Source organism: Arthrobacter parietis (assembly GCF_039530425.1).
Taxonomy (GTDB): domain Bacteria; phylum Actinomycetota; class Actinomycetes; order Actinomycetales; family Micrococcaceae; genus Arthrobacter_D; species Arthrobacter_D parietis.
This window is the reverse complement of the sequence record NZ_BAAAON010000002.1, coordinates 589361-704272: the sequence shown is the minus strand read 5'-3', so window position 1 is coordinate 704272 and position 114912 is coordinate 589361. Positions and strand designations below refer to the sequence as shown.

Genomic DNA, 114912 nt, shown 5'->3' with positions numbered 1-114912 from the left:
TGACCGGACGCGGGCAGTCACCGGCCCAGGGGCGGGTGACGAGGGCCTACGTTGACCATCTGCTGGCAGCCTCTGCCAACGCAGGCTACGCCGTCCTGGTGGCGGCGGTCCTGCCGTGCTACTGGCTTTACTCACACGTGGGCAATGCCCTGCACTCGCAGTGGATCGGCAACGGAGCCAGCCCGGACCACCCGTACGCAAACTGGTTGGAAACGTACGCCGACCCAGCGTTCGCGGAGGCCACCGCACGTGCAATTTCCATCGCAGATTCGTGTTTCGCTGCTGCCCCGCCCGCAGACAGGGAGGCAATGGTCGAGGCGTTCGAAGCATCTGCCTGGTATGAACATGAGTTTTTTGACGCGCCGACACGTCTTGATTTGCGGGATTCCGCGAAATTGCCGTAATCTAGATCTTCGGTGCGGCGCCCTCGTACGGCTATTTTCGGGGCGTGGATGCATCGTGAGTGCACTAGCACCCCTCCGGCTGCGCTGACAACAGCGTACGGTCCCGGAAACAGTATGCAAACAGTTTGATCGTCGAGAGAAGTGAGTTCCCAAGTGGTGTACGCGATTGTCCGCGCAGGCGGCCGCCAAGAAAAGGTTTCCGTGGGAGACCTCGTAACCCTTGACCGCGTCCCCGGTGAGGCCGGCAGCAGCTTCCAGCTGCCTGCTCTCCTTCTGGTAGACGGCGACAAGGTGACTTCAGCAGCACAGGACCTGGCAAAGGTCAGTGTCACTGCCGAAATCGTCGAGAATCTTCGGGGCCCGAAGATTGTTATCCAGAAGTTCAAGAACAAGACCGGCTACAAGAAGCGCCAGGGTCACCGTTCAGAGCTCACCAAGGTCAAGATCACGGGTATCAAGTAACCGCTGCAGGTTCCTTGATCCAAAGATTCTGTTTCAGAAAAGGGCAGGCATAACAGATGGCACATAAGAAGGGTGCGAGTTCCACTCGCAACGGTCGCGACTCAAATGCGCAGTACCTCGGCGTGAAGCGCTTCGGCGGACAGGTCGTCAAGGCAGGCGAAATCATCGTCCGCCAGCGCGGAACCCACTTCCACCCCGGCGCCAACGTCGGTCGTGGCGGCGATGACACGCTGTTCGCCCTGGAAGCCGGTGCCGTTGAGTTCGGTACCCGCCGTGGACGTCGCGTTGTCAACATCGTGGGTGCGGCTGCCGAGTAGTACTCGCAACCGCACACCATAGCAGCGTTATACAAGAGCACTAGGGTGGGGTGAGCCAATCAGGCTCACCCCATTTTCTTTTAAGCCGATAAACTCGGCAAAAATGAGAAGTTTCTCAAGAGGAGTACACCGTGGCAAGCTTCGTTGACCGGGTAGTTCTGCACGTCTCGGGCGGCACCGGCGGGCACGGGTGCGTCTCGGTCAAGCGGGAGAAGTTCAAGCCGCTGGGCGGGCCTGACGGTGGGAACGGCGGCGACGGCGGAGCCGTCATCCTTCGTGTGGAACCGCAGACCACAACCCTGCTGGACTACCATCATGCCCCGCACCGCCATGCCACCAACGGTGGAAACGGCATGGGTGACTGGCGCGAGGGAAAGAGGGGCGAGACGCTCATCCTTCCCGTTCCGGACGGCACGGTAGTGAAGACGCGCGACGGCGAAGTGCTGGCTGACCTTGTCGGCGCCGGTACCGAGTATGTGGCAGCAGCCGGTGGACAGGGTGGTCTCGGTAACTCCTCACTATCGTCGCAGAAACGCAAGGCACCCGGGTTTGCACTCCTGGGTATTCCGGGTGATGCCCGGGATGTGGTGCTGGAACTCAAATCCATCGCTGACATCGCCCTGGTCGGGTTCCCCTCGGCCGGCAAGTCCAGCCTCATTGCCGCCATGTCTGCGGCCCGCCCCAAGATTGCTGACTACCCGTTCACCACTCTGCGTCCCAACCTTGGAGTCGTACAGGCCGGCGAGGTCCGCTTCACCATCGCGGATGTCCCCGGACTTATTGAGGGCGCAAGCGAGGGCAGGGGACTGGGCCATGACTTCCTTCGACACGTCGAACGGTGCGCCGCCCTCGTCCATGTGCTTGACTGCGCCGCGCTTGAGACTGACAGGGATCCGCTGAAGGACCTTGAAATCATTGAGAGCGAGCTTGATCGCTACGCCGTTGACATGAGTTACGCCGGTCCCGGCGGTGAGGTTGTGCCGCTCAATGAGCGTCCGCGCCTGGTGGCACTCAATAAGGTGGATGTGCCAGACGGCCGTGACATGGCAGAGTTTGTGCGTCCGGAACTTGAAGCCCGCGGTTACCGTGTCTTCGAGGTGTCAGCTACAAGCCATGAAGGGCTCCGGCAGCTCGGGTTCGCGATGGCGGAGATTGTGCGCGAGGCCCGCGAGCTGCTCAAAACCGCACCTCCGGTTGTGGCTCCTCCGGTGCTCCGTCCGCGCGCAGTCAACGAAAAGGGATTCGTCATCCGGCGCGAGGAGAAAAACCTCGAACCCCTCTTTCGGGTGTTGGGTGAGAAGCCCGAGCGCTGGGTGAAGCAGACCGACTTCACAAATGACGAGGCTGTTGGCTACCTTGCGGACAGGCTCGCTAAGTTGGGTGTTGAGGAACAGCTCTTCAGGAGCGGAGCGAAGCCGGGGGACACCGTGGTGATCGGCGAGGGCGACGGCGTCGTCTTCGACTGGGAGCCAACCATGATGGGCGGTGCTGAACTTCTCGCTTCTCCGCGCGGTACCGACATCCGTTTGGCCGAGTACGTGCGCCCCACGCGTGACCAGAAGCGTGAGGACCACCAGAACCGGAAGGATGCGCGGGCCGCAGCGCGCGAAGAACTCGAGGCAGAGCGGAGGGCCGGCATCTGGACGGAGTCGGTCAACTACAAGAACTCCGGTCCGAAGGCAGCGAAGAACGACGGCGCCACCGACACCGGCTCCGGCGGTGACGCTGGCGAGGACTGATTTCGCCGAGCACCAGAAAATCCGCAATCAACAGAAGGAATAGATGACAGTAAAGCGCCCGATCAAAACCCGCTCCGGACTGGCGAAGGCCAAGAGAATTGTTGTCAAGGTAGGTTCATCTTCCCTCACGTCGCTCTCCGGAGGACTCTCCGATGAAGCGCTGTTCGCCCTGTCCGATGTGCTCGCTGCCCGCCATAACGAAGGAACCGAGGTCATCCTTGTCTCCTCGGGCGCAATTGCAGCGGGCCTCGCTCCGCTTGGACTCCCACGGCGACCGAACCAGCTCTCGTCGCAGCAGGCGGCTGCCAGTGTGGGGCAGGGCCTGCTCATGGCGCGCTACACCCACGCATTCGGCGCTCACGGGGTCACCGTCAGCCAGGTCCTGCTGACCCTCGATGACCTGATACGGCGAAGCCACTACGCGAATGCGCACCGCGCAATGGAGCGGCTCCTGAACTTCGGCGTGGTCCCCATCGTCAACGAGAACGACACCGTGGCAAGCTCCGAGATCCGCTTCGGGGACAATGACCGCCTGGCTGCCCTGGTTGCCCACCTGGTCAAGGCTGATGCGCTGATCCTGCTTTCTGATGTCGACTCCCTCTATGACGGTCCACCCAAGGACGGAGCAAAGCGCATCCCCGAAGTCCGTGGACCTCAGGACCTCGAAGGGGTGAGCATCGGCAAGACCGGGAAGGCCGGGGTCGGTACGGGCGGTATGGTGACGAAGGTCGAAGCCGCCACGATCGCCGCTTCCTCCGGCATTCCAGCACTGGTCACATCGGCGGATAATGCCGGACCGGCATTGGCTGGAGAGGACGTGGGAACCTGGTTCAGCACCAATGGCCGCCGCCAGCCGATCCGCCTGCTCTGGCTGGCCCACCTGGCCCGGATTCAGGGAACGCTCACGCTTGACGACGGCGCGGCCAAAGCCGTGGGGGAGCGGCGGCGGTCGCTCCTGTCGGCGGGAATCGTTTCAGTCGGCGGAGAGTTTGAGGCAGGGGATCCCGTCGAGATGGTGGACCGAACCGGTTCGGTCATTGCCCGGGGGCTTGTGAACTATAGCTCATTCGAGTTGCCGCGGATGCTCGGCAGGACCACCCGCGAGCTGTCGAAGGAACTCGGCAGGGAATACGAGCGTTCAGTGGTGCACGTCAACGACCTGGTCGTGCTCAATACGGTCGCACCTTCCTGACCCCGGCTGGGGTTGGGAGGACGCGCTCGTTAGACTGGAGTGATGACTGACGTGACTACACAGCAGACTGCCCATCAGACAACCACCGAATCCGCCGACGGCGAGCAGCTGGCCACGCCGGTGAACGTCGAGCAGGCTGTGCACGCCATAGCGGACCGCGCCAGAACCGCATCGCGGATCGTTGCCCGAGCCAACCGGTCCCATAAGGACAAGGCGCTCGAAGCCATCGGTGAGGCACTCGTAGCCAATCAGGGCGCCATTCTTCGGGCCAACCAGAAGGACCTGGAGTCGGGGCGTGCCAAAGGCACCTCAGCTGCCCTGCTTGACCGGTTGAGCCTGAGCGAAGAACGGATTGCGGGTTTGGCCGCAGCGCTGGAGAACCTTGCCGGCCTGCCGGATCCCGTAGGTACCATCGACCGCGGGCAAACTCTGCCTAATGGCGTCCGTCTCCGGCAGGTCCACGTTCCCCTCGGTGTGGTCGCAGCCATCTACGAGGCCCGGCCCAATGTGACGGTGGACATCGCCGGCCTCGCACTGAAGAGCGGCAACGCCGTTATCCTGCGTGGTGGCAGCGCCGCCGCTCATACCAATGCTGCGCTTCTTGGCATTATCCGGGATGCACTGGACCGCACGGGGCTGCCTGCGGATGCCGTGCAGACTGTGGACGAGTTCGGCCGCGAAGGAGCCAACGTCCTGATGAAGGCACGCGGACGGGTGGATGTACTGATTCCCCGCGGTGGCCATGACCTGATCCAGACGGTAGTCAGCAATGCAGCCGTACCCGTCATTGAGACGGGCGAAGGCAACGTTCACATCTTCCTCGATGAGAGCGCGGACGAGGAGATGGCGGTAGACATCCTGCTCAATGCCAAGACACAGCGCCCCAGTGTCTGCAACACGGTTGAGACCCTCCTCGTGCACAAGGACGCGAAGGCTGCCGCGGCAGTTCTGGAAGCACTGTCCGGTGCCGGTGTGCGTATCCACGCAGACGCCCGGATACAGGGTATCCTCCCGCAGGGCGTAAGCGCTGATACAGCCAGCGAGGATGACTGGGCGCGTGAATACATGGATCTCGACATCGCCGTTGCAATGGTGGACACCGTGGATGAAGCGCTGGAGCACATCCGTACCTGGAGCACCGGCCACACCGAAGCCATCATCACCAATAACCTGGCACGGTCTGAAGAGTTCATTGCCGGTGTGGATTCGGCGGCCGTCATTGTCAATGCTTCCACGCGATTCACCGACGGCGGCGAGCTCGGCCTGGGCGCCGAGGTCGGCATCTCCACTCAGAAGATGCATGCCCGGGGACCAATGGGCTTGCGCGAACTGACCACCACGAAGTGGATCATCCAGGGCGACGGACAGATCCGGCGGTAGTAACGCGTAGGATAGTACCGAAACAGTACTGAAAGTACGCGCTGACCCGCGCCCGGCGGCGGGCGGACACCTCGTTCCCAAGGGGAGAAGAATGCTGACACAAATCCTCAACGTTGCTGTTGTTGCAGGCGAGACTGCCGAGCACCACAACGAGCTTCCGATGCCTGCCATCGCGTACGGCGCCATCATCATGGGGTTGCTGTTGTTGCTGATGTTCGTCACTATCGCGTTCACCAGCCTGGGGCACCGGCATGAGGCAGTGCAGGAGCACGCCGATCCCCATCGCCAGCATCCGAACAAGCATGATCACGGCGAATCGGCCCACTGATCTCGTTGACCGCTCCGCCCGCGTCCACCCCTGAGCAAGGGATACTCCCGAACGCTCGCCCTTCCGATGGCCCTGCCCGCTGGCGTCTGGGAGTCATGGGTGGAACCTTCGATCCGATCCACCACGGTCACCTCGTTGCGGCCAGTGAAGTTGCGGCAGCCTTCGACCTCGACGAAGTCGTCTTTGTTCCGACGGGCCAACCCTGGCAGAAAAATGCCCAGGAAGTCAGCCCGGCCGAGCACCGCTACCTCATGACCGTAGTGGCCACGGCATCAAACCCGCGGTTCACGGTGAGCAGGGTGGATATCGACCGCCCGGGCCCTACCTACACGATCGACACACTCCGGGACCTGCGAGCTACACGGCCGGAAGCGGAGTTGTTCTTCATCACGGGCGCGGACGCCATGGCGCAGATTCTCTCCTGGAAGAACGTGGATGAGCTGTGGTCTCTGGCGCACTTCGTCGGTGTCACCAGGCCTGGTCATGAACTGAGCACGCAACGCAAGGACGTCAGCCTGATGGAAGTTCCGGCTATGTCGATTTCTTCGACAGACTGCCGTCGCCGAGTCTCGGGTGGAGAGCCGGTCTGGTACCTGGTTCCGGACGGCGTCGTGCAGTACATCGCAAAGCATGGGCTCTACCGGAAAGGTGCCCCTGAGACGGGAACGCCGGTCCAACCTGAAGTGTCCACAACAACATGACAATCACTGGGTGAAGAAGTAATGAGTAACGGTCACGAGTCCCCGCAGAGCCGGAGGTCGCTCCGACAAGCGAGCGCAGCCTCCGCCGGGGACCACTTGCCGTCGCAGGGAAGTTCCGAGGGGGCACTGATGCCCGGGCACCGGCCGCCGGCGCAGTCCGGCAAGCCGGCGGCTGTCAGCCTTGAACCTGCGCCCCGCGAACGGCGCAGCCGGCGGGCAGCAAACGCTCCTGTGGACGCGCCGTCGGCCGTGTCGGCTCCGTCCACGGAACGTCTGTCGCAGGTCCGTGCCCGTGACCGCGAAATGCTGCGCAGCTACCGTGCGCTGGCTGACCAGCAAGTTGACCAGCCCGCAGGTATCCCCACCCGACGCCAACTTCGTCTCCAGCAGCAGGCAGCCCGCGAGAAGGCGCTGCAGGCTGAAGGCACTCCTCTCACGTCGCCCGCCGAGGTAAGCCCATCTGACGTTGCTCATCCGGACGGGATGACGGTGGAGCAAGCTCTGGCTGCGCGTGAAGCAATTGCTCACCAAGCGCAAAACCAGGTGGCGGTCATGGAAGCGGCGGCGAAGGACGATCCCTTCTCGGTTGACCTGGAGATCCTCGCCCAGCAGAAGGCACTTGCCGAGCGTGCAGCCGTGCTCAACACGCGCGCGCAGAAAATCCAGCAGCTCACGCAGGAGAACCGGCAGCGCAAGCCGCTGCTCAATGACCCGACAACGGCGCACAATCTCTCGATCGTTTCCCCGGTCGAGTTCGTTCGGGCTCCGACGGAAATTCCGGAGGGCGCTGAGCCCTCGACCTCCCACATCCCGGTTGTGACTGCGCCCGCTGTGCCGAGCAGGCCGCCGTCGTCGGCGTTGTCTCCGGACTCTGCGGGACGCTCGCAGGTGCTAGCGCAGGCGGAGGCAATGGTCCGTGAACAGCGCCGTCCGGGTTCCGACGGCGCCACTCCAATCCGTGCGCGCAGCGCCCACGGATTGGAGCCCCTTGATGCGATGACGGCAGGACTGGCACGTGTCCAGCGAATGCGAATCGCGCAGTATTCGGTAGTAGGTTTGGGCGCTCTGGCGCTCATCACCGGAATCATGATGATCGTCGGCCGCTTTTAGCAGCCGACCACACCCTAGGAGATTAGTGAGCGCATCGGAATCGTCTATTGCGATTGCCCGCACCGCAGCACGCGCGGCGACGGACAAAATTGCAGAGGACATCGTGGCCATCGACGTCAGTGAACGCCTGGCGATCACTGACGTCTTCCTTGTGGCCTCGGCCCCCAGCGAGCGCCAGGTCAACGCCATTGTTGACGGCATCGAAGAAGAACTCTCAAAGCAGGACCTGAAACCCGTACGCCGCGAGGGCCGGAGCGAGGGCCGCTGGGTGCTGCTTGATTACGCTGAGGTGGTCATTCACGTGCAGCACCAGGAAGACCGCGTTTTCTACGCCCTGGAGCGGCTGTGGGGCGACTGCCCCAAGGTTGACCTGCAGCTGGAGGGCGCGTCGGGCGCTGCTCCCGCAGACACCGCGTCCGCCGACGCCGAGTGAGTCCGCGCGCCGTAGACAGCGCAGCTGGGGACTCCGCACCAGAGGGTCGGCGGATCGTTTTCTGGCGGCACGGTCGGACTGAGTGGAACGCCCGCGGCCTGTTCCAGGGCCAGGAGGACATCGCGCTCGATGATCTTGGCAGGCAGCAGGCTGCACAGGCAGCGCACGAGCTGAAGCACCTGTCGCCGTCGCTCATTGTGTCCTCGGATCTGGAACGGGCGCGGGATACTGCAGCGGCATTGAGCGTAGCCACGGGAGTGCCTGTGGGTACGGACCCACGCTTCCGGGAGACCTATGCCGGCCAGTGGCAGGGACTTGCGTTCGCGGAGATCGGCGCGAGGTTTCCCGAGGAGCAGCAGGCGTGGCATGAAGGTGATCCCTTTGTTGCTGCCGGCGGTGGAGAGAGCCGGTCGGACGTCGGCGGGCGCATGAAGGCGGGGACGCTAGAGGCCGTCGCTCAGTTGGCGCCGGGACAGACGCTCGTCGTGGTCAGCCACGGCGGAGCGATCCGCGCAGGCGTTGCCGCCCTGATGGGTATCCCGGCGAACCTCTGGGGATCGCTGGCTGGTGTGGCCAACTGTCACTGGTCGGTTCTGGAGGAGCTGAATCCGTCGTCGTCGGCGGTGCCGCTCAGATGGCAGTTGACCGAGCATAACGTCGGGCTGGCATCCATGCCGTCGTCGCCGCTGGAAGGTTGAATCGACGCCGTCGCGCCGATTTTGCGGGGGCAGGAAAATTGTCTAAACTGAACAAGTTGCGTCGGCCCGATCAGGGCGGGTTCAACGGGTTTGGGGCTGTGGCGCAGCTGGTAGCGCACCTGCATGGCATGCAGGGGGTCAGGGGTTCGAGTCCCCTCAGCTCCACCAACAATCCGCTGGAACACAGGGAAGTAGCCTGGTTTCAGCGGATTTTTGTTCTTCGACGCCTTTCAGTGCTCGCACTCAGCAGTTGGCCACTCAAAGGCGCCACCAGCATCGGCGATGTAGGCTGAATCAACGACGGCGTTGGGGGAGCGGTGCAGAAGCAAGTACATGAACACCGTACAGACCTGGGCGTCAAGGACAGAGCCTGAGGTGGCAAGCGCACGACCGTCGATGTTCGGGGATAGGCCCGCCTGGATGGACAGGCCAGCGAACCACATGTGCGACAACTACGGCCAGCACCGGGATTGAACCAGACCGCCGGGGCGCCGGTTATCAGGGTTGTGGCAGCATCGGTGTGTTTAGTCTTGTCTTCAGCAGGCTGCGGTTCCGTCCAGGCCGATTCACCACCGCCGGAGCCAAAGGAACACGTACGTGCCTACATGTTGCAGGCACTGTCTTTCATTGAGGAGAACTCCTACGACGTGGCAACTTCGTTGCGTCCGGATTGGGAACAAGTCGAGCAATCCGCGCTGGAACGGACTTCCGAGGCACAGACCACGCAGGATACCTATCCCGTCATCGCGGACGTTCTGCGGAAGGCTACCGGCGATCACAGCTTCCTCCTCACCCCTGATGAGATAGCGGCCACGAAGTCAGGGGAACGGGAAACTCCGTCATCCATCATGGTGGGGCAAGACATAGCCGCTCTGAGTATTCCTGCCTTCAATGAAACCGCCGGTGGGCTAGTGGCGGATTACGTGAATTCCGCCATCGAAGAACTTGCTGCCCAGGAGGCCGAAGTCGCCTGCGGATGGATAGTAGACCTCCGGCGCAACGGAGGAGGAAACATGTTGCCTATGCTGCTTTCTGTAGCGCCCTTCCTGCCGGACGGGCAGGTTATGTCCTTCCTTGACGGCGCAGGTGTGGAGACAAAGGTCTCTCTTGCAGGCATGAGCGTTCTGCTCGACGGCGAGACACAGTTGAGTTCAGCAACAGCTGCTCCCGACCTTTCGAACCAACCGTTGGCGGTCCTTCAATCAAGTGACACAGCCAGCTCAGCCGAGGCGACGCTCATATCCCTCCTGGTGATCGTGTATAGATTGGCTCCATGAACCCGCTTTCCGAGCTCTCCCTTGCACAGCTGCAGCAGCGGACCAGCGTGAAGTGGCGCACCTACGCAGCTGATGTTCTGCCGCTGTGGGTCGCCGAAATGGATGTTTCCCTGGCACCGCCGGTCCACGCCCGATTGAAGCGTGCCATCGACCTCGGAGACACCGGCTATCCTGCGGGAAACGAATACGCAGAAGCGTTTCGGGAGTTCGCCGCTGCCCGGTGGTCGTGGGACGGTGTCGATCCGGACCGCGTTGCGCTGGTTCCGGACGTCATGCTGGGAATAGTGGAAACCCTTCGGTTGATCACCGGTCCGGGGGATCCCGTGGTAGTCACTCCACCCGTTTACGCGCCGTTCTTTGCGTTCATCGAGCATGCGGACCGGAAGGTCCTTGCAGCACCTCTCGGTGAGGATGGACGGTTGGATCCGGTCGCTCTCGATGATGCATTCCGGAGGGCAAGCTCCCAGTCCGAGCACCCCGTGTTTCTCCTGTGCAACCCGCACAACCCCACCGGAACTGTCCACACACGCCAGGAACTCGAAGGAGTCGCCGTCCTTGCTCAACGGCACGGTGTGCGGGTCATCTCCGATGAAATCCACGCCCCGCTTGTACTCTCGGGCGCCAGCTTCACACCGTACTTGAGCGTCGCCGGAAGTGAAGACGCGTTTTCACTTGTTTCCGCCTCGAAGGCCTGGAACCTTGCCGGGCTCAAAGCGGCGCTGCTGCTCGCCGGTCCAGCCGCAGCATCGGACCTGGCCCGGCTTCCCGAAGAAGTCGGCCACGGGGCGAGCCACCTCGGTGTGCTTGCTCACACGGCCGCCTTCCGGGAGGGTGGCTCGTGGCTTGATTCACTCCTCACGGGCCTCGACTATAACCGGGCGCTGCTGGGAGACCTCATCGTTGAGCATCTCCCCGGGGCGGCGTTGACCAGGCCGGAAGGGACGTACCTGGCATGGCTCGACCTTCGCGAGCTCGGATTCGAGGAGGGTGCGGGAAGCGGCGGTCTAGCCGTCGTGACCGACCTTGCGGGACCGGCACGGTTTTTTCTCGACACCGCCCGCGTTGCGCTCAGCTCAGGGCACGTCTTCGGAAGTGGCGGAGCGGGTCACGCGCGCATCAACTACGCCACCCACCCGGACATCCTCACCGAAGCCGTCCAGCGCATGGGCCGCGCGCTCCGGGAACGGCCGGCCAACTAGCCGCGGGCGGCGTACGCCTTCAGCACGCGGTCCGCCGCTCCGCCGAGATTCCACTGGTCAGCCAGTTTCTTCAACTTTTGTTCGTGATCGGTATCGAGCGGCCTGATCCGTGACTCGAATGTTCCGAGGTCGAGGTCCCTGACCACATTCACCACGGTTGGGGCGACAGCGAGGTAATCTGCTGCAGCTGTGAGCTTCTGGCGTATCGACGCAGACATCGAGCTGGAGGGGTTCGAGGCCGCTTCCATGATGCCGTCCAGGTCAACAAACTCCTTGAGCAGGCTGGCCGCTGTCTTATCTCCGATGCCGGAAACTCCGGGCAGCCCGTCCGAAGCATCGCCCCGCAAGGCAGCGAAGTCGGCGTACTGGCCGGGGAGCACTGCGTACTTGCTTACCACCGTCACATCGGTCACTGCTTCAAGTTTGCTCATGCCGCGAGCGGTGTACAGGACGCGGACGCCGGTGGCGTCGTCGATAAGCTGGAAAAGATCGCGGTCACCGGTGACGATATCCACCGGCGCGGCTGCCTGGCTGGCAAGGCTGCCGATGACATCGTCTGCTTCGTGGTGAGCCGCGCCGATGATCGGGAGGTCGAGCGAAGCCAGGACTTCGCGGATCAGGGGCAGCTGGGCAACCAGTCCCTCCGGCGTCTCCTCGACATCAGGACCGTCGGACACATTCCTGGCGACCCGGTGCTCCTTATAACTCGGGACCAGCTCCACGCGCCATTTCGGCCGCCAGTCATCATCCCAGCACGCGACGAGGTGCGTGGGTTCGTAATCGGTCACCAGCCGGGAAATCATGTCGAGCAGCCCGCGCACGGCGTTGACGGGCATCCCGTCGGCTGCTTTGAGACTGTCCGGCAGCCCGTAGAAGGCGCGGAAGTATAGGGACGGAGTATCCAGGAGCATCAGTCGTTCGGCCACACATCGATACTGCCACGGTCAGGCGGAAGATTGACGACGCCGGTGCGCCGTCCGGCTATGAACGCCAGCTGGGCAGATAAATCCATTTGGTTGACGAAACCTCTTGAAGGTTGGAGTGATGAAGTTCACACTGGAAACGGCAACTCAAAGCACGAACGAAGCATGGGGCGATCATGAGCGGACTAATGCGATGCCGCCAGTGTCAGAGGACCTGGCTTGTCGAAAGCAAGACTGCTGAAACAGTCACTTCCCAGAATCACGCCTTCCTCAATCCGGGGCATAGAACGGTCACGGTCTGGAAACGGGTGGAGCAGCATGCCGAAGTGAGCGCCTGAGGGATTCCTCCTGTAGGGACGCCTCTGACCGTGCAAGACTGGTCGCATGGCATCCGACAAGGCATCACCCGAGCCTCCCGCGCCCGCGCTCCCTCCGCATGAGGACGAGGTGCGGGAGCGAACCCACCTCGGTTTGATGATCGGCGACACCTGGCATGCGCTGCAGACCCGCATCGCGGAGCAACGGGGCCGCGTGGAGACGATCATCCCGTACACCGGTTACGGCACCACAAGCTGGGTCCGCATTCTGGCACGCGTTGTGCTCTCCAATCCCCGCGATCTCCAGCCGCTCGAAGGCAAGGAGATGATGAAACCCATCAAGGAGGGGCTGCGGGGGTGGCGCAACTTCGTCAGTGCCCCGGTGCGCTACGCCGAAGTGACACTCGAAATCGACGGAACCAGCGCCGTCGTGCATGCGGACCGCGGCGGAGTCATCGACGTTCACGTAGAAGCCTCACTGACACCGGGGTGGCATACCGTCCGGATCAAGTCGGGTGACTCAGTTGTCGCAGACGCTCCAGTCCGTGTTGTTGAAGACGACGTGACGTTCGGCGTTGTCTCCGATATCGACGACACCGTGATGGTGACTGCGCTGCCACGGCCGTTCCTGGCGGCCTGGAACACATTTGTTCTCGACGAGCATGCCCGCACGCCGACTCCCGGAATGTCGGTGCTCATGGAAAGGATCGTGCGGCAGAATCCCGCAGCGCCGGTCCTGTACCTCTCCACGGGCGCCTGGAACGTGGCTCCGGCGCTGACCCGTTTTCTGTCGAGAAACCTCTATCCGGCCGGGCCCAAACTGCTGACGGACTGGGGCCCCACCCGGGATCGCTGGTTCCGGAGCGGCCAGGAACACAAGCGATCCTCGCTCGAGCGGCTCGCGGAGGAGTTTCCGTCAGTGAAGTGGCTCCTGGTCGGCGATGACGGTCAACACGACGAGGCGATCTACGCCGAATTTGCCCGGAATCATCCGGGGAACGTCCGGGCGATTGCCATCCGCCAACTCTCACCAAGCGAGGCGGTACTGGCCGGCGGCCGGTCGAAGAAGAGCCCGGCCGGATCCACCCCCGGGATTCCGTGGGTTTACGCCAGGGACGGCGCGGGCATGTCCGAGCAGCTGAGCAAGCTGGGGATTGTCGAAGGCGCTGTGCGCATTGATCCCGAGGACGAAGCCTAGCTCTGGCTCTGCTCGGAATCCGGCACGGCTTCCTCATACGGCGACGTTGATTCTGCACGCACTGTCAGCAGAATGCGCCGCAAATCCATGCCTAGCGCAGCCGTTGCCTGGATTCGCTGTTCCGCTGCTGCGCCGGAGGCGATCTCCTGCATCAAGCGTTCTACAGCGGCCTCCGCCTCTGTCATGGTGGGTCCATCCGGATCCCAGGCATTCAACGCCTCCGCCGTGCGCACAATTGCATCACGAAGGGGGTCGACAAGCGCCGGCGGCAGGGGAGTGGATTCCGGGGTGTGCCAGATGACCCCCGCCAGCACCTCCGTCATGTCCTGGACGTGGAACGCGATCCGTTCCATCGCCTGCAGGCGCTGGTAATCAGCACTCAGATCCCGCTTGTGGCGCAACCGCCGCGGGTTTCCGCGCCGGCTGCTATCCGCCAGCTGGACCGCGGAACGCACCTCCTGGCCCAGGTTCGACATGCTGCTCTCGCGCTCCGCCCACTCCTCGTGCTCAGGCGGCCAGGACTCGCCCAGGGCCGCAGCCATGTCCGAGAGCTGCTGCGCAAGCAGTTCCCGGAAATTCCGGAGCCCACGGAGCGCGCCGTCCAGGTGAAGCGGCGGAAACACCAGCATGTTCACCGACAAGCCCACGACCACGCCTACCAGCATCTGAATGAGGTATCCGAAGGAATACTCCTCCGGGCTATCGCCACCGACGAGGAGGACAAACAGCGAGGCGATCGGAATCCAGTCACGCCCTGCGCCCAATTTCGGCAGCCCGGCGGCAAGGACGCCCACGCCGACGACGATGGCGACGGATACCACCGAGACGTCACCGATGAGGATGATCGGAAACGCCAGAGCAAAGCCGACGGTCAAACCGATGAGGGTCTGTAAGCCCTGACGGGCCGAGCCGGCGACCGTCGGGTACATGCAGGCCACCGCGCCGAGCGGGGCGTAGTACGGGTATTGGGCAGCTACACCGGGCACCCGCAGCGCGATCCACCAGGCGATGGCGGCAGCGAGGGCTGTCTTGATTGCCAGAAGCACCCTCTCATGGGTGATCAGCTTTCTCGCGCGGGTTCCGGCCGGCGAACCGGTAAGTGAGCTTAGCATTTCTCAAGTATGACAACCGATTATGAGAGTCCAATGAGCGCACGCTTACCGCGGCCGGAAAGAAATGTTTCGCGGGTGTGCAACATTCTTGAAGGCGTGCTTGCCGGTGCCGTAACGTTCAGGTCAAGTTACTTCCGTAACGGGTCAGCGACTCCCCATCGAGGGAGTGTGGGTGCCCCCATGTGGGCCTGACATTTGTTTCGCAGGAGTTCCCTTCAGCGCGGCCGCGCTGTTGTGTGGACTTTCTCCTGCTTCCTTTCCCTTATTTCATTTCGGTCTCATCCGCGCTCAAGCTTTGAGCAGCGGTAACCGGATGTCCTAACGACCGAGGATACGAATGTCACCACCGTCCAAGTCCGCCTATTCCGTAGGTCCCCCGGCTTCGCAGCCTTACCCCGCCCTGTCCTATGAGCTTTATCCTCCCCGCAGTACCGCTGCGGCTGAAACCCTCTGGCGCACCATCCGTGAACTGGAGCAGACCAGTCCGGATTACGTGTCGGTGACCTACGGCGCCTCCGGTTCAAACCGGGATACGGCCGTCGAGTTGCTCTCCCGACTCCTGTCGGATTCATCACTTCGCCCACTGGCCCACCTGACCTGCGTAGGCAATACCCGAGAGTATCTGCTGGACCTCGTGGATGAACTCATCACCCTGGGCGTCCGGGGTATCCTCGCCCTCCGCGGCGACACCCCGAAAGACCCCAGTGTGGGCGCGGGGGACCTGCCCTATGCCAGCGACCTGGTGAAACTCGTCCGCGAGGCCGAGCGACGCCGAACCGCCCACCTCTGCGCGGGCAGACTGGCCGTCGGCGTAGCGGCGTACGCCACCAGACATCCGGAGTCGCCCAGTTTTGGCCACGACATTGAGGCCTTGCTTGCCAAGCAGGCGGCAGGCGCCGATTTCGCGATTACCCAGGTATTTTTCTTCCCCGACCACTATCAGCGGCTGGTGTCCGCTGCCCGTCGTGCCGGCGTCGACATCCCGATCATCCCCGGCGTCATGCCCCTCACGAGCGTGCGCCGGCTTGATCGACTGGCCGAGCTCGCGGGCATTGAGATGGATCACCAACTGCGGAACCGGCTGGCGGCAGCCACCGACGGCGCCGCCCGACGCCGCATTGGCGTTCAGGCAACGGTGAACCTCGCCAATGCTGCTCTCGACGCCGGCGCACCGGGAATTCACCTCTACACCTTCAACGAGCACGCCGCAGCGCTGGACGTGCTCGAAAACCTTCAGCTTCGCCGTCCTCCCGTTCCGGGTGGACTCAGCCGATCCGCTTAGCAAACGTCAAGAAACGTTAGACAAAGGACATATCCATGAGCACCGCATTTCCGAAAGCCACCATCATTGGTTACCCGCGCATTGGCCGCCGCCGCGAGCTGAAGAAGGCGGTTGAAGCCTATTGGGCCGGCCGCACCTCAGCGGCTGAGCTTGAGACAACCGCGGCCGAGTTGCGGGTTGCGTCCTACGCCCGCCTGACCGAGCTGGGCCTGGAGACAGGCAATTACTCCATTCCGGCGTCGTTCTCCCTGTATGACCAGGTGCTGGACACCGCGGTCACCTTTGGTGCCGTGTCAAACCGTTTCAAGGACCTGTACGACGCCGACGGTTCGCTTGGTCTCGACGCTTACTTCACGCTTGCCCGCGGTGACAAGGAGCGCCAGCCGCTCGAAATGACCAAGTGGTTCGACACCAACTATCACTACCTGGTCCCCGAGATCGGTCCCGACACTGTTTTCTCCCTGGCGAATGACTGGATCCTGCGGGACGTCGCGGAAGCCGCTGCGGCAGGGTATTCGGTACGGCCGACGCTTATCGGCCCTGTCACGTTCCTGTTGCTCAGCAAGGCCGCGGACGAGGCTCCCGCAGGGTTCAATCCGCTGAGCCGCCTGGATGACCTGCTTCCGCTGTACGTGGAGCTGCTCGGCAAGCTTGCGGATGCCGGCGTTGAGTGGGTCCAGCTCGAGGAGCCGTCCCTGGTGGCGGACCAGGCAATTCCTGAGCGTGAGGTGGCGGCCGCCGTGGAGCGTGCCTACGCAGCGTTGGCCACAAACGCGGCGAAGCGCCCGGCCATCCTGGTTACCAGCCAGTACGGGTCGCTCGGTTCGTTGCTTCCGGTAATTGCCGGAACCGACATCGACGCGCTGCACATCGACGTCTTCAAGGGCGCCGTGCCCGCGGGGGAGGATCTTGCCAAGTTCGTATCGACCACGCTTGTCGCCGGCCTGGTGGACGGACACAACATCTGGAAGGCCGACCTCGGCGCCGCTGCCTACAAGCTGGCCGAGCTGGAAGCCTCAGTGCCCGCGCTGGCCGTGTCCACCTCCACGTCGCTGCAGCACGTACCGCACGACGTCGGCGATGAGCAGCAGCTTGACGCCCAGTTGCGGAGCTGGCTGGCTTTCGCGGACCAGAAGGTCACCGAAGTTGTCACCCTCGCGCGGGCGATCGGTAGCCCGGGAGCCGTTGACGCTGAGATCGCTGCAACGGACGAGGTTCTGGCATCCCGTGCCGGAGCCGCCGGCGTGAACCGCGCCGAAGTGCGGAACCGCGCTGCCGCCCTGACGCCGTCGGACTTCTCCCGTGGGGACTATGCGGTGAGGCTCGCCGCCCAGGAGGACGCGCTGAACCTGCCCGCCCTCCCGACCACCACCATTGGATCCTTCCCGCAGACTCCGGAGGTCCGGTCCGCCCGCGCACGTGCCAACAAGGGCGACCTGACTGCGGAGCAGTACGAGCAGCTCATGAAGGACGAGATCAACCGCGTCATCGACCTGCAGGAAGAGCTCGGCTTCGATGTACTGGTGCATGGCGAGCCGGAGCGCAACGACATGGTGCAATACTTCGCTGAGAACCTCGACGGCTTCGACGTGACGGTCCATGGCTGGGTTCAGTCGTATGGTTCGCGCTGCACCCGGCCGTCGATCCTGTGGGGCGACGTCAGCCGGCCGGCGCCGATCACCGTTCCCTGGACGGAGTACGCCCAGTCCTTGACCGACAAGCCGGTCAAGGGCATGCTGACCGGTCCCGTGACAATCCTCGCGTGGTCCTTCGTCCGCGACGACCAGCCGCTGGGCGACACCGCAAACCAGGTGGCGCTGGCGCTCCGTGATGAGGTGACTGATCTGGAGGCCGCCGGCATCAAGGTGATCCAGGTGGATGAACCGGCGCTGCGCGAACTCCTGCCGCTGCGCACGGAGGATCAGTCCGGCTATCTCGAATGGTCGGTCAACTCCTTCAAGCTCTCGACGGCGTCCGCTGCTCCCGCAACGCAGATCCACACGCATCTGTGCTACTCCGAGTTCGGAGCGATCATTGACGCGATTGACGGGTTGGATGCCGACGTCACCTCGATCGAGGCGGCGCGGTCCCGCATGGAGGTGGTGCATGACCTGGAGGCGCACGGCTTCCAGCGCGGCGTCGGGCCCGGTGTCTACGACATCCACTCCCCGCGCGTGCCGGGTCAGGAGGAGGTCGCCGAGTTGCTGGAAAAGGCTGTGCAGCACGTGCCGGCGCGCCAGCTCTGGGTCAACCCGGACTGCGGTTTGAAGACCCGCGGCTACACCGAGACCGAGGAATCCCTGCGGAACCTCGTCAACGCCACGGTTGCCGTTCGTTCCCAGCTTGAGGCTTCGGTCTCCTAGACGCCCTCACACACGCTGAGTGCGCGGATGACCACGTTGTGCCGCAAGGACCGGCGGATCGCCCCGCGCACTCAGCGGCGTTTAACGCCTGAATCCATACCTAAGCCGGGCGGCTGCTCGTCCGCGGGGCGATCCGCCGGTCCTTCAGGACGTCGGCGAGCTGGTCCATGAAGAGACGTACCTGCGTGGTCTGCTTCCCGGCGATCTGGAGCGCGAAGATGCTGCGGGCGAGGCGAATCTCGGGAACATCGAGAGCGACGATACCTTCCGGGGCGCGCAGCATTGCCAGCTCAGGAACCAGTGCAGCACCCATACCCGCCGCGGCCATGGCGAGGCTGGCATTGAAGTCGTCGCAGTAGGCCGCGATATGCGGGTGCAGGTTGCAGCTGGCGAACAACCTTTCAATGACCGTGGCGTCCGAGGTTCCGGGGTGGTGCATGATCCATGGCATGTCCGCCAGCTGCCCTGCGGACACGGCAGACCCTTCCGCGATTCCCCACGCCGCCGGCAGGACCACGCGGAAATTATCATCACCGATCCACTGCCTGCTCACCGAGGACGGCCAGGCCAACCCGCCCTGCCCCACCTGGAAGACCAGTGCGAGATCCAGTTCGCCACCGTTCCGCAGACCGTGGATGGTCTGCGATGGCTCGCCCACGAAAACCTTCAAATTGATGCCCAGCTGTTTCCACTGCGGTGTGCGGACGAGGCGGGGGAGTGCAAAGGTGGCAAGACTGGGAAAGATCCCGAGCCGCAGTTCCTGCGTCACCGCAGCTCCCGCCTTTGCAGTGGACGCCATGAGGGTGTCGATGTCGGTCAGCACTTTGGTAGCGTGGCGCGCCATGACGACGGCGGCTTCCGTGGGAACCGCGCTCCGCGCGGACCGGGTGAACAGGGTGACGCCGGTATCCCGTTCAAGGGCGGACATCTGCTGCGACACTGCCGAGGCGGTGTAACCGAGGCGGGTTGCGGCGGACGCAAAGGAACCATGCCGGATGACCTCCAGCAGCGTCCGCAGGTGAACTGGGTTGACCACGTCGTCATCTTCTCACGGTCGGCCGACACGCCGAGCCGACACGACACGCACATGACTTTGCCTGTGTGGACAGCAGTCCACAGGCTGTGGACCGACGGAGGAGAAACCGTGCGCTTGAGCCGTTTCCTGGACCCTCCGCATGTGGATTCCCTGTGGACTAATCGGACAGCAAATGACATACTTGTAATACATCATCTTGGGGTCGGCGCCACTGCGTTGCACTAGATGTAGTATCTAGATATCGAATTACCTGCTGGCGTGGCACGTTCCGTATCAACCGTTTGGGCGGTCTGAAGAGCGGCATGAAGCCCACCAACATTGGCCGAATAACAGCACTTCACAAGGGGAGTCAGGGACATGACCGTCACGGTTTACACCAAGCCAGCATGCGTACAGTGCAACGCCACGTATCGGGCCCTGGACAAGAAGGGCATCGCTTACCAGAGCGTTGACATCTCTCAGGATCCGGCGGCGCTGGAGCGGGTTCGTTCGCTCGGTTACATGCAGGCGCCTGTTGTCATCACCGAGAAGGACCACTGGTCCGGGTTCCGTCCGGACAAGATCAATGAACTCGCCCTGGGATCGGTCACTTCCGTAGCCTAGGCCTTTCGTTTCACCCACTCGCGAGGGGCGGATGTAGTCGGGATGACAACACCAACCATCAGTCGAAGTGCCCGTGGACGGGCAGTTGGGGAACCGTTGGAAACTGACGCGCCGCTCATCTACTTTTCGTCGGCGTCGGGTAATACCCACCGGTTCGTCACCAAGTTGCCAGTTCGTTCGGCGCGGATTCCGCTCCTCACCAAAGACGACACGCTGCACGCGCTGAGTCCGTTCGTGCTGGTCCTTCCGACCTACGGCGGAATCAGCGGTCAAGGGGCAGTGCCCCGGCAGGTGATCAAGTTCCTCAATGTCGAGGACAACCGCCTGCTGCTTCGCGGCGTGATCGGCGCGGGCAATACCAACTTCGGGGACACGTACTGCCTGGCGGCGGATATTGTCGCGGCCAAGTGCAGCGTTCCCGTTTTATATCGATTTGAACTAATGGGCACGTCCGAGGACGTTGACCGGGTAACCCAAGGATTGGATGAGTTTTGGACATGACAGTCGCTGAAACAGAAGCACCCGCACTTCCGGAGCGCTTCAAGGGCCTGGGCTATCACGAGCTCAACGCCATGCTGAACCTTTACGGCCCGAACGGCGAGATCCAGTTCGAGGCTGACCGGGAGGCCGCGCACCAGTATTTCCTTCAGCACGTCAACAACAACACCGTCTTCTTTCATGACCTCGAGGAGAAGCTCGACTACCTCGTGAAGAATGAGTACTACGAGCGGGAAACCCTCGATCAGTACACAATGAACTTCATCCGTGACCTGTACAAGCGGGCCTACGAGAAGAAGTTCCGGTTCGAAACTTTCCTTGGCGCGTTCAAGTTCTACACCTCGTACACACTGAAGACTTTCGACGGCAAGCGCTACCTGGAGCGGTACGAGGATCGGGTCTGCATGGTTGCCATGCACCTCGCGCGGGGCAATGAAGACCTCGCTAACCGCATGGTTGATGAAATAATCGAGGGCAGGTTCCAGCCGGCAACACCGACCTTCCTCAACGCCGGCAAGCGGCAGCGCGGCGAGCTGGTGTCCTGCTTCCTGCTGCGCATCGAAGACAACATGGAATCGATCGGCCGCTCGATCAACTCGGCACTCCAGCTGTCCAAGCGCGGCGGCGGCGTCGCTTTCGCGCTCACCAACATCCGCGAGGTCGGCGCGCCGATCAAGCAGATCGAGAACCAGTCCTCCGGTGTCATCCCCGTGATGAAGCTTCTCGAAGACAGCTTCTCCTACGCCAACCAGCTGGGCGCACGTCAGGGCGCCGGCGCCGTGTACCTGCATGCGCACCACCCGGACATCAACCGCTTCCTCGACACCAAGCGTGAGAACGCCGATGAGAAGATCCGCATCAAGACTCTCTCGCTGGGTGTTGTCGTTCCGGACATCACTTTCGAGCTGGCGAAGAAGGACGAGGACATGTACCTGTTCTCGCCCTATGATGTCGAGCGCGTCTACGGCATGCCGTTCTCCGATATCTCGGTCACCGAAAAGTACTACGAGATGGTTGACGATTCCCGGATCAAGAAGACCAAGATCAAGGCCCGTGAGTTCTTCCAGACCCTCGCGGAAATCCAGTTCGAGTCCGGCTACCCGTACATCATGTTCGAGGACACCGTGAACCGGGCCAACCCGATCGACGGCAAGATCATCATGTCCAACCTGTGCTCGGAAATCCTGCAGGTTTCACAGCCCACCACGTACAACGATGACCTCTCCTACGCTGACACCGGCAAGGACATCTCTTGCAACCTGGGCTCGCTGAACATCGCGAAGACGATGGATTCCCCTGACTTCGGCAGCACCATTGAGACGTCCATCCGTGCTCTCTCGGCTGTGTCGGACATGTCCAACATCACCTCGGTTCCGTCGATTGCCAGGGGAAATGACTCATCGCATGCCATTGGGCTCGGGCAGATGAACCTCCATGGCTACCTGGCTCGCGAGCGGGTGCACTACGGCTCTGAAGAGGGCCTCGACTTCACCAACATCTACTTCTACTCGGTTGTCTACCACGCTGTGCGGGCTTCGAACCTGCTGGCGATTGAGACCGGGCAGACCTTCGGCGGCTTCGAGAAGTCCAAATACGCGTCCGGAGAGTTTTTCGACAAGTACACCGATCAGGAATGGGCCCCACAGACCGCGCGGGTCAAGGAACTGTTCGCCAAGGTGCATATCCCCACGCAGGAGGATTGGCGTGCGCTTAAGGCCTCGGTTATGGAGCACGGAATCTACAACCAGAACCTGCAGGCCGTGCCGCCGACCGGCTCGATCAGCTACATCAACAACTCAACCTCGTCCATCCACCCTGTGGCGTCGAAGGTCGAGATCCGCAAGGAGGGCAAGCTGGGACGCGTGTATTACCCGGCGCCGTACCTGACCAACGACAACCTGGAGTACTACCAGGATGCGTATGAGATCGGCTACGAGAAGGTCATCGACACGTACGCCGCTGCCACGCAGCACGTGGACCAGGGCCTGTCGCTGACGCTGTTTTTCAAGGACACCGCGACCACGCGTGACATCAACAAGGCGCAGATTTATGCCTGGAAAAAGGGCATCAAGACGGTCTACTACATCCGTCTCCGCCAGCTGGCGCTGGAGGGCACCGAGGTGGAGGGTTGCGTCAGCTGCATGCTGTAGTAGCTGAAGCCAACTAAAGCGAACGACGACGCCGGTGGGCCGGCGTGCAGAAAGCCGGCCCGCCGTCGTCGTACATTTATTAGAAGAAATTCACCGCCCTAGCGGGCAGTTCAAGCGAATGGGACAAGGGGTCACGATGACCGAGAAGGTTAAGTTGCTGTCGCACGTTGAAGCGATCAACTGGAACCGTATCCAGGACGAGAAAGACGTCGATGTCTGGAACCGCCTGGTCAACAACTTTTGGCTGCCCGAGAAGGTACCCCTGTCCAACGACGTCCAGTCGTGGAACACACTGACGCCGGTGGAGCAGCAGCTCACCATGCGCGTGTTCACCGGCCTCACACTCCTGGACACTATTCAGGGCACCGTTGGCGCCGTCTCGCTGATCCCCGATGCGATCACTCCGCATGAGGAAGCCGTGTACACGAACATCGCGTTCATGGAATCGGTGCATGCCAAGAGCTACTCCTCCATCTTCTCCACGCTGGCTTCCACGAAGGAGATTGACGAGGCATTCCGGTGGTCCACCGAGAACGTCAACCTTCAGAAGAAGGCCAGCATCGTCATGGATTACTACCAGGGCGACGATCCGCTGAAGCGCAAGGTGGCCTCCACGCTGCTGGAGAGCTTCCTGTTCTACTCGGGCTTCTACCTGCCCATGTACTGGTCTTCGCGCGCCAAGCTGACGAACACTGCCGACCTGATCCGCCTGATCATCCGCGATGAGGCCGTTCACGGGTACTACATCGGGTACAAATTCCAGAAGGGCCTGGAGAAGGTTTCCGAGGAGAAGCGCCAGGAGATCAAGGACTACACGTTCGAGCTGCTTTTCGAGCTGTACGAGAATGAGGTTCAGTACACGCATGATCTGTACGACGGCGTTGGCCTCGCTGAGGACGTCAAGAAGTTCCTGCACTACAACGCCAACAAAGCTCTGATGAACCTGGGCTACGAGGCGATGTTCCCGTCCTCGGTCACGGATGTGAATCCGGCGATCCTGTCGGCGCTGTCACCGAATGCGGATGAGAACCACGACTTTTTCTCCGGGTCGGGTTCGTCTTACGTGATCGGCAAGGCGGTCAACACCGAAGACGAGGACTGGGACTTCTAGCGTCGTCTGCGGCCACACGGCGTTGCTCGCTGCCGTCTGAATCTGGTTTTACGACCATGTCTTCGGAGCTGAGGGTGGTGCTACACGTATTGTCAGCCCATCGACGAAATGAGAAACGATGCTTAAGGGGCGGCTAGTCGTTGGAATAACGGCGCTCTTGTTCACCATGACAGGTTGTAGCAGTGAATCGCTCATCGGCGCGCAGCCGGACGCACCTCTAACCCACGCGGACCTCGATGTCCTACAGACAACGGCCGGTCAAGAGGACACGATTTCGGCGGAAGCGGACGTTTCCTACCTCGATGAGAACTCTTCACGTTTCCTCGCCGAGCAGGACGGTTTGCTTTTCTACGCGGGGGGTGGAGACGTCTAACGCGGGTTCCAACACCTGTCTCGTCGTCGTGTCGCAGGGTCCCGGCCAAACGACTGGTGGGTGCGACCTAAACAGCGGCGAGGAAGTCGGCGCATCGTATATCGCCTTTGGCGTTGAGGCTCGGCTCGTAACCGACGACGCAAACCTTCAGGACTATGTGGACAACGGATGGAGCACTCCTCATCCGAACCTGATTACGAGAAACAGCTCGAGCTGAATGTCCGCAGCTGGAGATTCAGTATTCACTCCAAAAGCTTGCCGGCGACGGAGTCGTCCGCGGTGGTTTCAGCGAGGGCCCGGAACGAGTCGGGAGCCGGCGGCAGCGCTTCGAAGCTGACTCCCTCTGCCGGCGACCAGATGAAGTTCCCCTTGAGGGAGGGATCCATCGCAGGGAAATCCGCTCGGTTATGGGCCCCACGCGTTTCGCGCCGTTCGAGCGCGCACTCCAGGGTGGCACGTGCGGCCAGCAGCGAGCCAAGCAGGTCGTAGGCATGGGCCAGGTCGTCGAAGCCGGCGATGTCCGGATGTGCGGTGACGTTCTGAGCACGCTCCTCCAGGGCAGCTAGCTTGTCCAGCCCTTCCTGGAGCCCCTGCTCGGTACGCACCACACCGGCATGCTCGGTCATCAGGTTGCGCAGCTCGCGCTGTAGGCGCCGTACTGACTCGGTCCCGTTCTCGCGCAACAGAGACTGCATCTCGGTGCGGGCCAGTCCGACGGCGGCCGGATCCCTACTTATCTCGGTGCGGGAGCCCACGTACGAAGCGACATGCTCTCCGGTGATGCGCCCGTAGACAAGCAGTTCGATCAGGGAATTGCCACCCAACCGGTTGGCCCCATGCAGACCCGAGGAAGCCTCGCCGATTGCAAACAGCCCGTTCACGCCGGTGCTATGGTCCTCCGGTGCTACCCACACCCCGCCCATCGAGTAATGGGCGGTGGGTGCGATTTCCATTTTGGTGGTGGTGATGTCCACCATCTGCAGGTCGATCAGGGTGCGGTAGACCCGCGGCAGCTTCTCCAGGATGGTCTCGCGCGCCAGGTGTGAGACGTCCAGATAGACGCCTCCTTTCTCGGTCCCGCGGCCCTCGGCAACCTCGGTGAATGCGGCAAGGGCCACCCGGTCCCGGGTGGAGAGTTCCATACGCGCGGGATCATAGCGTTCCATGAAACGTTGACCGAGAGCGTTCGTGAGGATACCGCCCTCTCCACGCGCGGCTTCGGAGACGAGGGTGCCGGCGGCGTCGTCGGGCTCCAGGAGGCCCGACGGGTGGAACTGAACAAGTTCCGCGTCGCGAATCCGGGCACCGGCCAGCGCTGCCAACCTGAAGGAGTCACCGGTGTTCTCGTTGCGGCGGGAGGAGGTATGCCGCCAAATTCGGGTGTGCCCACCTGCGGCCAGGATGACCGCGTCTGCGTGGATCTGCACGGGGGTGCCGTCCACGATGTCGAAGCCGTAGGCGCCGAAGATCGTGCCGTCGGCGACGAGCAGGCGGGTGATGTAGACCGTGTCGATGATCGGCACGTTCAGCTCTGCCGCCCGGCGCATCAGGGTGCGCTGGATTTCAAGACCGGTGTAGTCCCCGGCGTAGGCGGTACGGCGGTACTTGTGGGCACCGAAGAAGCGCTGCGAGATCCGTCCGTCTTCCTCCCGGGCGAACGGCATCCCCCACTGTTCGAGGTCCGCAATGCCGCGGGCCGCATTACGCGCTACGGTCTCTACGATGCTCGGGTCGGCCAGGAAGTAAGACTCGCGCAGGGTATCGGCGGCGTGCTGCTGCCAGCTGTCCTCGGGGTCCATAGTGCCCAGAGCGGCGTTGATCCCGCCAGCCGCCAGAGTGGTGTGCGCATCATGCTTGCGGCGCTTGCCCACCGCCAGCACCTGCACCCCACGCTGAGCGAGTTCGATCGAGGCGCGCAACCCGGCGCCTCCGGTACCGATCACCAGCACGGACGTGGACAGGAGGCGTTCGGAAGTGTGGTGGAGATTCATATCTACAACGGTAGGTTTGTGTGCTCCATGTTTCCAATGAATTATTTGGCTCACGATGATGCGTTTAGGCTATACAGGTGAAGTTAGACCAACTGCGCTCTTTTGAAGCGCTAGCTCGAGTGGGGCATTTCACACGCGCGGCCGACGAGTTGTATCTCGCCCAGCCGTCCCTGAGCCGTCAGATCGCCGCGCTTGAGGCCGATCTTGGTGCTGAACTGTTCCACCGGGGCTCCTCAGGAGCAACGCTGACGAACGCGGGCGAGCTGTTGCTGCCCATCGCTCGGCGCATGCTCGGCGACGCGCAGACCGCTCGCGAGAAGATGGACGAACTGTCAGGATTACACCGCGGTCGAGTTCGGCTGGGCGCTCCACCGACTCTGTGCGTCTCGCTGGTCGCCGATGTGCTGGCCGCCTTCCGCAGTGCGCATCCCGGGGTGGAACTGCACATCACGGAGGGCGGCTCGCGTTTCCTGGTGGAGGCCCTCAACGAAGGTGCACTGGATCTGGCCCTGGTGGTCACCCGCGCAGTGAACCCGACGGTTCCGGGCACCGAATTGATTCCACTGCTCACAGAAGAGCTTGTGGTCGTCTCCGCCGCCGGATCGGCGATGCCGGAAGAGCTCACATTGAAAGAGCTGGCTCACATCCCTCAGGTGGCGTTCAACCGCAGTTACGACCTGCGGGTTGCCACCGATGCTGCGTTCTCCGCCGCTGGTCTGGAACCGGTGGTGGCCGTCGAGGGCGCCGAAATGGACGCAGTGCTGCGGTTTGTTGAAAGAGGGCTCGGCGTGGCCGTGGTGCCGGCGATGGTGGTCAATGACCGCCCCGGACTGCGGAGCGCTCGCTTGGTGAGTCCTTCGCTGACGCGGACCGTCAACTTGGCCCGGCGCAACGACGTCGGACCCTCGGCCGCCGCTGCTGCCATGCAGCAGTTCGTCTTTGACATCGTGGACCGACTTGCGGCGCCGGGCACCGACCTGGCGCGTCTGGTTACGGCAGCTCCACGTGACTGAGAAATTAGATCAATCCGGGGACAACCCCTGCAGCGCGCTCGTTGAAGCCTACTTCGTGCTGGCAGCTGCTGCTGCACACCTCCGTGGCCACTGGAGCGGGTTGCCAGGTTTTGCTGGCCCTTGCCCCGGCGCTTATTCGCTAAGCCTCTTGGGCGCTGGTCTCTGCCAATAGGCGCTTCAAGTGTTTGTTAGCCATATAAGCTCCGAGAGTCGCAAGCAGAGGTAACGCGACCAGGACCGCCGCCCCGTTGCTGCCGCGAAACAAGACGGCAGCGACGCAGGCCCAGCTCAAAACTGCCGCGTAATAGACAGGTACCATCACCGCCTTCCCTGGCGCGAACCGAGGCACGTTCATTGCCTCGTGTCCTGTCCGGTCAGAATCTGCCGGCCGTGCGCTAAAAATGCGTCCCCGGCGGTAGCGTGCGGCCCAGAATGCTGCGGCGGTAAGGATCAGCGGGGTAACCAGTAAGGAGAGAGCGCCGCTGGTCATGATTTCCAGTGTGACGACCACGCCAAGCCAACACAGCGCCGCTAGAAACCTCGTGATCACCACCAGGTGCGCGACGAAGTGTGGGCGATCCGGCAGTGGGATCGTGAGGTCACCAGTAACGGTCATGACAGCTCCTTCACCATCCGGGCACTCCCGGTAGGACAGCTCTGACAAGCACCATCAGAGCACACATTTCCTGATCAAGCCACAGATCACCGCACGGTGCTTCCGGTAACGGAAACCCCACCAATACGATTCACCTCGGTCGTGATTCATGCCGGGAAGAATCGAGCGGTGGAGGATCCGTCGAGCTCATGCTCTTGTTGTTGAGTATCACGGGGACAACAATGGGCTAGATGGGGACGCCAAAGGTGCGAGGCGAACTTCGCCGCTCGAGAACACTTCTAGTTTTGACGCTTTTTGGCGTTGGCTTCGTAATCTGCGCAACGCTGTTCGCATCGCTCATATCCCGATACTTCTGGGTCGAGGATTCAGGAGTAGAGGAGGGATCGGCCACATTCAACCATCTGGTGAGCGCGACTCCCAGCGAGCAGGGACTGTTCGCATTCGCGGGCTTGCTGATCATCATTGGAGTCGTTGCCTGGGTCTGGCGACCTTCCCACCTAGTCAGTGGCGCGGGGGAAAGGACTAGGTGGTACGGCATGGTTCTGTCTCGGTGAGGGATCCGCCTACGGCTTCGATTGCTGCGGCGATGCCAAGCAACACGGCTGTACCGAAAGTAGTACCGAAGGCGACAAGTATCGCCCCGACCGCCCACAGGCCGCCCGAATCTATGGCAGAGGCAGTGCTGATCCATGCAAGCGTGAAGGAAGCAGGAAGTACCAGCAGAGCAACGATGGAATGCAAGAGCCGGTAGGCGAGCCCTATCACCACGGTGCCGCACAGAAGCGCTGCCACTCCCTGCCATACTTCATACGGTCCAGTCAGTTCACCCGTGGCGGCGTCGTACTGGTACTCGGTATCCCAGGCGAACCAGCCGAACCAGAGCGCTGCTGACAGGAGGGCAATCAGGATGACGGCCGACCATTGCTCAAACGGCCGCCGGTCGCGGTTTCGGGTCAGGCGCATTCTTTACAGTAAATCTCATCGGAGTAGTGGTTGAGCCGACCAGCTGGAATTCGCCGTTCCCGTGCTCTCCTGAGTTGGTTGTCACTACCGCCGGAAGACGGGGCAGCCGGGTACCTGTCGTCAGTTCTGCAAGGCTGAGTAATTGGCGGCTCGGATCGAAACGAAAGCGACAATCACGCTACAGAGCGCCGCACCGATGGCAGCCAGCGAGAAGTAATGCGCGAATGCGAGCAACGTGTAGGACGCGTACGCGAATAGCGCCACCGCGATGAGATAAGCATCAGAACAAGGCTCCCTATCAGCGGTTCTGTCCTGACATTCCTGACTCGTCCCATGAGCCCATGCTAACGAGTGCCCAGGCGGACCCGGCCCGGCTGGTTTTCTCTGGCCCTAACCAATACGGGCGAGATCCCGTCTGACGTAGCGGAGGTGTGCCCACTCCTCCTCGAGGATCACGCGAATGCAGTCGCCGACGCATGGATGCCAGTCGCCGCCGCCCCAGGGGTTCTCGCGTTCCTCTGCGAGAAGATCCGCCGTTGCTGTGGCCAGAAAATCGGTGACCTGTCGTTGGCGCTCTGCCCGAACAGCGAGAATCTCCTCATACGCGGGCGGTTCCACGCGGAAGATCGACATGTCGAAACCCATCTCGCCGGCACCCGTGAAAATCAGTCCGATCTCGTGGAACGGCTGCTCCTTCCGCAGGATCCCGCCGCCGAGCCAAGCGTCGGTCGCGAGAATGAGGTGCCTCAGGGTTTGGGCCAGAGACCATTCCTCCGCTACCCGTCTGTCCACCAGGTCCGTCGGCGTGCCCTCCACAGTCTCCTGCCACGCGGACTGCACCGCGAGCCACCCCTCCCGCAGGCCTTCGGGCGTCTGCGCCTTCTGCAGTTCGCGGCCCGGGAAATGCCGGTTGAGTTCGGCATCCACAAGCGGCACCACGTCGACCCCGTTGACGAAAAGACTGCCGAAGAACAGGTCGTGGCTGTCGATGTCGAGTCCGTCCACGTCGACGCCGCGCATCGACACGCCGCTGACATCGGAGAATCGCAGGGTGGCGCCTTTGAAACTTGCCCTGACGAAGGTTGCGCCTTCGAATTCCTTCGTGCCGCTGTATGTCCTCATGGCCCTCATTCTCCGGTGAAGGCGCGCTGAAAGCTACGGTAGAGGACGATTCTTCACGGAAGGATTGCGTCCGTTCCTAGAACAATGGCCAGGGCACCGCGGGCATTTCACCGCTCGGAGCTGGGAACCGCCCGGATGAGCGCATCCGGGTGCAACGCGCCGCGAGCGCAGCGATTTCGTCCGCGGACAAAAGGTCCGCCAGTTCATGGCCCAGCTCACCGTGCAGGGCTTCGCTGAGGCGATCGATCCCGTCGAGCTCTTCGCTCGTGAGTGGGTCACCGAGCCATCCCCACAGCACCGTGCGCAGTTTGTGGTCGCTGTGGAAGGTCAGCCCATGGTCCACACCGTGCCGATGCCCGTCCTCCATTGCAAGAATGTGGTCGCCCTTGCGGTCGGCGTTGTTGACCAGTACGTCAAACACCGCCATACGTCTCAGCGCGGGGGAGTCCTCGTGGATGAGAGCTACCATCGAGCCGTTCTCGTCCTGACCTTCGAGGACCTGCTTCCAGCCGGTCTTCGGCACCTCGCCCGTCGCAACCAGATCCACCGCGTTCTGGGCTAGATCCGTCTCCTGCCAGAGCTGCACCATCCCTTCACCCAGTGGACCGTCGCGTAGCCAGGTGCGAGGAACGACATTCCAGCCCAGTATCTCCGAGACGAGGTAGGCGGCCATCTCCCGGTGCGCAAGAACACCGTCGGGGAAATCCCAGAGCGGACGCTCGCCTGCTACTGGCTTATAGATGACTGCTGCATCGCCAATGCTGCCCAGGAAGGTCGCGTTCGACGCCGTCGTGATGCGGCCGGTGAGCGTCAGCTCGGCGGTCAACAGGTCCGGCGTCGGCATCAGGCTTCGGGCAGGGCGCAGATGTGCCCATCAGCGTCGATTGGCTGACCGCACAGCACGCAGATCGGACGCCCGGCGCCTACAACCTCGCGGGTGCGCTTGGCGAAGGCGCGGGCGGTACCAACAGGCATGCTGACCCGCAGCACTTCGGACGCATCGGCGTCGTCGTCATCGGGGAAGGTTTCGTCTTCGCTCTCAGCGTCACTGAGCGGGTACGCCTCGACGACGATCTGCGCCGTGGTCGGGTCCCACCCCAAACTCATGACGCCGGTGCGGAACTGTTCCTCTACCGCCTCAAGCTGGTCATTGTCGACGAGTTCGATGGGAGTGCTCGTGGGCACGCTGAAGGGGTTGCCCTCGAGGTTGATGAGCTGATCGAGGATCTCATCGATTTTTTCGGCGAGTTGCGCCGACTGCTGCTTCTCGAGGGCGATGCTGACTATCTGCTTTCCTGCACGTACCTGCAGGTAGAACGTGCGGGCCCCCGGAAGCCCGATGGTGCCGACGACGACGCGGTCAGGCCAGACAAACTCGTGAACAGTTGTGGGCATGTTGCTATTTTAGGCTCATCGCGCTGATGACGCCGTGTGTCCTGCGCCACCGCCCACCGGTGCGTCGTCGGAAGTGACGCTGGTGGACAGCCACGACAGATCGCCGGCGTCGGTATTGGTTGCATGAACGGTCGGCCGATTGGCTCCGTAACGCACGATCGACACGGAGGCCGGTCCCACGTTGATGCGTTGGAATAGGTCGAGGTGCATGCCGAGGGCGTCGGCGAGGATCGACTTGATGATGTCACCGTGGCTCACTGCCACCCACACTGCTCCCGGCCCGTGGAGGGATTCGAAGGAGGCGTCGTGGCGTCGAATCGCCGCCACCGACCGGGCCTGCATCGCGGCCATGGATTCGCCGCCGGGAAAAGTGACGGCGGACGGTTGCGATTGCACTGCCGACCACAGGTCCTCGGTGGCGAGATCACTGAGCGTGCGGCCCTGCCACTGGCCGTAATCGCATTCAGTCAGATAGGCATCGAGATTCATATCGATGGGTGCACGCGAGTCGCCGGCCTGGCGATCGAGGATGAATTGGGCGGTCTGCTGACACCGCTCGAGCGGGCTCGACACGACTCCGACAACCTGGACGGCTGCAAGCCGGTCAGCGGTCAGGGAAGCTTGCTTCCGGCCGACTTGGTCCAGGCTGACGCCGTCGGCCCTGCCAGCCAGAAGCCCTGAAGCATTCGCTGTGGTGCGGCCGTGCCGCACGAGAAGAACTGTCGCCATTCACCCAGCGTAACCATTCGCGCGACGGTGAACCCTCAGGGGACTGGTGTCCATGGTTCACCTGCGCCGAGGCGGACTGTCACATCAGCCCGCCTCCACCGCGTCCGCGGTGATGGCGCTGTCCCTCGTCGTCAGCCCTGAGCTTCACGTGTTTTTCCCGGAGATGGCGCAGGGCAAGAGCGATCAGCAGCGACAGCGCCACTACCGCGAACGCGTCCAGAACCGTTATCCCGGATAGGACCCAGACCGCGAGGGCAATCAGCGTGGCAGAAATGGCGACTGTAGTCACGAGAACTTTCAACGTATTCCCCATAAGGGCATCCTGTCATGGAGAGTTGTCACCAGGCTGCGGTTCATTGGCTGCCTCGGAACCTCCGTCAGACCTAAAGGACACCATGGAACTCAACGAACTACTTGACGCGCTGAACGCCGGCCACACCATCACAGGGGACTCCCCACTGCACGAAGTGATGCATCGGACCAGCCAACAGGCCCTGCGCATCACTGGCGAGCTGAACGGTCTCTACCAGGAACCTGCGCGGGTGCGGGAGTTGTTAGCCCAGTTGACGGGCAAGCCGGTCGCTGAATCCGTAACAGTCTTCCCGCCCTTCTACTCCGATTTCGGCAGGAACATCACCCTGGGTGAGCGGGTCTTCATCAATTCCGGGTGCAAGTTCCAAGATCAGGGCGGCGTGACTATCGGGGACGACTGCCTGATCGGACACAACACGGTGATCGCAACGCTCAATCACGATCTAGAGCCGCGCCGTCGCGCGGATATGCATCCCGCTGCCGTCGTGATCAGCCGCAATGTGTGGATCGGATCCAACGCCACGATCCTGCCGGGCGTAACAATCGGCGACAACGCGGTCGTGGCTGCGGCATCGGTGGTGACGAAGGACGTGCCGGCGAACACCGTCGTTGTGGGCTCGCCCGCACGGGTGGCACGCTCGCTGGCGGACACCGCCAAACGTTGAAGCTCTCGTAGCGAACGCTCTGGGCCCCCGTCACCCGGGGAATGGCATGAACGGAACGTCCGGTTTGCCGTCACCGTCCTTGTCGCCATACGCCCTCATGGCGAGGTCGTTAGCCTTTTCCTCGTTCCCATGGATGTGGACGTACCCCTCGCGGAAGTCCTTTTGATGGGCAGATGCAGCGGCGGCCTTCTTGCGCTCGAAGGCGGCGCCCTTTCGTCGGAAGCTAAACATGTCCGGCTCCTTTCCCGTGCCGCATAGCTACGGCGCCGGGCGGACGGCCCATTGCCGACATACCTCCAACATACGCCCGGTCCTCAGGGAAAGCGATAACGAAAGGGGGCCGTCCGCGGGGAACAACCCGAACGCCACGTCTGTTGGTATATACGTGAGTGTTTCTACGGCGCCGACCGTCACCCTCGACAACCACTTCGCCCGCCACCTGCCGGAAATGGGCACGCCCTGGCAAGCAGCAGAGCCGGCCGAACCGCACCTGCTGGTGCTCAACGAGCAGCTCGCGGCCGAGCTCGGGCTTGATCCGGCTTTCCTGCGGGCTCCCGACGGCGTCCGTCTCCTCACCGGCGCACGCGTACCCGAAGGTGCAACCCCGGTTGCGCAGGCCTACGCCGGCCACCAGTTCGGCGGGTACAGCCCCCGCCTCGGTGATGGACGCGCGCTGTTGCTCGGAGAGGTTGCAAACCCGGACGGCACCCTGCGGGATATCCACCTCAAGGGCTCCGGCCGCACACCGTTCGGAAGGGGTGGCGACGGACTCGCCGCAATAGGCCCCATGCTGCGTGAATACATCGTCAGCGAAGCGATGAACGCACTTCGGATCCCGACCACCCGTTCGCTCGCCGTCGTGGCCACGGGACGTCCAGTGCAGCGCGAGGAACTGCTGCCGGGCGCCCTGCTGACCAGAATCGCCGCCAGCCACCTGCGCGTCGGTACCTTCCAGTACGCCCGTGCCACCGGTGACATCGAACTGCTCCGCCGCGTAGCGGATTACGCCATCACCCGCCACTATCCCGAGGCAGCACAGGCACCCAACCCCTACCTCGCCTTGCTTGAATCGGTCATCCGTGCCCAGGCGGAGCTTGTCGCGCAGTGGATGCTGGTGGGCTTCGTCCATGGCGTCATGAACACGGACAACATGACCATTTCCGGTGAGACCATCGACTACGGTCCGTGCGCCTTCCTGGACGCCTTCAACCCCTCAGCGGTCTACAGTTCAATCGACACCATGGGCCGCTATGCCTATGCGAACCAGCCGGCCGCCGCCCACTGGAACCTCACCCGCTTCGCCGAAACGCTGCTGCCCCTGCTCGATGAAAACCAGGACGACGCCGTGAAGCTGGCAGAGCAAGCGCTGGCAGAATTCCCCGCTTTCTACAGCGGTGCCTGGTCCGCGGGAATGCGCATCAAGCTGGGCCTGCCGGACGGCGTCGATGCGGCAGACATCGCAGGAAAGCTCCTGACGCTGTTGGAGGAGGACCATGTGGACTACACGTCCTTCCTGCGGAGCCTGAGCGCTGCCGCGCGCGGGAACGTTGAAGTGTCCCGCAGCTACTTCGCTGACGCCGCACGTTTTGATGCCTGGTTGGCGCAGTGGCTCACCCTGAACCCGTCAGCAGACGCCATGGACAGGGTTAACCCCGTGTACATCCCGCGGAATCACCGCGTGGAAGAAGCTCTCGCTGCTGCCGTTGAGGATGACCTCGAACCACTGGGCACGCTGCTCGCTGCTGTGACGGCGCCGTTTCAGGAGCGTGACGGCTTCGAGCGCTATGCCGCTGGAGCGCCTGAGGACTTTGGCTCGTACCGGACCTTCTGCGGGACCTGAGAAAGCGGGCTAGGGATTGTCGAGATCCTCAGCGGCGAATGTGTCGCACGCTTCGATGTCTCCCGTTTCTAGTCCCCGCAGGAACCACGCCTGACGCTGCTCACTGGAACCGTGGGTCCACGCCTCGGGGTTGACCTGACCGGTGGTCGATTCCTGGATGCGGTCGTCGCCGACCGCCGACGCCGCTGACAGCGCGTCCTGCAGGTCGGTTCGAGTGAACTCGCGCAGGAAGGGAACCCCGGATTCTGGATCAGGGACCGTTGTGGCATGCGCCGCCCACATGCCGGCGTAGCAGTCGGCCTGCAACTCCACCCGGACTGCTCCGGACTCTGCACCGCGGGGGTCCTGCTGGGATGCGCTCAGTGCGCCCGTCAGGTTCTGGATGTGGTGCCCGAACTCATGGGCAATTACGTACTCCTGAGCCAGCGGCCCAGCGGACGCACCGAAGCGGGTCACCAGATCGTTGAAGAAGGCGGTGTCATAGTACGTCTGCTCGTCCGCCGGGCAATAGAAGGGCCCGACGGCGCTGCTCGCCGCGCCGCAGCCCGTGTTGGTCTGGCCGCTGAACAGGACCACCCCGGGCGGCGTGTACTGAATGCCGAAGGGCTCCAGGTAAGGGGACCAGAAGCTATCCAGGCTTTCAGCGGTGCCAAGGATGCGGCAGTCGAGCCGCTCGTTGGCGTCCGCGCCGGTCTGGCACGCGTTGATGGCGGGATCAGAGTCCGCACCGATACCGGTATCCGTGTCGGTGCCGCCGTCAAGTCCTAACTGGTCCACCACACCCGGGCCGAAGAACAGTGACAGCAGCAGGATCAGGCCGCCGCCGAGGCCGCCGCCGATAGCGACGCCGCGGCCGCGGCCGCGCCGGTCACTCACCCGGGAGGGATCGAACTGGGCATTGTCATTGAAGCTCATGCCAGAACTCTAAACTAGGAAGCCTGCTGTGTATTCGGTAGGCGCCGGTTCCGAGGAGCAGGAGGATCAGTCGTGTGCAGGCTCCCCGGTAACGCGGTGGTCGGCGTGGTTCAGGCCCTCCCGTACCAGGCGTGCGAGGTGCCCGTCCGCAATGCTGTAGATGACATTGCGGCCGCTTTTCCGCGTGGTTACCAATCCCGAGAAACGGAGCTTGGCCAGATGCTGGCTGACTGATGTGCGGGTTGCTCCCGTGCGTTCCACCAGGGAACTGACGTCGCCGGATTCCTCGGAGAGCAGCCACAGAATGTGCAGTCGCGTAGGGTCGGCGAGCATCCTGAACAGGGATGCGCCGACGTCGAGGCGTGCTTCATCAGGATCGTTCGGATGATTCAGGCTGGGCCGCGAGCCGACCGGTTCTTCGCTCAACAGTCCACTCCTTGCTGACAGGTGACTCATCTGCCCCGGTAGCCGGAGGCTCGGCCGTCCAAAGCCGCAATGCTGCCACAGCGCCCAGTGTAGCGAGCGTTGCAAGGATGAACGCGGCCGCAGGCTGCCCGGCGGCGGCTCCAGCCCATCCCGCAATCGGGTAACTGAGAATGAAGCAGGCGTGCGAGAGGGAGAACTGCGCCGTGAACAGGTAGGACCGCGTTGCATCCGTGGCCGCGCGGCGCAGCAGGCGCGCAGACGGCGTATTGATCATCGAAGTACCGGCACCCAGCAGCGCCCACAGCAGGAGCATCAGTACCCAAGCGGGCTGCAGTAACGCGATGACGCCGGCCGCACCCACGCCCGCTGCGATCACCGCGCTTCCACTCACCATGAAGGCCCGGTCCGGAAAGCGCTCCAGCAGTGCCGGCGTCGTCAGTGCCACAGTCATTGATCCGGCGCCGTAGCAGGCGAGGGCGATTGCCACCTCAGCGTTGGTTCCGCCATAAAGTTCTCGGACATAAACGACGGTATTCACCAGGACGAGCGCGGTACCGCAGGCAACCACCAGGTTCAGTGCGAAGAGACCACGAAGAGACGGCACCTGCAGGAAGATCCGGGCCCCCAGGGTGGTGCGGTGCAGGAGGGAACTCCCGCGCGCGGGTGGCGGGGGAGCGGGCAACCGGGTGGTTCCGACGAGCAGAGCGGAAATCAGGAACCCAATGACGGTGCCGACAAAGAGACTGGAATAGCTCATAATCACCAGCAGCGCGGCTGCGATGACGGGGCTCAGGAGCGACTCAAGATCGTAGGCGAGCCGCGAGAGGGATAGCGCCTTCGTGTAGTCGCGCTCCCGCGGCAGAATCACAGGAATCACCGACTGGAACGCCGGGGTGAAGGTAGCCGAGGCTGACTGCAGCACGAATACCAGAACGTAGACCTGCCACACCTGATCCACGAACGGCAGCATTAGGGCAACGGCCGCGCGGACGAGGTCAGCTGCAATCAGGACGGCTTTCCTGGGAAGGTGTTCCACCAGTGCCGCCATCAGGGGAGCCACGAAGACGTAGGCCAGCATCTTGATGGTGAGGGCAGTACCGAGGACGGCTCCTGCTTGGCCCGCCGCAAGATCGAACGCGAGGAGACCCAGTGCCACGGTGAGCAGGCCTGTACCAAGCAGCGCAATCACCTGCGCAGAGAAGAGTTTTCGATACGCAACATTGCGGAGGACTGTCAGCACACTGCTCAACATAGTACATACGTGCGCATTTGTGCACTCATTTCCAAGGTTGCTCGAACATTGACATTTATCGATAGCTCTCAGATACTCATATCGATGAATATCAATGTAACTAGACCAGTGGGCCATAGAACGGAAGGAACAGCGATGCCGGAACAGCGTCACTTGCCCGTCGCCATCATCGGGGCCGGCCCGATCGGCCTCGCAGCCGCCGCCCATCTCCTCGAACGAGGGCTGACACCCTTGATTCTCGAGAAGGGCGACGCCGTCGGGGCTGCCATCCGCCAATGGGGCCACATCCGCCTGTTCTCTCCCTGGCAGTACAACATCGACGACGCCGCCCACCGGCTTTTGAAGCCGACCGGTTGGCAGGCGCCGCGCGGCTCAGCGCTTCCCTTCGGTAATGAACTGGTTGAGGCCTACCTTGAACCGCTCGCGGCGCTACCCGGCATCGCAGCAGCCCTGCACCTCAACACCGAGGTGCTCGCAGTGACGCGGCAGGGGATGGACAAGACGAGGACCCTGCATCGCGAGGACCAGCCGTTCCTTGTCCGTGTGCTCGGCCCGCGAGGACTTGAGGACCACCTGGTGCAGGCCGTTCTCGATGCATCCGGCACCTGGAGCCAGCCCAATCCGCTGGGCCAGGCCGGGCTGCCTGCCCCGGGAGAGAGCGCTGTGCACCCCTTCATCACGCAGCCCCTTCCCGATGCTGCAGGCAAGGACCGCGCCCGCTTCGCCGGCAAGCGCGTGATGGTAGTCGGCGCAGGGCACTCCGCAGCGAACACCCTGCTAAGTCTTGGACAGGTTGCCAAAGCTGAGCCGGGAACCCGCCTGATCTGGGGTGTGCGCGGATCCGGATCAGCACAGCGGCTCTACGGCGGCGGAGACCTCGACGGGTTGCCGGCCCGCGGAGCGCTCGGAAGCCGCCTGCGCTCGCTGGTGGAGGACGGCGTGGTGGAGCTCCTGACCTCATTCACCATCACTGAACTGGAGGCCGGCGACGGCGCGCTCCTCGTTCATGCCTCGAGCCCGGAGGGCGCACGTGAGGTCGAAGTGGATGTGCTCGTTCCGGCCACGGGGTTCCGTCCGGACCTGCGGATGCTCCGCGAACTGCGGCTCGAGCTCGATCCCGCTGTTGAAGCGCCGCGCGCGTTGGGGCCACTGATCGACCCTGAATTCCACTCCTGCGGGACCGTCCCGGCGCACGGGGCAGCTGTCCTGGCGCACCCGGACAAGGACTTCTACCTCGTAGGTATGAAGAGTTACGGCCGCGCCCCCACCTTCCTGCTGGCCACCGGATATGAGCAGGTGCGGTCAGTCGTCGCCGCCGTTGCCGGCGATGACGACGCCGCTGCGTCAGTTCACCTCGATCTCCCCGAAACCGGGGTCTGCAGCACCGACCTCGGGGGAAGCTGCGACACTGCATCCTCCGGTGGCGAGATGGTTTCGCAGTCCGGTTGCTGTGGTCAATCGGAACCGGTCAGCCTCGGCGTTCCCACCGGGCTCCTGCACGGCAGGATGCTTGCTGATTGAATGGGAGGATGACAGCTGAGCATGCAGAGCACGCGTCCACGCCGCTGGAGGACTACGCCCTCCTGTCTGATCTGAGTACGGGGCCACTGGTATCCCGGGACGGCAGTATCGACTGGCTTTGCTTTCCGCGCTTCGATTCTCCCTCCGTCTTCGCGGCCCTGCTGGGGTCCCCGGAAGACGGACGATGGAAAGTTTCGGCCTCGGGCGGGGAGGTAGTTTCCCGGCGGTATCTTCCACGAACGTTCGTCCTGGAAACGACCTGGCGCACCCCGACCGGAAAGATGGTGGTCACCGACTTCCTGCCGCCTGGCGACGCGCAGTCGGATCTGGTGCGCCGGGTGGAGTGCGTCGAGGGAACCGTTGAAGTGGAGCACGACCTGCGCATACGGTTCGATTATGCCCGGGCGAAGCCCTGGACGCGGCGGGTCGACCTCGAGAAAGTCGGCTCGTGCGGACTGCTGTCGGTTGCAGGTCCGGATGCGCTGCTGCTGACCGGACCGTTGCTGCACCCTCACGAGTCCCAGCGGGCAGAACCACAGACCGGCATGGAAGACCGCCACGAAGCCTCCGCCGAGGGCCATGCGGACGATTACCAGGGCGCCGTCTCGAAGCGGCTGAGCGGTGTCTTTCCGCTTGTAGCCGGCGAATCCGAAAGCTGGGTACTTACCTGGCACCAGTCTCACGAGGGGCTTCCAACTGCAGCAGACCCGGACAGAGCCCTGGAAGCGACTATTGCCTACTGGACTCAGTGGTCCTCCCGGGTGGAGGTTCATGATCGACACGATGAGGCCGTATTGCGCTCGCTGATGGTGCTCCGTGCCCTTACCCATGGCAGAACCGGCGGCATCGTGGCCGCAGCCACCACGTCGTTGCCGGAGGAGTTCGGCGGCTCTCGCAACTGGGACTACCGCTACACCTGGCTGCGCGACGCCGCACTCACCATCGAGGCGCTCATTGCGCATGACTTCACCGAAGGTGCGCTGCACTGGCGCAACTGGCTGTTGCGTGCGGTAGCCGGGGATCCGGATCAGGTGCAGATCATGTACGGCATTGCCGGCGAGCGCCAGCTCCCCGAAAGCGAGCTGGACCACTTGCCCGGCTACGAGAATTCAAAGCCGGTAAGAATCGGTAACGGGGCTGTGGGCCAATACCAGGCCGACGTCGTCGGGGAAGTCATGCTCGCCCTCGCGGCGCTGAGGGACGCAGGGGCAGCCGAGGGCGAGTACTCCTGGGGGCTGCAAAAGAACCTCCTGCGGTTCTGTGAGCAGAACCTGGACCGGAAGGGTCACGGCATCTGGGAAATGCGCGGGGAAGCAGAGTTCTTCGTTCATGGGCGTGTGATGATGTGGGCTGCCTTCGATCAGGGGATCCGGGCAGTGCGTGAGCACGGGCTGGAAGGGCCGGCCGATCGATGGGAGGAGATCCGGGACCGGCTCCGGGAGGAGATCATGGAGCGCGGATTCAACGCCGAGCTCAACTCGTTCACGCAGACATACTCGAACGATGAAGTCGATGCGTCCCTGCTGCAACTGCCCCACACAGGCTTCGTGGCCAGTGATGACCCGAAGATGCTTGGCACCGTGGCCCGCATTGAGGAGCAGCTGCAGGATGCCCATGGGCTCCTGCACCGTTACCGCACAGCATCCGGCCTCGATGGTTTGGAGGGCCACGAATACCCATTCCTGATCTGCACGTTCTGGCTTGTGGAACAGTATGCAAACAGCGGCCGCACCGACGATGCCACGGCGTTGCTTGACCGGCTCACCGGTTACGCGAATGACCTCGGACTGTACGCGGAAGAGTACGATCCGGTGAGCGGCCGGCTGGCAGGCAACTTCCCGCAGGCCTTCAGTCACCTAGGCTTTATTCGTGCCTCGGACGCCGTCAACAGGGCGCGAGTCCAGCCTTAACCGAGCTTTCCCTCAGGAGCGTGTTTTCCCACCATGGCAGATTCCTACTACCGTCCGGCGGGCGGGGGCCGGTTCGAGGCCACAATTCATGCACAGGGTGCCTGGAACGCACACGAGCAGCACATGGCGCCCGCATCCGGTCTGCTCGCACATTGCCTTGAACAGTTCCAGCCACGCGCAGAGCTACAGATGGCGCGCATCTCGTTCGAGATCCTGGGCCTCATACCGCTGGAGACCGTCGAGGTGACCACCCGGATGGTGCGCCCAGGGAGGACCATCGAGTTGCTGGAAGCGGAGATGAACCATGGCGGGCGGACAGCTATCCGCGCCCGCGCGTGGCGGTTGGCCTCGAGCGATACCTCGTCCGTCGCGGCGCTTGAGGACGAGTCCATGCCGGGACCGGATGAGGGGGAGGAGCACGACGCCGTGGCGGAGTGGCCCGGCGGCTACATCCAGTCGATTGATGTCCGCAAGATCGAAGGCCACAGGCCCGGCCGGGGCAGGGTCTGGTTGCGGACGCCCCACCCGCTGGTGGAGGGTGAAGCGTCGTCGGACTCGGCGCGGCTGATCGGGCTCATCGACACCGCAAACGGAATCGCCACGCGGGTTCCTCCCGGACCCGGCAGCTGGGCGTTTCCCAACGTCGACCTGCAGGTGCACCTTCACCGCCAGCCCTCGGGCCAGTGGCTCGGCCTCGATACCCGAGTGAGTTTCGGGCGGGAAGGAATCGGGCTGACCTCGTCCGTCCTGCACGACCTCGACGGGCCGTTCGGCCGGAGTGAGCAGATCCTTACGCTGCGCAAGCTCTGACTCCAGGCGGGGGAATGCAGCGAGCACCGTCGTCGTTGGCAGATTGTGTAATCGCGCTCACAGCGCAACCGGCGCTGAGCCGTTCAGAGGATTGAGGACATCATGGCCAAGGCAGTCTGGAACAACCAGGTCATTGCGGAGTCTGACTCCACCGAGATGGTTGAGGGGAACCACTACTTCCCGAAGGAAAGCGTCAAGCAGGAGTTCCTCCGATCGAGTGACATGCACACCACATGTCCCTGGAAGGGTGACGCCAGCTACTTCAGCCTGGAGGTTGACGGTGAGAGTAATCCGGACGCCGCATGGACCTACCCGGAGCCGAAGGAAGCCGCCGCGAACATCAAGGACCACGTGGCGTTCTGGCGCGGCGTGACAGTGACCGACTGAAGAGCAGTGCACGCACTATCACCTACCCAGGAGAGTTGATGGAATACAGGAACCTCGGAAGCAGCGGCGCATCGGTTTCGGCTTATGCGTTAGGCACCATGACGTTTGGTGCCGAAGCCGATGAAGCGACGTCACATGCGATCCTCGATGACTATGCCGACGCCGGTGGCAACCTCATCGACACCGCTGATGTCTACACCGCGGGAGCGTCCGAGGAGATCATTGGGCGCTGGCTGGCGAAGAGCCCGTCCGCTTCCGGCATGATCCTGGCTACGAAGGGTCGGTTCCCGATGGGTAAGGGCCCCAATGATCTGGGCCTCTCCCGGCGGCACCTTCGGCTGGCGCTCGATGCCTCGCTGAAGCGGCTCAACGTCGACCACATCGACCTGTACCAGATGCACTCCTGGGACCCGCTCACCCCTCTGGAGGAGACGCTCGGCTTCCTCCACGACGCCGTGAGCGCCGGCAAGATCAGCTACTACGGCTTCTCGAACTACACCGGATGGCAGCTGACCAAGGCCGCCGGCATTGCGAAGGCGCGAGGGTGGGACCTGCCGGCCACCCTCCAGCCGCAGTACAGCCTTCTGGTGCGGGGGATCGAGGCAGAAATTGTGCCTGCAGCGCTCGACGCCGGTATGGGCTTACTGCCGTGGTCACCGCTCGGCGGGGGGTGGCTCACCGGAAAGTACAAGCGGGATACTGCGCCCAAGGGCGCAACCCGTCTCGGCGAGAATCCGGAACGCGGAATGGAAGCGTGGGAAAAGCGCAACGCGCAGGAGCGGACCTGGGCGATCATTGACGTCGTCCTCGGTATTGCTGAGGCGCGCGGAGTCAGCGCGTCCCAGGTAGCGCTGGCATGGGTTGCGCAGCAGCCAGCTGTCACGTCGGTCATTCTCGGTGCCCGTACTCGCGAGCAGCTTGAAGACAACCTTGGGGCAGCTGCCCTGACGCTGAGCAGCGATGAGGTTGAACGGCTGTCCCAGGCCAGCGCGCCGGGCTTGGCTGATTATCCTTACGGAACCCCGGGCGTCGAGCAGCGGAGCCGATCTATTGACGGCGGCCGCTGAGGAGCCTGTGACACATGATTCCTCGTGCCTGGTCTGAAGGGCGCCTGCAGGTCCTACACGAATTGTCCTCGGGTGCGGCAGCGGACATGGAGCGCGGGCTTACCCTTTTACGCGCAGCGGCAGCTGGGGACCTCGGGCCCACGCTACGGCTCTACCGCCCCCAGCCCACTGTTGCCTTCGGGCAGCGGGACACCCGTCTGCCCGGTTTCGGGACGGCTTCGGACGCCGCCCGGACGCATGGGTTCGAGCCACTGGTCCGAAAGGCGGGCGGACGGGCTGCGGCCTACCACCACGGGTGTCTGATCGTGGACCACATCGAGCCCCACCATGACGCGGTCGCCGGATCGCATGCCCGGTTCCGACTGCTCGGTGAGATCCTTGCAAAATCGCTGTGGCGGGTCGGCGTTGATGCCCGGATGGGACAGATTCCCGGTGAATACTGCCCGGGCGAGTTCAGCGTGCACGGCGTGGACGGCACCCAGGCCGTGAAGCTGGTCGGCACCGCGCAGCGAGTCATCTCCGGTGCATGGCTTTTTTCCTCGGTGATCGTGGTGGAGGACTCTGCATCGATTCGGTCGGTCCTTGAAGCGACGTACTCGGCGCTGGAACTTCCGTGGCAGCCGTCGACGGCGGGGGCCGCGGAAGACCTCGTGCCCGGTCTCACCGTGGAGGCGGTGGCAAGCGCCGTCGTCGCCGCTTACGAGGATGTCGCGGCCCCGGTGCCGTAGCTGCTCAGGCTGGTCCTTCTGAGGCCTGCTGCCGGCCGGTCGTTCTGAAGATCGAGCCGGCCGGCAGTCGGGTTCAGTGCCCGCGGGCGATCCACTCGTCGAGGTTCGGTGCTTCTTCGCCGATGCTGGTCGAGTCGCCGTGCCCGGTTCTCACCACGGTGTCCGCGGGGAGGGTGAACAGCCTGGTGCGGATGGATTCGATGATCGTGGGGAAATCGCTGTAGGACCGTCCGGTTGCTCCCGGCCCGCCCCGGAACAGGGTGTCGCCGCTGAACAGGGTGCCGGCGTCGGGCAGGTAAAAGCAGACCGAGCCGGGGGAGTGGCCGGGCGTGTGAATCGCGTGGAGGGTGACTCCGGCGACGCTGAAGGTATCGCCGTCGGCAATGGTGGCTCCCGGAACGGTATCCGGGTATACCGCGTCCCACAGCATGCGGTCTTCGGCGTGAAGGTGGATTGGCGCTCGTACTGTGTCGAAGAGCTCCCCGACAGCGCGAATGTGATCGTCATGGCCGTGGGTCAGCAGGATCGCGCGGACCTGGCGCCCGTTGATCTGGTCCACGATCGCGCCGGCGTCGTGCGGGGCGTCGATGACAATACATTCGGAGTCGTCGCCGATGATCCAGACATTGTTGTCCACCTCCCACGTGCCGCCGTCCAGGGAGAACGTGCCGGAGGTGACCAGGTGGTCGATACGCGCGCCCATCAGAGCTCCACCACCGAACGCAGCACTACGCCGTCGTGCATTTTGGTGAAGGCTTCCTCCACCTGGTCAAGCGCTATGCGCTCGGTGACGAACGCGTCGAGGTCCAGATTGCCCTGCCGGTAATGATCCACGAGCATCGGGAAGTCACGTGACGGGAGGCAGTCGCCGTACCAGGAGGATTTCAGCGCACCTCCCCGGCCGAAGACGTCCAGCAGGGGAAGTTCGAGCGTCATGTCCGGCGTAGGTACCCCTACGAGCACCACGGTGCCGGCGAGGTCACGGGCGTAAAACGCCTGCTTGTAAGTCTCAGGACGGCCGACGGCGTCGATCACCACGTTGGCTCCGTTGCCGCCGGTCAACCTGCGGATTTCCTCGACCGGATCGGTTTCCTTGGAGTTCACCAGATCGGTGGCGCCCAGTCCCTTGGCGAGTTCCAGTTTGCGGTTGTCGATGTCCACCGCGATGATCCGGGTTGCGCCGGCCAGTTTTGATCCGGCGATGGCAGCTATACCCACTCCGCCGCAGCCGATCACGGCTACGGAGTCTCCGCGCCGGACGTTGCCGGTGTTGATCGCTGCACCGATGCCCGCCATGATTCCGCAACCCAGAAGGCCGACGGCGGCTGCATCCGCATCGGGATCGACCTTGGTGCACTGCCCGGACGCTACGAGGGTCTTCTCGGCGAAGGCTCCGATACCGAGGGCGGGCGACAGTTCCGTGCCGTCTTCGAGGGTCATCTTCTGCGTTGCGTTGTGGGTGTTGAAACAGTACTGCGGCTCTCCGCGCAGGCACGCACGGCATTGCCCGCAGACAGCCCGCCAATTGAGGATGACGCGGTCGCCGGGCTGGACGTTGGTCACGTCAGACCCGACGGCGCTCACAACGCCGGTTGCCTCGTGGCCGAGCAGGAAGGGGTAATCATCGCTGATGCCTCCCTGCTTGTAGTGAAGGTCCGTATGGCACACGCCGCAGGTCAGGATGTCGACAAGCGCCTCACCCGGTCCCGGATCGGGAACCTTGATGGTGACGACGGTAGCGGGCGCATCCTTCTCCATAACGACGACGCCCTTGACGCTGTGTGCCATTGAGACAGTCCTTTTCCTCGAGGGTGGGGGAACGTCTCCAGCTTATCGACATTGAAAAAGCAGGACACGCCCGTTATCCGGGCGGATAAAGGGCGTGTCCTGCGAAATTACGAGGGTGCCTAGGCGGCGACGCGCGCTTTCACCTCGGCTGCGGAGGGGTTGGTGGCCGTGCTGCCGTCGGGGAAGATGACCGTAGGCACGGTCTGGTTTCCGCCGTTGAGCGAGGCGACGAGTTCCGCAGTGCCTTCCACTTCCTCAATGTTGATCTCCTGGTAGCCGATACCCTGCGCGTCGAGCTGCGACTTGAGCCTGCGGCAGTAGCCGCACCAGGTGGTGCTGAACATGGTGATGGTGCCGGCAGCGGGTGTGTAATCCACGGTGCTCCTCTGGAGAAATAGCGGACTCGTCGAGTCCGCGGATTATTGCGGTTTCTGTCAGCAAATGTAACGTCTGCGCTGCGCGGACCATTCCCGGTATGCGCGTCATCAACCGTGGCGCTCAGTGGCTCCTCGCGTAGTGTCGCCGTATGCCAAACCCCCTAACGCCCGAGCGTCCGAAGCCCGGTTCGGTCCAGGCCGAACAGCTGAAGGCCGTTCGTATCGCGATCAACGAGGTCGATGAGCAGATGGTCGGGTTGATCTCCCGACGTGAGCGGCTGGTGCGGAGGGCGGGTTCACTCAAGGACGACGACGAGTCCGTGCGCGCGCCGGCGCGGGTCGAACAGGTCATTTCGAACGTTCGAGGTTACGCCGAAAAGCTCGACGTGGATCCCGCTGTGGTCGAACGGACCTACCGGGCCATGATCGAGGCCTTCATCGAGTTTGAACTGAAGGTCCGGCGCACGTCCTGAGCCCGGATCACCCCAGAGCGCACCCGGCAATCGCATAGGTACGCGCTGGTTGGTTGGCCGCGCACGCAACGGATACCATCGAAACACCGCCGCAGGAGTGTTGGGCCTGGGTTGGCCAACATCCGCGGGTACGGTTGATCGATCAGTATCCGTGCACTTCACCCTTATCAAGAGGAGACCTCAGTGTCAGCGCCCCCATCAATCACCCTCATCGTCAACGGCGAAGAGCAGCGGGTGACCACCGGGACTACGGGAGCGGACCTCTTCAGGGAGCAGCGCGACGTCGTCGTCGTCCGTGTAAATGGCGAGCTGTGGGACCTGAGCCGCGCGCTGGAGGACGGCTCGCAGGTGGAACCGGTTACCGTTGATTCTGCGGATGGGCTGAACGTTCTTCGCCACTCCGCCGCGCACGTGATGGCGCAGGCCGTCCAGCAGTTGCGGCCTGATGCGAAACTCGGCATAGGCCCTTACATCACCGACGGCTTCTACTTCGACTTCGATGTCAACGAGCCCTTCACTCCCGAAGACCTGAAGCAGGTCGAAAAGATGATGCTGAAGATCGTCAACGCGAACCAGTTCTTCCAGCGCCGCGTCGCGAGTGAAGACGAAGCCCGCGAAGCGATGAAGGACGAGCCCTACAAGCTCGAACTGATCGGTTTGAAGGGCGGCAACGGCGATATTACTGACGACGACGGCGCTTCCGTTGAGGTCGGTGCCGGCGAGCTGACCATCTACGACAACGTGGACCGCAAATCCGGTGACGTGGTCTGGAAGGACCTCTGCCGGGGCCCGCATCTGCCGAACACCAAACTGATTTCCAACGCGTATGCGCTGACGCGTTCGGCCGCGGCGTACTGGCGCGGCAGTGAGAAGAACAAGCAGCTGCAGCGCATCTATGGCACTGCCTGGCCCACCAAGGAAGACCTCAAGGCCTACCAGGAGCGCCTGGCCGAAGCCGAGCGCCGCGACCACCGCAAGCTCGGCACTGAACTGGACCTGTTCTCCTTCCCGGACGAGCTGGGTTCAGGCCTGCCGGTGTTCCACCCCCGTGGCGGCATCATCCGCAAGGCGATGGAGGATTACTCACGGCAGCGGCACGTCGAGGCCGGCTACGAGTTTGTCTACACACCGCACATCACCAAGGGCCACCTGTACGAGGTTTCCGGGCACCTGGACTGGTACCGCGACGGCATGTTCCCTCCCATGCACGTGGACGCGGAGCTCGACGCCGACGGCAAGGTCCGCAAGCCTGGCCAGGACTACTACCTGAAGCCGATGAACTGCCCGATGCACAACCTGATCTTCCGCTCCCGCGGGCGGTCCTACCGTGAACTGCCGTTGCGGCTCTTCGAGTTTGGGTCGGTTTACCGGTACGAGAAGTCGGGCGTGGTGCACGGACTGACCCGCGTGCGCGGCATGACCCAGGATGATGCGCACATCTACTGCACCCGCGAGCAGATGAAGGATGAGCTCACCGGTACGCTCAACTTCGTCCTCGGACTGCTGAAGGATTACGGCCTCAACGACTTCTACCTGGAACTGTCCACCAAGGACCCCGAGAAGTACGTCGGCGAGGACGAGGCCTGGGAGGAAGCAACTCGGACTCTCGCCGAGGTCGCAGAGGCATCGGGCCTGGAATTGGTTCCCGATCCGGGCGGAGCTGCGTTCTATGGGCCGAAGATCTCAGTGCAGGCGCGGGACGCGATCGGCCGCACGTGGCAGATGTCAACCATCCAGCTGGATTTCAACCTGCCCGAGCGCTTCGAGCTTGAGTACCAGGCGGCGGATGGAACGCGCCAGCGGCCCGTCATGATCCACCGGGCGCTGTTCGGCTCCATTGAGCGGTTCCTCGGTGTGCTGACCGAGCACTACGCGGGTGCCTTCCCAGCCTGGCTGGCTCCCGTCCAGGTCCTCGCCATCCCCGTTGCCGACGCCTTCAACGACTACCTGTTTGACGTCGTCGACAAGCTCAAGGCCGAGGGGATCCGTGCCGAAGTCGACATCAGCTCTGACCGCTTCCCGAAGAAGATTCGTACCGCGAGCAAGGAGAAGGTGCCCTTCGTCCTGATCGCCGGTGGGGACGACGCCGACGCCGGTGCCGTTTCCTTCAGGTTCCGGGACGGAAGCCAGGAGAACCAGGTGCCGGTCGACCAGGCCGTGAAGCGGATCGTGGAAGCCGTCCGCAACCGGGAACAGTAGCGGCATATGCACCACGAGTCGGGCGTTGACGGTCAGATCCACGAGGACACGAACGTAACGGACAGCTTTGAGCTGCCCGGTGTCCCCGACGCCTTCCAGCGCCTGTGGACTCCACACCGCCTCGCATACATCAAGGGCGGGCAGGGGCAGTTCAACAAGCAGGAGGACTGCCCTTTCTGCGCCGCTCCTGCACGGTCCGATCAGGAATCGCTGATTGTCCACCGCGGCACAAGCGCATACGTCGTCCTGAACCTGTTCCCCTACAACCCAGGCCACCTGCTGGTGTGCCCGTACCGACACGTACCCGACTACACCGACATCACCGCCGAGGAGACAGTCGAAATAGCGCAGCTGACGCAGACCGCCATGCATGCGCTGCGCAGCGTAGCCCGGCCCACGGGTTTCAACCTCGGCATGAACCAGGGAGTCACCGGGGGTGCCGGCATCGCATCCCACCTGCACCAGCATGTTGTTCCCCGGTGGAGCGGCGACGGCAATTTCTTCCCGATCATCGCGCAGACCAAGGCAATCACGCAGACCCTCGACGAGGTGAGGGCGCAACTCGCCGCAGCATGGGAAGAAGCCTCCGCTACCCCCACCGATGCCGGAGCGGGCGATGCTGAATAAATACGCGCGGTCATTCTTCACCTCGCTGTTTACACCGCTGGCTACCCTGCTCCTCAAGTGGAAAATATCGCCGGACACGGTCACCGTGGTGGGCACACTCGGTGTGGCAGGAGGAGCGCTCGTCTTCTACCCCCTGGGGGAGCTGTTCTGGGGCACCGTCTTCATCACCCTGTTCGTCTTTTCGGACGTCGTCGACGGAATCATGGCGCGCATGCAGGGCCGCAGCGGCTCCTGGGGCAGTTTTCTCGATTCCACCCTCGACCGCATCGCGGACGGTGCACTGTTTGCCGGCGTCGCGGTCTGGTTTTTCCTCGGCGGCAGCAACAGCGCGATCGCCGTCGCTGCTCTCGCCTGCCTGGTGCTCGGCATGATTGTCTCCTACGCGCGTGCCAAAGCCGAGTCACTCGGGTTCACTGCGAACGTTGGTATCGCGGAGCGCGCCGAGCGTCTGGTGTCGGTGCTGGTCGTGACAGGTCTGACCGGACTCGGGCTTCCTGAGGTAGTTCTGCTGGCAGTCCTGATCCTGCTGGCACTGGCAAGCGTCGTCACCATCGTGCAGCGCATTCTGACGGTGCGGGTCCAGGCTGCAGCTTCCTGAGCGCGATGCATCTGCAGAAGGCGCCGGATGCTGGTCGTGCTTTTCCTTAGGCCTGAGGATAAGCTTCGCAAAGATCGCAGGACCGCACGGAGCAATCAAGTCTAGCGCCAAAGCGGCTACTCAGAGAGGATCGCTTATGGGTTTTGACCAGCAGCATCAGCCGATGAACGCGTCGCCGGTTTTCGGCGTTGTCGCGACAGTAGTCGCGGGCGGTTTGTCTCTCATTGACGCGTCCAAACTGGATGCACCGCAGCGCCGCGCCGTGCATGCCGTAACAGCAGTCCTGACCGGTTTCTACGTCGCCGCTACAATCGCCGGCAGCAAGAGGGGGTTGGTTCCGCTGAAGACGACGGCCGGGATCGCCGTAACCGGTATCGCCCTTCGCTTCGCCGACGCCGGCGACACGATCGACCTGCGCTTTCAGGAGAAGCTGCGCGAGGCCGGGGCGAAACATCCACGCCGCTGGATGGCTGTGGCGGCGGCAGGAACGACGTTCGCCGGCTACCTGAGTGACCGAACCGCCGCCCGGAAGAGCCGGTTCGAGGCGGTGCTCGGCCACCCACCTGAGCATGAGAGGGTGCTGGACCCTGGAGTTCGAACCATCGCCGAAGGCATCCTGCGTGCCCGGGACATCTCGGGGGCGCCGGAGCTTCTGGCGCAACTCGCCTCAGCTCGGGAGGTCTACTGGGACGAGGACTTTACCTCCACCGCGCACTTTCGGGTTCCAGATGAATTTCCCCGCGCTGTGCCCCACAACCAGGTGTTCCCGGTTCGTGCGCAGTTCACCGGTCCGGACGGCACCCTGCTGCAGATCCTGCTGCATATCTACGACGGCGAGCTTGACATGTTGACTGTTGATGCAGCGGACCCGGATGACAGCGATTACGTCGACGGAATTCTCCAGAGTTGGCCGGAACCATCCGAGGTCACACACGTTATCGAAGATCCGGACGGACTGTGCCGAGCAACGAGTAACGGCTAACGTGGCCGCGATGCGTGGAAACCGACGTGAAGATGCTCGGTCAAACTACTAACCATCTTCATTACCGATGCGGCACTTCTCAAAAGACGTGAACATTCGCGAGAGCGATCCCGGGCGAGGGAGGCAGTCCCAGCACGCCGGAGTGCTGGTGCCCGCTAGCTGTAGCGGTCGACGGAGCGTGGATGCTGTGATGCAGGGTCACATTGATAATGTCCCGGCGGGAACTCCGCCCCAAGCCAGCCCGAGCGTAAGCGGCCTTCATCCCTGAACGCCAGCTCACCGGGTGAGGGTGTCAACAGAACCGGGGTAGTCCCGTCTGCTTGGCGGCCCTGGGATTTTTCATTTCCACACGAATCGCTGGCGGCATTGTGGCAGCAGGACTGTTTGCCATCTGTGCAGCCGTTTCATGGCCGGCTGCCGATCAGTTGCGACTCCTTATTCGGAGCATGAGGAGTCAACCGTCGTCGTGTCGTTGCCGGCGCTCAGTCGGTGCAGAGCGCACCGATCACAGTGGTACGGGCAAAACCTTCCCTCGTATAAAATACACGGGGGGATGCAATTGGGCGCTCCCCCCGCCCGCCACATCGGGCCTTCACCTCAAGGACGCTCATGGGTCGCCCCCGTCTCGTATCCGCCGCTGCCGCCACGATTGTTGCGCTGCTCGGCTCCACTCTTTTCGCAATGCCGGCATCGGCTGAAGCGCCCAAGCCGAAGGTGGACGACACCGTCCGCGCGACGCCTGAGCAGAAGCCCACGGATCAGTTCATCGTCAAGTTCAAGGAGACCGCCGGCACCGCATCAGCCCGCGGCAAAGCCTACGGTGCGACTGCCAAAGGCCTGGGCATCAGCGTCAAGGAACTGCGGGCGATGAGCACAGGAGCGACCGTCGTAAAGACAGACCGCGAGCTGGACGCCGCCGCCGCCGAGGAGTTCATCGCCGATCTGGAAGCGGAACCGGCTGTCGAGTATGTCGAACCGGACACCATGATGTTCGCCCTGGCCCCGACACCCAACGACTTGTACTACGGCTACCAGTGGGACCTCACCAGCGAGCCATACGGGCTGGATATTCAACCGGCCTGGGACACCAGCACCGGCTCCGGTGTCGTGGTAGCCGTCATCGACTCAGGCGCCGTCCCTCACGAGGATCTGGATGCCAATATGCTGCCCGGATACGACATGATCGTGAGCAGCGCCATCGCCCGAGACGGGAACGGCCGGGACGCCAATCCACGTGATGAGGGAACCTACGGAGACGGCATCGACTGCGAGGTAGGCCAGTCCTCCTGGCACGGAGCTCACGTCGCAGGCACCATCGCAGCGGTCACTGGCAATGGCAAGGGAGTCGCAGGTGTGGCCCCGAACGCCAAGGTCCTGCCCATCCGTGCGCTGGGCCTGTGCGGCGGCGGCTACACCTCCGACATTGTCGACGGCATCACCTGGGCCTCGGGCGGAACCGTCGCCGGAGTTCCCGCCAACATGAACCCAGCACGGGTGATCAACCTCAGCCTGGGCGGCGATGGCTTCTGCACCAACAGCTACCAGACCGCCATCGACGCGGCAGTAGCCCGCGGAAGCGTCATCGTCGCAGCGGCAGGCAACGAATCCGACGATGCTTCCCTTTACTCTCCGGCGAGCTGCAACAACGTCATCTCGGTGGGCGCAACAGGACGCGACGGTCTGGGCGCGCCGTACTCCAACTTCGGTGACAGCGTCGATCTGAGCGCACCGGGCGGAAAAGTAATCTCCGGTGGGGACGGGCTGATCCTTTCGACGGTGAACCCTGGTACCCAGGGTCCGGCCGCCGGCAGTACGTACTCCTTCATGCAGGGCACCTCGATGGCCGCTCCGCATGTCGCCGGTGTGGCAGCCCTCATGCTCTCAGCCAACCCGTCCCTGACCTCCGCAAAAGTCGAGGAACTCCTCAAAGGAACCGTCGGAGCATTCGCCGGACCTCAGTTGAATCCATACGGCAGCGGCATCGTCCATGCCCCGACAGCGGTCGCAGCAGCGGTTCAAGGTTCCATTCCGGAGCCTGTTCTGCGGGTCCAACCAGGAAGGGTCAGCTTCAACGGCTCCCCGATTGTCGGTGCCACCGTGGGAGTAGTCGCCTCCGGTTGGGAGCCGGCCCCCGTTGAAATGTCGTACGAATGGTTCGTCGGTGACAATCCGATGCCGGTCTCCACAACCTCGCAGTACACGCTGCGAGTTGAGGACCACCGACAGAAACTATCAGTGGTCGCAACCGGTCAGCGAGAGGGGTACGAGCCCGCCTCTGTGAATAACGTCGTGACATCGTCAGTATCGGGCGCCACGCTCATGCCGGGCCCAGTGGCCGTCGCGGGCTCGCACATCGTCGGAGAAACACTTACCGCCAACGCCGGGCAGTGGAACCCGGCGCCGGTCCAGCTGCGGTACGAATGGCTCCGTAATGGAATGTTCATCTGGGATGCGGTTGGCCCCACTTACACCCTCGCAGGTCACGATGTGGGCGCCAACATCAGCGTCCGGGTCACAGGTTCGAAGGCTGGGTACAACCCCAGCTCACGTACCTCCGAGGGAATAGCCGTCCGGGGTGAAACCTTCACCGCGCCGGCGCCCACCATCACGGGAATGCCGAAGGTTGGCAATAAGCTGACCGCGGCAAGCGCCGTCTGGTCTCCAGCCCCGACCGCCACGACCTACCAGTGGCTTCGGAACGGCGTGCCGATCAGCGGTGCAACAGCGAGCACATACACGCTCACATCAGCCGACCGGGGTTTTGCGATCAGCGTGAGGTTCACCGGCTCGAGCCTTGGCTTCATCACTAAAGAGGTCACCAGTGCTCCCACGATCAAGGTCATGGCATCCTTCGCCTACGGAGACTACACCGGAGACGGCAACGCGGATGTCATCGCACGGCGCAGCAATGACCTGTTCATCCATGTAAGCAACGGTGATGGCACATGGCAGGTGCCCTTGCTCATTGGTACCGGTTTCCAAGGTGCGACAAGCTTGATCAAACCTGGTGACTTCAACAACGACGGGTTCGGCGATTACATGGCTCGGGACGCCTCCGGCGCCTTGTGGCTGCACTCAGACATCCGCGGCCACACCCGCAAGCAGATCGGTTCAGGGTGGCAGAACTTCGCCGGCCTGCACGCTCCGGGTGATTTCAACGGTGATGGAAATGTAGACGTCATTGCCCGAGACAAAGCTGGGGCTCTCTTCCTGTACCCCGGTAACGGCAAGGGCGGCTGGCTTGCGAAAGTGAAAATCGGCTCCGGCTGGCAAAATTTCACCGCCATCGTCACCCCTGGTGACTTCAATGGTGACGGCGCAGCCGACATGATGGCTCGAGACAAGGCTGGTGCTCTCTACCTGTACCCCGGTAACGGCAAGGGCGGGTGGAAAGCGAAGGTAAAGATCGGCACCGGCTGGCAGAACTTCACCGCCATCCACGGCGCCGGAGACTTCAACCGCGACAAGAAGAACGACATCATGGTCAGAGACAAACTCGGCGCCCTCTACCTCTACCCGGGCAACGGCACCGGAGGCTGGAAGACCAAGTCGAAAATCGGTTCCGGCTGGAACGGCCAGAGCGCCATCTTCTAATCCTGAGCCACATCCTTCGCAGGGCCCCCTTGACTGGGGTATCCTGCGAAGGTCGTTAAGCTCAACTTCTATGAGCACCTGGTCCGACCTGCTGAACGATTCGAACACCGAGCAGCTGACGAAGCTGCTTGCGTACAGGGGAGCCGAAACCATTCGTGCTGCCGGAGTCGGCGACCAGGCTCAATACCCGCCAGGGAGAGTTCGTCCTACACACGAATCGTGTTGATGTTGAACGAGGGGCACACCCGGGAAACAGGCGGTGGCCAGCGGCTTCCTCCGAGCATGCTCCACCAAGTGCGAAGTGTCTCAATCTGGGTGCTCTCGATGCTTCCGCGCTCAAGAGGTCGGTGGCCCCGACTTCTCGGAGGTATTCGATGGGATGGTATGGGCTGCGAGGGGGAATCATCAGCTTTTGGGGCACGGTAACCCGGCGGCTTCCACTTGGCTAGGGGCGAGGACCAGTTCCGCTGAATTTCGATCAAATCAAACGATTCTGTGACTGATGCGTCGTTTTTCGTGCTTACTGTGGGTGAGTGTTGCAAACCAGCACAAGTCTCAACTAAGGGGAGAACATGAAGAAATTCATTCGGGCACTGTTTGGTCTCGTCTCGCTGTGCACGCTGATGCTGATGGCTGCGATGCCAGCAAACGCCAAGTACATGATTTGCGGTGATGGCACGACCGTGTCCGGATCCGAGTCAGTCCAGTGTGGTGGCGGAGGCTGGGGCGGGGCCCAAGGTGGAATCGGCGACGTGTGCAGTCGCGCCTGTTCTGAACAGCTGACCTAGGAGTATGACGGCCCCGGGCGTCACAGCTTCGGGGCCGTCGCCTCTCCGACCAAGCATTCATCTAGAGAAGGCCCTAATGACCCAAGAGTGGTACAAAAACTTCGATCAGAGAATGTCGCACTCTGTCTCCAATTCGTGGCGAAAGCACCATCAGGTGGCTGGGAAGCGGCAGATGCTCGCCGGGTCCATCGTCACACTGATCGGTGTATGCCTGCTCATCCCAGGCATCAGCCAATATGTCGAGGTGGTCTACAAGGATAGTGCCGGAGGAGTTGGCATGGCCCTCTTCCTTACCGGAGCGGCGCTCGTCTTACTGCTTGCGGGTGTTCTGCTGTCCTGTATTGGATACTTCAGGCGGAGGAAAGACGCGCGGCAGACACTGACTTATGACGACGTAGCCTAGTGATAGCGATTGAGGGAGCAAGCGATGTCTTTACGGCGAGCAGTCCGGTCGACGGCTGCCTATCTCTTTGCACTTGCCCTGATGACTGGTTGCGCATCTAGTGCATCCCCGGGCACTCCGGAGGCAGAGTCCTCCAACGCCCCCGACGAGAACGTACGGAAGTATGTGAGTCAGGCGCTCACCTTCATCGAGGAGAATTCGTACAAAGTTGCCACTGACGAGTCTTTGGACTGGAAACAGCTCAAGGCTGGTGCAATCGAAGACACGGCCAATGCCCAGACCGTCGAAGGGACTCATGCAGTCATCGACGATGTACTGCTGGAAGCCAGCGGAGACCACAGTTTCTTTCTCACACCTGAGGACCTGGCCGAAACTGGTACAGAGGATCCAGTGCACCCGTCAGGATCCGTCCTCGGCGACGGCGTTGTATCCCTAGAAATTCCGGCCTTCAACGAAACTGCGGGCGGGCTTGCCACACGGTACGCAGACGCAGCTGTCGACGCAATCAATGCCAATCAAGGGGAGGCAACGTGCGGCTGGATCGTCGACCTGCGAGACAACACGGGCGGCAATATGTGGCCGATGATTGCTTCGCTCACCCCATTCCTCCCAGACGGACCAGTGATGTCTTTCGTCGACGGGGTAGGAGAGCGGTCTGTTGTCTCTGTCGAGGCTGACAGTGTGTTCTCCGGTGAAGAGCACGTCACTAGCACTACGGGCAGCGCGCCTGAGCTCGCTGACCTCCCGTTGGCGGTCCTGCAGTCGGGAGACACAGCCAGCTCGGGGGAAGCTACGCTTATTTCGCTGTTGTCGCGGGAGGGTGTCCGAACATTCGGAAGCCCGAGTGCAGGCTACGCCACGGGGAATGTCTCTTCGCGGCTTCCCGACGGCTCGATTATCGGCGTCACCCAGTCCCGGATGGCCACCGCTGATGGGACCGGGTACACCGGGGCCATCGAACCAGACGTCGCTACAGACGACCCTGAACAAACCGCGGTGGCATGGCTGAACAGCGTCTGCTGATGCGACCATTCAGCGCTCGGTGATCAGGAGACGTTTACGTGAAGTGGCGCGCATAAGTTGGAGAGCCAGGCGCGGCAGTTCCCATGAAAGACGCGAGGTTCAGGTCGCGCGTCGCGGTGAGCCGGACCATGACTTTGTCACCGTAGTCTTCGAGGTTGAGCATCCCGTCGTCGACGGGACATCGTGCAGTAAATGATCGACAGCTCGGTGATTTTTCGACCGACTTTCCGAGGGCAGGTCATCGATGACAGGAACGCCCTCGCCGTGCTCTCCGGCGGACGGGACCGCCCAACTACGATGACCACACGGCAGCAGGAAACCAACCTCCCGTGAACGCCTCGACCTTAGGATTATGGAGCCCTTGGAGGGATATGGCACCCGGAGGCAAAATTGTACGGCGACCGGTATTGATCCTCTTTTGTGGTCTTCCCGAATCCGGCAAGACCACTGCCGGGTGTGAGCGAGAACGGGAGACGGGTGCCATCCGCTTCAGTACCGATGAATGGATGGCAGATCTAGGCGTCGACTACTTCGATGGGTTGCGCGACGGGCTGCAGTTGCGGCTGAATCGACTTTGGAAAGAACTGCTCGAACGAGGGCAGAGTGTCATTTTGGAAGACGGAACCTGGAAGCGGGGAGGCTGGAAGACCAAGGTGAAAATCGATTCCGGCTGGAACGGACTCAAGGTCATCTTTCAAGCGAGCAGGGACTGTCTCATTTACGGTGTATCCGGCGGTTTGTTTAGTAGTTTCAGCTGCCGGGAATCGGTCGCTGAAAGTGATGCGAAGGCGTTCAAAGCGGGCTTCCAACGCACTGCCCATCGGGTCTTGCCGGCACCGGTCGGATCGAGGGATCGGGTGACCAGATGGAGGCACTTTAGCGCAGCCTGCTCGGTGGGGAAATGACCGCGGGCCTTCACGGCGCGCCGGTACCTGGCATTGAGGGATTCGATCGCGTTGGTTGAGCAGATCACTCGCCGGATCTCTACGTCGTAGTCCAGACGTTGGAGACCACTTCGGGTAGGCCTTTGAGCCCGTCGCAAACCAGGAAGAAGCTGTCTTTGACGCCGCGGTTCTTGATGTCGGTCAGCACACTCATCCAGAACTTCGCGCCCTCCCCGCCGGTGCCGGCCCAGAGCCCCAGGATGTCCTTCTCCCGCGCCAGGGTCACTCCGATCGCGGCGTAGATAGGCCGGTTGGCGACCGAGCATTGTCTGTATTGCAAGCATTGTCTGTCAATACATGCATCGCGGGGCTGTGAGGTACACGTTTTGTTGAACGTATGCCCGATGGTGCGCTGTTCGCGTGCACAACAAATCCGCCGTTACGTACAGTTGCTGACCGGCGATTCGGAGCAGCCGCCGGGCGTATCATGGATTGTCATCTTTTCTCTACCCGAGGGGCCATACTGTGTCCACTGTTGAAGAAGCTTCCACCACTGCGCCCGTGACCGGCAGCAGCCGCGTCAAGCGCGGAATGGCGGAGATGCTCAAGGGCGGCGTCATCATGGATGTCGTCACCGCAGAGCAGGCCCGTATCGCCGAGGACGCCGGTGCCGTTGCCGTCATGGCGCTCGAGCGCGTACCCGCCGACATCCGTGCCCAGGGCGGGGTGTCGCGCATGTCGGACCCTGACATGATCGACAGCATCGTCGAGGCCGTCTCCATCCCGGTCATGGCAAAAGCCCGCATCGGTCATTTCGTCGAGGCGCAGGTGCTGCAGTCCCTCGGTGTGGACTACATCGACGAGTCCGAGGTGCTGACTCCTGCGGACTTCACCAACCACATCGACAAGTGGAAGTTCACCGTTCCCTTCGTCTGCGGTGCAACCAACCTCGGTGAGGCTTTGCGCCGCCTCAACGAAGGTGCGGCCATGATCCGCTCCAAGGGCGAGGCCGGCACCGGGGACGTCTCCAACGCCACCATGCATATGCGCAAGATCCGCTCGGAAATTGCCCGCCTCACTTCCATGGCCGACGACGAGCTATACGTTGCAGCCAAGGAACTCCAGGCACCGTACGAGCTCGTCAAGGAAGTTGCCGCGGCAGGCAAGCTTCCGGTCGTCCTGTTCACCGCCGGCGGCATTGCCACACCGGCCGATGCCGCCATGATGATGCAGCTCGGTGCTGACGGCGTCTTCGTAGGCTCCGGCATCTTCAAGTCCGGCAACCCGGCCGAGCGCGCCGCCGCCATCGTCAAGGCAACCACCTTCCACGACGATCCGGACATGATCGCCAAGGTCTCCCGCGGCCTCGGTGAAGCAATGGTCGGCATCAACGTGGACGAGATCCCGCAGCCGCACCGCCTCGCCGAGCGCGGCTGGTAGGACTGCAGACAGCATTGAATAGCGCGAAGGGCCGGACACTATGTCCGGCCCTTTGCCGTTGGGATCCGGGCGCTCACTCGGGGCTACGCTGTCGGTGTGAACCGTAGCAGCACATCAATCGTTCGAGCAGCAGCGCTGTCCGTGCTGCTGCTGCTACCCGGGTGCTCCGGATCCGGGAGCGTGTCTCCTACGGGACCCCCGGACATAGCGGACACAACCTCACCTCCGCCGGGCGCTCCATCGCCTGGAACGTCCGCTACGGCGCGGCCTAAGCCTGAATCACCGAGCCCGACGCCGCTTCGCACCACCGCCGCCAAGACCGCTACCTGCCCGGGCGGGGAATGCCTCACCGTGGTGCTCACCGGTGACCTGCTGCTACACGAAGGTCTGTGGGAACAGGCAGCAGTCGACGGCGGCGGTCAGTTGGACTTCGGACCGATGCTTGCGGCGCAGGAGGAGTACATCGCGCCGGCTGACCTCGCTATCTGTCACCAGGAAACTCCGCTGGCTGAGCCGGGCGGCCCATATTCCGGCTTTCCAGCCTTCAACGTCCCTCCCCAGATTGCAGACGCCGTCGCGAATTTGGGTTACGACGCCTGCACAACAGCCAGCAACCATACCCTCGACGCCGGCACTGCGGGACTGAACCGCACCCTGGACACGCTGGATACGGCAGGGCTCGAACACACCGGCTCCTACCGCACAGCCGCGGAGGCAGCTGAGCCGCTCATCGTGGATACCGGCGAAGCGCGAATCGCCGTAATCACCGGAACCTATGCGCTCAACGGGATCGTGCCTGAGTTCGGCTGGCAGGTGGATCAGCTGGATCCGGCAGTGATGATCGCCAAGGCGGACGAAGCGCGCGAGGCGGGCGCCGACGTCGTACTTGCAGCGGTGCACGCCGGCGACGAATATGCCGACTATGCCAACGCTCAGCAGCAGGAAGTAGCGCACGCACTCGTGGACAGCGGCCGCTTCGACCTGGTTTACGGCCACCACAGCCATTCGGTGCTGCCCATCGAGAAGTACAACGGCGTCTGGATCGTCTATGGACTCGGGAACACCATCGCCGCACACCTCACGCCGGACATCCGCAACACCGAGGGACTGCTGGTGGAAGTTTCCTTCGAGCAGGACGACGACGGCGGCTGGCAGGGTGCAGGAATCCGCTGGCTTCCGGCCACCTGGAACGGGCCGGCCCACCGCTGGTGCCCGGTGGCCGCCGTCAATCTCGAGGAGATGGCCGCGTTGGGTACGTCTTGCGTCTCCACCGAGGCGGACGCGGCGAGCAGGCAGCGCAGCAAGGTAACCGTCGAGTCGATGGGGGCGGCAGATGCCGGTGCCGTCGAGTGGCAGGGGCAGTAAATCCACCAAGCTTCAACGGAGGTGCAGCCACCACGTTTGTCCGCGGCCAATGAGTTCGAATCCGCGGCGGGAATATAGCTCATACCCCTCAGGCGTGGCGTTCAACGCCAGTTCCTGCGCCCCCGCAGCCGTAGCCTCCTGCGCCACCGCTGAAAGGAGCGCCGTGCCAAGGCCGCTGCGACGGAACTGGGGGAGCACCTCCATGTTGAAGATCCCACCGACGGCTCTGGCGTCAGCGGCCGCTCCGTCATAGAAGGAATAGGCGGCGCCGACGGGCATCTCACCCACACGCGCGAGCGCATGCCAGGCCTTCGCCGGTTCGGCGCGGGTAATGGCCAGTTCCGCAGCGAGCGGACCGGAGTACTCGGGCACGCGCGTGGTGATCGCGGCTCCTGCCGGGTCAAGGCCGGCGAGCGCCTCGACCGGCGCGCTCATCCACCAAGGCTGCCAGCCGGATTCAAACCCGAAGTCGGCTAGCTCCTTGCCCCGAACTGCGCCGTTGAGCCACACGCCCACTGTGCGGGCACCCAACCGGACGCCCTCAGCTAGCCCCGGCCGCAACCCTGCCGGGGACAACGTGGTGGGAAACATCAGCATGAGCTCACGCCTAGCAGGCAGCCAGATCCAGTCGCATTCGTGCGTGGAGAAGGTGCGGCCGCCGGTTGCCTGCGCCATGGCAGCGAACCAGGCGCGCTGCAGGCGCTGGCAACCGGCGATGGTGGTCATGACTGCTCAGCCAGCCCTCGACGCTCGAGGAGGGGATCGATGCTGGCTGCGCGGCCACGGAAGGCAGCGAAGGCATCCAGCGGGTCAACGCTGTATCCGCGTGAAAGCAGTTCCCTGCGGAAATGTTCTCCGTTCTCCCGCGTCAGCCCGCCCGATTCCTTGAACCACTCGACGCTGTCCGCGTCCAGAACCTCGCTCCAGATGTAGGCGTAGTAAGCCGCTGAGTAGCCGCCCGCGAAAATGTGTTTGAAGTATCCGGTGCGGTACCGCGGCGGGACGGGCGCATAGTCCACGCCGGCGTCGTGCAGTGCCTGCTTCTCAAAAGCAAGCGGGTCCTCCACCGTGGTGCCCGGCGGCAGCTCATGCCACGCGAGGTCGAGAAGAGCAGCACCCAGGTATTCGGTGGTGGCGAAACCCTCACCCCATTTCCTGGCGGCTACGAGCTTGTCGATCATCTCCTGAGGGAGCGCCTCACCGGTCTGATGGTGGCGCGCATAGTTGCTGACCACTTCCGGCCAGAGCATCCACATTTCGTTGACCTGTGAAGGATATTCCACGAAGTCCCGCGGAACGCTCGTTCCGGAAAACAACGGGTACGTGACATCCGAGAAGAGCCCATGCAGTGCGTGACCGAACTCGTGGAACGTGGTCCGCACCTCGTCGAAGGTCAGCAGTGTGGGTTCACCCGCGGGTGGCCTGGACACGTTCAGGTTGTTCACCACGACGGCCCGGGTTCCGCCAAGGCGCGACTGCTCCACGAAGGAGTTCATCCACGCGCCGCCGTTCTTGGTGTCCCGTGTGTAGTAGTCGCCGAGGAAGAGCCCCAACTCGGAGCCGTCCTCTTCCCGGACCTCCCAGATCCGTACCTCGGGGTGGTACCCCTGAAGATCTTCCCGTTCATGGAAAGTGAGCCCGTAGAGCCTATTCGCCGCGAAGAAAACGCCGTCATTCAGTACCCGGTCGAGCTCGAAGTAGGGGCGCAGGGCGGCGAGGTCCACGTCGTACCGCTCGGAGCGGACCTTCTCGGAGTAGAACGACCAGTCCCAGGCCTCGACCGGGTGACCTGCCACGTCCTCGAGCTGCTCAGCTTCCGCGCGTGCATTCCGGACAGCCGGCTGTGCAAGGCGTTCGAGCATTTCGTGGATAGCATCCAGTGACGGCGCAGTCTGGTCATCAGTGGCGAGCTCGGCGTGATTGGTGAAACCCAGCAGGGACGCCCGCTCAGCCCGCAGTGCCGCCATTTCCGCGGCGACGCGGATGGTGTTGTCCGCGTTGTCGCGGGACCCGCGATTGACGGACGCTTCATGCAGGCGGCGGCGGGTTTCCCGGTTGGTCAGGGACTCCAGTGCAGGCTGGGAGGTCGGCAGGATCAGCGTCAGGAGATACTGGTCCGGGTGGCCGGCGGCACCGGCGGCGTCTGCTGCAGAGGCGATGTCGTCCGCGGACAATCCGTCGAGTTCTGAAGCGTCGTCGACAAGCAGGGCAGACGCATTCGTGTCACGGAGCAGCCGCTGCCCGAACTCGGTGCTGAGCCGGGAGAGCTCGCCATTCAGTTCGCGCAGGCGGTGCTGCGCGGCGTCGTCGAGCTGGGCGCCGGCGCGAACGAAGCGCTGCCGGTACTCGTCGGCCAGACGTGCGGACTCAGCGTCGAGCCCGGATGTCTCAACTGCATTCACGCGCGCGAAGAGCGCAGCGTTGAGGTAGATGTTGTCTTCATGCGCGGCAAGGCACGGGGCGATCTCCGTCTCCACCGCCTGGATTCCCTCAGTGGAGTGAGCGGATGAGTTATTGAAGAACACCAGCGCGACGCGGCGAAGCGCTTGCCCGGCGCGCTCCATTGCCACGATCGTGTTGTCGAAGGATGCGGGCTCAGGCTCGGCGATGATCGCCTCGATCTCAGCGAGGTGCTCCCGGATACCGGTTTCAAACGCCGGCAGGAAGTCTTCCTCGCGGATCTGCGCGAAGGGAGGCAACTGGAACGGCAGGGTGCTCGGATTCTGAAAAGGGTTGCTCATGGTAACCAACCTTGGCATAACGAGCGGCACCGCTCCAGCAGGCAAGCCCGTTTGCATCCCGTGTTCGCTTCGGTGGGTTCATCCTCAGGTTCCCCTCCGGTCGCACCTATCATTGGAAGTCATCATCAAGGGAGGTCGTTGTGTCTGGACGGACGCGAAATCGGAGCACGTGGGGAGCGCTGGGATTGGCCCTCACGCTTGCCTGCTCGGGCTGCATGGGAGTAGGTGAGGGGCGCACCACCCAGGGCTCAGAACCAACGACGACGACGGCGCCCGCCTCCTCTGCGCCCGCCGCCTCCTCTGCGCCGGCCACCTCAAATTCCTCCGAGGCTCCGGAACCTACCCCCGAGCCGACGCCCGGGAAGGGGCCGGACTGCCCGACGGACCGCTGCTTCTCCTTCATGGCCTCCGGCGATCTTCTGGTGCACCCCCAACTGTGGGACCAGGCAGCCGTCGATGCGCGGCAAACCGGCAAGGGCACTCTTGATTTCGAGCCGCTTCTGGCTGGACAGCGTCCCTACATCGAGGCGAGTGATCTCGCCATGTGCCATATGGAAACGCCGGTAGCGACGCCTGAGGGTCCCTTCAGCGGCTACCCCCAGTTCAACGTCCCACCGCAGATCCTCGACGCCGCGAAGGCCGTTGGATACCAGGCGTGCACCACGGCCAGCAACCACACAATCGACGCCGGTACGGAAGGGTTGGTGCGCACCCTGGACACCCTGGACCGGCTCGGACTCGAACACACCGGCTCCTACCGCACCGAAGCGGACGCCCAGGAGTTGATGATCCTCGAGACGCCGGCCGCGCAGGTTGCAGTCATCGAAGCCACCTACGGTCTGAACGGCCTGATTCCGGAATTCCCGTGGCAGGTGGACATGCTCGACGCGCCCACCATGATCGCAAAGGCGGAGAGGGCGCGCGAGGAGGGAGCCGACGTCGTTATCGCGGCTATCCATGCCGGCGATGAGTACGCCTCGCTGCCCAACCAGCAGCAGATCGACCTCGCCCATGCCCTTGCCGACAGCGGGGCGGTCGACTTCATCTATGGCCACCACACGCACTCGGTGCTGCCGATCGAGTATTACAACGACACCTGGATCGTCTACGGTCTCGGCAATGGGGTCACCGAGCTGTCACCGGTATATGACGTCAACAATGAGGGGCTGACCATCCGGGCGCAGTTCGCCGCCGATGAGTCGGGTCAGTGGACAGTCAGCGATCTGGCCTGGGTGCCGTCGGTGATCGTCCGGGATCCGTACCGCTGGTGTTCGCTGGCTCCAGACCAGGAGCCGGGCTCCTGCTCAACCCCGGAGCATGAAGCGGCGGTCAAGGCCAGAACGCTGGCAACGGTGGAGACTTACGGCGCGTCCGAAGACGGCGCGCACCAGTGGCTGGTGACCGAGGAAGACTAAGCGGAACCGACTCAGCGCGGCCGGGCAGCAGCGTGGCGGCGCGCCAGCTCGGCAAGGCTGTCATCGACATCGCCCGGCTCGAAGGAGCCGTACTTGCGAGTCACCGCCTCACGGATCAGGAAGTCGGCAACCGCGGGATTCTTCGGCAACAGTGAGCCATGGAGGTAACTGGCGACGATGTTGAGGTGCCGGGCTCCTTCATGGTCCTCCTTCGAGTTATTGCCTTCACCCTTGGTCACGGTGGCGAGCGGACGGACGTTTGGACCGAGGAAGGTCTGACCGCTGTGGTTCTCATAGCCGTGGATGTCGCCGAACTCCTCGCTCCGGGCGACCACGTTCCCGATCAGCCGCTCCGACCCGCCATGCGTTTCGATGTCCAGGATTCCGATCCCGGGTATCACTGTGCCGTCATGGGTCTTGAAGAAGTTTCCGAAAAGCTGGTAAAGACCGCAGATCGCGAGCATGGGCGTACCGTCCCCGGCAAGCGAGCGAAGATGGGCTGCATTGGACTGCAGGTCCTGCTGGATTACAACCTGCCCGCTGTCCTGTCCGCCGCCGCCGATGAGGATGTCCACGTCTGAAGGGAAGGTGTCCCCGGCATTGTGTTCGAGGATCACCGCCTCATACCCGTGCCAGGCGAGGCGCTGCTTGAGCACCAGCACATTGCCCCAGTCGCCATAGATGTTCATGTCCCGCGGATAGAGCTGCAGGATCCGAACGGCGCCCTTACTCGCGGGCGGGTTAGCGGGAGAGCCCGCAGGAGTGCCGGAACTCATGAAACCACCTTCACATCGGTAATTTTGGACAGGTCCCTGCGGATCGCGAGCATCGCGGTATAGGTGCAGAAGATCCGCTTCGGGCGGTCCTTCGCACCGCGGATGAACCTGCGGAGTGCTGATCCGGTGTCAGGATCGATGTCCTGAACGGCGACGTCGTCGTACTGCAGTCGCAGTGCCATGTCATATGCGCGGACGCCGCTGACCATGTCCACGCCGCCGGCCCGCAGGCTGTCGAAATCAACGTCCCAGAGCCATGACATGTCCCGTCCATCGGCGTAATTGTCATTGATCGCGATCATGGTTGCGTAGCCTGCAGCATCGAAGGACTTCAGGCCCAGGCGGAAGCCGCTCGGATTCTTCACCAGGACAAGCTCCAGGGGCTGGCCGTCCACCAGCAGGGATTCCCCGCGTCCGAAGGCCGGCTCAACCGCTGCGAGCGAGCGCAGCATCGCGTCGCGTTGTGCCTCACCGCCCAGGATGATCCTCGCCATTGCGAGCGCCGCGGCGGCGTTGAAGATGTTGTAGACGCCGCGGAGGCTCAGGTCGACGGTGCTTGCCTCGCCGTCCATGCTGAACGTAGCGGTATTGGATTCGACCGTTTCAAGCACGACGTCGGCGGGCAGGGAAGAGGCTGGTGCTGTTCCTGTGGCGCCGCGAAGGTCATCATCGCTGGGAAAGGTGTCCCGGAGAGATTCAGCCAGCCCGAAATAAGCCACCGCGGCGTTGCGGACCGATGGTGCAATTGAAGCGACCCGCGGATCTTCCCGGTTCAATACCACCGTGCCGGTGGTCTTTACTGCGATGTGCTCGAGCAGCTTGGTGGTCTTGTCGATCTCACCGAAGCGGTCAAGCTGATCCCGGAGGACATTGAGCAGCAGAGAATGGGTCGGAGGGACCAGATTCACAAAGTGGACGGCGTGGGCTTCGTCCAGTTCCAGGACGGCGACGTCGGCTCTCAGCCGTCCGCGCCAGTCCACCTCGCCGAGCAGCGCGGCGGCAACGCCCCTGGTGAAGTTGCTTCCCGTCCGGTTGGTGAAGACTTTCAGCCCCTGGCCCTCAAGGAGTTCGACCACCATCTTGGTGGTGGTGGTCTTCCCGTTGGTGCCGCTGACGACGATGATGCCCTTGGGCAGGTTTCGCAGCGCCCGCGCCATGAAGCCTGGATCGATTCGTTCGACGACCAGACCGGGAAACGCCGAACCACCGCCGCGCAGACGCGTGAGCGCCCGAACTGTTTTGCCCAGGGGCACGCTCAAGGTAGACAGACCAGACATGGTGTCTAACTTATCGCGCTTTCGTTGCCTACCCGGTATGGCGCCCGACAGTCCCAGCGCCAAACTAGACTGGGTCGGTGACTTCCACCATTTCCCTTGGCGGTGCCGCCCTGCGCGTTGGCGTTCTCGCAGTGCAGGGCGACGTACGCGAGCACATCCGGGTGATCAAATCCTTGGGCGGAGAGGCGTCAGCCGTCCGGCGCCCCAGCGAGCTGGAGCAGGTCGAGGGCGTTATCATCCCCGGCGGGGAGTCGACCACCATGGACAAGCTGACCCGCGCGTTCGGGCTCGCCGAACCGCTGCGCGAACTCATCCGCGAAGGGTTCCCGGTCTACGGGTCCTGTGCGGGAATGATCATGCTCGCGGACACCATTGCTGATCCCTCCGTTGACCTGGCGGGCAATCCCCAGCAGACCATCGGGGGCCTGGATATCGTGGTCCGCCGCAACGCCTTCGGCAGGCAGCGCGAGTCCTTCGAGACGGACCTCCCGTTTGAGGAACTGCCTGGGAACGGCTCCGACGTCCACGCGGTGTTCATCAGGGCCCCGTGGGTGGAGAAGGTAGGGGAGTCGGTGAAGGTCCTCGCACAGGTCGAGGCACCGGATACGCCGCCCGCCGAGCACGGTGCCCACACTGGGCGTGACAGTGCCAGGGCACAGCCGGTCGCTAGGATTGTTGCAGTTCGCTCAGGAAACCTGCTCGCCACGAGCTTCCACCCGGAAGTGACCGGTGAGCATCGCATCCATGAGCTTTTCCTATCGTTGATCGCACAAAGAAGGGCAGAGCATGTCGGGGCACTCTAAATGGGCTACCACCAAACACAAGAAGGCCGTGATTGACGCCAAGCGCGCCAAGTCTTTCGCGAAGCTGATCAAGAATATCGAGGTGGCGGCCCGCGCCGGCGGCGCTGACCTGGCGGGCAATCCGGCCCTTGAGCTTGCCGTGCAGAAGGCCAAGAAGACGTCCGTTCCCATCGACAACATCAACCGGGCGGTCAAGCGCGGCGCTGGGCTCACCGGCGAAGTCGTCGACTACTCAGAGATCATTTATGAAGCGCGCGGACCCCAGGGTTCGGCGCTGCTCATCGAATGCCTCACGGACAACAAGAACCGTGCAGCCTCGGAGGTCCGGGTCGCCATTACCCGAAACGGTGGATCAATTGCTGATCCCGGATCGGTCGCCTACCTGTTCGCGCGCAAAGGCGTAGTCTCCCTGCCGAAGAAAGACTTGTCGGAGGATGATGTCCTGATGGCAGTCCTGGACGCAGGCGCTGAAGAGGTGAAGGAGTCGGGTGAATCATTCGACGTTCACTCCGAGCCCACAGACCTCCGCGCGGTCGTCGCGGGTCTCGAAGAAGCCGGTATCGAATACGAGACCGACGAGGTCGAGTTTGTCCCGTCGATGCAGGTTGAACTCGATGCGGACGCCGCACGCAAGTTCCTCAAGCTCGTGGACGCGCTCGAAGAGCTCGACGACGTCCAGAACGTGTACTCGAATGCGGAGCTCGGCGATGACGTGCTCGCTGAGCTGGAGAGCGACGATTAGTTTCCGCTCCGCCCATCTTGGGGGACACCCGTGACACTGCGGGTCATGGGTGTTGACCCGGGGTTGACCCGCTGCGGACTTGCCGTGGTCGATGTCGAACCGAACCGGCGCGCCACTCTGGTGGCGGTCGGTGTGGTCGGTACGCCGGCTGACCACAGCCTCGATCGCCGCCTGCTGATGATCGCCGAGTCAGTGGATGTGTGGCTGGACACGCACTCACCGGCGGTGCTCGCCGTCGAACGCGTTTTCAGCCAGCTCAACGTCAGCACCGTCATGGGTACCGCTCAGGCTTCGGGCGTGGTGATAGCGGCGGCGGCGAGGCGGGGCATTCCGGTAGCGCTTCACACACCGACCGAGGTCAAGGCGGCAGTGACGGGTAACGGCCAGTCTGACAAGGCCGCAGTGACCAAGATGGTGACGAAAATCCTTCGCCTCGCAACGCCGCCCACCCCTGCCGACGCCGCTGATGCACTGGCACTTGCCATCACGCACGCCTGGCGAACCGGAACTACGTCCTCAGCCCGAAGCCAGGGTGGGGTTGGCCAGACCGCAGCCCAACGGCTGTGGGCGGAAGCGGAAGCGAAGGCGCGTCAACGGCGATGAACCTACTCCCGGGTAGTCTGCGTGCCGGAGTACATCGGTGTGGCGGCGCCGGATAGTCCGCGCCGGGACGTACGCTGATTCGTAGATATGTTCGGTGATATTCGTTTCGATTCTCAGCATCTGGAGCCCAGCGCATGATCAGTTCTCTGACCGGGACCGTAAGCCATGTGGGCCTGCACTCGGCCGTACTCGACGTCAACGGGTTCGGAATGCAGGTACAGGCAACGCCCCAGACTCTTTCCACCCTCCGGCTTGGCAACCAGGCCAGACTCAACACCTCGCTGATAGTCCGCGAGGATTCCATGACCCTGTTCGGATTCACGGATGCCGACGAGCGTGAGGTGTTCGAGACACTGCTGGGCGTCAGCGGCGTAGGCCCACGGTTGGCGCTGGCGGTGCTCGCGGTGTACGCCCCGGCGGCCATCCGCACCGCCGCATCGTCCGGGGATGACAAAGCATTCAGCAAGGTGCCGGGGATCGGCCCCAAGGGCGCGCGACGCATTGTGCTTGAACTCGCTGACAAACTCATTCCGCTTGAGACGGATACCCCAACTACAGCTTCCGGCGCCTGGCAGTCACAGGTTCTCGCCGCGATGATGGGTCTGGGCTGGTCGGAAAAGGACGCCGGCTCAGCCATCGACGCCGCAGTGAAGGATTCTCCAGAGATTGCGGCATCTGGGGATGTCGGTTCGATCCTGAAGCTCACACTGCGCCGGCTGGGCCAGGATGGCGCCCGCAGCTCGGCACGGGCTTCGGTGAACTGATGACAGATCAGGAACAGCCCCTTGTCTCGCCGGCCGTGGATCCGGAGGACCGGGCGGTCGAGGCAGCCCTGCGGCCGAAGAACCTGGATGATTTCGTCGGTCAGGCAAGAGTGCGCCGCCAGCTGTCCCTCGTCCTCGAAGCATCCCGGATGCGTGGCCGCAGCGCGGACCATGTTCTCCTTTCCGGACCTCCCGGGCTCGGAAAGACCACCCTGGCGATGATCATCGCCGCGGAGATGAATGCGCCCCTCCGCATCAGTTCAGGCCCCGCCATCCAGCATGCCGGAGACCTCGCCGCTATCTTGTCCTCGCTGACCGAGGGGGAGGTGCTCTTTCTCGACGAGATCCACCGCATGTCGCGCCCTGCGGAAGAAATGCTGTACATGGCAATGGAGGACTTCCGGGTAGACATCATCGTGGGCAAAGGGCCGGGCGCAACAGCGATTCCGCTGGATCTGCCACCTTTCACCCTGGTCGGCGCCACCACCCGCGCCGGGCTGCTGCCGGGTCCGCTGCGCGACCGGTTTGGATTCACCGGCCATCTCGAGTTCTACTCCACGGCGGAGCTTGAGCTCGTTCTCCGGCGCTCGGCCATGATGATGGACATGCGGGTCAACTCCGCAGCCTTTGCTGAGGTAGCCGGACGTTCCCGCGGCACCCCCAGAATCGCGAACCGCCTCCTCCGGCGCGTTCGTGACTGGGCACTTGTGAACGGCGTGGACGTCATCGATGCACGGTGCGCCGGATCCGCTCTGGATATGTACGAGGTTGACGCCAAAGGACTCGACCGCCTCGACCGGTCTGTGCTGACGGCGCTTGTGACAAAGTTCAATGGAGGGCCGGTGGGACTGTCCACTCTGGCCATTGCAGTAGGGGAAGAACCCGAGACCGTGGAAACGGTCGCCGAGCCGTATCTCGTGCGCGAGGGGATGCTCGGCAGAACGCCGCGCGGGCGAATCGCCACAGCAGCTGCGTGGGAACATCTGGGTCTGGTCATGCCTGCATCAATCGCAGCAGCCATGCCCGAAGGACTTTTCCCGGTCTACGAGGATGATCCCGTTTCCGGGGTCGAAATGGCGCTCGGGAGCGAAACGGAATGGAGCCGCAACAGCGGCTAGTGCGAAAGTTGAGGCCCATTCCCCGTAGACTGTTCTGACGTGTGGCGCAGCGCACGGTCAAAGCTTTGGAAACACTGCTGGCTTAATAGTCAGGCAGTGCTCCCGCGGACCGCGCGCAGCCGCGGAACTTCAGCGTCGGAATCACCTGCACCGCAGCCGACTGTGCTGACCAAATATAGGAACGGATCTTCTCTGTGCTCGCAAATGTAGTTGCCCAGACCACCGAGCAGACGGGTGGCGGGTTTGACATCTTCAGCCTGCTCCTCCCGTTGGCTCTCGCCTTTCTGATCTTCACCATGTTCCGCAAGCAGCGGAAGATGAAAAAGCAGGTCGCGGAGCAGCGCACCCAGATGGTCCCGGGTACCGAGGTCATGACCAACTTCGGTCTCTTCGGCACCATCGTTTCCCTCGACGAGGACAACAACAAGGCCCTTATCGAGCTTTCCCCGGGTGTTACCGCGACCGTTCACTCCCAGACCCTGAGCAAGGTGGTCGCCCCGGAACCGGTGGTCGAGGAAGAGCACAGCGTTCCCGACGACGCCTCCTCACTGACGGACCCGCTCAGCGATGCTGACCGCCCGCTTCGCGAAGAGACACCGGAAGAGTCAGCCGAGCGGCTGAACAGGGAAAACGCGCGCGACCGAAACGACAAAGACCAGTAACCTGCGACACGGCCGTACTCCTTCGGCCCGTCACGTCTCGAATTCCAACACCCAAAGGATTCACGCACCATGGCACGAACCGGCCCAGGCTCCGCCGCCAAACGTACCCTCGTATGGCTCGGCGTAGTCTTTGCACTCCTCGCCTTGCTGCTCGGCGGAGGCTCGCTGTGGAGTAACGCCAGCTGGGCACCGAAGCTCGCCCTCGACCTCGAGGGCGGTACCCAGATGATCCTCGCACCCGAGGTACAGGGCAGCAGCGAGGAAATAACCCCCGAACAGCTTGACCAGGCGGTCGAGATCATCCGGCAGCGCGTCGACGGCAGCGGTGTCGCCGAGGCCGAGATCAGCACGCAGTCGGGACAGAACGTCATTGTCGCGCTCCCGGGCATCCCTGAACCGGAGACGCGGGAACTGATCCAGGCATCGGCCCAGATGGAGTTCCGGCCCGTGCTTTTCGGAGGCCCTGGGCTTGCCCCGGCGGCTGAGACGCCGACGCCCGAAGACCAGCTTCCCACTCCGAGTGCCGAACCGACTGGTGCCAGCGATCCCAACTGGATAACCCCCGAGCTTCTGCAGGAGTTCGAGTCGACTGACTGCACCAGTCCGGAGGCACTTGAGCCTGCAGTCGAGCCGGCTCCCGCCGACCAGCCGATGGTTGCCTGCGAGCCGGACACACAGGGGAAGTACATCCTCGGTCCGGTCGAGGTTCGCGGCACTGAGATCGAGTCAGCCGATTACGGCATGGCGCGCAGTGCCCAGGGCCAGACCCTGAATGAGTGGGTCGTCAACATCGACTTCAACGAGGAGGGTACCGAGACCTTCCGCGAAGTAACCGAGCGGTTGTTCGCCATCGGTCCGGGAGATCCACGGAACCAGTTCGCCATCGTGCTGGACGGCGTTATTGTTTCAGCTCCCACCACCAACGCAGTGATTCCTGACGGGCGTCCGCAGATCAGCGGCAGCTTCACGGAGGAATCGGCAGCAGCTCTCGCAGAGCAGCTGAAGTACGGTGCTTTGCCCATCAGCTTCGAAATTCAGAGTGAACAGCAGATCTCCGCCACGCTCGGAGCCGACCAATTGCGACTCGGTCTGATCGCCGGCGTGATCGGGCTGGTTCTCGTCGCTGTGTACTCGCTCTTCCAGTACCGGATGCTCGGCCTGGTGACGATCGCCTCGCTCGTGGTGGCCGGGGTGCTTACCTACCTGGCAATCTGCATCCTCGGCTGGACAGAAAACTATCGGCTATCCCTCGCCGGTGTAGCGGGGCTGATTGTCGCAATCGGTCAGACAGCAGACTCATTCATTGTGTACTTCGAACGCATCAGGGATGAGCTCCGTGACGGCCGTGGTCTGGTCCCGGCTGTCGAGAACGGGTGGCGGCGTGCCAAGCGAACCGTACTGGCGTCCAAGGCCATGAACCTTCTCGCCGCCGTCGTGCTGTATTTCGTGGCCGTCGGAAACGTGCGCGGTTTCGCGTTCACGCTTGGATTGACGGCAATCGCCGACCTCGTTGTCGTGTTCCTGTTCACCCACCCGGTAATGCGACTGCTCGCCATGACCCGGTTCTTCGGCGAGGGTCACCGCTGGTCCGGGCTTGATCCCTCGCGACTCGGCGTGCTTCCGCTGTACCGCGGAGCCGGCCGGGTGCGGCACAAGCCGGTAGAGCGGCCCGCAGTTGAACTGCGCGGCCGGAACAAGGCCGCTGCGGGTGAAGCTGAGCGGCGCATGACTATTGCTGAACGGCGCCTGGCTGAACAGCAGAAGGCCGTTGAAGAACAAAAGACCGTCAGTGCGCAAGCACGCGGAACCAAGGAAGGGGACAACCGATGAGCCGGTTCAGTTTTGCCGAATTCGGAAACGAACTGTATTCCGGCAAGCGGTCCTATCCCTTCGTTGGAAAGCGCAACCTGTGGTTCATGATCGCCGGTGTGGCGATCTTGCTCTCGCTGCTGGTTCCGGTGATCAAGGGTGGGTTCAACCTGGGCATCGACTTCCGCGGTGGGTCAGAATTCACCGTCTCGAATGTGCAGGACACTTCCGTCGCCGCGGGCGAACAAGCCGTCACCGAGGTGGTGCCGGAAGCGGTTCCGCGGGTAACCAACATTGCCCCGGAAACCATGCGTATCCAGACGGAACGACTCAGCGATGACCAAACCCTGAGCGTGCGTGATGGGCTGATCGGCGCCTATAACGTCACGGAGGAAGACGTCACGTCCAACTTCGTGGGGCCCACCTGGGGAGAGGATGTCAGCCGCCAGGCGATCATCGGTCTGGTTGTCTTTGTGGCTCTCGCCGCGGCGCTGATGGCGATCTACTTCCGCACCTGGAAGATGTCGGTTGCGGCAATGGCGGCGCTGGTGGTGGTGATGGTGACTTCTGCCGGCATCTACTCGCTCAGTGACTTCGAAGTCACTCCATCGGCAGTCATCGGCTTCCTGACGATCCTGAGCTATTCGCTGTATGACACAGTCGTGGTCTTTGACAAGATTCGGGAGAATACGGCAGATCTGGAGGTGTCCAGCAAGCGGACCTTCGGAGAGCAGGTCAACCTGGCGGTCAACCAGACACTTGTCAGGTCGATCAACACCTCCGTTGTTGCCGTCCTGCCAGTCGCTGCAATTCTTTTCATCGGCGCGATGCTGCTCGGCGCGGGCACCCTGCGGGACCTTTCACTGGCGCTTTTCGTCGGTATCATCATCGGCACGCTGACCACCGTGTTCGTTGCTGCTCCCATGTACGCGATGCTTCGGATGAACGAGCCTGACATCCGCAAGCAGGAGAAGCGCGTAATGCACCGCCGCTCCCTCGAAGCCAAGGAAGCTGATACCGCTCCGGCGTGACCTCGCTGCGTTGCGGCGCACACCGAGACAACGGCCCGGTACCTGCGAGGTGCCGGGCCGTTGGCGTTCCATCTTCCGGAAGCGGCACTGATCTCTACGCGGACGGCAAAACGTGCACGGGATGCCGCGGACGGCGGATAAACTTGGAGAGGCAGCCGTGAGTGTGGGATGTTGTAGCCTTACCCGTCCGCGGTGGGGATGACGGAAGTCCAACGGAAGTGGGGTAATGGGTGGCTGAAGCCAGTGGTCCCGGACGCCCGTCCGGAACCGGACCGTCCACAGGTCCGGGCACCGAAGCACGTACACAACCAACCCGTACGGTGGCTCCGGCGCCGGAGCGCCCCGCGACCGGATCCGGGTCCCCGGTTGCTACTGAAGGGGCCGTCGCGCCTGGCCGCAGGGAACGAACCCGTGCCCGCCTCGCACGCCTTGCCGGACGGGGAACCACAGATTATTCTCCGGTCCTCGAACCGCTGTTGCGCACCGCCCGCGCGAACAATCCGAAAGAGGATCTTGAGTTCATCAAGCGGGCTTATGAAGTGGCTGAGCGCAGTCACGAGGGCCAGAAGCGCAAAAGTGGTGATCCTTACATCACCCACCCGGTTGCGGTAGCCACCATTCTCGCTGAGCTCGGCATGACCGGGACAACCCTTGCCGCCGCTCTCCTGCATGACACCGTCGAGGACACCAGTTGCACCCTTGATGACATCCGGCGTGACTTCGGCCAGGAAGTGGCAATGCTCGTTGACGGAGTCACCAAGCTGGACAAGGTATCCTTCGGCGACGCAGCCCAAGCGGAGACCGTCCGCAAGATGGTTGTCGCTATGGCCAAGGACATCCGGGTCCTCGTGATCAAGCTGGCTGACAGGCTGCACAACGCGCGGACGTGGCGTTTCGTATCAGCCGAATCCTCCGCTCGAAAAGCACGGGAAACCCTCGAGATCTTCGCACCCCTCGCGCACCGCCTGGGCATGAACACCATTAAGTGGGAACTTGAGGATCTCTCCTTCGCGGCGCTGCATCCCAAGGTCTACGAGGAGATTGTGCGGATGGTGGGGGACCGCACTCCGGAGCGCGAAAAGCACCTGAACCTCGTCCGGGATCAGATCGGCGAGGACCTGCGCTCGGTGAAGATCAAGTCCACCATCACAGGACGCCCTAAGCACTACTACTCGATCTACCAGAAGATGATCGTGCGGGGTAAGGACTTCGACGACATCCACGACCTGATGGGTGTACGCGTGCTCGTTGACTCGGTGCGCGACTGCTATGCAACCCTTGGGCAACTGCATGCGAGGTGGAACCCGCTCCCGGGCAGGTTCAAGGACTACATCGCGATGCCCAAGTTCAACATGTACCAATCGCTGCACACGACGGTGATTGGCCCCGGCGGGCGTCCCGTTGAGATCCAGATCCGCACACATGATATGCATCGGCGTGCCGAGTACGGTGTGGCAGCGCACTGGAAGTACAAGAATCAGGGCGGGGCCGGCACCAGCGGTGTTCCGGACAACAGTGATATGGGATGGCTTCGCAGCCTCGTGGATTGGCAGCAGGAGACATCCGATCCCGACGAGTTCCTCGACTCGCTGCGGTTTGAGATCAACGCCCGTGAAGTATTCGTGTTCACGCCCAAGGGTGAGGTCATGGCGTTGCCCGCCGGATCGACGCCGGTCGACTTCGCCTACGCCGTGCATACCGAGGTTGGTCATCGCACCATTGGAGCCCGGGTCAACGGCAAGCTTGTGCCGCTCAACAGCGAGCTTAACCACGGCGACTGGGTGGAAATTTTCACTTCAAAGGCGGAGGGAGCCGGGCCAAGCCAGGACTGGCAGGGATTCGTCAAGAGTCCTCGGGCGCGGAACAAGATCCGTCAGTGGTTCACCAAGGAACGCCGCGAAGAAGCGATTGAGAAGGGCAAGGACCAGCTGACGCGCACTATGCGGAAGCAGAATCTTCCTTTGCAGCGGATGATGACGCACGACGCCCTGCTGGCGGTGGCCCAGGAACTGCGTCATGCGGACATTTCAGCGCTCTACGCCGCTGTTGGAGACGGACATTCCTCGGCCCAGAACGTCATCGAGCACCTTGTCACCCAGATGGGCGGCCATGCCGGCGCTGAGGAAGACATCGCTGAGGCGACGGTCGCAACGCAGCCGCGGCGCCCCAAGTTCTCGGATTCAGGCGTCACCGTGCGCGGTGTGGGTGACGTCTGGGTCAAGCTGGCCCGCTGCTGCACACCGGTCCCTCCCGATCCGATCGTCGGGTTCGTCACGCGGGGGTCTGGGGTCTCGGTGCACCGTAACGACTGCCGGAACGTCCAGGAGCTGCGGGACCAACCGGGCCGGATCGTGGACGTGGAATGGGCTCCCACGCAGTCCAGTGTGTTCCTGGTGGAGATTCAGGTAGAGGCGTTGGACCGCAAGAGCCTTCTCTCGGATGTGACCAGGGTGTTGTCCGAGAACCATGTGAACATCCTGGCAGCGAGCGTGAACACGTCGACCGACCGGGTGGCTATGTCGCGGTTCGCTTTCGAGATGGGCGATCCCAAGTACCTGAGCCACATCCTCAGCGCGGTGAGAAGGATTGACGGCGTGTTTGACGTTTACCGGACCACCGGATCCCAGCGGCGCATCTAGCGGCTGACACGCAGGGCCTCGCGCAAGCGACTCAACGCACGTGCTTTTCCGGGCACCCGCACGGAACTCTCCAGCGAGAGGATCACCAGGTGCAGCGGGCAGCGCAGTCCAGGTGCTGCGGCAATGCTTTTGAGCGTCTCAACAGCCCAGAAATCCTGACCGTGAATTGCGACGTCGAGCGCAGTCCGCAACGGAGAGGTCACTGGCACACCGCCGATTGTGGAAAGATCGCAGGGCCCTAGGGTGACCTGATGCATCACCGCATCACAGAAGGCGGGAAGCGCCGTTGTGCGCCGGCGATGATCGGTGACCAAGCTGACGACAGCTGGAGCAGGGGCGCAGCCGTACACCCAGGCCGCGCTCTGGCGGGCGAGCGCAACCCGCGCGTGGAGAGAGCGCGGAACCGTGTTGATGGCTGACTGGGCGCGAATCGCCGGAGTTGACGGCTGATCTGTGCGCACGTAGGACTCCCCGCAGACATGCGCCATCAAGCCGTCCATCCGCATGGCCTGCAACTCGACGGAACTGAACAGGCTTCCGCCGTGGAACAGCACTCCGCCCGTGGAGTTGATGGCAAGGTCCCGATGGGCAAGCCCGCGGCCCTGCACAGGAGGTCCTTGCGAATATGGCATGCCTCAAGCTTCCCCAACCGGCAGGAAAAGGGAAAGTCCCGGCCTACCCGCTGTGGATAACGGTGGACCGGGACTTCATGCCTGGAGGGCCGTACGTGCCTACGAGAAGTCTTGCGCCGATTTCTGCAGCATGTCCAGCCACTGCCTGCGCGCCTCGAGTGCCTCACGTGCCTCGGAGATCCGGCGGGCATCCCCGTTCTTCTCCGCTGCTGCCAGGTCTTCCTCGAGGGACGCGATGGTGCTCTCGAGCTGGCTGAGCGCGCTGTTGGTGCGTGCCTTGGTCTCCGGGTTGGTGCGCTGCCAGTGCTCCTGCTCCGCGGCCTGCACTGCATCTTCCACTTCACGCAGGCGCGCTTCGACGCGCCCCATGTCCGCCCGGGGAACCTTCCCGGTTTCTTCCCAGCGGTCCCGAATCGACTGCAGTGCCTTCCGGGCCGCGGTGGCGTCCTTGACTGGCAGAAGCTGACGCGCTTCCGCGATGAGGGCTTCCTTTACCACGAGGTTTGAACCGTATTCCTCATCAATGGCCTCGTTTGCAGCTTTGCGGGCAGCAAAGAACACGTCTTGTGCAGCCCGGAAACGGGTCCAGAGGGCGTCGTCGTCCTTGCGGCTCGCCCGCTTCGACCCCTTCCACTCGTCCATGAGCTGCCGGTACTCGGCTGCAGTGTGACCCCAGTCGGTCGAGGCGGAAAGCTCCTCGGCGCGGCGGATCAGTGCTTCCTTTGCCTGTTTTGCCTCTGCGTTGTCATTGTCGAGCTGCGAGAAGTACGCCCTGCGGTGACGATCGAAGATAGTGCGGGCCGAGCGGAACCGCTTCCACAGTGCGTCCTCGGTGCCCCGCCCGAGCCGAAGCCCGGACTTCTGAGCAGCTTTCCACTGCTCAAACAATTCGTTCATCCGGTTGCTGCTGGCCTTCCACTGCACGGTGGACGGATCGCGGCCGGCGATCTCCTCGGCCTCGGCAACGATCGCCTCCCGTGCTTCCCTTTCGCGGGCGCGGGCGGCGTCCTGCTCGGCCTTCTCCGCGGACTCAAGCTCCGTGACGAGGCTGACCAGTGCTTCAAGCCGGGCCTCCAGGGCACGGACATCGCCGACCATCTTCCGCTCGGAGACCTGCTCGGCAAGATGGGCGGCGGTCTTCCTCATGTCCGTGGTGGGTGCTTTTGCGTGGACCCGCTGCTCCAGCAGTGTGACCTGGCCGGCGACGTCGTCGTACTTGCGCACGAAGTAGCCCAGCGCTTCCTCGCGCGGGGCATCCGGGTACTGGCCTACGGGGAACTCCTCGCCGTCCACGAGCAGGAAGACATGACCGTCTTCCTCCACGCGGGCGAACTTCTCCGCCTCCGCCAGCGGGGTGCTGTGAATCGGGGGAGCAGCAACGACGGCGGGCGCGGCGGGACCGTTGGACCGCGGTGCCATCGCGGCAGGGGTGGGGCGGGGACGCGCAGCGTTTGCGGCTCCCGGCACCGGCGCGGCCGGTTGCTCAGGAGCCGGCGCCGTGGGCTGCTCAGTAGCAGAAGGTTCTGCTGCAGCCTCAGGTTGCTCGATCCCGGTCGCTTCGGTTACAGGCATTTCGTCGGATTGCTGACTGTTTGTCACCGCTAAAAGTCTTTCGCTCGATGGACGGCCCACATGGCCGTGTCCCGTTGATTACTGCAAGGTTAATGAGTCTATCGTCACAGGCGTTGCCGGGGCTCCGTCCTCGCCGCCGCCTTGCACTCCGGCCTCGGCAACCTGCCGGACAAGGTCCAGACCGGAGGTCACCGAACCCATGATGGTGTATCCGCCGGTGTTCTGTGGAATCCGGGAATCCCTGTACACAATGAAGAACTGTGTCCCATTGCTGTCCGTCGCAGCACCGCGGGCCACGGCAATGGTGCCGGCAGGGTAGACGCCGTCTTCAGGAGTGTTCTCCACCGGACCCCACTGGTAGTTCGGATCACCCGCACCATCGCCGTTGAGGGACCCGCACTGCAGCACGCCCATGGTCTCCGCGGTAGTCAACCGGTGGCACGTCTTGCCTTCGAAGAACCCCTCCTGGGCGAGCGAGGTGAAGACGGCTACCGCCTGAGGGGCCTTGCTTCCGTCCAGCTGGACACCGATGTCGCCGACGCTGGTGGCAAGGGTCCCCGTGAACACTTTCCCCGCTGCACTCGACGGATCCGGAATGTTCGAGCTATTCGCCGTCGGCTCCGCCGGCGCGGTCTCCACAACACCGGGTGCCTCGTCAAGAACGTCCATCTGCGCGGCCGTGGGATTCGAGCTGAACCAGAACACCTGCAGGGCGAAAGCAATGGCGAGGACCGCCGCGGCCGCTATCCCCGCCGTCGTGCTGTCTTTCCGCCGCCGTTTCTCCTGAGCGCGCTCAAGCTCCCGCCGGGCCTCGATCTGACTGATATGACGGCGCATTTCGCGTCCGCGACGATCAACGGCCACGCGACCTCCTGTGTCCGGCGGTTGTTTCGGGTGCTGCCCACTTTTACCCTGGCACTCCCGGTCCGGTTAGTCCGGTCCGGCACGAACCACTAAAATGAATGCCGCAGACAGTGTAGGCACAGCTGACCGCTTACCTCTCGGCTTCCCCAGCATCCCGAACCGCCCGGTTGGGGACACCAGCGTCATTTCCCAAGGAGAGTTGCCGTATGGCACGAAAGTCCTCGTTGTCCGGATTTCCCGAATGGCTGCCCCAGGAACGTCTGGTGGAGCTGCACGTTCTGGACACCCTGCGACGGACGTTCGAGCTTCACGGATTCTCCAGCGTCGAAACCCGCGCGGTTGAAACAGTGGGTCAGTTGCTGCGCAAGGGGGAGATCGACAAGGAAGTCTACGCGGTATCGCGCCTCCAGGATGAGGACACCGGCGCCGCCGGCGACGACTCGCTGGCGCTGCACTTTGACCTGACTGTTCCCTTTGCACGCTATGTGGTTGAAAACGCCGGCCACCTTGCCTTCCCGTTCCGCCGCTACCAGATCCAGAAGGTCTGGCGGGGGGAGCGTCCCCAGGAGGGACGGGCACGGGAGTTCACCCAGGCGGATATCGATGTGGTGGGTGACGGCGCACTCCCGTTCCGCTACGACATCGAGCTTGCCCTCGTGATAGCCGAGGCGCTCAGCGCCTTGCCGATTCCCGACTTCCAGCTGCGCATCAACAACCGGAAACTGGCTGAAGGCTTCTATCGGGGAATCGGTCTGACGGACACTCCCGGGGTGCTGCGCAGCATCGACAAGCTGGAGAAGATCGGTCCCGCGAAAGTGGCGGAGCTGCTGAAAACCGAGCTGGGCGCCACGGCCGAGCAGGCGGAAGCCGCCCTCAGCCTCGCCGGGATCCGCACGGAAGACACCTCCTTCGTTGACCGGGTGCGCGCCCTTGGCGTTGAAGACCCGCTGCTTGAGGAAGGACTTGCCGAACTCGAGCAGGTCATCGCCGAGGCATCGAAACGCGCACCGGGGAAGGTGATCGCCGATCTGAGCATCGCGCGCGGTCTCGACTACTACACCGGCACGGTCTACGAGACGGTGCTGGTCGGTCATGAGGCACTCGGCTCCATCTGCTCCGGCGGCCGCTACGATGCGCTGGCGAGCAAGGGCAACCGGACCTTCCCCGGCGTCGGGCTTTCCATCGGTGTTACACGCCTAGTGACGCGCATTCTGAGCCAGGACTTCGCGGCTGCCTCCCGCCAGGTACCGACGGCGGTCCTGGTCACCCTCGCAAATGACGACTCCTGGTCCGCCGCCCAGGATGTTGCCGCCGCGTTGCGCGGTCGCGGCATTCCCGTGGAGGTTGCGGCAACGGCCGAGAAGTTCGGCAAGCAGATCAAGTTCGCGGACCGCCGGGGCATCCCCTTCGTCTGGTTCACCTCGGAGGACGGCGCTCACGAGGTCAAGGACATCCGATCAGGGGAGCAGAGCGCCGCTGATCCCTCGTCGTGGACCCCTCCCGTTGATGACCGCTGGCCGGCCGTCCTGCCTCAGGGCTGAGCCGGCGCGTTGCCCTGTAGTGCCGCCGTCAGTGCCGTCCTCGTTGTACGAGGAGCATAGCGGCGCGGCCAAGCAGCCCCACCAGCAGAATGACGGTCATGGTCAGGACCGACCGCACCGGAAGCGTGAACGCGAGCACCAGGCATCCCGTCAGGCCGAGTACATTCAGCGCCCGCGGAGCGTACCAGGGACGCGAGGCCAGGGTAAGCGCGGAGAGGTTCGCCACCGCGTAGTAGAGCAGCACACCGAAGCTGGAGAAGCCCACCACCGTCAGGACATCGGTTCCCAGCAGCAGTGCAATGACGACGACGGCAGTCGCCAGCTCCGCTGCGAACGGTGTGGCACGGCGGGCTGACACCGCGCCGAAAACCCGCGGCAGATCACCCTCTCGCGCCATAGCCAGGGTTGTGCGGGCGATCCCGCTGATCAGCGCGAGCAGTGCGCCGAGACTCGCCAGTGCCGCCGCAATCGCCACTGCCAGCCCAGGTAAGGACCCATTCGGCAGGAATACTTCGGTGAGAGGCGCCTGCGAGTCAGCGAGGGCGTCCGGCCCCACCGCGCGAAGCAGGCCGAACGCGAGCAGGAGGTACAGAGCCAGGGTGAAACCGAGTGCGCCGAAGATAGCCCGCGGAATGTTGCGCGCGGGCTCGCGGACCTCCTCGCCCATCGTGGCAATACGTGCATAGCCGGCGAACGCGAAGAACATGAGCCCGGCCGCCTGCAGGACGCCGGTGGGTCCAACCGGCACGGCGCCGGGGGCGTCGGCAGGCTGGGCAAAGGCCACAACAATGACGAAGGAGAGGACAGGCACCACCAGCGCAACGATGATCCGCGTCAACAGCGCGGTGCGCGTGATGCCTAACAGGTTAACGGAAGTCAGGGCCACTACGGCTGCCACCCCTGCAGCTTTCTCAAAGCCCGGAGCGGCGTACAGCCCGAAGGTGAGCGCCATCGCTGCACACGAGGCAAGTTTCCCGGTGATGAAGCTCCACCCGGCCAGGAAGCCCGGCCATTCGCCGAGCTGGCGCCGCCCGTAGGTATAGGTACCGCCGCTCACCGGATGCACGGTCGCCAGCTGGGCGGATGCTGCGGCGTTGGCATAGGCAACGACGGCGGCCAGGCCGACTGCGAGCGGCAGCAGGGAGCCGGCGGCTGCGGCTGCCGGGGAGAAGACAACGAAAACGCCGGCTCCAATGATGGATCCGATGCCGACGGTGGTGGCGTCGAACCCGCCGAGTTGTCTGTTCAATGCCTGCGGCATTTAGCGATGGTCCCCGTCCGGTGATAAGTGTGGCCGGGAATGCATCTCATCCGGCGGTAAACTCGAACACTGAGATTCAACCACGATTCACAGACCTGGATTTAATTCCACCGGAAGGAATGCTGTGCTGCGCACACATGACCTGGGTTCACTACGGACCGGGCACATTGGACAGACCGTCACTCTCGCCGGATGGGTGGCCCGTCGGCGTGATCACGGCGGCGTGGCATTCCTCGATCTTCGTGACGCATCCGGCGTCGCCCAGGTAGTGGTGCGCGAGGAGGACGTCTTCCATGGCCTGCGCAATGAGTACGTGCTGCAGATCATCGGCACCGTCGAGCAGCGCCCCGAGGGCAACGAGAACCCGGCGCTTGCAACCGGTGAGATCGAGGTCATCGCCGAGAAGGTGACAATTCTCAACACCTCGGAACCGCTGCCGTTCCAGATCGACGAGCATGTCGAGGTGGGCGAGGAGGCGCGTCTGAAGCACCGTTACCTGGACCTCCGCCGCCCAACGCCGAACGCCAACCTCCGCCTGCGCTCCGAGGCGAACCGGGTGGCCCGCGAGCTTCTGCACACAGACGGCTATGTGGAGATTGAGACACCCACCCTCACCCGTTCGACGCCTGAGGGCGCCCGTGACTTCCTGGTTCCGGCCCGTCTGGCGCCAGGGTCCTGGTACGCACTGCCGCAGTCACCGCAGCTGTTCAAGCAACTTCTCCAGGTGGGGGGCTTCGAGAAGTACTACCAGATCGCCCGCTGTTACCGGGACGAGGACTTCCGTGCCGACCGGCAGCCCGAGTTCACCCAGCTGGACATCGAGGCGAGCTTCGTCGAGCAGGATGACATCATCGCGCTCGGCGAGGAGCTGGTGACGGCGCTGTGGAAGCTGATCGACGTCGAGATCCCCACTCCGATCCAGCGCATGACCTACGCCGATGCCATGGCGCGTTACGGCTCTGACAAGCCGGACCTTCGGTTCGGTCTCGAGCTGACCGAGCTGACCGAGTACTTCAAGGACACCGGATTCGGCGTGTTCAAGGCTGCGTATGTGGGCGCCGTCGTCATGCCCGGCGGAGCCTCCCAGCCGCGCCGTCAGCTGGATGCCTGGCAGGAATGGGCCAAGCAGCGCGGAGCGAAGGGGCTTGCGTACGTCCTCATCGACGACGACGGCAGCCTCCGTGGTCCCGTCGCCAAGAACCTGACGGACGCCGAGCGGGATGGGCTGGCCGGCACTGTCGGCGCGAAGCCGGGGGACTGCATCTTCTTTGCTGCCGGCGAGAAGTCCTCCTCGCGTGCCTTGCTTGGTGCTGCACGGGTGGAGATCGGTCACCGCACCGGGCTGATCGATCCGGCGGCGTGGGCCTTCGTGTGGGTCGTTGATGCGCCCATGTTCGAGCCGGCGTCGGACGCCGTCGCCGCCGGTGACGTCGCCGTGGGGACCGGTGCGTGGACGGCGGTTCACCACGCCTTCACCTCACCGAAGCCGGAATACCTGGACTCCTTCGACACCGATCCGGGCAGTGCCCTCGCGTATGCCTACGACATTGTCTGCAACGGCAATGAGATTGGCGGCGGCTCGATCCGTATCCACCAGCGGGATGTTCAGCAACGGGTCTTCGCTGTTATGGGAATCAGCCCCGAGGACGCCCAGGAGAAGTTCGGCTTCCTGCTGGAGGGTTTCAAGTACGGCGCACCGCCCCACGGCGGCATCGCGTTCGGTTGGGACCGGGTTGTCGCACTGCTTGCCGGCAGCGACTCCATCCGCGACGTCATCGCCTTCCCGAAATCCGGCGGCGGCTATGACCCGCTCACGGCTGCTCCTGCACCGATCACGCCTCAACAGCGGAAGGAAGCAGGCGTGGACGCAAAGCCGGAAGGAAAGTCCGACGCGCCCAAAAATGTGAAAGAATAAGCTCGTACAACGTGCTCCGGGGTCGGTGTAATTCCGAACCGGCGGTTATAGTCCGCGACCCGCGCGCAGCCCCCTGGGGCAGCAAACGGTTGAGCCGGTGAAATTCCGGCACCGACAGTTAGAGTCTGGATGGGAGAAGCACGTGCAGCTTTGGCTGTGCTCTGTCGTCGGCGCCTCATGCGCCGTCGGCAGCGCCGGCCCTGCCTGTCGTTCCCCGGAGCCGTCATCGCGAGTTCTAAAGGGAACAGTATGGATCTACTGAGGTGGCTCTTCGAAGCCCAACTTTTCATCGGCGGCAGTCCATTGCTGCTCCGGGAAGTGCTCGGCAATGTCTTCGGTCTCCTGAGCGCGCTCGGGGGAATGCGCCGCAAGGTCTGGGCCTGGCCTGTCGGCATCGCCGGTAACCTGCTCCTGCTCACCGTCTTTCTCGGTTCGGTGTTCGGCGAAGCTTCCACGGCGAATCTCCTCGGACAGGCTGCCCGCCAGGTCATGTTCATCGCTGTCGCAGTGTACGGATGGCGCCGGTGGCGGCAGGCACAATCGGATGCCGGCGCGGCAATTACCCCGCGTTGGGCAACAAACCGAACACGTCTGGGGCTCGTTGCCGCCCTGGTCCTCGGCACTGTGGCCGTGACCCCGCTCTTCCGGGCCCTCGGTTCGTACGAGCCGGTCTGGGCGGACGCCTGGACCTTCGTCGGATCTCTGCTGGCCACGTTCGGAATGGCCAAGGGCTGGGTGGAATTCTGGCTCATCTGGGTGGCAGTCGATGTCGTTGGCGTCCCGCTCCTGTTCAGCGCCGGCTACTACGCTTCAGCTTTCATGTACCTGTTTTACGGGATCTTCACCCTCGTAGGCTTTGTTGTGTGGGCCCGGGCGCAGCGGCAGGCCGCCGCGCACCCGGTTGATCACGCACCCAGTCCTGAGCCGAGCCTGCCATGACAACCGGATCCGCCGGCTTCACCGCACCCGAAATGATGGCCATGGAGCACGCGCTCCTGCTCGCCGGCCAGGGCGTTCGCGGCGCCAATCCTCTGGTGGGCGCTGTTGTTCTGGATAGGGACGGCGCAATGGTAGCCACCGGTTTCCACCTGGGCGCCGGCACTGACCATGCGGAAGTAGCCGCGCTGAAGAGTGCGGCCCTGCAGGGGGTGGATCCCGCCGGTTGCACCATGGTGGTGACGCTGGAGCCCTGCAACCACACCGGTCGCACAGGTCCCTGTACCGAGGCGATCATGGAAGCCGGCATCACGCGCGTTGTGTACGCGGCTGCCGATCCCACTCCTGATGCCGCCGGCGGTGCCGCACGGCTCGCCAACCACGGAATCGATGTGGCGGGCGGGCTCCTCGAAGATGCCGCAACGGAGCTGAACCGCCGCTGGCTCGTTGCCGTGCAGGCCCGGCGCCCTTTCGTTACAGTCAAAGTGGCGCAGAGCCTGGATGCGCAATCCGCGGCAGCGGACGGCTCAAGCCAGTGGATCACCGGCCCGCACGCGCGCGCAGACGGGCACACTATCCGTGCCCGCGTCGACGCCGTCCTGGTGGGCACCGGCACCGTCCTTGCCGACAATCCCCGCCTCACCGCGCGGGCCCTGGACGGATCCGATGCCAGCCGCCAGCCGCTGCGGGTTGCCGTCGGGCTACGGGGCATCCCCGGGGATGCCGCGGTGCGTGGAAGCGGATTTGTGCACCTGGAAACCCGTGATCCGCTGGCCGTGTTGACTGAATTGTTCAGCCGGGGCGTCCGGCACGTTCTCGTAGAGGGCGGCCCGCAACTGGTCGGAGTCTTCCTCATGGCTGATCTTGCCGATGAACTCTTCGCGTATGTCGCGCCGATGCTCCTTGGCGCCGGTGTGCCCGCCTTCCAACGGCTCGGTGTGGCAACGCTTACTGACGCCCATGTGTGGCGTCTGGATCCGGACGGGGCCGCGGGTCTCACGCAGCTCGGTGACGACGTGCGGCTGCACCTCAAACCCATTGCGCCGCCTCCGGCGCCCATCACGAAAGGCCTCTAAGTGTTCACAGGAATTGTTTCCGGGCGGGGCAACGTCACCGCCCTCCGCACCTCGCCGGACGGCGGCAGCGCGGTGCTTGTGTTCGAGGCCGGTTCCACAGGGGCCGGGCTCGAGCCCGGCGGGTCCATCGCTGTGGACGGGGTATGCCTGACCGCGACCGTTATCGACGACGGCCGAATCAGCGTGGATGTGATGGGGGAGACGCTGAGGCGAACGACAATCGGGGGCCTGACGGAGGGCCGCAGGGTCAACCTTGAGCGTTGCGTACCGGCGAACGGCCGTTTGGACGGCCACGTTGTGCAGGGTCACGTCGACGGCGTCGGTACGCTCCTCGAGCGTGAGAATTTCGGCGATTGGGAGCGCTTGCGTTTCAGTCTGCCCGTCCCTCTGGACCGTTATGCCGCTGAAAAGGGGTCCATCGCCGTGGACGGTGTCTCACTGACGGTGACGGCCGTGAGCAACGCCGGAACACCCGAGCCCTGGTTCGAGGTCGGCCTGATCCCCACAACCCTCACCGAGACGGGCCTGGGAGCCAAGAACATCGGAGATCCTGTGAACCTGGAGATGGATGTCCTGGCCAAATACGCTGAGCGGCTGCTCGCGTTCACGGGAAAGGAAGGCCGGGCATGATTCGCAGCGGCGCGGGCAGTGCCCCGGACCCCCAGAGCGGTGCGGTGCTTGAGATTGTGCTTGACCCGGTGGACACGGCCGTTGCCGCAATGGCGGCGGGCCGCGCCGTCGTCGTTGTTGACGACGCCAACCGGGAAAACGAGGGCGACATCATCTTCGCTGCCCAGTTCGCCACAACGGAACTGACCGCCTGGACCATCCGGTACACCTCGGGAGTGCTCTGCGTTCCGGTGACCGGAAGAACCGCGGACCGGCTGGAGTTGCCCGCCATGGTGATCAACAACCAGGACGCCAAGCAAACGGCCTACACCGTGTCCTGCGACGCCGCCGCCGGCGTGAGCACCGGTATCAGCGCCGCGGACAGGGCACTGACCGCCAGGACGCTGGCGTCGTCGTCGGCGGTTCCCGCTGACCTCACGCGGCCGGGTCACATGTTCCCCCTGCGGGCGGTGGAGGGCGGAGTGCGGGAGCGGCGCGGTCACACCGAAGCTGCAATTGACCTGTGCCGGCTGGCCGGTGTGGAGTTGGCCGCCGTTATTGCGGAAGTCACGCACGACGACGGCGGCATGATGCGCCTGCCGGCGCTGCGTGAGTTCGCCACCCGCTTCCAGGCGCCGCTGATTTCGATCGAGGACCTGGTGGAGTACCTTGCCGCAGGCGACACGGGAGCCGCTGGATGAGCGCGGTTACCGGCGGTCCCGTAGTCACTATTCCGACGGCGTACGGACCGTTCACCGCGCAGGCCTGGACGGATGCGGCCTCCGGCGTGGAGCACCTGACAATGTCCGCGCCCGGCACGGACATCGCTGACGGTGCCCCGCTGGTCCGGATACACTCGGAGTGCCTCACCGGCGATGTGTTCGGCTCCTACCGCTGTGACTGCGGTGAGCAGCTTGAGCAGGCGCTCGGGCTGGTTCAGGAACAAGGCGGGTCGGTTGTCTATCTGCGGGGCCAGGAAGGTCGCGGGATCGGCCTTGCCAACAAGCTGCGCGCGTATGCGCTGCAGGAGAACGGCGCCGACACGGTCGAGGCAAACGAGCAGCTTGGTCTTCCGGTCGATGCGCGCGATTACCAGGCCGCGGCAGGAATCCTCACCGCTTTGGGCATCACGAAGATCCGCCTGCTGAGCAACAATCCCGTCAAGCGGGAACACCTTGAGCGGTACGGCATCACCGTGGTGTCGATGGTGCCTTCCGAGATTCCATCGCGACTGGAAAATCAGCAGTACCTCGAGACGAAGCGGGACCGCCTCAACCACCAGCTGTCCCATCTGGAGGAGCGGTTCCACCAGCGTCCCCAGGAAAAGATCGTTCAGCAGAGCTGACAGTTCCTTCCGCCAATCCACCCCCCCATCCCAAGGAGAACCATGGCCGGACACGGCGCCCCCACCATCGACGTCACCAGCATTGCGCACCAACAGCAGGAGCCCGTCCGGCTCGCCGTCATTGCCGCCAGTTGGCACACCGCCATCATGGACGGGCTCCTTGACGGCGCCCGCCGGGCCGCCGCGGATGCCGGCATCGAACCCGTGGTGATTCGCGTACCGGGCAGTTTTGAGTTGCCGGTCGCAGCGGCGAGGTTGGCGCCCCACTATGACGCCGTCGTCGCTCTCGGTGTAGTCATCCGCGGCGGCACACCGCACTTCGACTACGTATGCCAGGCTGCGACGTCGGGACTCACCGAAGTCAGCGTGCGCACGGGTGTGCCTGTGGGCTTTGGCGTGTTGACCTGCGATACCGAAGAGCAGGGCCTTGACCGCGCCGGGCTCGCCGGATCGAGCGAGGACAAGGGATATGAAGCCACCGCCGCAGCATTGGCAACAGCTGCTGTACTGGGGCCCTGGGGCACGTGAACCTCAGGGAGGCCTCGCGTCGGGAGTTTCGTCACACAGAACGGCCCCGGTACGGCGTATCTCATGGAACCCAGTAACCTAGACAGAGTGAAATCCTTCGACACCCTCTTCGCCGAGCTGAGCGAGAAAGCTGCCGCCCGTCCATCGGGGTCACGCACCGTGACCGAGCTGGAGTCAGGCGTGCACGGCATCGGCAAGAAAGTAGTCGAGGAGGCCGCCGAAGTGTGGATGGCCGCCGAGTATGAGTCGAATGAAGCTGCTGCAGAGGAAATTTCCCAGCTGCTGTACCACCTCCAGGTCATGATGATCGCCAAGGGACTCACGCTGGAAGACGTTTACAAGCATCTGTAGCCGCGCGGCGACAATCTTCGCAGAACTCGCGCGCGGCCCAGAGCCTGCTTTCAGGCAACCTCTCCCGCAAAACCCTCCTTCCCAAAGGAACCCCATGCTTCGAGTTGCAGTCCCCAACAAGGGATCCCTGTCCGAATCCGCCTCCGCAATGCTCAGCGAGGCGGGCTACCGCCAGCGTCGCGACACCCGTGAACTGGTGATGGTGGACCCCGAGAACGAGATTGAATTCTTCTTCCTCCGGCCGCGGGACATAGCCGTCTATGTCGGTTCCGGAACCCTCGACGTCGGAATCACCGGCCGCGATCTCTTCCTTGACGCCCAGGTGGAAGCCGAAGAGCTTCTGCCTTTGGGCTTTGGTGCGTCGACGTTCCGCTTCGCCGGCCCGGTCGGAAACTTCAGCTCCGTCGCCGAACTTGAGGGGCGGCGCCTGGCCACCAGTTATGACGGGCTCCTGCGCGACTTCCTGGCTGAGCAGGGCGTCAGCGCCACGGTTGTCCGGCTTGACGGCGCTGTGGAATCGTCAGTGCGCCTCGGCGTCGCAGACGCGATCGCGGATGTCGTCGAAACGGGAAACACCCTGAAGGCCGCCGGCATGGAGATCTTCGGCGAACCCATCCTGAAAAGCGAGGCAGTCCTCATCGGGCGCAAAGGCGCAGCGCCTGTCGGGTTGGACATCCTGATCCGTAGGCTGCAGGGGGTGCTTGTCGCGCGCCAGTATGTGCTGCTCGATTACGACATCCGCAAGGAACTGGTGGATCAGGCCGCGGCGCTGACTCCGGGTCTTGAATCGCCCACTGTCTCGCCGCTGCGTGATTCCGACTGGGTTGCCGTCCGGTCCATGGTGAAGCGCCACAGCACCAACCGGATCATGGATGAGCTCTACGACCTCGGCGCGCGCGCCATCCTGGTGAGCACTATCCACGCGTGCCGGATCTAGGGGCGGAGACCATTCATGAGCGTGGCCATCCGCGTCATACCCTGCCTTGATGTCGACGCCGGACGCGTGGTCAAGGGAATCAATTTCGAAGATCTCCGCGACGCCGGGGATCCGGTGGAACTGGCACACCGTTATGACCGTGCGGGAGCCGACGAACTGACATTCCTTGACGTCACCGCGTCCTCCGGCAACCGCGCCACCACTTTCGACGTGGTTGCAAAGACTGCTGAGGAAGTGTTCATCCCACTGACGGTGGGCGGCGGCGTCCGGGAGATTTCCGACGTCGACCGGCTGCTGCGCGCGGGCGCCGACAAAGCATCCATCAATACCGCAGCGGTCGCCCGCCCACAGGTCATCGATGAGATCACGTCCCATTTCGGCTCGCAGGTCCTGGTACTCAGCCTGGATGCGCGCCGGACGGACAATCCGGCGGCTCACTCAGGCTTCGAAGTGACCACGCACGGCGGCCGCAAGGGGACCGGGATCGACGCGGTCGCCTGGGCACGGGAAGCAGCTGAGCGCGGCGTCGGCGAGATCCTACTGAACTCCATCGATGCTGACGGCACCCGCGAAGGCTTCGATCTTGAGATGATCCGGGCTGTGCGGGCGGCAGTGAAGGTGCCCCTGATCGCCTCCGGGGGAGCGGGTAGGCCGGATCATTTTCCACCGGCCGTTGCAGCGGGCGCCGATGCGGTATTGGCGGCATCGGTGTTCCACTTCGGTCCAGTTGACGCGATAGCCGAGGTGAAGCGGGCTATCCGGGACGCAGGCTTTCCGGTTCGTTAGAACCTAACCCCCGGGGGTTGGCCAGAGCCTGGCCTCCCTAGAGCCCAACCTCGGCGCTCTCAAGGAGCGCCACGGCGTCAGGTTGTCCTTCGAAAGTGACCAGTGCATGGCGTGTGCGGCCGTGAGCATGCATGAGCAGTTCCCCGGGTTCGCCCACAATGGCCACCGAGACGGGGGCTCGTTTCGCTACATGCCTGGGACCGTCCGGCCGGACCAGCACAATGCCAAGATCCACGCCGCGGTACAGGATCGCGGCGCGCTTGATCAGCTCGTCCCACAGCGCGTTCGAGTACTCCTCGTCCAGCGCGCGCGGCGCCCACCTGCTGGTTGCCCGCCGGACGTCCTCGGTATGCACGAAGTACTCGATCAGGTTGGTGCTGGTGTCGATCGACCGCACTCGCATCGGTGAGTGAAACGGATGCCCCTTGCGGAAGTCGTTGACAAGGGCTTCGTAAGCCGGCGTTGAGGCGGATTTCGCCGCTAGTGTGCGGGTGGCCTTTTCCGAAACAACGGACAGCGGCTTGATGAGGGCCCCGATGCCGACGCTGGGTCTGTGCCCGCGCAGATACAGGTGGGCGGCGAGTTCCTTCGTTTGCCACCCGTCGCAGAGCGTGGGGGAGTGAGGCCCGGCCGCGAGGAGGGTTTCGGCGAGGACTTCACGGGAAGGATCAACGAAATGCATCACTGTTGAAAATAGCATGATGGACGCTCCCCATGCCCGCCGGTGGGCGCTCGTCCCCTGCGACACGACTAGAATCAGTTGCGATGTCACAACACCCCGAACCCGATCCTCCTTCCGTCGCCGGTGAAACACCCGGGCTCGATCCCGCGGTGGCCCACGCACTCAAGAAAGACGCCTCCGGTCTCGTTGCGGCCATCGTCCAGGAACACGACACCGGGGATGTCCTGATGCTGGGCTGGATGGATGAAGAAGCGCTGCGGCGAACCCTGACCAGCGGCCGCGTCACCTTCTACTCGCGGTCGCGGCAGGAATACTGGCGCAAGGGCGACACTTCCGGCCACGTCCAGTATGTGAAGTCGGTTTCGCTGGACTGTGACGGCGATGCCCTGCTGGTGCGGGTGCACCAGGTCGGCGCAGCATGCCATACCGGCACGCGGACCTGTTTCGACGGTAGGGAGCTTGCCGCCGTCGTCGGCTCCGCGTGAGCCATACCGTTTGCATCAGGAGACCAACAGTCCGCCCGCCGTTGCGGATGGACGCGAGATTCAGGAAGCGCATGTCATGGACGAGCTCGGAGTAATCAGCCCAGGCCTGGAGGAGTTCCGCGCCCTTGCCCGGGACCGGCGGGTGATTCCTGTCCGCCTGATGGTGCTTGACGACGCGCACACGCCGATCGGGATCTACCGCAAACTGGCAGACGGGCACCCCGGTACGTTTCTGATGGAATCCGCTGCCGAGGGCGGAGTGTGGTCCCGGTACTCGTTCATCGGCGTGAACTCGCGGGCAACTCTCACCACCAGGGACGGTGAGGCCTGCTGGCTTGGCGAGCCCCCCGCGGGAGTTCCTGTGGATGGCAACCCGGTCGAGGCACTCCGCCGCACCGTCGAGGAACTCCAGACCGCACGCTTCGACGGACTTCCGCCCTTCACCTCCGGCATGGTCGGCTTCATCGGCTGGGAATCGGTCCGTCACTGGGAACGGCTCACCTCTCCGCCCGAAGACGACCTCGATCTGCCCGAACTGGCCATGAACCTCGTCACCGACATGGCCATTCACGACAATGCAGGCGGCAAGGTGACGCTGGTGGCCAATGCCATCAACTATGACAATTCCCCGGACCGCGTTGACGAAGCCTGGCACGACGCCGTTGCACGCCTCCGCGGCATGCTGCAGCGACTCGCCTCCGCATCGGATCAGCCGGTGTCAGTCCTGGCCGGCGGCGCAACCGACAGCGCAGCGCTGATGTCCCGCGTGCGTGAACGCTGGGATCGCGACCGGTACCTGGCGGCGATCGAGCGCGGCAAGGAAGCCATCGTGGACGGCGAGGTATTCCAGGTTGTCATCTCGCGCCGGTTTGAACTGGACTGCGATGCATCAGCGCTGGATGTCTATCGGGTGCTGCGGACCACCAACCCCAGCCCGTATATGTACCTGTTCAGCCTTGAGGATCCGGCTGGACGGCCGTATTCAATCGTCGGTTCTTCACCCGAAGCGCTCGTCACCGTCAACGGCTCGGAAGTCATCACCCACCCCATCGCCGGGTCCCGGCCGCGCGGTAGGACAGCCGAACAGGACCGTGCCCTCGCGGAGGAACTCCTCGCTGATGAGAAGGAGCGTGCGGAACATCTCATGCTGGTGGACCTGGCACGCAATGACATCTCGAAGGTATGCCGGCCGGGAACAGTGGACGTCACTCAGTTCATGGAGGTGGAGCGGTTCAGCCACATCATGCATCTGGTGTCCACCGTCGTCGGGGAACTGGCCCCGGAGCGGTCCGCCTATGACGTGCTCGCAGCGACTTTTCCAGCCGGGACCCTGTCCGGAGCGCCCAAACCGCGCGCGCTCCGGCTGCTTGATGAACTTGAACCGCACAAGCGGGGCATCTATGGGGGAGTTGTGGGCTACTTCGATTTCGCCGGTGACATGGACATGGCCATCGCCATCCGCTCAGCACTGCTGCGCGACAACCGCGCCTATGTTCAGGCCGGCGGTGGGATTGTTGCCGATTCCAGCCTTGAGGCCGAGGCACAGGAAACGGTTAACAAGGCCGCAGCTCCGCTGCGCGCCGCGCTGATCGCCTCGAGCCTTCATCCGGTAACCGGTACGGGGGCGGGCACTCCGTGAGCCCGTCCTCCCAGTCAGGTGCTCCTGCCGTCTCCCGCACACCCGCCCTGCGTCGCAGGGGCTTTCTCGTCCTCGCGACGGTCGCCTCGGCACTGGCCGCCTTCGGCAGTACCACCCAGACCTGGCTGTCGGTGGCCCTGCCGCAATCCGGGGTGCAAACCCCTTCCATTGAAGTGGCAGGCTCAGATGCAGCCACAGCTGTGACCGCATTCGCACTGGTGGGTCTGGCCGCGGCGCTGGCAGCATCGATCGCCGGCCGGATCGCGCGGTGGATCATCGCAGGGATTCTGACCGTTGCCGGTGCCGGCATTGCCCTCAGCAGTTTGGCTGTCGCCACCGATCCAGGGAGCGCCGCGGCACCGGCAATCGGAGAATCTCTCGGCGTCACCAGCCAGGACGGCGCCTCCGTCACGGCCACCGCCATGCCGTGGCTGGCCGCCGTGGCGGGGCTGTTGCTGGTGCTCTGTGCTGTCTGGCTGCTCATCGCCGGCCGCGGCTGGCGAACGGCCCGTCGCTACGAAAACCGGCAGGATTCCTCGCCCACCCGGAACCCGCAGGCGAAGGCGGACACCAATGCTGACGAGATAGACAGCTGGGACAGCCTCAGCCGGGGTGAGGATCCGACAGGCTGAGTGCCCTTGAGGATTCAGCGCGGCTCTGAATCAGTGCCGTGCTGAATCAACGGCCTGCTGAATCAATGGCAGAATGGACACAGACCACAGCACAAGGAGATACGCCATGGCTAAGACCGCGCCCGAGACCCGTTCCAACCAAACCCCGATGGCTGAGCATTCCTCCGTCCACGATGAGACCATCGGACACGGCAACAGCCCGGCGGCGTGGACCTGTGTCTTCGTGATGCTTGCCGGCGCGGCACTGTCCGCGTTCGCCTACATCTTCGCAAGCACCGAGGGCAACCTGGATGCCGGAACCATCCTGTTCTGGATCGGCATCCTCATTATGGTGATCGGCCTCGCGCTCGGAATCATCCTCAAGAAGGCAGGGTTCGGGGTCGGCGGCCACAGGCTCAAGAACACCGGGCACTAAGTGAGCGTTCTCGACGACATCATCCTCGGGGTCCGGGAGGATCTCGATGCACGCAAGATGCTTCTTCCGCTTGAAGAGGTTCGTATCCTCGCCGAGCAGGCACCTGCGCCCCGGAACGCGTATGCCGCGTTGGCCGCGCAGGCCGAGGGTGTCAGCGTCATCGCCGAGGTGAAGCGGAAGAGTCCGTCCAAAGGCGAACTGTCAGCAATCCAGGATCCAGCTGAGCTGGCTGCGGCCTATGAGCGAGGCGGAGCCTCGGTGATCAGTGTCCTTACCGAGGAGCGGCGCTTCGGCGGATCGCTGGCAGATCTCGACGCCGTCCGTGCAGCCGTGAACCTGCCGATCCTGCGCAAGGATTTCACGGTGGACGAGTACCAGATCTGGGAAGCACGCGCGCATGGCGCGGATCTGATCCTGCTGATCGTTGCTGCGCTCGACGACGCCACACTCGCCTCCTTCCTCGAACTCACCGAAGAGCTAGGCATGCACGCTCTCGTCGAAACGCATACCGCTGAGGAAGTGCAACGCGCGGTGGCCGTTGGTGCCCGCATCATCGGCGTGAATGTGCGCAACCTCAAGACGCTGGATATTGACCGCTCCGTCTTCCCGGTACTTGCCGGGCTCATTCCTTCCGGTGCGGTTGTAGTTGCCGAATCAGGCGTCCGGGACATCTCCGACGTCGAAAGCTATGTAGCGCAGGGCGCGCGTGCAGTGCTCGTCGGCGAGGCGCTGGTCAGCCACTCCAACCCGGAGGCCACGGTTGGCGAGTTCACCCGCGCAGGCGCGGCATTACGCCACTGAGATTGCATCACTGAGGCAGTTCCCGCCAGCGCGGACGGCCGCACCCCATCACGACAGGACGACAGGTTCATGACTGAAACCCCACAACCGCAGGCTGCAACTGACGGCGCTGCAGACGCGTTTCTCGCCGGGGGATCGCTGCGCCATGCGCAGGGCCCGTACTTCGGCGCGTACGGCGGACGCTGGATGCCCGAGTCGCTGATCGCCGCCCTGGATGAACTGGAAGAGACCTTCGACAAGGCCAAAGCTGATCCGGACTTCCTGGCCCAGATAGCCGAACTCAACCGGTCCTACTCCGGCAGGCCGTCCCTGCTGACGGAAGCGCACCGTTTTGCAGAGCACGCGGGCGGCGTGCGGGTATTCCTCAAGCGTGAGGACCTCAATCACACCGGATCGCACAAGATCAACAACGTGTTGGGTCAGGCCCTACTGGCCAAGCGGATGGGAAAGACCCGCGTGATCGCTGAAACGGGTGCCGGCCAGCATGGAGTGGCCAGCGCCACTGCCGCCGCCCTGCTCGGCCTCGAATGTGTTGTCTATATGGGTGCGGAGGACTGCCGGAGGCAGGCACTCAACGTCGCACGCATGCAGCTTCTGGGAGCGGAAGTCATTCCCGTCACCAACGGATCGCAGACGCTGAAAGACGCCATCAACGACGCACTGCGTGACTGGGTGGCCAACGTGCAGACTACGCACTACCTCCTCGGAACGGCTGCCGGCGCCCACCCCTTCCCGGCAATGGTGCGCTATTTCCATGAGGTGATCGGAGAAGAAGCACGCGAGCAGATCCTCGATCTTGCGGGCCGCTTGCCGGATGCCGTCTGTGCCTGCATCGGCGGCGGCTCCAATGCCATCGGAATTTTCCACGGCTTCCTCGATGATCGCGAAGTTGCCCTCTACGGATTTGAGGCAGGCGGGGACGGCGTTGACACCGGACGCCATGCTGCCACAATCACGCTCGGACGGCCGGGCGTCCTTCATGGTGCGCGCTCGTACCTGATGCAGGATGATGATGGGCAAACCGTCGAGTCGCACTCCATCTCCGCCGGCCTGGACTACCCGGGAGTCGGCCCGGAGCACGCGTTCCTTGCAGACATCGGCAGAGCCAGTTATGAACCGATCACAGACGCTGAAGCCATGGAAGCCTTCCGCCTGCTGTGCCGCACCGAGGGCATCATCCCCGCCATCGAGTCTGCGCATGCGCTCGCGGGGACACTGAAAGTGGGCCGGCGCCTGGCTGCGGAGGGTGGGGATCCGCGGGAGAAGATTATTATCGTGAACCTCTCCGGCCGTGGCGACAAGGATGTGGCCACAGCCGCGGAATGGTTTGACCTGTTGCCCGAGGACAGCGCGGAAGCCGAGATCGGCGCGGAAGGCGAACAACTGTGAGCACCGGAACCATGAGCAAGTCAGCCGCCGCAATCGAGCGTGCCCGTGCTGAGGGACGCACAGCCCTCATCGGCTACCTTCCGGCCGGGTTCCCCGACGTGCAGACCACAATTGACGCCGCAGTCGCACTCGCGGAAAACGGCGTGGACCTGATCGAGATCGGGATTCCCTACTCGGACCCCGTGATGGACGGTGCAGTCATTCAGCAGGCGACTGTCGAGGCGCTGCAGAACGGCTTCACCGTGCGTCAGATCTTCGACGTTGTCGAGGGAATCACCAGACGAACAGATGCGGCAGTCCTCGTGATGACCTACTGGAACCCCGTCATGCGCATGGGAGTCCGTGAGTTCGCCGGCCGCCTGGCCGCAGCCGGAGGAGCCGGACTCATCACGCCTGACCTCGTTCCGGACGAGGCAGCCGAGTGGATGGCTGTCTCGGAAGAGTTCGGGCTCGACCGCGTGTTCCTGGTCGCTCCCTCAAGCTCTCCTGAACGCATGCAGTCCACGGTCGATTCAACGCGGGGATTTGTCTACGCCGTGTCCATCATGGGCATTACAGGCGCCCGTTCCTCGGTCAGCTCGGCTGCGCGCGAGGTTGTTGCAGCGGCCCACCAAGCCGGTGCTGAGCGGGCCTGTGTGGGACTCGGAGTGTCCACTGCTGAACATGTCCGGGAGATCGGGGCTTATGCGGACGGGGTGATTGTCGGCACCGCCCTCGTTGCAGCCCTGCGTGATGGCGGCGTTCCCGCCGTGGCCGCACTGGCGAAGGACCTGAGCAGCGGAACCGGAAAGGGCTGACCATGATCCCCGCCAGCATCCCCAGCCCGCCCGCAGAATGGGCCAGCTTCTCGATCGGTCCAGCCACTATCCATGCGTACGCGCTCTGCATCCTCACCGGCATCATCGTTGCGCTGCTACTCACCTCGGCCCGTTGGAAGCGCTACGGCGGCAACCCCGACGTCGTCTGGGATGTTGCCATTTGGGCTGTTCCTTTCGGGCTGATCGGCGGGCGCCTCTACCACGTCTTTTCCTCACCGGACGCGTATTTCGGGCCTGACGGAGATCTCTCGCGCATACCGCGGATCTGGGAAGGCGGCCTGGGAATCTGGGGTGCCGTTGCCCTCGGAGCGGTCGGGGCCTGGATAGGCTGCCGCCGCGCCGGCGTCAGACTCGCGGCCTTTGCGGACGCTGCTGCGCCCGGAGTCCTGCTCGCGCAGGCAATCGGCCGTTGGGGTAACTGGTTCAACCAGGAACTGTTCGGTGCGCCAACCGATCTGCCGTGGGGACTCGAGATCGACGCCGACAACCCCAACTTCCCCGCGGGTGCGGATCCGGGAACGCTGTTCCACCCCACCTTCCTGTATGAATCGCTCTGGAACCTGGCAGGCGTTGCACTCCTGCTGCTCCTGGACCGCAAATTCAAGCTGCGCGGCGGGCGCATGTTCTGGCTGTACGCCGCCTACTACACGGCGGGCCGGGTCTGGATTGAAGCCCTGCGGATCGACGACGCCGAAATGATCACCATTCTCGGGGTGACCCAGCGTCTGAACGTGTGGACGAGCGTACTCGTGCTGGTCGTCTCGCTCGCCATTTTCGCGTACCTGTCAGTGAAGCAGCGGGGCGTAACCGAGCACTCCGTCTACCTGCCCGGACGCGCTCCAGTCGGCACGGACAACGACGAAACCGTGCACGCAGCGGCAGATAACGGATCGGGCACAGACGTCCAGAGTTCGGACACATCGGCTGGGACAGAGCCGGGGCGTGCTAATCTTCCAGAAACAAAAGACGCCTCGGGTACGCCTGCCTCCGCTGGACTTGCCCCCGAGGAACCCCGGGAATCAGATCCCCGAAACTAGCGTCCAGCTGGGCCACCGCCCTAGCTCAAGACACTGTCACAGCGTCGTGGCTCTGCTCGGTATACCAGCTGGCTCACAGGCTTCCGCCCCGTACCGCGCTTGACCAGGCCGTACCGCCGTCAGTTCATGCCCGCATTCTCTGCCGGCGTGAGGCGTGCCGGTTCTACAATGTGCACAAGGAAATGAAGCGCTTCCCTGCAGGGGAAGGCGCGCCCGGGGCCGAAGCTGTCCCCTCCCGACGCTCCATCATGGGGGAAGGACTCTATCTATGACTGCACCCATCACTGGTTTGCCTCCGAAGGCGACCCACAGCGAATCGCCGTTCACGCGGTTCGCGTCATACCCGAAGGCATCCGGACTTTACAACCCGGAAAACGAGAAGGACGCCTGCGGTCTGGCCGTCATTGCCACGCTCCGCGGGGAGCCGGGCCACGACATCGTTGATGCAGCGCTCACCGCCCTGCGCAACCTCGAACATCGCGGCGCCGTAGGGGCTGACGAGGGAACGGGCGACGGCGCGGGCCTCCTCACCCAGGTTCCTGACGAATTCTTCCGCGCGGTCGTTGACTTCGAGCTTCCCGCCGCCGGTACCTACGCCGTCGGCACCGCCTTCCTTCCAGCCGAGGCCGGCGAAGAGGCAACTGCCCGTGCCGGGATCGAGAGCCTTGCCGAGTCCGAAGGCCTTTTGGTTCTCGGCTGGCGAGAGGTTCCCATCACCGTTGACCTCGTCGGATCCATGGCCAGGGCCTGCATGCCGCACTTCGTGCAGTTGTTCATCGCACCCGTTGCCGGCACAGCCCAGGATCTTGATGCCAGGGCCTTCCGTCTGCGCAAGCGCGCCCAGAACAAGTACGGCGTGTATTTTCCCTCGCTGTCGTCCAGGACCATGGTCTACAAGGGAATGCTGACCACGGCGCAACTCGAGCCTTTCTACCCGGACCTGTCAGACCCGCGCTTCAAAACCAAGCTCGGCATTGTCCACTCGCGCTTTTCTACGAACACCTTTCCTTCGTGGCCGCTGGCGCAGCCCTTCCGCGCCATTGCGCACAACGGGGAAATCAACACCGTCAAGGGCAACCGGAACTGGATGCGTGCGCGGCAATCGCAGCTTGCCAACCCCCTGTTGGGCGATTCGCCCGAGGAACTGTTCCCCATTTGCACCCCGGGCGCCTCAGACTCCGCGTCCTTCGATGAGGTAGCGGAACTGCTGACCCTGGCCGGACGCCCCATCACGCACGCAATCATGATGATGATTCCGGAGGCGTGGGAAAACCACACGTCCATGGACCCGGCCCGGCGCGCCTTCTACCAGTACCACTCGATGCTCATGGAGCCCTGGGACGGCCCGGCAGCGGTTTCCTTCACGGACGGACGGCTTGTCGGGGCGGTGCTGGACCGCAACGGCCTTCGCCCCGCCCGGTATTGGGTGATGGAAGACGGTCTTGTCGTCCTTGCCTCCGAAGTCGGCGTCATCGACGTCAAACCCTCCAAGATCGTGCGCAAGGGGCGCGTATCACCCGGCAAGATGTTCCTCGTTGACACGGAGGACGGCCGCATCATTGAGGACCAGGAGGTCAAAGCCGAGGTCGCAGCGGCCAACCCGTGGGGCGAGTGGGTGAAGGAAAACCTGATCGACCTGAAGGACCTGCCTGAGCGCGAGCACGTTGTACACACCAAGGCTTCGATCAACCGCCGGCAGCGTACCTTCGGCTACACGCAGGAGGAACTGCGCATCCTGCTCGGACCCATGGCGAAGGCTGGTGCGGAGCCGCTGGGCGCAATGGGTTCGGACACGCCGATCGCTGTCCTGTCCAAGCGGCCGCGCCTTCTGTTCGACTACTTTGTGCAGTCCTTCGCGCAGGTCACCAACCCGCCGCTGGATGCGATCCGCGAGGAACTGGTCACCTCAATGGGCGTGACCATCGGGCCGGACGGAAACCTGCTCTCCGCCAGGCAGGTGCGCTCCAAACAGATCGCGCTGACCTTTCCGGTCATCAACAATGATGAGCTGGCGAAGATCGCCAACCTTGAATCCGACGACGGCGACCGCCTCACGGTCCGCGTGCGCGGTCTGTACAGGGTCGACGGCGGCGAAGCATCCCTGCGCGCCCGGCTTGCGGAAATCTGTGAGCAGGTTTCCAGCGCAATCAACCGCGGCATCCAATATGTGGTGCTCTCGGACCGCGACTCCAACGCGCAGTGGGCTCCGATCCCGTCGCTGCTGCTGACCAGCGCCGTTCACCACCACCTGCTGAAGAGCGCCACGCGGACCAAGACGTCCCTGGTAGTCGAAGCCGGCGACGTTCGGGAAGTGCACCATGTTGCGGTGCTCATCGGTTACGGTGCGTCCGCCATCAACCCCTACCTCGCCATGGAAAGCTGCGAGGAACTCGTCCGCAATGGGGACATCACCGGCGTCACCGCGGAGCAGGCTGTCGCGAACCTGATCAAGGGCCTCGGCAAGGGCGTGCTGAAGATCATGTCCAAGATGGGTATCTCCACCGTCAGCTCCTACTGCGGCGCGCAGACCTTCGAAGCCCTCGGGCTCGCGCAGGAGTTGGTGGACGAATACTTCCACGGCACGCAGACGCAGTTGGGCGGCGTCGGGCTGGACGTGGTTGCTGCCGAGGCAGCGGCGCGTCACGAGTTCGCGTACCCGCAGGACGGGATCGAAGACCCGTACCGCAGCCTGGACAATGGCGGCGAATACCAGTGGCGCCGGGAAGGCCCGCCGCACCTGTTCAATCCCGAAACGGTGTTCCGACTGCAGCACGCCACGCGTGAACGCCGCTACGACATTTTCAAGTCGTACACCAAGGGTGTTGACGACCAGTCCCGCGAGCTGATGACCCTGCGCGGCCTGCTCGGTTTCAAAGAAGGGCTGCGGCCGCCGGTACCGCTCGATGAAGTAGAGCCGGTATCGAGCATCGTCAAGCGTTTCTCCACCGGCGCCATGAGCTACGGGTCCATCTCCCAGGAGGCCCACGAGACCCTTGCCATCGCCATGAACCGCCTGGGCGCAAAGTCCAACACCGGTGAAGGCGGCGAGGACGTGGAGCGGCTGCTGGATCCTGAGCGTCGCTCGGCGATCAAGCAGGTTGCATCGGGACGGTTCGGCGTCACCAGCCTCTACCTGACCAACGCCGACGACATCCAGATCAAGATGGCGCAGGGAGCCAAGCCCGGCGAGGGCGGCCAGCTGATGAGCCAGAAGGTCTATCCGTGGGTTGCCCGGACGAGGCACTCCACACCCGGGGTCGCGTTGATCTCACCGCCCCCGCATCACGACATCTACTCGATCGAGGATCTCGCGCAGCTGATCTATGACCTGAAGCGCGCCAACACCTCAGCGCGGGTCCACGTGAAGCTGGTTTCAGAGGTCGGGATCGGCACAGTGGCTGCCGGCGTCACAAAGGCGAAGGCCGACGTCGTACTCATTTCCGGGCATGATGGCGGAACGGGTGCCAGCCCGCTCAACTCGCTGAAGCATGCGGGCGTCCCCTGGGAGCTCGGCGTGGCTGAGACTCAGCAGACGCTGATGCTCAACGGCCTGCGCGAGCGCGTGGTGGTCCAGGTTGACGGGCAGCTCAAGACCGGTCGTGACGTCCTGATCGCAGCGTTGCTCGGCGGCGAGGAGTTCGGTTTCGCAACCGCACCGCTCGTGGTTTCGGGCTGCATCATGATGCGCGTGTGCCATCTGGACACCTGCCCGGTAGGCGTGGCAACGCAGAATCCGGAACTGCGAAGCCGCTTCACCGGCAAGCCGGAGTTCGTGGTGAACTTCTTCGAGTTCATCGCCGAGGAAGTCCGCGAACTGCTCGCCGAACTCGGTTTCAGGACGGTGGCTGAGGCGATCGGCCACAATGAAGTGCTTGACGTTCAGCGTGCCGTTCGGCACTGGAAGGCCGACGGGCTGGATCTCGATCCCATCCTGCGCGGAAACGAATTCGGTGAGGATGCACCGCGCCGGAATCTGATCGTGCAGAACCACGAGCTGGACCAGCACTTCGATAACAAGCTGATTGATATGAGCAGCGACGCGCTGAACCACCGCGCGCCGGTGCGCATCACACTCGACGTTGTCAACACCGACCGCTCGGTCGGCACCATGCTGGGCTACGAGGTCACCCGCCGGTTCGGTACGGAGACCCTCGCAACGGACACCATCGATGTCACGCTGACCGGCCAGGCGGGCCAGTCACTTGGAGCCTTCCTTCCGGCCGGCATCACCTTGCGGCTGCTGGGCGACTCGAATGACTACGTCGGCAAGGGCCTGTCCGGCGGGCGCATCATTGTGCGTCCGGATCGCGCGAACGTCTTTGCGGCGGAACGCAATGTTATTGCAGGGAACGTCATCGGCTACGGCGCGACAAGCGGCGAGATCTTCCTCCGCGGCCAGGTGGGGGAGCGTTTCCTGGTGCGCAACTCCGGCGCCACAGCCGTTGTCGAGGGAATCGGCGACCACGGATGCGAGTACATGACCGGTGGGCAGACACTGATCCTTGGGCGCACCGGGCGGAACTTCGGCGCCGGTATGTCCGGAGGCACCGCCTACGTCCTCGACCTCGATGAATCCCGCCTGAATGTGCAGGCGCTGAACAGCGGCGAACTGAAGCTGGAGGAACTGGACGCCGAGGATATCGAGATTGTCCGCCAGTTGCTGCTCCGTCACCAGGAGGAGACCGGGTCGCCTCTCGCAGCGAAGCTGCTTGAGGATTTCGAGAGCACCGTGCCCCGCCTGACCAAGGTGCTGCCGCGTGACTTCGCACGTGTCCTCGACGCCCGCGCCGCTGCCATCGAAGAGGGGCTCGACCCCGACGGGGAAGAGGTCTGGAACAGAATTTTGGAGGTTACCGGTGGCTGACCCACGCGGATTCATGAAGGTACGCGAGCGGCAGACGCAGCCGCGCAGGCCCGTTCCGGTCCGGATCATGGACTGGAAGGAAGTGTATGAGGCCCAGGAAAAGGGTGTGCTGAAGAGCCAGGCCGGCCGGTGCATGGACTGCGGCATCCCGTTCTGTCACCAGGGCTGCCCGCTGGGGAACCTCATTCCGGAGTGGAATGACCTGATGTGGCGGGACAAGGGCCGCGAGGCAATCGACCGGTTGCACGCCACCAACAATTTCCCGGAGTTCACCGGACGGCTGTGCCCCGCTCCCTGTGAGGCGTCCTGCGTTCTCGGGATCAACCAGCCTCCGGTCACGATCAAGCAGGTCGAGGTTTCGATCATCGACGAGGCGTTCGACAACGATTGGGTCCACCCCCACCCGCCGGAGCGGCTGACGGGCAAGACCATCGCCGTCGTCGGCTCGGGCCCGGCGGGCCTTGCCGCAGCGCAGCAGCTCACCCGGGCGGGGCACACAGTCGCGGTCTACGAGCGCGATGATCGCATCGGCGGTCTCCTGCGCTACGGGATCCCGGACTTCAAGATGGAGAAGATCCAGCTCGACCGGCGACTTGACCAGATGAAGGCCGAGGGGACGCGCTTCCGGGCGGGTGTCGAGGTAGGCCGTGACATCAGTTGGGACCAGCTGCGCCGCCGCTATGACGCCGTCGTAATCTCAACCGGTGCAACGGTACCGCGCGATCTGCCGATTCCCGGCCGCGATCTCGACGGCGTGCATTTCGCCATGGAGTACCTCGTTGAATCGAACCGGGTTGTCGCGGGGGAGGAAATCGAGGACCAGATTCATGCCGAGGGCAAGCACGTCGTCATTCTCGGCGGCGGTGACACCGGCGCCGACTGCATCGGCACCGCTCACCGGCATAAGGCAGCCTCGGTCACCACTCTGGCAATCGGGCAGCAGCCGCCGATTGAGCGCATGGCCAACCAGCCCTGGCCTACTTTCCCCACGTTGTTCGAGGTAGCAAGCGCGCACGAGGAGGGCGGTGAGCGTACCTATCTGGCGTCAACGGTCGAATTTGTCGGTGAGAACGGCAAGCTCACCGCCGTGCGTGTCGCCGAAACCGAATTCAGCAACGGGAAGAGGCTCCCGAAGCCCGGAAGCGAGCGGGATATCCCCGCGGACCTGGTGTTCCTCGCACTGGGGTTCACGGGCCCGGAACCTGCCGGAATCACTGACCAGCTCGACGCGGCTTTTGACGGGCGCGGTAACGTTGAGCGCGATGGGTACTACATGACCAACACGCCTGGAATCTTCGTTGCAGGCGATGCGGGACGCGGACAATCCCTCATCGTCTGGGCTATCGCTGAGGGGCGTGCGTGCGCGGCTGCGGTTGATCAGTGGCTGATGGGCCAGACCAAGCTGCCCGCGCCGGTAGCACCGACAGACCGCGCGCTCAACGTCCTGTAGTTCCCAGGACGCCTAGAGCGCACAGCAATCCACGAACACGACACGACAGGCAAGGTTTATGAGACGCGCAAAGATAGTGGCCACCTTCGGCCCGGCAATCGCGAGCTATGAGAACACCCTCGCAGTACTTGAGGCCGGGGTGGATGTCGCCCGTATGAACATGAGTCACGGTGACCACACCGTGCACAACCAGACCTACGAATTTGTACGGAAGGCGGCTGAGGAACTCGGCCGCCCCGTTGGAATTTTCGCGGATCTGCAGGGCCCCAAGATCCGGCTGGGCCGCTTCGTTGACGGACCCCACGTGCTGCTTCCGGGTGACACGTTCACCATCACCACCGAGGACGTCGAGGGCACCGCCGAGATCTGCTCGACCACCCACAAGGGACTGCCGCAGGACGTCAACGTCGGCGACACCCTGCTGATCGACGACGGCAAGGTAGCGATGGTCGCCGTTGCGGTCGACGACACCAAGGTAACCGCCGAGGTCACCGTGGGCGGCGCAGTCTCCAACAACAAGGGCATCAACCTGCCCGGTGTGGCAGTCAATGTTCCGGCGTTGAGCGACAAGGACGAGGAAGACCTCCGTTGGGCGATCCAGCGTGGCGTCGACATGGTGGCGCTGTCCTTCGTACGGAATGCAGCCGACGTCGACCGCGTCCACGAGATCATGGATGAGGAGGGCCGGCGCGTTCCGGTCATCGCCAAAATCGAGAAGCCGCAGGCTGTCGACGCGATAGAAGAGATCATCGATGCCTTCGACGCCATCATGGTGGCGCGAGGCGATCTCGGTGTGGAGCTGCCGCTTCAGGACGTCCCCATTGTGCAGAAGCGAGCCGTTGAGCTCGCACGCCGCTGGGCCAAGCCGGTCATCGTCGCCACCCAGGTGCTCGAGTCAATGATCGACAATCCCCGTCCTACCCGCGCCGAAGCTTCGGACTGCGCCAATGCAGTGCTCGACGGCGCTGACGCGGTCATGCTGTCCGGAGAGACCAGCGTTGGAAAGTACCCGATCGAGACGGTGCGCACCATGGCGGACATCATCGAGTCCACCGAGAAGCATGGACTTGACCGCGTACCCCCGCTGGGCAGCAAGCCCAAGACCCGCGGTGGCGCCATTACGCGCGCAGCCGTGGAAATCGCCGACCAGCTGGATGCGAAGTACATCTGTACCTTCACCCAGTCAGGCGACTCCGCACGCCGCCTGTCCCGCCTTCGCCCGACGAAGCCTGTCTTCGCCTTCACTCCGTCGCAGTCAACTCTCAACACGATGTCGCTGATCTGGGGTGTGCAGCCGATGCTCGTTGAGTACGCGGAACACACCGACCAGATGACCGCCCAGGTGGACCGGGTGCTTTTCGAGCAGAAGCTGGTGGACCTGAATGACCTCGTGGTCATCGCTGCCGGGTCGCCTCCCGGCCAGTCCGGCTCAACGAACTCCATCAAGGTTCACAAGGTCGGCGACATCGCGGACGCTGGACAATTGCCTGACCACTACTCGCCCAGCAAGGAGAAGGTCGGTCCCTGGCCGGTCAAGAACAAGCACAAGTAACTCTCTGCCCAGGAACTGAATCCGGCACAGACTGAAGAAGGGACCTTGCCTCAGCGGCAAGGTCCCTTCTCTGCGTTGTGGAGAGCCTAATTGACCTGGTTGATGATGGTTTCTGCAACTTCGCGCATGCTCAGACGGCGGTCCATGGATGTCTTCTGGATCCAGCGGAAGGCCTCAGGCTCGGTAAGCCCCATCTTCGTGGTGAGCAGGCTCTTTGCGCGCTCGACAAGCTTGCGCGTGGCGAACTGCTCCTGGAGGTCGGAGACCTCGTTCTCCAGGGCCTTGATTTCCTCGTGGCGGGAGAGAGCGATTTCGATAGCAGGAACCAGATCAGCAGGCGTGAAGGGCTTGACCACGTAGGCCATTGCGCCGGCGTCGCGGGCGCGCTCCACGAGCTCCTTCTGGCTGAAGGCAGTCAGAAGGACTACCGGCGCTATGCGGGCCTTCACGATCTGCTCAGCGGCGGTGATTCCGTCCATGACCGGCATCTTCACATCCATCAGCACAAGGTCCGGCTTATGTTCCTTGGCCAGCTCAACGGCCTTCTCGCCGTTATCCGCCTCGGCGACAACGTCATAGCCCTCGCCGCGCAGGATCTCCACGATGTCGAGGCGTATGAGGGTTTCGTCCTCAGCGACAATCACGCGCCGCGCCGGGCTCGAGTTAGCTGAGTCGCGGTTTTGAGACACTGGTGGCTCCTAGGTATGCGTTCAATGATTCTGCGTTTTCCGAGTGCAGCAGCGCAGCCGAAAAGGCACGGTGCACCGGTTCACTGGAACAGCCTATCGGCATGTAGAGTAGATTCGCGCACCCGGGGGTTCATGAGTCATGGAACTCACGTTGGGTGCATTGAACGGCCCGAATGGCGGAATTGGCAGACGCGCTGCACTCAAAATGCAGTATCGAAAGGTGTGTGGGTTCGAGTCCCACTTCGGGCACCGCCGGGTTAAAATGTCGTTCTTCCGACTCATTGCGGTATCACGGCGCCACATGCTTTCTAATGGAGACATGTCGATGTCCTCCTACCTGGCGTTTTGCGGATTGTGCGTGGTGCTGGCTGTGACGCCCGGCCCTGATAGCTTCCTCATTCTTCGCTTCAGTCTCCGGAAGCTGTCCTCCGGTGTCGCCGCTTCCTTCGGCTCCGCCGTCGGCTACCTTGCCTGGGCCGGTTTGGTCGCCGTCGGTCTTGCGGCCCTCATCGAACAGTCAGCGGTCGCGTTTCGGGGGCTGAAAGTGCTCGGCGGCATCTACCTTGTTTATCTGGGAATCAAAGCCATCCGGGGAGACGGGAAGAAATCTTCGGCTGTCGTTCCGGACGGCGCGGAGATGGCAGGTGCGCGGGCCTGGAGTTCGTGTGCAGCCGGGCTGACCTCCACAATGCTGAATCCGAAGGTGGGACTGTTCTTCCTCGCCGTGGTGCCGCAGTTCCTCCCCAAGGACGGTTCAGTCTTCGCTGTCACCATGCTGCTTGGGGCAACCCTCGGACTCATCGTGCTGGTCTATCTGGCAGGTCTGTGCCTCGTTGCGGCCAAGGCAAACGCCTGGCTGAACCGGCCGCGCGTCACCCGGAATCTGGAGATTTCATCCGGGGGCGTCCTCGGGGTGCTGGGCATCGGAACCGCCGCGTCCGCAGCCTACGCCTGAGCGCCGCTTCACCCGTTTGGCTGGCGCACGTCCCTGATCAGATTGGTGATACGGGCAGTGGAAAGCCGCTTCCCCTCCTCATCCGTCATAACCACCTCATGCGTAGCAAGGGTGCGTCCCAGGTGGATGGCGACGGCGGTGCCGGTGACCAGCCCGGCAGAGGCGGACCGGTGGTGCGTGGCGCCGATTTCGATGCCGACTGCCTGCCGGTCTGGCCCGGCATGGATTCCTGCTGCGAAGGAGCCGAGCGTTTCGGCCAGGACGAGGTGCGCCCCGCCATGCAGGATGCCCGCTACCTGCTGATTTCCCTCGACAGGCATGGTGGCGACCATCCGCTCCGCACTCATCTCCTGGAAAACAATGCCCATCTTGGCAGCGAGTCGGCCGATGCCATGTCCCCGCAGCCAGTCGTGCATGTGCGTCGGCACGCCGGCGGCAGTAAGTTCCTCGAGGAACGGGTGGGAGCGCTCGGGTCCTGCGTCCGGAGTGAATTTGTCATCCATGGGAACTAGGCTGGCACCTGTGAGCCAAACAAACCAAACCGTCCAGACTGACGAGCGCACCGGCGTGCAGGGCAGCGTGCAACCAGATGTCGGGACCGGCGCCGCGCCGGGTGCCGTCAATACGCTGGAGCGATCCCGCCTGCTGGTCGTTGACGGCCATTCCATGGCTTTCCGGGCGTTCTACGCGCTGCCTGCCGAGAACTTTTCCACGGACACCGGCCAGCACACCAACGCGGTGTACGGGTTCACTGCCATGCTGATCAATCTGTTGCGCGACCAGGAGCCCACGCACGTAGCCGTTGCCTTCGACCTCGACACGCCAACCTTTCGGGATACCGAATACTCCGAGTACAAGGGCGGACGTTCGCGGACGCCGGAGGAGTTCCACGGCCAGATTGACCTCATCATCAAAGTGCTTGAGACCATGCGCATTCCCACGCTCTCCATGGAAGGCTTCGAGGCTGATGACGTCCTGGCCACTCTGGCAGTCGGCGCGGCCGAGCGGGGCTGGGATGTTCAGGTAGTCAGCGGGGACCGCGATGTTTTCCAGCTGGTGAATGACCGCGTCACGGTCCTGTACCCCAAGCAGGGCGTTACCAACATCCCGCAGATGGATGCCAAGGCCGTGGAGGAGAAGTACTTCGTTCCCCCTCACCTGTACTCGGATCTCGCTGCGCTCGTGGGGGAGACGGCGGACAACCTCCCCGGCGTTCCCGGAGTAGGCCCGAAGACAGCCGCCAAGTGGATCCTGAAGTATGGCGGCCTCGAGGGCATCATCGAGAACCTTGACGCCATCGGAGGCAAGGTAGGCGATGCGCTCCGCGAGAACATCGAGAACGTCAAGCGCAACCGGCGTCTGAACCGCCTCCTGACAGATCTGGAACTCCCTGTCGATCTGCAGGCCACGGCCGCTCAGCGGCCTGACCGTGGTGCCGTCGAGGATCTGTTCGACGCGCTGCAGTTCAATGTGCTCAGGAAGCGTCTGTTCGATCTCTTCGGAGAGGAAGAGCCGGACATCGCCAGGGATGAGATGGCACCGCCGGAGCACCAGATCATCACAGCGGCCGCTGAACTGACCCGGTGGTTCAACGGAACCAATCAGGCAACAGCGGCAGTGCAGGTTGTCACGCGGTCCACGAGCGGGGGAGAGGAAGCTATCGGGGTGGCGCTCGTGACGGCTTCGGCAGCCGTGTACGTTCCGTTCGAGGAACTGGGTGCTGACGCGGAGCACGTCATCGCGCAGTGGCTCCAGGACCTGGATGCACCCAAGGTGGTCCATGATTTCAAAGCGGCTTACAAGCTGCTCCATGCCCGCGGTTTCACCCTTGCGGGTGAGGTCGATGACACTGCGATTTCCGGATACCTCATCCAGCCCGACCGACGAAGCTACGAACTCGCTGACCTCAGCCAGGTCCATCTGAAGCTCACCCTCCCGACGGCGGCAGCTGCCGCCGGCGGTCAGCAGGCGCTGGCGCTTGAGGAAGAGGACGTCGCCACTCCTGCCGTTGCCGCTGCCTACGCCGCTCTCGAGCTGAGCAGGCATTTCGCGGGCCAGCTGGTGGAGCGCGGAGCCAACCAATTGCTCGCGGGACTGGAACTGCCCCTGTCCGAGGTACTGGCCCGGATGGAGCTCACGGGAATCAGCGTCGCGGTGGACGGACTGGACCGCCTTTACGACGACTTCTCTGCAACCATGGCGAACACCAGCGCCGAAGCCTTCAAAATCATCGGCAAGGAAATCAATCTCGGTTCTCCCAAGCAGCTCCAGGCTGTGCTGTTCGACGAGCTTGCGCTGCCGAAGACGAAGAAGATCAAGACCGGATACTCCACGGACGCAGATGCCCTGACGGATCTGATCGTCAAGACGGGACACCCTTTCCTGGAGCAGCTGCTCGCGCACCGCGACGCCTCGAAGCTCCGCCAGACGGTGGAGGGACTACGCAAATCGGTGGCGGACGACGGTCGTATCCACACCACGTACGTTCAGACGATCGCCGCCACCGGGCGCCTTTCCTCCATGAATCCGAACCTGCAGAACATTCCGATCCGCTCCGATGAGGGTCGGAGAATTCGGGAGGCGTTCGTGGTGGGCCCGGGCTACGAGTCCCTGATGACCGCCGATTATTCGCAGATCGAAATGCGGATCATGGCGCACCTCTCCGGTGATGAGGGCCTGATCGAGGCATTCAACGAGGGGGAGGACCTGCACCGCTTCGTCGGTTCGCACATCTTCCACGTGGCTCCGGAGGACGTCACCAACGCCATGCGCTCGAAGGTCAAAGCCATGTCCTACGGGCTGGTGTACGGCTTGAGCTCCTTCGGCCTCTCGAAGCAGCTGGCCATTTCTGTGGACGAGGCGCGCACCTTGATGGGCGACTACTTCGATAGGTTTGGGGCTGTGAGGGACTACCTGCGCGGAATCGTCGAGCAGGCGCGGAAGGACGGTTTCACCTCCACCATCGAGGGCAGGCGGCGCTATCTGCCGGACCTTTCGAGCGACAACCGGCAGCTGCGGGAAATGGCAGAGCGCGCAGCATTGAACGCACCGATCCAGGGATCAGCAGCGGACATCATCAAGAAGGCTATGCTCGGCGTCGAGAATGAACTGCGGTCCCGGGGGCTCACCTCCCGGATGCTGCTCCAGGTACACGATGAACTGGTGCTCGAAATCGCTCCCGGCGAGCGGGATGAAGTTGAGCAGCTGGTCCGTGCTGAAATGGCCGGTGCGGCGGACCTATCCGTTCCGCTCGACGTCTCGGTCGGCACCGGTACGAGCTGGCACGAAGCTGCCCATTAGGCGCAGGGGCTAGCCAGGCATGGTTCGTCAGGGCGCGGACGGTTAGGGTGGATTCTCGTGAGCACGCAAACGCAGACCGACTCCGCAGTACCCCGTATCGAGACCTTCTCCGTGGACGCGGACACCGACACCTCTCCTGACGGCGCACTTGCCGCCTGGTTCGAGGGTGTGAGCTTCGGCTTCCACGAGGGGCGGCTCGAGGCTGAGGACCTGCCGAAACTCGCCGAGGCGCACGCGGCGGACGGGCGAGTCCTCTGGGGTGCGTACGACGACAACCCCGGCCCTCACGCCTGGAACCCGCGCATTCCGGTGGCCACCTACGGCACCATGGTGAACTCGCTCAATGTGGGCGGCGGCAAATTCCTTGATGCGCACCTGATTACGGCCGTCACGGTCCGGGCAACCCACCGGCGACGGGGGCTCCTTCGCCGCATGATCACCGAGGACCTGCAGGGAGCGGCAGACCGCGGGCATGCTCTTGCGGCGCTGACCGCATCCGAAGCAACAATTTACGGCCGGTTCGGTTTCGGAACGGCCACCCACACGACCTCGGTAGAGGTGGACGTCCGTGAGCGGTTTGCGGTCACGTCCCCGTCGTACGGCCGGATGGAGGTTGTGGACGCGGACGCCGCCGTCCACCTCACGCAGGAGATATTTGCCGGCTTCCACGCCCGAACGCTCGGATCGATCGGCCGCCAGTACGCGTACGCCCGCCGGTCGTCCGGCCTCTGGGGCGAGGAGCGTCCGCAGCCGGACAAGGCGTTGCGCACCGCTGTCCATTACGACGACGACGGCCGCCCGGACGCTTTTGTCTCCTACTCGTTCGCCGGCTGGGATAAAACGCCGTACACCATGCGCGTGAAGGACCTGGTAGCAGTGTCCGAGGCGGCCTACCTTGAGCTGTGGCGGTATCTCGGGTCCCTTGACCTGATCGAGCGGGTCACCTTCACTATGGCGTCCGTTTCCGACCCGCTTCCGTGGGCCCTGGCGGACCGGCGCTGCCGTGAACTGAAGTCCGACGAAGACGTGCTGTGGCTGCGCATCCTTGATCCGGTGGCTGCCCTCGAAGCAAGGGCGTATGAGCACGACGGTTCGGTGGTGCTCCACGTGCAAGATCCGTTGGGCCATGCACACGGTGCTTTCCTCCTGGAAGTGAGGGGCGGCAAGGCTGACGTGACGAGGCTTGGCGCTGAAGCCGCCGTTGGCCTCGACATGGATGTCGCAGCGCTCGGATCGCTGTACCTCGGTGGGGTGACCGCATCGACGCTGGCAAGTGCCGGCCGGATCAGGGCCAACTCTGCCGACGTACTGGAGAGTGCGGACCGGTTGTTCGCCCATTCCCGTCAGCCGTACTGCATCACACACTTCTAATTCGAGGGGCGGCAGGTTCGACCGTTGCACCAACTACGAACTGCGCACCGCCGCTGACCGGCGCTTTGACCGGCGTTGTGCCGCAACGCTAGACTGGGTAAGCATGTCCCACGCACGGTGGGTCCCGCATGAGCTTTATCCGATATTTTCATTTTCCATTTGTCCGCATCCGGGCAGGTTCCTCATCACGGTGGGTACATATCTGGTGTGCCTTTCCGCGGGGTTCCGCAAGAGTCCGGATCAACTCATAATCCACAACGGAGCCCCAACTACATGACCATCACCACCACCGAGAAGCCAGGTGCCCCGCAGGTCGCTATCAACGACATCGGCACCGCTGAGGACTTCCTCGCAGCTATTGACGCCACCATCAAGTACTTCAATGACGGAGATCTCGTCGAAGGAACGGTTGTCAAGGTTGACCGCGACGAAGTCCTGCTCGACATCGGTTATAAAACCGAAGGTGTCATCCCTTCCCGCGAGCTTTCCATCAAGCACGATGTCGATCCGGGAGACGTGGTCTCCGTTGGTGACGAGGTTGAAGCGCTTGTCCTCACCAAGGAAGACAAAGAAGGCCGCCTCATCCTCTCCAAGAAGCGTGCGCAGTACGAGCGCGCCTGGGGCGACATCGAGAAGGTCAAGGAAGAAGACGGCGTCGTCACCGGTACGGTCATCGAAGTTGTCAAGGGTGGTCTCATCCTCGACATCGGCCTGCGTGGCTTCCTCCCCGCTTCCCTCGTGGAAATGCGTCGTGTCCGCGACCTCGCTCCGTACATCGGTCAGCAGATCGAAGCCAAGATCATCGAGCTGGACAAGAACCGCAACAATGTTGTGCTGTCGCGCCGTGCCTGGCTTGAGCAGACCCAGTCCGAGGTTCGCTCCACGTTCCTCAACAAGCTGGAAAAGGGCCAGGTTCGTCCGGGCGTCGTGTCCTCCATCGTCAACTTCGGTGCCTTCGTGGACCTGGGCGGCGTAGATGGACTGGTTCACGTTTCCGAACTGTCCTGGAAGCACATCGACCACCCGTCCGAGGTTGTCGAGGTTGGCCAGGAAGTAACCGTCGAGGTTCTCGAGGTTGACCTGGACCGCGAGCGCGTTTCGCTGTCGCTCAAGGCCACCCAGGAAGATCCGTGGCAGACCTTCGCCCGCACTCACGCGCTGGGCCAGGTTGTTCCGGGTAAGGTCACCAAGCTGGTTCCGTTCGGCGCGTTCGTACGCGTTGAAGACGGCATCGAGGGCCTTGTCCACATCTCCGAGCTGGCTGTCCGCCACGTTGAACTGGCTGAGCAGGTTGTCTCCGTAGGTGATGAGCTGTTCGTCAAGGTCATCGACATCGACCTCGAGCGCCGCCGCATCTCGCTGTCCCTCAAGCAGGCCAACGAGGGCGTCGACGCCGACAGCACCGAATTCGATCCGGCTCTCTACGGCATGGCCGCTGAGTACGACGAAGAGGGCAACTACAAATACCCCGAGGGCTTCGATCCCGAGTCCAACGAGTGGCTTGAAGGCTACGAGACGCAGCGCGCGGCCTGGGAAGCCCAGTACGCTGAGGCTCAGTCCCGCTGGGAGTCCCACAAGAAGCAGGTTGAGCAGCACGCTAACGACGACGCTGCTGCAGCTAACGAGCCTGCAGACTCCGGCACGACCAGCTACTCCTCGGAGCCGGCTCCGGAAACGAATGCGGGCGCCGG

Annotated in this window: 108 protein-coding genes, 2 tRNA genes, 2 pseudogenes and 1 riboswitch (1 of these 113 running past the window's edge); of the genes and pseudogenes, 80 read left to right on the top strand and 32 right to left on the bottom strand. The window is 63.4% G+C overall.

The annotated features are described in order from the left end of the window. The 12 genes from ABFX19_RS11495 to ABFX19_RS11440 form a co-directional block, all read left to right on the top strand. Positions 1-404, top strand: partial view of a bifunctional hydroxymethylpyrimidine kinase/phosphomethylpyrimidine kinase gene (locus tag ABFX19_RS11495; protein ID WP_346028343.1) — the final stretch only. It extends 1177 nt beyond the left edge of the window; 404 of the gene's 1581 nt are visible here — the last part of the coding sequence; its start codon lies off the left edge, out of view; its stop codon occupies positions 402-404. A gap of 153 nt (positions 405-557) precedes the next feature. Next, entirely contained in the window at positions 558-866 is a 309-nt protein-coding gene (rplU, locus tag ABFX19_RS11490) for a 50S ribosomal protein L21 (protein WP_056547291.1), read from the top strand. A 56-nt stretch (positions 867-922) separates the two neighbouring features. Next, the gene (gene rpmA / locus ABFX19_RS11485; protein ID WP_026545518.1) at positions 923-1183 is read left to right on the top strand and encodes a 50S ribosomal protein L27; all 261 of its coding nucleotides are present in this window, start codon (positions 923-925) and stop codon (positions 1181-1183) included. A 131-nt stretch (positions 1184-1314) separates the two neighbouring features. Continuing rightward, positions 1315-2922: a GTPase ObgE gene (gene obgE / locus ABFX19_RS11480; protein WP_346028342.1), complete on the top strand. Its 1608-nt coding sequence runs from the start codon at positions 1315-1317 to the stop codon at positions 2920-2922. Between the two features lie 43 nt (positions 2923-2965). Continuing rightward, positions 2966-4114 (top strand): glutamate 5-kinase, encoded by a 1149-nt coding sequence (gene proB / locus ABFX19_RS11475; RefSeq protein ID WP_056547298.1) that lies wholly within the window; start codon positions 2966-2968, stop codon positions 4112-4114. A 42-nt stretch (positions 4115-4156) separates the two neighbouring features. Next, positions 4157-5494: a glutamate-5-semialdehyde dehydrogenase gene (locus ABFX19_RS11470; protein ID WP_428831031.1), complete on the top strand. Its 1338-nt coding sequence runs from the start codon at positions 4157-4159 to the stop codon at positions 5492-5494. 91 nt (positions 5495-5585) lie between these two features. Beyond that, positions 5586-5822, top strand: a complete 237-nt coding sequence (locus ABFX19_RS11465; protein ID WP_277358888.1) for a hypothetical protein — start codon at positions 5586-5588, stop codon at positions 5820-5822. 41 nt (positions 5823-5863) lie between these two features. Then, positions 5864-6523 carry a nicotinate-nucleotide adenylyltransferase gene (gene nadD / locus ABFX19_RS11460; RefSeq protein WP_268760498.1) on the top strand — a complete coding sequence of 220 codons (660 nt, stop codon included), beginning with the start codon at positions 5864-5866 and terminating at the stop codon, positions 6521-6523. Positions 6524-6652: 129 nt separating this feature from the next. After that, positions 6653-7633 (top strand): hypothetical protein, encoded by a 981-nt coding sequence (locus tag ABFX19_RS11455; RefSeq protein WP_346028340.1) that lies wholly within the window; start codon positions 6653-6655, stop codon positions 7631-7633. 25 nt (positions 7634-7658) lie between these two features. Beyond that, the gene (rsfS, locus tag ABFX19_RS11450; protein WP_277358886.1) at positions 7659-8066 is read left to right on the top strand and encodes a ribosome silencing factor; all 408 of its coding nucleotides are present in this window, start codon (positions 7659-7661) and stop codon (positions 8064-8066) included. Next, the gene (locus ABFX19_RS11445; RefSeq protein WP_056547315.1) at positions 8063-8764 is read left to right on the top strand and encodes a histidine phosphatase family protein; all 702 of its coding nucleotides are present in this window, start codon (positions 8063-8065) and stop codon (positions 8762-8764) included. Before rsfS ends, ABFX19_RS11445 begins: the two co-directional genes overlap by 4 nt. Before the next feature lie 92 nt (positions 8765-8856). Further along, positions 8857-8932 (top strand) — tRNA-Ala (locus ABFX19_RS11440). A gap of 62 nt (positions 8933-8994) precedes the next feature. Here ABFX19_RS11440 and ABFX19_RS11435 read toward each other — a convergent pair. Then, a complete protein-coding gene (locus ABFX19_RS11435; protein ID WP_277358885.1) occupies positions 8995-9207 on the bottom strand; it encodes a hypothetical protein in 213 nt (70 codons plus the stop codon). A gap of 162 nt (positions 9208-9369) precedes the next feature. Between ABFX19_RS11435 and ABFX19_RS11430 the strand changes: the two genes are divergently transcribed. Further along, positions 9370-10041: a S41 family peptidase gene (locus ABFX19_RS11430; protein ID WP_346028339.1), complete on the top strand. Its 672-nt coding sequence runs from the start codon at positions 9370-9372 to the stop codon at positions 10039-10041. Further along, positions 10038-11240 (top strand): MalY/PatB family protein, encoded by a 1203-nt coding sequence (locus ABFX19_RS11425; protein ID WP_346028338.1) that lies wholly within the window; start codon positions 10038-10040, stop codon positions 11238-11240. Before ABFX19_RS11430 ends, ABFX19_RS11425 begins: the two co-directional genes overlap by 4 nt. Here the strand turns inward: ABFX19_RS11425 and ABFX19_RS11420 are convergent. Then, positions 11237-12166 carry a 5'-3' exonuclease gene (locus ABFX19_RS11420; RefSeq protein ID WP_346028337.1) on the bottom strand — a complete coding sequence of 310 codons (930 nt, stop codon included), beginning with the start codon at positions 12164-12166 and terminating at the stop codon, positions 11237-11239. The genes ABFX19_RS11425 and ABFX19_RS11420 overlap by 4 nt on opposite strands. Positions 12167-12547: 381 nt before the next feature. On the opposite strand from ABFX19_RS11420, the gene ABFX19_RS11415 reads away from it, so the two are divergent. After that, positions 12548-13678 (top strand): App1 family protein phosphatidate phosphatase, encoded by a 1131-nt coding sequence (locus ABFX19_RS11415; protein ID WP_404800733.1) that lies wholly within the window; start codon positions 12548-12550, stop codon positions 13676-13678. On the opposite strand, the gene ABFX19_RS11410 is transcribed toward ABFX19_RS11415, so the two are convergent. Beyond that, entirely contained in the window at positions 13675-14790 is a 1116-nt protein-coding gene (locus tag ABFX19_RS11410; protein ID WP_346028336.1) for an FUSC family protein, read from the bottom strand. The two genes, ABFX19_RS11415 and ABFX19_RS11410, sit on opposite strands and share 4 nt — an antisense overlap. Before the next feature lie 337 nt (positions 14791-15127). Between ABFX19_RS11410 and ABFX19_RS11405 the strand changes: the two genes are divergently transcribed. Both ABFX19_RS11405 and metE read left to right on the top strand, forming a co-directional pair. Next, on the top strand, positions 15128-16072 hold the full coding sequence (locus ABFX19_RS11405) for a methylenetetrahydrofolate reductase (protein ID WP_346028335.1): 945 nt from the start codon (positions 15128-15130) through the stop codon (positions 16070-16072). A 35-nt stretch (positions 16073-16107) separates the two neighbouring features. Beyond that, positions 16108-18435 carry a 5-methyltetrahydropteroyltriglutamate--homocysteine S-methyltransferase gene (gene metE / locus ABFX19_RS11400; protein WP_346028334.1) on the top strand — a complete coding sequence of 776 codons (2328 nt, stop codon included), beginning with the start codon at positions 16108-16110 and terminating at the stop codon, positions 18433-18435. Between the two features lie 100 nt (positions 18436-18535). Here the strand turns inward: metE and ABFX19_RS11395 are convergent, their stop codons facing one another. Next, positions 18536-19471: a LysR family transcriptional regulator gene (locus ABFX19_RS11395; protein ID WP_056547334.1), complete on the bottom strand. Its 936-nt coding sequence runs from the start codon at positions 19469-19471 to the stop codon at positions 18536-18538. A gap of 357 nt (positions 19472-19828) precedes the next feature. Here ABFX19_RS11395 and nrdH point away from each other — a divergent pair, with 357 nt between their 5' ends. The 5 genes from nrdH to ABFX19_RS11370 all read left to right on the top strand — a co-directional run bounded on the left by nrdH (position 19829) and on the right by ABFX19_RS11370 (position 24206). Then, positions 19829-20074 (top strand): glutaredoxin-like protein NrdH, encoded by a 246-nt coding sequence (gene nrdH, locus ABFX19_RS11390; protein WP_056547337.1) that lies wholly within the window; start codon positions 19829-19831, stop codon positions 20072-20074. A 42-nt stretch (positions 20075-20116) separates the two neighbouring features. Continuing rightward, the gene (nrdI, locus tag ABFX19_RS11385; protein ID WP_346028333.1) at positions 20117-20575 is read left to right on the top strand and encodes a class Ib ribonucleoside-diphosphate reductase assembly flavoprotein NrdI; all 459 of its coding nucleotides are present in this window, start codon (positions 20117-20119) and stop codon (positions 20573-20575) included. Further along, positions 20572-22722: a class 1b ribonucleoside-diphosphate reductase subunit alpha gene (gene nrdE, locus ABFX19_RS11380; RefSeq protein WP_277358877.1), complete on the top strand. Its 2151-nt coding sequence runs from the start codon at positions 20572-20574 to the stop codon at positions 22720-22722. The genes nrdI and nrdE overlap by 4 nt, the downstream gene beginning before the upstream one ends. A 136-nt stretch (positions 22723-22858) precedes the next feature. After that, the gene (nrdF, locus tag ABFX19_RS11375) at positions 22859-23833 is read left to right on the top strand and encodes a class 1b ribonucleoside-diphosphate reductase subunit beta (RefSeq protein ID WP_346028332.1); all 975 of its coding nucleotides are present in this window, start codon (positions 22859-22861) and stop codon (positions 23831-23833) included. Positions 23834-23999: 166 nt separating this feature from the next. Further along, a complete protein-coding gene (locus tag ABFX19_RS11370; RefSeq protein WP_346028331.1) occupies positions 24000-24206 on the top strand; it encodes a hypothetical protein in 207 nt (68 codons plus the stop codon). 242 nt (positions 24207-24448) lie between these two features. Here ABFX19_RS11370 and ABFX19_RS11365 read toward each other — a convergent pair whose 3' ends face one another. Then, positions 24449-26197, bottom strand: a complete 1749-nt coding sequence (locus ABFX19_RS11365; RefSeq protein WP_346028330.1) for an FAD-binding protein — start codon at positions 26195-26197, stop codon at positions 24449-24451. Between the two features lie 71 nt (positions 26198-26268). Here ABFX19_RS11365 and ABFX19_RS11360 point away from each other — a divergent pair, with 71 nt between their 5' ends. Continuing rightward, positions 26269-27210, top strand: coding sequence for a LysR family transcriptional regulator (locus ABFX19_RS11360; protein WP_346028424.1), 942 nt, complete (start codon positions 26269-26271; stop codon positions 27208-27210). 139 nt (positions 27211-27349) lie between these two features. On the opposite strand, the gene ABFX19_RS11355 is transcribed toward ABFX19_RS11360, so the two are convergent. From ABFX19_RS11355 to ABFX19_RS11325, 7 genes are all read right to left on the bottom strand, one after another. Next, positions 27350-27826, bottom strand: a complete 477-nt coding sequence (locus tag ABFX19_RS11355; protein WP_346028329.1) for a hypothetical protein — start codon at positions 27824-27826, stop codon at positions 27350-27352. Between the two features lie 522 nt (positions 27827-28348). Next, a complete protein-coding gene (locus ABFX19_RS11350) occupies positions 28349-28789 on the bottom strand; it encodes a hypothetical protein (RefSeq protein ID WP_346028328.1) in 441 nt (146 codons plus the stop codon). A gap of 390 nt (positions 28790-29179) precedes the next feature. Next, positions 29180-29911: a DinB family protein gene (locus ABFX19_RS11345; RefSeq protein WP_346028327.1), complete on the bottom strand. Its 732-nt coding sequence runs from the start codon at positions 29909-29911 to the stop codon at positions 29180-29182. A gap of 76 nt (positions 29912-29987) precedes the next feature. Further along, positions 29988-30755 (bottom strand): SCO1664 family protein, encoded by a 768-nt coding sequence (locus ABFX19_RS11340; protein ID WP_346028326.1) that lies wholly within the window; start codon positions 30753-30755, stop codon positions 29988-29990. After that, the gene (locus ABFX19_RS11335; RefSeq protein WP_277358406.1) at positions 30755-31306 is read right to left on the bottom strand and encodes a DUF3090 domain-containing protein; all 552 of its coding nucleotides are present in this window, start codon (positions 31304-31306) and stop codon (positions 30755-30757) included. The genes ABFX19_RS11340 and ABFX19_RS11335 overlap by 1 nt, the downstream gene beginning before the upstream one ends. A gap of 15 nt (positions 31307-31321) precedes the next feature. Beyond that, entirely contained in the window at positions 31322-32035 is a 714-nt protein-coding gene (locus ABFX19_RS11330; protein WP_346028325.1) for a histidine phosphatase family protein, read from the bottom strand. Positions 32036-32114: 79 nt separating this feature from the next. Then, the gene (locus ABFX19_RS11325) at positions 32115-32324 is read right to left on the bottom strand and encodes a hypothetical protein (RefSeq protein ID WP_277358404.1); all 210 of its coding nucleotides are present in this window, start codon (positions 32322-32324) and stop codon (positions 32115-32117) included. Between the two features lie 106 nt (positions 32325-32430). Here ABFX19_RS11325 and ABFX19_RS11320 point away from each other — a divergent pair, with 106 nt between their 5' ends. Further along, positions 32431-33012 carry a DapH/DapD/GlmU-related protein gene (locus ABFX19_RS11320; protein WP_346028324.1) on the top strand — a complete coding sequence of 194 codons (582 nt, stop codon included), beginning with the start codon at positions 32431-32433 and terminating at the stop codon, positions 33010-33012. Between the two features lie 30 nt (positions 33013-33042). Here the strand turns inward: ABFX19_RS11320 and ABFX19_RS11315 are convergent, their stop codons facing one another. After that, entirely contained in the window at positions 33043-33243 is a 201-nt protein-coding gene (locus ABFX19_RS11315) for a hypothetical protein (protein WP_277358402.1), read from the bottom strand. Positions 33244-33397: 154 nt separating this feature from the next. Between ABFX19_RS11315 and ABFX19_RS11310 the strand changes: the two genes are divergently transcribed. Then, on the top strand, positions 33398-34852 hold the full coding sequence (locus ABFX19_RS11310; protein WP_346028323.1) for a protein adenylyltransferase SelO: 1455 nt from the start codon (positions 33398-33400) through the stop codon (positions 34850-34852). A gap of 9 nt (positions 34853-34861) precedes the next feature. Here the strand turns inward: ABFX19_RS11310 and ypfJ are convergent, their stop codons facing one another. The 3 genes from ypfJ to ABFX19_RS11295 all read right to left on the bottom strand — a co-directional run bounded on the left by ypfJ (position 34862) and on the right by ABFX19_RS11295 (position 37433). After that, a complete protein-coding gene (gene ypfJ, locus ABFX19_RS11305) occupies positions 34862-35767 on the bottom strand; it encodes a KPN_02809 family neutral zinc metallopeptidase (RefSeq protein ID WP_056547372.1) in 906 nt (301 codons plus the stop codon). Positions 35768-35833: 66 nt separating this feature from the next. Further along, on the bottom strand, positions 35834-36223 hold the full coding sequence (locus ABFX19_RS11300; protein ID WP_056547375.1) for an ArsR/SmtB family transcription factor: 390 nt from the start codon (positions 36221-36223) through the stop codon (positions 35834-35836). Beyond that, on the bottom strand, positions 36138-37433 hold the full coding sequence (locus tag ABFX19_RS11295; RefSeq protein ID WP_346028322.1) for an MFS transporter: 1296 nt from the start codon (positions 37431-37433) through the stop codon (positions 36138-36140). The genes ABFX19_RS11300 and ABFX19_RS11295 overlap by 86 nt, the downstream gene beginning before the upstream one ends. Before the next feature lie 147 nt (positions 37434-37580). On the opposite strand from ABFX19_RS11295, the gene ABFX19_RS11290 reads away from it, so the two are divergent. The 6 genes from ABFX19_RS11290 (at position 37581) to ABFX19_RS11265 (ending at position 43868) form a co-directional block, all read left to right on the top strand. Then, the gene (locus ABFX19_RS11290) at positions 37581-38966 is read left to right on the top strand and encodes an FAD-dependent oxidoreductase (RefSeq protein ID WP_346028321.1); all 1386 of its coding nucleotides are present in this window, start codon (positions 37581-37583) and stop codon (positions 38964-38966) included. Between the two features lie 8 nt (positions 38967-38974). Further along, the gene (locus ABFX19_RS11285) at positions 38975-40876 is read left to right on the top strand and encodes a glycoside hydrolase family 15 protein (RefSeq protein ID WP_346028320.1); all 1902 of its coding nucleotides are present in this window, start codon (positions 38975-38977) and stop codon (positions 40874-40876) included. A 33-nt stretch (positions 40877-40909) separates the two neighbouring features. Continuing rightward, a complete protein-coding gene (locus ABFX19_RS11280) occupies positions 40910-41686 on the top strand; it encodes a thioesterase family protein (protein WP_056547385.1) in 777 nt (258 codons plus the stop codon). A gap of 102 nt (positions 41687-41788) precedes the next feature. Further along, entirely contained in the window at positions 41789-42073 is a 285-nt protein-coding gene (locus ABFX19_RS11275; protein WP_277358396.1) for a DUF427 domain-containing protein, read from the top strand. A gap of 38 nt (positions 42074-42111) precedes the next feature. Then, a complete protein-coding gene (locus ABFX19_RS11270) occupies positions 42112-43140 on the top strand; it encodes an aldo/keto reductase (RefSeq protein ID WP_277358395.1) in 1029 nt (342 codons plus the stop codon). 14 nt (positions 43141-43154) lie between these two features. Beyond that, entirely contained in the window at positions 43155-43868 is a 714-nt protein-coding gene (locus tag ABFX19_RS11265; protein WP_346028319.1) for a lipoate--protein ligase family protein, read from the top strand. 73 nt (positions 43869-43941) lie between these two features. On the opposite strand, the gene ABFX19_RS11260 is transcribed toward ABFX19_RS11265, so the two are convergent. From ABFX19_RS11260 to ABFX19_RS11250, 3 genes are all read right to left on the bottom strand, one after another. Beyond that, positions 43942-44571, bottom strand: a complete 630-nt coding sequence (locus tag ABFX19_RS11260) for an MBL fold metallo-hydrolase (protein ID WP_277358393.1) — start codon at positions 44569-44571, stop codon at positions 43942-43944. Next, on the bottom strand, positions 44571-45656 hold the full coding sequence (locus tag ABFX19_RS11255; RefSeq protein ID WP_346028318.1) for an S-(hydroxymethyl)mycothiol dehydrogenase: 1086 nt from the start codon (positions 45654-45656) through the stop codon (positions 44571-44573). Before ABFX19_RS11255 ends, ABFX19_RS11260 begins: the two co-directional genes overlap by 1 nt. Positions 45657-45775: 119 nt before the next feature. Next, positions 45776-46033 (bottom strand): mycoredoxin, encoded by a 258-nt coding sequence (locus tag ABFX19_RS11250; RefSeq protein WP_056547398.1) that lies wholly within the window; start codon positions 46031-46033, stop codon positions 45776-45778. A gap of 149 nt (positions 46034-46182) precedes the next feature. Between ABFX19_RS11250 and ABFX19_RS11245 the strand changes: the two genes are divergently transcribed. From ABFX19_RS11245 to ABFX19_RS11200, 10 genes and pseudogenes are all read left to right on the top strand, one after another. After that, positions 46183-46506, top strand: coding sequence for a chorismate mutase (locus tag ABFX19_RS11245; protein WP_082565998.1), 324 nt, complete (start codon positions 46183-46185; stop codon positions 46504-46506). A 183-nt stretch (positions 46507-46689) separates the two neighbouring features. After that, the gene (thrS, locus tag ABFX19_RS11240; RefSeq protein ID WP_277358391.1) at positions 46690-48705 is read left to right on the top strand and encodes a threonine--tRNA ligase; all 2016 of its coding nucleotides are present in this window, start codon (positions 46690-46692) and stop codon (positions 48703-48705) included. A gap of 6 nt (positions 48706-48711) precedes the next feature. Beyond that, positions 48712-49332 (top strand): HIT family protein, encoded by a 621-nt coding sequence (locus ABFX19_RS11235; RefSeq protein WP_277358390.1) that lies wholly within the window; start codon positions 48712-48714, stop codon positions 49330-49332. Continuing rightward, positions 49322-49930, top strand: a complete 609-nt coding sequence (pgsA, locus tag ABFX19_RS11230; protein WP_277358389.1) for a phosphatidylinositol phosphate synthase — start codon at positions 49322-49324, stop codon at positions 49928-49930. Before ABFX19_RS11235 ends, pgsA begins: the two co-directional genes overlap by 11 nt. Positions 49931-50066: 136 nt before the next feature. Beyond that, a complete protein-coding gene (locus ABFX19_RS11225) occupies positions 50067-50912 on the top strand; it encodes a hypothetical protein (RefSeq protein ID WP_346028317.1) in 846 nt (281 codons plus the stop codon). Between the two features lie 609 nt (positions 50913-51521). After that, positions 51522-54506, top strand: coding sequence for a S8 family serine peptidase (locus ABFX19_RS11220; RefSeq protein ID WP_277358387.1), 2985 nt, complete (start codon positions 51522-51524; stop codon positions 54504-54506). A 572-nt stretch (positions 54507-55078) separates the two neighbouring features. Continuing rightward, entirely contained in the window at positions 55079-55294 is a 216-nt protein-coding gene (locus ABFX19_RS11215; protein WP_277358386.1) for a hypothetical protein, read from the top strand. Between the two features lie 112 nt (positions 55295-55406). Then, the gene (locus tag ABFX19_RS11210) at positions 55407-55697 is read left to right on the top strand and encodes a hypothetical protein (protein WP_277358385.1); all 291 of its coding nucleotides are present in this window, start codon (positions 55407-55409) and stop codon (positions 55695-55697) included. Between the two features lie 24 nt (positions 55698-55721). After that, the gene (locus tag ABFX19_RS11205) at positions 55722-56720 is read left to right on the top strand and encodes a S41 family peptidase (protein WP_277358384.1); all 999 of its coding nucleotides are present in this window, start codon (positions 55722-55724) and stop codon (positions 56718-56720) included. Between the two features lie 371 nt (positions 56721-57091). Beyond that, positions 57092-57373: pseudogene (locus ABFX19_RS11200) on the top strand (P-loop nucleotide/nucleoside kinase family protein); the annotation flags it as partial. A gap of 93 nt (positions 57374-57466) precedes the next feature. Here ABFX19_RS11200 and ABFX19_RS11195 read toward each other — a convergent pair. Further along, positions 57467-57959: pseudogene (locus tag ABFX19_RS11195) on the bottom strand (transposase); the annotation flags it as partial. A gap of 170 nt (positions 57960-58129) precedes the next feature. Here ABFX19_RS11195 and pdxS point away from each other — a divergent pair. Continuing rightward, complete coding sequence (pdxS, locus tag ABFX19_RS11190; RefSeq protein WP_204535715.1) at positions 58130-59044, top strand: pyridoxal 5'-phosphate synthase lyase subunit PdxS; 915 nt, start codon at positions 58130-58132, stop codon at positions 59042-59044. 96 nt (positions 59045-59140) lie between these two features. Further along, complete coding sequence (locus ABFX19_RS11185) at positions 59141-60409, top strand: CapA family protein (RefSeq protein WP_346028316.1); 1269 nt, start codon at positions 59141-59143, stop codon at positions 60407-60409. Positions 60410-60421: 12 nt separating this feature from the next. On the opposite strand, the gene ABFX19_RS11180 is transcribed toward ABFX19_RS11185, so the two are convergent. From ABFX19_RS11180 to ABFX19_RS11170, 3 genes are all read right to left on the bottom strand, one after another. Continuing rightward, the gene (locus tag ABFX19_RS11180) at positions 60422-61135 is read right to left on the bottom strand and encodes a GNAT family N-acetyltransferase (RefSeq protein ID WP_277358381.1); all 714 of its coding nucleotides are present in this window, start codon (positions 61133-61135) and stop codon (positions 60422-60424) included. After that, entirely contained in the window at positions 61132-63150 is a 2019-nt protein-coding gene (locus ABFX19_RS11175; RefSeq protein WP_346028315.1) for a M3 family metallopeptidase, read from the bottom strand. Before ABFX19_RS11175 ends, ABFX19_RS11180 begins: the two co-directional genes overlap by 4 nt. A gap of 109 nt (positions 63151-63259) precedes the next feature. Continuing rightward, entirely contained in the window at positions 63260-63553 is a 294-nt protein-coding gene (locus ABFX19_RS11170; RefSeq protein WP_346028314.1) for a hypothetical protein, read from the bottom strand. On the opposite strand from ABFX19_RS11170, the gene ABFX19_RS11165 reads away from it, so the two are divergent. After that, on the top strand, positions 63552-64565 hold the full coding sequence (locus ABFX19_RS11165) for a CapA family protein (protein ID WP_346028313.1): 1014 nt from the start codon (positions 63552-63554) through the stop codon (positions 64563-64565). The genes ABFX19_RS11170 and ABFX19_RS11165 overlap by 2 nt on opposite strands. A gap of 11 nt (positions 64566-64576) precedes the next feature. On the opposite strand, the gene ABFX19_RS11160 is transcribed toward ABFX19_RS11165, so the two are convergent. Then, entirely contained in the window at positions 64577-65341 is a 765-nt protein-coding gene (locus tag ABFX19_RS11160) for a type 1 glutamine amidotransferase (protein WP_277358378.1), read from the bottom strand. Further along, positions 65338-66609, bottom strand: coding sequence for a MurT ligase domain-containing protein (locus ABFX19_RS11155; RefSeq protein WP_346028423.1), 1272 nt, complete (start codon positions 66607-66609; stop codon positions 65338-65340). The genes ABFX19_RS11160 and ABFX19_RS11155 overlap by 4 nt, the downstream gene beginning before the upstream one ends. 86 nt (positions 66610-66695) lie before the next feature. On the opposite strand from ABFX19_RS11155, the gene pdxT reads away from it, so the two are divergent. The 9 genes from pdxT to ABFX19_RS11110 all read left to right on the top strand — a co-directional run bounded on the left by pdxT (position 66696) and on the right by ABFX19_RS11110 (position 76789). After that, positions 66696-67421 carry a pyridoxal 5'-phosphate synthase glutaminase subunit PdxT gene (gene pdxT, locus ABFX19_RS11150; RefSeq protein ID WP_277358377.1) on the top strand — a complete coding sequence of 242 codons (726 nt, stop codon included), beginning with the start codon at positions 66696-66698 and terminating at the stop codon, positions 67419-67421. Beyond that, positions 67405-68163, top strand: coding sequence for a YebC/PmpR family DNA-binding transcriptional regulator (locus ABFX19_RS11145; RefSeq protein ID WP_056547429.1), 759 nt, complete (start codon positions 67405-67407; stop codon positions 68161-68163). Before pdxT ends, ABFX19_RS11145 begins: the two co-directional genes overlap by 17 nt. 30 nt (positions 68164-68193) lie before the next feature. Continuing rightward, entirely contained in the window at positions 68194-68766 is a 573-nt protein-coding gene (ruvC, locus tag ABFX19_RS11140) for a crossover junction endodeoxyribonuclease RuvC (RefSeq protein WP_277358376.1), read from the top strand. Between the two features lie 134 nt (positions 68767-68900). Next, complete coding sequence (gene ruvA, locus ABFX19_RS11135) at positions 68901-69530, top strand: Holliday junction branch migration protein RuvA (RefSeq protein WP_277358375.1); 630 nt, start codon at positions 68901-68903, stop codon at positions 69528-69530. Continuing rightward, positions 69530-70648, top strand: coding sequence for a Holliday junction branch migration DNA helicase RuvB (gene ruvB / locus ABFX19_RS11130; protein WP_277358374.1), 1119 nt, complete (start codon positions 69530-69532; stop codon positions 70646-70648). The genes ruvA and ruvB overlap by 1 nt, the downstream gene beginning before the upstream one ends. A 194-nt stretch (positions 70649-70842) precedes the next feature. After that, positions 70843-71310: a preprotein translocase subunit YajC gene (locus tag ABFX19_RS11125; RefSeq protein WP_277358373.1), complete on the top strand. Its 468-nt coding sequence runs from the start codon at positions 70843-70845 to the stop codon at positions 71308-71310. A gap of 69 nt (positions 71311-71379) precedes the next feature. Then, positions 71380-73140 carry a protein translocase subunit SecD gene (gene secD, locus ABFX19_RS11120; RefSeq protein ID WP_346028312.1) on the top strand — a complete coding sequence of 587 codons (1761 nt, stop codon included), beginning with the start codon at positions 71380-71382 and terminating at the stop codon, positions 73138-73140. Continuing rightward, positions 73137-74150: a protein translocase subunit SecF gene (secF, locus tag ABFX19_RS11115; protein ID WP_056547443.1), complete on the top strand. Its 1014-nt coding sequence runs from the start codon at positions 73137-73139 to the stop codon at positions 74148-74150. Before secD ends, secF begins: the two co-directional genes overlap by 4 nt. A 320-nt stretch (positions 74151-74470) precedes the next feature. After that, positions 74471-76789, top strand: a complete 2319-nt coding sequence (locus ABFX19_RS11110) for a RelA/SpoT family protein (protein ID WP_346028422.1) — start codon at positions 74471-74473, stop codon at positions 76787-76789. Here the strand turns inward: ABFX19_RS11110 and ABFX19_RS11105 are convergent. From ABFX19_RS11105 to ABFX19_RS11095, 3 genes are all read right to left on the bottom strand, one after another. After that, a complete protein-coding gene (locus tag ABFX19_RS11105; RefSeq protein WP_277358372.1) occupies positions 76786-77421 on the bottom strand; it encodes a hypothetical protein in 636 nt (211 codons plus the stop codon). The genes ABFX19_RS11110 and ABFX19_RS11105 overlap by 4 nt on opposite strands. 99 nt (positions 77422-77520) lie before the next feature. Next, entirely contained in the window at positions 77521-79020 is a 1500-nt protein-coding gene (locus ABFX19_RS11100; protein ID WP_346028311.1) for a DUF349 domain-containing protein, read from the bottom strand. Positions 79021-79071: 51 nt separating this feature from the next. Beyond that, positions 79072-79857, bottom strand: a complete 786-nt coding sequence (locus tag ABFX19_RS11095) for a peptidylprolyl isomerase (RefSeq protein ID WP_318532995.1) — start codon at positions 79855-79857, stop codon at positions 79072-79074. 206 nt (positions 79858-80063) lie between these two features. Between ABFX19_RS11095 and hisS the strand changes: the two genes are divergently transcribed. Continuing rightward, positions 80064-81398, top strand: coding sequence for a histidine--tRNA ligase (hisS, locus tag ABFX19_RS11090; protein WP_346028310.1), 1335 nt, complete (start codon positions 80064-80066; stop codon positions 81396-81398). A gap of 28 nt (positions 81399-81426) precedes the next feature. Here hisS and ABFX19_RS11085 read toward each other — a convergent pair whose 3' ends face one another. Beyond that, a complete protein-coding gene (locus ABFX19_RS11085; protein ID WP_277357222.1) occupies positions 81427-82659 on the bottom strand; it encodes an APC family permease in 1233 nt (410 codons plus the stop codon). A 124-nt stretch (positions 82660-82783) separates the two neighbouring features. Between ABFX19_RS11085 and aspS the strand changes: the two genes are divergently transcribed. The 10 genes from aspS to hisF all read left to right on the top strand — a co-directional run bounded on the left by aspS (position 82784) and on the right by hisF (position 91142). Further along, positions 82784-84574: an aspartate--tRNA ligase gene (gene aspS / locus ABFX19_RS11080; protein WP_346028309.1), complete on the top strand. Its 1791-nt coding sequence runs from the start codon at positions 82784-82786 to the stop codon at positions 84572-84574. Positions 84575-84582: 8 nt separating this feature from the next. Continuing rightward, positions 84583-84719: riboswitch (FMN riboswitch) on the top strand. Between the two features lie 104 nt (positions 84720-84823). Next, positions 84824-85513, top strand: a complete 690-nt coding sequence (pnuC, locus tag ABFX19_RS11075) for a nicotinamide riboside transporter PnuC (protein WP_277357220.1) — start codon at positions 84824-84826, stop codon at positions 85511-85513. Continuing rightward, positions 85510-86586: a bifunctional diaminohydroxyphosphoribosylaminopyrimidine deaminase/5-amino-6-(5-phosphoribosylamino)uracil reductase RibD gene (gene ribD / locus ABFX19_RS11070; RefSeq protein ID WP_346028308.1), complete on the top strand. Its 1077-nt coding sequence runs from the start codon at positions 85510-85512 to the stop codon at positions 86584-86586. The genes pnuC and ribD overlap by 4 nt, the downstream gene beginning before the upstream one ends. Beyond that, positions 86587-87216, top strand: coding sequence for a riboflavin synthase (locus ABFX19_RS11065; protein ID WP_277357218.1), 630 nt, complete (start codon positions 86587-86589; stop codon positions 87214-87216). It abuts the gene before it with no gap. Between the two features lie 89 nt (positions 87217-87305). Beyond that, positions 87306-87896 carry a 3,4-dihydroxy-2-butanone-4-phosphate synthase gene (gene ribB, locus ABFX19_RS11060; protein ID WP_277357234.1) on the top strand — a complete coding sequence of 197 codons (591 nt, stop codon included), beginning with the start codon at positions 87306-87308 and terminating at the stop codon, positions 87894-87896. Further along, a complete protein-coding gene (gene ribA, locus ABFX19_RS11055; RefSeq protein ID WP_346028307.1) occupies positions 87893-88540 on the top strand; it encodes a GTP cyclohydrolase II in 648 nt (215 codons plus the stop codon). Before ribB ends, ribA begins: the two co-directional genes overlap by 4 nt. Before the next feature lie 42 nt (positions 88541-88582). Beyond that, complete coding sequence (ribH, locus tag ABFX19_RS11050; RefSeq protein ID WP_277357216.1) at positions 88583-89068, top strand: 6,7-dimethyl-8-ribityllumazine synthase; 486 nt, start codon at positions 88583-88585, stop codon at positions 89066-89068. 87 nt (positions 89069-89155) lie between these two features. Then, positions 89156-89419, top strand: coding sequence for a phosphoribosyl-ATP diphosphatase (locus ABFX19_RS11045; protein ID WP_277357215.1), 264 nt, complete (start codon positions 89156-89158; stop codon positions 89417-89419). Between the two features lie 94 nt (positions 89420-89513). Then, on the top strand, positions 89514-90356 hold the full coding sequence (gene hisG / locus ABFX19_RS11040) for an ATP phosphoribosyltransferase (protein ID WP_056547474.1): 843 nt from the start codon (positions 89514-89516) through the stop codon (positions 90354-90356). A 15-nt stretch (positions 90357-90371) separates the two neighbouring features. Then, positions 90372-91142, top strand: coding sequence for an imidazole glycerol phosphate synthase subunit HisF (gene hisF / locus ABFX19_RS11035; protein ID WP_277357214.1), 771 nt, complete (start codon positions 90372-90374; stop codon positions 91140-91142). A 37-nt stretch (positions 91143-91179) separates the two neighbouring features. On the opposite strand, the gene ABFX19_RS11030 is transcribed toward hisF, so the two are convergent. Beyond that, on the bottom strand, positions 91180-91824 hold the full coding sequence (locus ABFX19_RS11030) for a TIGR03085 family metal-binding protein (protein ID WP_277357233.1): 645 nt from the start codon (positions 91822-91824) through the stop codon (positions 91180-91182). An 83-nt stretch (positions 91825-91907) separates the two neighbouring features. Here ABFX19_RS11030 and hisI point away from each other — a divergent pair, with 83 nt between their 5' ends. From hisI to pyk, 11 genes are all read left to right on the top strand, one after another. Continuing rightward, complete coding sequence (hisI, locus tag ABFX19_RS11025) at positions 91908-92309, top strand: phosphoribosyl-AMP cyclohydrolase (protein ID WP_346028306.1); 402 nt, start codon at positions 91908-91910, stop codon at positions 92307-92309. A 76-nt stretch (positions 92310-92385) separates the two neighbouring features. Beyond that, positions 92386-93948 carry an anthranilate synthase component I gene (locus tag ABFX19_RS11020; protein ID WP_346028421.1) on the top strand — a complete coding sequence of 521 codons (1563 nt, stop codon included), beginning with the start codon at positions 92386-92388 and terminating at the stop codon, positions 93946-93948. Beyond that, positions 93945-94580 carry a Trp biosynthesis-associated membrane protein gene (locus ABFX19_RS11015; RefSeq protein ID WP_346028305.1) on the top strand — a complete coding sequence of 212 codons (636 nt, stop codon included), beginning with the start codon at positions 93945-93947 and terminating at the stop codon, positions 94578-94580. The genes ABFX19_RS11020 and ABFX19_RS11015 overlap by 4 nt, the downstream gene beginning before the upstream one ends. 106 nt (positions 94581-94686) lie before the next feature. Then, entirely contained in the window at positions 94687-94995 is a 309-nt protein-coding gene (locus tag ABFX19_RS11010; protein ID WP_056547493.1) for an HGxxPAAW family protein, read from the top strand. Then, entirely contained in the window at positions 94996-95796 is an 801-nt protein-coding gene (gene trpC, locus ABFX19_RS11005; RefSeq protein ID WP_346028304.1) for an indole-3-glycerol phosphate synthase TrpC, read from the top strand. Positions 95797-95865: 69 nt separating this feature from the next. Continuing rightward, positions 95866-97185: a tryptophan synthase subunit beta gene (gene trpB, locus ABFX19_RS11000; protein ID WP_277357209.1), complete on the top strand. Its 1320-nt coding sequence runs from the start codon at positions 95866-95868 to the stop codon at positions 97183-97185. Positions 97186-97196: 11 nt separating this feature from the next. Beyond that, positions 97197-97982 carry a tryptophan synthase subunit alpha gene (trpA, locus tag ABFX19_RS10995; RefSeq protein ID WP_346028420.1) on the top strand — a complete coding sequence of 262 codons (786 nt, stop codon included), beginning with the start codon at positions 97197-97199 and terminating at the stop codon, positions 97980-97982. Between the two features lie 2 nt (positions 97983-97984). Further along, positions 97985-99040 carry a prolipoprotein diacylglyceryl transferase gene (gene lgt, locus ABFX19_RS10990; protein ID WP_346028303.1) on the top strand — a complete coding sequence of 352 codons (1056 nt, stop codon included), beginning with the start codon at positions 97985-97987 and terminating at the stop codon, positions 99038-99040. Between the two features lie 268 nt (positions 99041-99308). Continuing rightward, a complete protein-coding gene (gene gltB, locus ABFX19_RS10985) occupies positions 99309-103904 on the top strand; it encodes a glutamate synthase large subunit (RefSeq protein ID WP_346028302.1) in 4596 nt (1531 codons plus the stop codon). After that, positions 103897-105354 carry a glutamate synthase subunit beta gene (locus ABFX19_RS10980; RefSeq protein ID WP_346028301.1) on the top strand — a complete coding sequence of 486 codons (1458 nt, stop codon included), beginning with the start codon at positions 103897-103899 and terminating at the stop codon, positions 105352-105354. Before gltB ends, ABFX19_RS10980 begins: the two co-directional genes overlap by 8 nt. A gap of 58 nt (positions 105355-105412) precedes the next feature. Further along, the gene (gene pyk, locus ABFX19_RS10975) at positions 105413-106906 is read left to right on the top strand and encodes a pyruvate kinase (RefSeq protein ID WP_277357205.1); all 1494 of its coding nucleotides are present in this window, start codon (positions 105413-105415) and stop codon (positions 106904-106906) included. Positions 106907-106992: 86 nt separating this feature from the next. Here pyk and ABFX19_RS10970 read toward each other — a convergent pair whose 3' ends face one another. Beyond that, positions 106993-107595, bottom strand: a complete 603-nt coding sequence (locus tag ABFX19_RS10970; protein ID WP_056547505.1) for an ANTAR domain-containing response regulator — start codon at positions 107593-107595, stop codon at positions 106993-106995. A 167-nt stretch (positions 107596-107762) separates the two neighbouring features. On the opposite strand from ABFX19_RS10970, the gene ABFX19_RS10965 reads away from it, so the two are divergent. Further along, positions 107763-107844: transfer RNA gene (locus tag ABFX19_RS10965), tRNA-Leu, on the top strand. A 70-nt stretch (positions 107845-107914) separates the two neighbouring features. Beyond that, on the top strand, positions 107915-108550 hold the full coding sequence (locus ABFX19_RS10960) for a LysE family translocator (protein ID WP_346028300.1): 636 nt from the start codon (positions 107915-107917) through the stop codon (positions 108548-108550). An 8-nt stretch (positions 108551-108558) separates the two neighbouring features. Here ABFX19_RS10960 and ABFX19_RS10955 read toward each other — a convergent pair whose 3' ends face one another. Next, positions 108559-109053 carry a PaaI family thioesterase gene (locus ABFX19_RS10955; protein ID WP_056547511.1) on the bottom strand — a complete coding sequence of 165 codons (495 nt, stop codon included), beginning with the start codon at positions 109051-109053 and terminating at the stop codon, positions 108559-108561. 163 nt (positions 109054-109216) lie between these two features. On the opposite strand from ABFX19_RS10955, the gene polA reads away from it, so the two are divergent. The 3 genes from polA to rpsA all read left to right on the top strand — a co-directional run. Next, the gene (gene polA / locus ABFX19_RS10950) at positions 109217-111850 is read left to right on the top strand and encodes a DNA polymerase I (protein ID WP_428831035.1); all 2634 of its coding nucleotides are present in this window, start codon (positions 109217-109219) and stop codon (positions 111848-111850) included. Positions 111851-111907: 57 nt separating this feature from the next. Continuing rightward, positions 111908-113221 (top strand): GNAT family N-acetyltransferase, encoded by a 1314-nt coding sequence (locus tag ABFX19_RS10945; protein WP_346028298.1) that lies wholly within the window; start codon positions 111908-111910, stop codon positions 113219-113221. Between the two features lie 273 nt (positions 113222-113494). Next, positions 113495-114912 (top strand): 30S ribosomal protein S1 (rpsA, locus tag ABFX19_RS10940; protein ID WP_346028297.1); only part of this gene is annotated, 1418 nt, incomplete at its 3' end.

Coding starts and splice junctions, on each gene's coding strand:
- ribD (WP_346028308.1), top strand. CDS start 85,510: ATGACAACCGGATCCGCCGGCTTCACCGCACCCGAAATGATGGCCATG.
- ABFX19_RS11225 (WP_346028317.1), top strand. CDS start 50,067: ATGGGTTTTGACCAGCAGCATCAGCCGATGAACGCGTCGCCGGTTTTC.
- ABFX19_RS10960 (WP_346028300.1), top strand. CDS start 107,915: ATGTCGATGTCCTCCTACCTGGCGTTTTGCGGATTGTGCGTGGTGCTG.
- nrdH (WP_056547337.1), top strand. CDS start 19,829: ATGACCGTCACGGTTTACACCAAGCCAGCATGCGTACAGTGCAACGCC.
- ABFX19_RS11430 (WP_346028339.1), top strand. CDS start 9,370: ATGTTGCAGGCACTGTCTTTCATTGAGGAGAACTCCTACGACGTGGCA.
- ABFX19_RS11345 (WP_346028327.1), bottom strand. CDS start 29,911: ATGAGGACATACAGCGGCACGAAGGAATTCGAAGGCGCAACCTTCGTC.
- rpmA (WP_026545518.1), top strand. CDS start 923: ATGGCACATAAGAAGGGTGCGAGTTCCACTCGCAACGGTCGCGACTCA.
- ABFX19_RS11340 (WP_346028326.1), bottom strand. CDS start 30,755: ATGCCGACGCCGGACCTGTTGACCGCCGAGCTGACGCTCACCGGCCGC.
- ABFX19_RS11335 (WP_277358406.1), bottom strand. CDS start 31,306: ATGCCCACAACTGTTCACGAGTTTGTCTGGCCTGACCGCGTCGTCGTC.
- ABFX19_RS11415 (WP_404800733.1), top strand. CDS start 12,548: ATGGCATCCGACAAGGCATCACCCGAGCCTCCCGCGCCCGCGCTCCCT.
- ABFX19_RS11410 (WP_346028336.1), bottom strand. CDS start 14,790: ATGCTAAGCTCACTTACCGGTTCGCCGGCCGGAACCCGCGCGAGAAAG.
- ABFX19_RS11165 (WP_346028313.1), top strand. CDS start 63,552: ATGGCCTCCGGCGATCTTCTGGTGCACCCCCAACTGTGGGACCAGGCA.
- ABFX19_RS11465 (WP_277358888.1), top strand. CDS start 5,586: ATGCTGACACAAATCCTCAACGTTGCTGTTGTTGCAGGCGAGACTGCC.
- ABFX19_RS11315 (WP_277358402.1), bottom strand. CDS start 33,243: ATGTTTAGCTTCCGACGAAAGGGCGCCGCCTTCGAGCGCAAGAAGGCC.
- nrdE (WP_277358877.1), top strand. CDS start 20,572: ATGACAGTCGCTGAAACAGAAGCACCCGCACTTCCGGAGCGCTTCAAG.
- ABFX19_RS11455 (WP_346028340.1), top strand. CDS start 6,653: ATGCCCGGGCACCGGCCGCCGGCGCAGTCCGGCAAGCCGGCGGCTGTC.
- ABFX19_RS11370 (WP_346028331.1), top strand. CDS start 24,000: ATGACAGGTTGTAGCAGTGAATCGCTCATCGGCGCGCAGCCGGACGCA.
- ABFX19_RS11215 (WP_277358386.1), top strand. CDS start 55,079: ATGAAGAAATTCATTCGGGCACTGTTTGGTCTCGTCTCGCTGTGCACG.
- ABFX19_RS11020 (WP_346028421.1), top strand. CDS start 92,386: ATGGACGAGCTCGGAGTAATCAGCCCAGGCCTGGAGGAGTTCCGCGCC.
- ABFX19_RS11270 (WP_277358395.1), top strand. CDS start 42,112: ATGGAATACAGGAACCTCGGAAGCAGCGGCGCATCGGTTTCGGCTTAT.
- ruvA (WP_277358375.1), top strand. CDS start 68,901: ATGATCAGTTCTCTGACCGGGACCGTAAGCCATGTGGGCCTGCACTCG.
- hisG (WP_056547474.1), top strand. CDS start 89,514: ATGCTTCGAGTTGCAGTCCCCAACAAGGGATCCCTGTCCGAATCCGCC.
- ABFX19_RS11245 (WP_082565998.1), top strand. CDS start 46,183: ATGCCAAACCCCCTAACGCCCGAGCGTCCGAAGCCCGGTTCGGTCCAG.
- hisF (WP_277357214.1), top strand. CDS start 90,372: ATGAGCGTGGCCATCCGCGTCATACCCTGCCTTGATGTCGACGCCGGA.
- ABFX19_RS11355 (WP_346028329.1), bottom strand. CDS start 27,826: ATGACCGTTACTGGTGACCTCACGATCCCACTGCCGGATCGCCCACAC.
- ABFX19_RS11170 (WP_346028314.1), bottom strand. CDS start 63,553: ATGAAGGAGAAGCAGCGGTCCGTCGGGCAGTCCGGCCCCTTCCCGGGC.
- ABFX19_RS11275 (WP_277358396.1), top strand. CDS start 41,789: ATGGCCAAGGCAGTCTGGAACAACCAGGTCATTGCGGAGTCTGACTCC.
- proB (WP_056547298.1), top strand. CDS start 2,966: ATGACAGTAAAGCGCCCGATCAAAACCCGCTCCGGACTGGCGAAGGCC.
- metE (WP_346028334.1), top strand. CDS start 16,108: ATGAGCACCGCATTTCCGAAAGCCACCATCATTGGTTACCCGCGCATT.
- ABFX19_RS11350 (WP_346028328.1), bottom strand. CDS start 28,789: ATGCGCCTGACCCGAAACCGCGACCGGCGGCCGTTTGAGCAATGGTCG.
- hisI (WP_346028306.1), top strand. CDS start 91,908: ATGTCACAACACCCCGAACCCGATCCTCCTTCCGTCGCCGGTGAAACA.
- ribB (WP_277357234.1), top strand. CDS start 87,306: ATGGCGGCGGGCCGCGCCGTCGTCGTTGTTGACGACGCCAACCGGGAA.
- gltB (WP_346028302.1), top strand. CDS start 99,309: ATGACTGCACCCATCACTGGTTTGCCTCCGAAGGCGACCCACAGCGAA.
- ABFX19_RS11435 (WP_277358885.1), bottom strand. CDS start 9,207: ATGTGGTTCGCTGGCCTGTCCATCCAGGCGGGCCTATCCCCGAACATC.
- pnuC (WP_277357220.1), top strand. CDS start 84,824: ATGGATCTACTGAGGTGGCTCTTCGAAGCCCAACTTTTCATCGGCGGC.
- ribH (WP_277357216.1), top strand. CDS start 88,583: ATGGCCGGACACGGCGCCCCCACCATCGACGTCACCAGCATTGCGCAC.
- ABFX19_RS11010 (WP_056547493.1), top strand. CDS start 94,687: ATGGCTAAGACCGCGCCCGAGACCCGTTCCAACCAAACCCCGATGGCT.
- ABFX19_RS11105 (WP_277358372.1), bottom strand. CDS start 77,421: ATGCCATATTCGCAAGGACCTCCTGTGCAGGGCCGCGGGCTTGCCCAT.
- ABFX19_RS11210 (WP_277358385.1), top strand. CDS start 55,407: ATGTCGCACTCTGTCTCCAATTCGTGGCGAAAGCACCATCAGGTGGCT.
- nrdI (WP_346028333.1), top strand. CDS start 20,117: ATGACAACACCAACCATCAGTCGAAGTGCCCGTGGACGGGCAGTTGGG.
- ABFX19_RS11255 (WP_346028318.1), bottom strand. CDS start 45,656: ATGGCACACAGCGTCAAGGGCGTCGTCGTTATGGAGAAGGATGCGCCC.
- ABFX19_RS11425 (WP_346028338.1), top strand. CDS start 10,038: ATGAACCCGCTTTCCGAGCTCTCCCTTGCACAGCTGCAGCAGCGGACC.
- ABFX19_RS11030 (WP_277357233.1), bottom strand. CDS start 91,824: ATGCATTTCGTTGATCCTTCCCGTGAAGTCCTCGCCGAAACCCTCCTC.
- ABFX19_RS11085 (WP_277357222.1), bottom strand. CDS start 82,659: ATGCCGCAGGCATTGAACAGACAACTCGGCGGGTTCGACGCCACCACC.
- ABFX19_RS11285 (WP_346028320.1), top strand. CDS start 38,975: ATGACAGCTGAGCATGCAGAGCACGCGTCCACGCCGCTGGAGGACTAC.
- lgt (WP_346028303.1), top strand. CDS start 97,985: ATGATCCCCGCCAGCATCCCCAGCCCGCCCGCAGAATGGGCCAGCTTC.
- ABFX19_RS10955 (WP_056547511.1), bottom strand. CDS start 109,053: ATGGATGACAAATTCACTCCGGACGCAGGACCCGAGCGCTCCCACCCG.
- ABFX19_RS11290 (WP_346028321.1), top strand. CDS start 37,581: ATGCCGGAACAGCGTCACTTGCCCGTCGCCATCATCGGGGCCGGCCCG.
- ABFX19_RS11320 (WP_346028324.1), top strand. CDS start 32,431: ATGGAACTCAACGAACTACTTGACGCGCTGAACGCCGGCCACACCATC.
- ABFX19_RS11180 (WP_277358381.1), bottom strand. CDS start 61,135: ATGACCACCATCGCCGGTTGCCAGCGCCTGCAGCGCGCCTGGTTCGCT.
- polA (WP_428831035.1), top strand. CDS start 109,217: ATGGCTTTCCGGGCGTTCTACGCGCTGCCTGCCGAGAACTTTTCCACG.
- hisS (WP_346028310.1), top strand. CDS start 80,064: ATGGCACGAAAGTCCTCGTTGTCCGGATTTCCCGAATGGCTGCCCCAG.
- ABFX19_RS11205 (WP_277358384.1), top strand. CDS start 55,722: ATGTCTTTACGGCGAGCAGTCCGGTCGACGGCTGCCTATCTCTTTGCA.
- ABFX19_RS11235 (WP_277358390.1), top strand. CDS start 48,712: ATGCACCACGAGTCGGGCGTTGACGGTCAGATCCACGAGGACACGAAC.
- ABFX19_RS11160 (WP_277358378.1), bottom strand. CDS start 65,341: ATGAGTTCCGGCACTCCTGCGGGCTCTCCCGCTAACCCGCCCGCGAGT.
- ABFX19_RS11145 (WP_056547429.1), top strand. CDS start 67,405: ATGTCGGGGCACTCTAAATGGGCTACCACCAAACACAAGAAGGCCGTG.
- secF (WP_056547443.1), top strand. CDS start 73,137: ATGAGCCGGTTCAGTTTTGCCGAATTCGGAAACGAACTGTATTCCGGC.
- ribA (WP_346028307.1), top strand. CDS start 87,893: ATGAGCGCGGTTACCGGCGGTCCCGTAGTCACTATTCCGACGGCGTAC.
- ypfJ (WP_056547372.1), bottom strand. CDS start 35,767: ATGAGCTTCAATGACAATGCCCAGTTCGATCCCTCCCGGGTGAGTGAC.
- pgsA (WP_277358389.1), top strand. CDS start 49,322: ATGCTGAATAAATACGCGCGGTCATTCTTCACCTCGCTGTTTACACCG.
- nrdF (WP_346028332.1), top strand. CDS start 22,859: ATGACCGAGAAGGTTAAGTTGCTGTCGCACGTTGAAGCGATCAACTGG.
- trpA (WP_346028420.1), top strand. CDS start 97,197: ATGAGCAAGTCAGCCGCCGCAATCGAGCGTGCCCGTGCTGAGGGACGC.
- ABFX19_RS11470 (WP_428831031.1), top strand. CDS start 4,157: ATGACTGACGTGACTACACAGCAGACTGCCCATCAGACAACCACCGAA.
- ABFX19_RS11260 (WP_277358393.1), bottom strand. CDS start 44,571: ATGGGCGCGCGTATCGACCACCTGGTCACCTCCGGCACGTTCTCCCTG.
- ABFX19_RS11175 (WP_346028315.1), bottom strand. CDS start 63,150: ATGAGCAACCCTTTTCAGAATCCGAGCACCCTGCCGTTCCAGTTGCCT.
- pyk (WP_277357205.1), top strand. CDS start 105,413: ATGAGACGCGCAAAGATAGTGGCCACCTTCGGCCCGGCAATCGCGAGC.
- ABFX19_RS11405 (WP_346028335.1), top strand. CDS start 15,128: ATGTCACCACCGTCCAAGTCCGCCTATTCCGTAGGTCCCCCGGCTTCG.
- ABFX19_RS11300 (WP_056547375.1), bottom strand. CDS start 36,223: ATGAGTCACCTGTCAGCAAGGAGTGGACTGTTGAGCGAAGAACCGGTC.
- ruvB (WP_277358374.1), top strand. CDS start 69,530: ATGACAGATCAGGAACAGCCCCTTGTCTCGCCGGCCGTGGATCCGGAG.
- ABFX19_RS11280 (WP_056547385.1), top strand. CDS start 40,910: ATGGCAGATTCCTACTACCGTCCGGCGGGCGGGGGCCGGTTCGAGGCC.
- ABFX19_RS11265 (WP_346028319.1), top strand. CDS start 43,155: ATGATTCCTCGTGCCTGGTCTGAAGGGCGCCTGCAGGTCCTACACGAA.
- ABFX19_RS11365 (WP_346028330.1), bottom strand. CDS start 26,197: ATGAATCTCCACCACACTTCCGAACGCCTCCTGTCCACGTCCGTGCTG.
- ABFX19_RS11330 (WP_346028325.1), bottom strand. CDS start 32,035: ATGGCGACAGTTCTTCTCGTGCGGCACGGCCGCACCACAGCGAATGCT.
- trpB (WP_277357209.1), top strand. CDS start 95,866: ATGACTGAAACCCCACAACCGCAGGCTGCAACTGACGGCGCTGCAGAC.
- secD (WP_346028312.1), top strand. CDS start 71,380: ATGGCACGAACCGGCCCAGGCTCCGCCGCCAAACGTACCCTCGTATGG.
- ABFX19_RS11220 (WP_277358387.1), top strand. CDS start 51,522: ATGGGTCGCCCCCGTCTCGTATCCGCCGCTGCCGCCACGATTGTTGCG.